Genomic DNA, 115,343 nt, shown 5'->3' on the forward strand with positions numbered 1-115,343 from the left:
CGAGCCCACCCTGATGCTCAGTGTGGTGATGCGCCAAGGCTGGAACGGCCTCGACCTGGCAAGGCGCTCAACGCCGAAGTCGCCAAGATCCGCACCGAACTGCCGCTGGGCATGACGCTGACCACCGTGACCGACCAATCGGTCAATATCAGCGAAGCCGTCGACCAGTTCATGCACACCTTCATGGAAGCCCTGGCGATCGTGATGGTCGTCAGCCTGGTCAGCCTGGGCTGGCGCGTGGGTGTGGTGGTCGCGGCAGCCGTGCCGCTCACCCTGGCGGTCGTGTTGCTGATCATGTGGGCCACAGACCGGGTGTTCGACCGCATCACGCTGGGTGCGCTGATCCTCGCCCTCGGCCTGCTGGTCGACGATGCGATCATCGCCATCGAGATGATGGTGGTAAAAATGGAGGAGGGCTACGATCGTATCCGCGCCTCCGCCTATGCCTGGAGCCACACCGCCGCGCCGATGCTGGCCGGCACCCTGGTTACCGTAATCGGCCTGATGCCGGTGGGCTTTGCCAAGTCCACGGCGGGGAATACGCCGGCAACATCTTCTGGGTCGTGGGCTTTGCGCTGATCGCGTCGTGGTTCGTCGCGGTGATCTTCACGCCGTACATGGGGGTCAAGCTGCTGCCCGCGATCAAGCCGGTCTCCGGCGGGCACGAGGCGATCTATCGCACCCCGCGCTACAACCAGGTCCGCGCCGTCATTTCCTGGGCTGTGCTGCGCAAGAAATGGGTGGCGTTGGCAACGCTGGGTGCGTTCCTCATCGCCGGGTTGGGCATGGGGCCGGTGAAGAAGCAGTTCTTCCCCACGTCCGACCGCCCGGAACTGCTGGTGGAAGTGCAGATGCCCGAAGGCACCGCGATCGAGCGCACCAGCGAAGCCGCGCGCGAGGTAGAAAGCTGGCTGCGCGCGCAGCGAGAGCCCCGCATCGTGACGACCTACGTGGGACAGGGCGCACCGCGCTTCTATATTCCGCTCTCGCCCGAACTGCCCGATCCCTCATTCGCCAAGATCATCGTACGGACCGAGAAGGAAGCGGATCGCGACGCGCTCAAGCTGCGCCTGCGCGAGGCGGTGGCCAATGGCCTGGCGCCCAGCGCCCGCGTGCGTGCGACGCAGCTCGTGTTCGGCCCGCCCTCGCCGTTCCCGGTAGCGTTCCGCGTGAACGGCCCCGATCTTGCCAAGGTGCGTGACATCGCTGCCCTCGTCGAAAAGGTGATGCAGAACGATCCGGCGATGCGCACCGTCAACACCGATTGGGGCGAACGCAGCCCGGCGCTGCACATCGTGCTAGACCAGGATCGCCTGCGCGCGCTGGGCCTCACCTCCAGCGATGTTGGCGAGCAGTTGCAGTTCCTGCTCACCGGCGTCACGATCAGCCAGGTGCGCGAGGATATCCGCACGGTTGACGTGGTGGCGCGCTCGGAAGGCGGCAAGCGGCTCGATCCCGCCCGGATCGGTGACTACGTGCTGACCGGATCCAACGGGCAGCGCGTGCCGGTCAGCCAGATCGGCAAAGTCGAAGTGCGGATGGAAGACCCCATCCTGCGCCGCCGCGACCGCGTGCCAACGATCACGGTGCGTGGCGACATTGCCGATGGCCTGCAACCGCCCGACGTTTCGACGGCGATGCTCGCCAAGCTGCAACCGATTATCCAGAACCTGCCCGAAGGCTATCGCATCGACATGGCCGGCTCGATCGAGGAAGCCAACAAGGCCAATGCGGCCCTGGCACCGATCTTCCCCTTGATGATCGTGCTGATGATGATCGTGATCATCCTCCAGGTGCGCAATCTCAAGGCAATGTGGATCGTGCTGCTCACCGCGCCGCTGGGGCTCATCGGCGTGGTGCCCACGCTGCTGCTCACCGGCACGCCATTCGGCTTCAACGCGATCCTGGGCCTTATCGCACTGGCCGGCATTCTGATGCGCAACACCTTGATCCTGATCGGCCAGATCCATGACAACGATCGCGCTGGGCTAGCGCCATTCGATGCCGTGGTCGAAGCGACCGTCCAGCGCGCCAGGCCGGTGATCCTGACCGCCCTTGCCGCCGTCCTCGCCTTCGTGCCGCTGATCAAGTCGGTGTTCTGGGGGTCCATGGCGATCACCCTGATCGGCGGCACGCTGGGCGGCACGGTGCTCACCCTGCTGGTGCTGCCCGCGCTCTACGCCCTGTGGTTCCGCATCACTGCCCCGGGGCGCGACCCGCACACCGAGCCTGCTGCCGCGTAAGCAGACAGCCTTGTCCACCAGGATCATGACACAGGAGAATGCCATAGCGCCGTTCAATCGCTTCGCCCGAACCGGCCGCAAGATCTGGAAAGCGCTTGATACGCTGGACCGCGCGATGGCCGCCGATCCCCTGGCCGACCAGACACGCCACCTTGCCACGCAGGAGTTCAGAAAATGATTGGAGTTATCATGGCGCTTTCGCTCGGCGCACAACACATGGCCCATCACGCAGCATTCCAGTTGCTCGATCGGCAGCAAATCGCAATCAAAACCCTTGTTGGAGGTTCGCACGCCCCGAGCGGTTCGAAAAATGCAAAGCGGATTGCAACTCCGCCCAGCAACAGCCAAGAGGCAATTGTCGCGCGCATTGCCGGCTTGACGCACACCTGTATTTCGATCCCGCTCGGTCAACCCAACGATCAAGATCCGGATATACAAGCCAGGATCGTCCAAGCCATCGTGCAGTAGCGATCCGCCATGCATGCCATTGCGCTTTCGGGTACCGCGGCCAAGTGGGGGCAGGCAGCCAATCCGGCCGTCACGAAGCTGGCGGGCAAAGTTCCAATCAACGACGTTTTACGTTCGTCTCCTGCACCAGATGTTGGTTACGCGCTGCGCCTGGTTTGTTCGGTATGACCTGATGTCGGTCAGTCCTATGGTCGAAACACATGCGTTCAATATCTCGAACCAAGCTTTCCAGACATCGGGCAACGTGGGCTTGGATTGGGCCGTTCGCGAAAAGACCGGTGCGCGGCCTGCCTTTGGCAGCTTCCGGCAGCAACAAACTTCGAAGAGAGCTGACTTGAACAACCAGCTCTGGTCGTAATCAGAGCGTCACCAACCCCATCCTCCGCGTCTCCGATTGCAAAAACGGTTCCACGCGGGGGCGCGAAGGGGGCGCTATTGACCCCGCCCCCTCCTCGCAAGCCCCCTACTCCCCCCGATCCCGCCTGTCCCGGTCGCGCTTGTCCCGGTCGCGCCGGATCTCCCGGTTCACCGACCACAGCTGATACGCCCCAAACCCAATCGCCACGGCGGCGGTGAAGACGATTTCGATCCAGCCGGTCATGCCACGCTCTCCTGCAGCTGCGCCGCGATGGTCCGCGCGGCAAGGTCGGGGCGTTCTTCGTGGGCGAGGTGGCCCAGGTGGGGCAGCACGGTGAGGCGCGCGTGGGGCAGCAGGGCGGCGGCGGCTTCCACGGTGTGGAGCGGCACGGCCACGTCTGCCCGCGCGTGGACCAGGTGCACCGGCATGGCCATGGCCGGCAGGCGGCGGCGCAGCGCGTCCAGATCCCAGCTCGCCATCATTTCCATCGCCCCGGCGCAATGCGCCGGGCAGCCGAGCAGCGCCCGATAGGCGGCCAGGCCCCCCTCATCGATGGTCGATCCCGTGGCGCGCCTGAGGAAGCGCTCCGGCTCTCCGGGCAGGCGCGCGATGCCCGCCAGCAGGCGCGGCACCAGCGGGTTGACGAACAGCATCCGCGCCAGCGAAGGAAACAGCTGCGCTGCCAGCCCCGGAAACGGCATCAGCGCGGGTTGAAGCCGATCACCGGCAGTGCGCCGCCCGCGTCCTGCGCCCATTGCAGGGCAATCGCCGCCCCGGCGGAATGCCCCGCCACCAGCGCCGGCGCCAGGTCCAAAGCGCGCAGCAGATCGGCCAGCGCCCGCGCCATTGCCGGCAGCGTGAGGCCACCCACCGGGCGCCCACGGGTAAAGCCATGGCCTGGCAGGTCTGGCGCGACCACGGTGAAATCACGCGCCAGCACGGGCATCACGCCGCGCCAGCTATGCGTGGCCGCGCCCGTGCCATGGATCAGCAAGACCACCGGGCCGACCCCCATCACTTGCACGTGCCAGACCAGCCCCGGCGTGGCGACGAAGCGGCTGGCCGCGCGGTACGGCCAGCAGCGCCCCTCCCCGTCCCAGCGCGGCGCGCCGCTCATGCCCGTGCCCCCGGCCCCGCCGCCGCCACCGCCACTGCGGCGTGCAACGCGCGCGCATCGGCACAGGGCAGCGGCAGATAGCGCGCGCGCATGGCATCGGCCAGCCGTGCCGCCTCGGGCCGGGGGCGCGCCGAAATGTCGATCACCACCGCATCGTGGCCCGCGGTGGCGATCGCGCGCGCGGCGAACAAGGCATCGTCCTGCGCCCGCGCGCGGCCACGCGTGCCGTCGAGGGCCAGATTGGCGCTGCCATCGGTGAGGAACACCAGCAGCGGCGTTGCCCCCCGCGCGCCCACCGCATCGCCCACCTGCCGCGCCAGGGCCAGGCCGCTGGCCAACGGCGTGCCGCCCCCGCCGGGCAGCGCCGCCAGCGCGCGCTTGGCGCGGGTGAGCGAGCGGGTCGGCGGCAGCAGCAGTTCCGCCCCCTCGCCACGAAAGGCCACCACCGCCACGTCCGACCTTTTGACATAAGCCTGCGCCAAGATCAGCTCCGCCGCGCCCTTGGCCTCAGCCAGGCGCGACATCGCGGTGGAGCCGGACGCATCGACACAGAACACCGTCACCGTCATGCTGCGTTCTTCAAACCGGCGCACGCGCAAGTCATCGCGGCGAAAGCGGATCGGGCCCGCCCCTTCGGGCGCGGGATCGTCGCACCGCAGCGGCTGCCACGGGATCGCCGCGCGCAGCGTGTCGACCAGGGCCAGCCGCACCCCGCCGCCCGGCGTACCGGGACGCGCGGCCAAAGGCCGGCCGCGCCGGGCCGAACGGATGCGCCGCCCGGCCCCACCGCCGCTGCCGCGCGCCTGCCGCCCCAGGCCGGCGGCCATGCGATCGAGCACGTCGGGCGGAATCGCCGCGCGGGCGGCTTCCACCACCAGCGCTTCGGGAATGTCGGACGTGGCGCTCTCGCCATCCGCGTCGCCGGCCGTCGGTTCCTCGGCGCGCGCATCGGGGGGCGGCGCGGGCGGCGGCTCTGGCGGCGGGGCGCCGGCTTCGGGCGGCACCTGCGTGGCGCGCGGCGAGAGCACCAACCGCGCCGCGATCTCTGCATCCGGGCGACCCACCACCGCCGCGCCCATCAAGGCGGCATGGGCACATGCCGCGGCGCAGGCCTGCAACTGCGGGCGCAAGGACGCGATGCCCAGCGCATCTGCCGTGGCCGCCAGCGCCCCCCGCGCGGCATCGTCAAGCGCCGGCAACACCGCGCCTTCGCCGCGCCCAGGCCATGGCAAAGGGAGCGGCATGGCCAGGTCGGCCGGCCGCACCGTGGCCAGGCACAGATCAAAGGCAATCCGCTCCATCAGCACAGATGGCGGGCGTTCATCCCCCGGCGCACCATCATCCAGCAGCACCAGCACGAAGGCGCCGGCCCGATCTGCGGCCCCGTCCATCGCCTGGGCAACGCGCCCGGCCACATCCGCGCGCAGCCGCTGCGCCATCGGCACCACCAGAACGCCGCCCGCCGCTTCTTCCAGCAAGCCGCGCTGCCGCACCAGCCGGCCCGCCGCCAGGCTCGCCGCGATGTCGGTCCCGCCGCATAGCCGCTGTTCGTCGATATGGCCGGGCAGGCGGCGAAACGGCGTGCCAGGCGGCAACAGCGCCGCCAGCGCGGCCAGCACCCGGTCTGCCGCCGGGCCGCCGCCATGCAGGCACAGGCCACCGAGCGGCGCGGGCGAATGGGCCAGCAGGCGCGCTGCCAACAGCGCATCCGCCAGCGCGCCACTCATGAGCGATACCGGGTCATGCCAGATGCTCAACCAGGGCGCGCTCGATCCGCGCGCTCGATCCGCTTTCGTCCAGCACATCGCGGCGCAGGCGGTGGCGCAGGGCGAGCGGCGCCACCGCCACCAGATGCTCGCGGCGCACCGCCTTGGCCCCCTTGAGCGCAGCATAGGCGCGCGAGGCGCGCATCAGCGTCAGTTCGCCGCGCAAGCCATCCACCCCCACCGCGCTGCACAGGCCCGCGGCATCGGCCATCAGGGCATCGGCACCTCGATCCTGGCCAGCTTGCGCTGCCCCCGCGCGATCTGCTGCAGCACCTTGTCGTCCACTTGCGCCCACTGCGCTGCAAACGCGGCCGAGTCGGCATCGTGCGCGGCGCACCGGCGCATGATCTCCACCCGATCCTCGATCGCCTTGGGCGTGCGCACGTCCACCGACAGGCCGAACCGGTCCAGCAATTGCGGACGCAATTCGCCTTCTTCGGGATTGCCACTGCCGATCAGCACGAACCGCGCCGCGTGGCGCACCGAAAGGCCTTCGCGCTCCACCACGTTCTCGCCCGATGCCGCCACGTCGAGCAGCAGGTCGACCAGGTGGTCTTCCAGCAGGTTGATCTCGTCGATGTACAGGAAACCGCGATGGGCGCGCGCCAGCAGGCCCGGTTCATAGACGCGCTCCCCGGTGCGCAGCGCGCGTTCCAGATCGAGTGCGCCAAGCAGGCGATCTTCGGTGGCGCCCAGCGGCAAATCCACGAACGGCACCGGCCGTTTCACCGCCTTGCCCCCGGTGCAAGCGCCGGGACACGCGCCGGCATGGCCCGGCGCACAGCCAAACCGGCAGCCTTCCACCACCTGGATCGGCGGCAACAGCGCTGCCAGGGCGCGCGCGGCGGTAGATTTGCCCGTGCCGCGATCGCCAAACACCATGACCCCACCGATCGACGGATCGACCGCCGCGATCAGCAGCGCGAGCTTCATTTCGTCCTGGCCGACGATCGCAGAGAAGGGGAAGCGCGCCATATGTCCAACACATTGGACATCAATGTGTGTAAGGACAAGAAAAATCGCATGGGCCAGCCGCCCGATTTCTCGGGTTGGCGCGAATTGCCCCTAGGCGCGCCGCCGCGAGCGGATGCGCGGCGCCAAAGCATCCAGTGCGTCGCCATTGTCGCGCGCCCAGCCATAGAGCGCTTCGACCGGCTCCACGAAGCGGCGGCCCAGCGCCGTCAGCGCATAATCCACTTCAGGGGGGTTCACCGCATCGCGCACGGTGCGCGCGATCAGGCCGCTTGCTTCCATTTCCCGCACCGTCTGGGCAAACATCTTCTTGGAAATGCCCGGCAGGCTGCGCAGCAGGGCCGCACTGCGCGCCGTGCCGCCGTGGCGGGCATGCAGCGTGTGCAGCACCATGCTGGTCCACTTCGTGGCAAACAGTTCCAGGATGCGGCGCGGGGCACAGTCCTCGCGCCATTCCTCTTCCGGGCTGCCCGGTATCACGCCTGCATTCCTTTCGCCCCGGCCCCGTGCCCGCTGGGTGCGGGTGGTCACCAAATGGTGCCTTCTTGGCGCCTTGCCATCCTGATCCCAACTATACGTTTTTGCCCGACAAGGAACCATCGATGACCAAGACTGCCCTTGTGGCCGGGGCCACCGGCATCACCGGCCAGGCCATTGCCGGCCTGCTGCACGCCCGGGGCTGGCGCGTGCTGGGCCTGGCGCGCAATCCCTTGCCGCTGCCCGGCGTCGAACCCGTTGCCGCAGACCTGACTGACAGCGCCGCCACCGCCGCCGCCCTGGCCGGCCACGCGCCCGATGCGGTGTTCATCACCACCTGGCTGCGCCGCCCGACCGAACGGGAAAACATTGCCGTCAACGCCGCCATGGTGCGCAACCTGCTCGACGGAGTGGCGCCGTCGAAGAGTGTGCGCCACGTGGCGCTGGTCACCGGGCTCAAGCATTATCTCGGCCCGTTCGAGGCCTATGGCCAGGGCAACCTGCCCGATACCCCGTTTCGCGAAGACCAGCCGCGCCTGCCGATCGACAACTTCTATTATGCCAGGAAGACGAACTTTTCGCCGCCGCCGCGCGCGATGGCTTTGCCTGGAGCGTGCACCGCCCGCACACGGTGATCGGCAAGGCCGTGGGCAATGCCATGAACATGGGCACCACGCTGGCCGTCTATGCCACGCTGTGCCGCGAACTGGGCCGCCCGTTCCGCTTCCCCGGATCGGCGGTGCAATGGAACGGCCTGACCGACATGACGGACGCGCGCCAGCTCGCCCACCAGTTGCTGTGGGCCAGCACCACGCCAGAGGCCGCCAACCAGGCGTTCAATTGCGCCAACGGCGATGTCTTCCGCTGGCGCTGGATGTGGCCGCGCCTGGCGCAATGGTTCGGGCTCGACGCGGCCGCGTTCGATGGTACCGTGCGCCCCCTGGCCGATCAGATGGCCGACGATGCCCCGGCCTGGCGCGCCATCGCCGCGCGCGAAGGACTGGTCGAACCCGATCTCGCCCGCCTCGCCTCCCCCTGGCACACCGATGCCGATCTGGGCCGCCCGATCGAGGTTGTGACCGACATGGCCCGCTCGCGCGCGCTGGGCTTTGCCGCCTACCAGCAGACCGATGCCGCCTTTTTCGACCTGTTCAGCCAGCTTCGCGCCGAACGGCTGATTCCCTAGGCGCTCAACCCAGCGTATCGCCTGCGGTGGCGCGCGCCTGTTCGGCCAGGATGCCGCGCGTGGCGGCCCAGTAATGCCACGCGGCCCACAGCCCGGTGGGCGCCAGGATCAGCAGCGCCACCCGCAGCGATGCCGCGTCCGCGCCGTGGCCACCGGCCACGTGGTCGCTCACCAGGCCCACGAACTGCGGCGCGATCACCAGGTTGGCGATGTTGGCCATCAGCAGCGTCAATGCGCAGGCGGTGGCGCGCATCTGCGCGGGCACGATGTTCTGCAACAGGCCGAACGAGGGGCCGATGTAGAAATACATCGCCGGCACGAACAGCCACAGGCAGGCCTTGGCCACGCCCAGGTCATGCGTCCAATAGATGAAGAACGATGGCACGGTGATCACCGCCACCACCACCGCCATCAGGATCAGCACGCGGCGCGGATCGGCCATCACGCGGCTGGCCATCAGCACCGCCGTGGCCACCGTCGCCAGGCTGCCGGCGATCAGGTGCATCGGCCCCAGGATCTCGCCCGCCTGCCCGGCCGAAAGGCCATAGGCGCGTTGCAGATAGGTGGGCGTCCACCACATCAGGCCCCAGCCCCACAGCGCCGTCACCGCCCCGCCCATCATCAGGTGCATGGTGGCGCGCTGGCGCAGCAGGAATGCCAGCGCGCGCCACAACGGCAGGCGCGGCGCGGCCGGCGGCGCATCGGCCGCGCGCGGCGCATCCATGGCCCCACGGCGCGGTTCGCGCACGGTGAAAAAGATCAGCGCCGCCAGCCCCACGCCCGGCACGCCCAGCGCCAGGAACGCATGGCGCCAGCCATACAAATCGGCCACGCGCCCGGCCACGTCCGCCCCGATCCATGCCCCCAGGCATGAACCCAGGGCATAGACCGTCAGCGCCGCCGGCCGCTGCGCCGGGCGGAAGTAATCCGCCAGCATCGAGGTGGAAGGCGGCGTGCCCCCGCTCTCGCCAATCCCCACCCCGATCCGCGCCAGCAGCATCTGGCCAAATGTGGAAGAAAGCCCGGTCAGCACGGTAAGGCCGGACCACAGCAGCAGCGCGCCCGAAATGATGTTGCGCCGGCTGAACCGGTCGGCCAGCGCCGAAACCGGAATGCCGATGGTGACATAGAACAGCGCCAGGGCCACGCCGGTCAGCAGCGCCACGCCCGAATCGGTCAGCTTCAGATCCAGCCGGATCGATTCCATCACCGTGGTGATGACATAGCGATCGGCAATGTTCATCGCATAGACCAGCGACAGCAGCACCAGCACATACCACTGCCGCGCCGCCTCCGCCGCGCTCTGGCCGATCACCGGGGGTGCCGGGGGCAGAATTGCTTCACCATCGCGCATGCTCGTTTCTCCCCGGCGGCCATTTGAATGCAGGCCTGCCCATACACGCATTTTCCCGTCATTCCGAAGCCCGGCCTTGTTGCCCCGGCAAAGCAGCATTCCAAGGTTTTCCGTTACCTCGGATTCGATGAATCAACCTCTCCCCCGTTCGCCCTGAGCCTGTCGAAGCCCCCACGCAGCCTGTCGCAACCGCATCACACCCCGGCCGCCACCTGCCGCCAGCGCGCCAGCAAGCCATCGGCCAGGCTGGCCGGCACCAGCGCATCGCAGCGGTCCTCGCGCACCACATGGAGCCGCACCGCCACATGCGCGATCACCGTCGCCGCCGTGCGCCCCGGCGCAAAGCCCGCGTCTTCGGCATCGAACACGCCATCGTGCATCAACAGGGCGCGCCAGCCCGCCCCGCGCAAAGTCACCCGCACCAGCCCGCCGCCAATCGCCGTCAGCGCGCCATGGCCCGCCACCGCAGCGGCCAGAGCGCGCGTATCCACGCCGCTGCCTTCCACCAGCCAGACATTGGGCTCGAACCGCATGGCCCGGCAAACATCGTCGCCCGCGCTGCATCCCGCCGCCGGCAGGGCAAAGCCCAGCACTGCCGCCACCGGCCCGGCGCCCGCTGCATCCCACAGTTCCAGCGCCAGCACATCGCCCGCATCGCAGGTGGTCAACTCAATCACGATAGCGCGCCCCTTGCGGATCATAGAACACCGGATCGCCCACCCGCACCCGCACCGTGGCCCCGCGCGTGGCAGACCAGGCCAACAATTCCTGCCCATGCCGCGAAGCGCCATCGGTCAACAGCGCCAGGCCGATCCACCCCTCGCCCGCCACACGCGGCGCCGCCGTGGTCACATGGCCCAGCGGTTCCTCTCCCTCGCGCAGCACCAGCATCGCGCCTTCGGGCAGGGCCTGGCCATCCAGCACGGTCAGCCCCACCAAGTGCCGCCGCCCCGCGGCCGTGGCCAGGACCGGGCGCTGCAGCGCCTGCCAGCCGACAAATCCGCCCTGCTTTCGCAGCATGCCGCCCAGGCCGATATCGGCGGCGGTCACGCGCCCGTCCACTTCGGCGCCGATCACCACATGGCCCTTTTCCACGCGCAGATGGTCCATGGCATCAAGGCCATAGGCACCGCCACCGGCCGCAACCACCGCCTGGTGCAGCGCCTGCCACAGCGCGGGCATGTGATGCCCCGGCGCATAGACTTCGAACGCGCGCTCCCCACTATAGCTGGCGGCCAGCACCAGCACTTCGATCCCGGCGATCACACCCCGCGCGCAATGCATATGCGCGGGCGCCGCCGCGCCGGTCAGCCCGGCCAGCACCGCCGCCGCGCGCGGCCCGGCCAGCGCCACGGCGCCGTAATGCTCCTGCACATTGACCACGCTCGCTTTCAGCTGCGGGGCCATGACATTGCGCAGCCACGACAAGTGCTGTGCCATGCGGTCCGCCCCGCCGGTGGAGCTGGTCAGCAGATAGCGCTGCTCGTCCAGGCGCCAGGCGGTGCCATCGTCCATCACCATACCGTCTTCGCGCAGCATGACCGTATAGCGCCCACGCCCCACCGCCAGCCGCCCGATGGCGGTAGCACAGGCCATTTCCAGCAGCGCGGCGGCATCCGGCCCGGCCACCTCGAACGTCGCCAGCGTGGATACGTCCACGATTCCCGCGCTTTGCCGCACCATCCGCGCCTCGCGCAGGCTGGCCTGCCCCAGGCTTTCGCCGGCCTGCGGATAGCTGCGCGGGCGGAACCAGTATCCCACCGGCTGCCACGCCGCACCTTGGCGGTCATGCTCCGCGTGCAGGCGCAGCTTGCGCACCGGTCCGGCATGGTCGCGCACCGCGGCTCCGGCAAACACGCCCAGCGTGGTGGGGGTATAGGGCGGGCGAAACGTGGTCAGCCCGGCCTGGGGAATCGCCACCCCCTGCGCCTGCGCCAACCGGCCCAGCGCGGCCATGTTGCCGGTCTTGCCCTGGTCGGTGCCCATGCCCAGCGTGGTATAGCGCTTCAGGTGCTCGACCGAGCGATAGCCCTCGCGCCAGGCCAGATCGATATCGCCGAGCGAAACATCGTTCTGGAAATCGACGAAAGCCTTGCCGCGTATGGTGTCGGGCACCATCGCTGCTTCGGCCGGCGTGCCCATGCCCAGCGGATCGTCCACCGCAAACATGCGCGCCTCGCCGCCGCCCGCCTGCCAGCCCTGCGCCAGGATCGCGGCCAGGTCATGCCCACCCGCCGCCGCGCCAATGCTCGCCTGCGCCTGCCGCGCCGCGCCGGGCACGAAGGCCTGCGTCGCCGCGTCCCAGGCCAGATCGCCGCCTGCCTGCTTGTGCAGATGCGCCACCGGGGTGAACCCGCCCGACATCGCCAGCAGATCGGCGGCAAAGCGCTGCTCGCCCCCGCCCACTTGCGCAATCACGGCGCAAAGCCGCTTCCCGCGCGCCCGCGTGTCGATGGGGCAGGCATCGGCCAGCACGGCAAACCGCGTGCGCGCCTGCTCCACCAGCGGGCCAGCGGGCGCGGTGCGGCCGTCCAGCACGGCCATGACCTGCGCCCCGGCATCGGCCAGGGCAAAGGCGGTGCGATAGCCATCGTCGTTGCTCGTCGCCACCACGGCGCGGCGGCCCGGCACCACGCCATGGCGCCGCACATAGTGGCGCACCGCCTGCGCCAGCATCACGCCGGGCCGGTCGTTGCCGCCAAAGGCCAGCGGTCGCTCGATCGCGCCGGTCGCCAGGATCACCCGGCCCGCGCGCACTTTCCACAGCCGCTGGACCGGCGCATCGGCGCGCGACGGCGCCTGCCCCGGCTCGGCCAGCCGCTCCACCACGCTGACCAGATTGCCGTCCCAATAGCCGGTCGCCGTGGCGCGCAGCAACACGCGCCCGCCGCCCGCCACGATCCGCGCCACCGCGTCCTGCGCCCACTCCGCCCCGGCCGCACCGTCGATCCGCACGTCCTCGCGCAGCAGCGCGCCACCGGCCAGGCGGTCCTGCTCCACCAGCATCACGCGTTGCCCGGCCTGCGCCGCCGCCAGCGCGGCGGCCAGCCCCGCCGGCCCGGCGCCCACCACCAACAGGTCGCAAAACGCGGCGCGATGGTCGAAAGCATCGGGATCGGCCTCTCGCGGCGCCGGGCCAAGCCCCGCCGCCTTGCGGATGAAGCGTTCGTAAACCATCCACCGCTTGGGCGGCCCGAAGAACGTCTTGTAATAAAAGCCCGCCGGGATCAGCCGCGCCACCAGGCCGTTAACCGCGCCCACATCGAACGCCAGGCTGGGCCAGGCATTCTGGCTGCGTGCCACAAGGCCCTGATAGACGAACACGTCGGTCGCGCGGGTGTTCGGCTCGGCCCGCCCGCCTTCGCCCACAGTCACCAGCGCCGATGGTTCCTCCACCCCGGCGGCCATGATCCCGCGCGGGCGGTGATACTTGAAACTGCGCGCCACCACGGCCACGCCGTTGTCCAGCAGTGCGGCGGCCAGCGTCTGCCCGGCGCGCGCGGTATAGCGCTTGCCGTCGAAGGTGAAGTGCAGCGTTTCCCCATTCATGGCAGCACCTGCACGCCCAGAGCATGCACCGCCACGATGGCATGGCTCATCCGGTCGCGCCGCAGTTCCAGCCAGCCCCGGCAACCCAGCGTGTGGCGCCAGATCTCGTTTTCCTCCCCGCGCGGATTGGTGCGGGTATAAAGCGCGGCCATGGCCACATCGGGCGCCTGGTCCAGTTGCACCACGCTGTCGCGCGTGCGTTCATAGGTGAATTCTTCCTGCGCGCGCGGCCCGCAATGGGGGCAGTGGATCAGCATCATGGCCTTGCGCTCCCCCTAGCGGTGCTGAGGCATCGGGCCAACGCCCGCTTCGTCGATGGTGCGCCCCTGGGCAAAGCGCGTCAGGTCGAACGGCGCGGCAATCGGGTGCGGCTGCCCGGTGGCGAGGTGATGGGCATAGAGATGCCCCGAACCCGGCGTCGCCTTGAACCCGCCATAGCACCAGCCGCCGTTGAGATGCAGGTTGCGCAAGGGCAAATCCCCGATGATCGGCGAACCATCGAAACTCATGTCGGTCACGCCAGACCAGCAGCGCACCATGCGCAAGCGGCTGAGCGCGGGCACCAGCGCAATCGCCTGGGCAATCGCGTCTTCCAGCCGCACCGGCTGGCCGCGCTGGGCATAGCTGGGACAGCCATCGGGATCGCCGCCGGCCACGATGCCGCCCTTGTCGGATTGCGAGATATAGCAATGCAACGATTGCGACATGATCACCGTGTCGATCATCGGCTTGACCGGCTCGGTCACATAGGCCTGAAGCGTATGGCTCTCGATCGGCAGGCGCACCCCCGCCAGCCCCGCCACATGGCCGCTGTTGCCCGCCACGCAGATCGCCACTTTGCCTGCCGCAATGGCCCCGCGCGTGGTTTCGATCCCGGTCACCGCGTCGCCCTCGCGGGTAAAGCCCACCACTTCGCAATTCTCGATAATGTCTACGCCCAGATTGTCTGCGGCGCGGGCATAGCCCCAGGCCACCGCATCGTGCCGCGCCGTGCCGCCGCGATGCTGGATCAGCCCGCCCGCAATCGGCCAGCGCGCCGCGCGCGAAAAATCGAGCAGCGGCACCAGGCGGCGCACCGCGTCCACGCCCATGAGTTCAGCGTCGATGCCCATGGCGCGCAAACTGTCGCCGCGCTCGGCCAGCCGCGTCATGTCGGCATCCGAATGCCCCAGGAACAGCGCCCCGCGCGGCGAGAACATCACGTTGTAATTCAATTCGTCAGACAGGCCCTCCCACAGCCGCAGCGAATGCTCCAGCAGCCGCTGCAAGGGCGCCTGGCGATAGTTCGATCGCACGATGGTGGTGTTGCGCCCGGTGTTGCCGCCGCCGATCCAGCCCTTTTCCACCACCGCCACGCGGCGGATGCCGTGCTGGCTGGCAAGATAATAGGCCGTGGCCAGCCCATGCGCCCCGCCGCCGATGATCACCACGTCATAGCTGGGCTTGGGCTCTGCCGCGCGCCAGGCGCGGCCCCAGTGGCGATGCCCGCCCAGCGCGCCGCGCAACAGCGCCAGCGCGGAATAGCGGCTCTTGGCCCGGAAGTGGGATGTGGTTCCTGTCACACCGCCATGCGTAAGGGGCACGGTGCCACGGCGTCGCGTCTAAAAATGTCATCCGCGCGGCCGAAAATGTGATTTGCCAAAATCGCGCGCGGACCGGCCTTTGCACGGGCTGAACGCGCGGCACCATCGGCCGCGCCGGGGGAAACACACGCATGACCGGAATTGTCGATCCCGCCAGCGGCGCCACGCCGGGGCACGTGCTGCTGCTGCGCTGCGCCGACCAGCGCGGCATCGTGGCCGCCGTGGCCAGCTTTCTGGCCGAACAGGGCGCCACGATCACCGAATCCAACCACTTCAACGATGGCGCCTCCGGCCTCTTCGCCATGCGCACCGCCTTTGCCGGCGATGGCGCGCCGCTGCCCGATGTGGACCTGCTGCGCCAGCGTTTCGCGCCGATTGCCGAACGCTTTGCCATGGACTGGTCGCTGCACGACATGGCGCGCCGCCCGCGCCTGTTGCTTGCGGTGTCGAAATTCGGGCACTGCCTGTTCGATCTGCTTCACCGCTGGCGCGCCGGGCTGCTGCCGGTGGACATCGTCGGCGTCGTCTCCAACCACGATGACATGCACAGCTTCGTGGAATGGAGCGGCCTTCCCTATCACCACCTGCCGATGAAGCCCGATGGCAAAGCCATGCAGGAAGCGCGCTTTGCTGCCTTGATCGACGAGACGGCCCCCGATCTCGTCGTGCTGGCGCGCTACATGCAGATCCTTTCGCCCATGCTCTGCGCAAAAGTGGCGGGGCGCTGCATCAACATTCACCACTCGTTCCTGCCCAGCTTCAAGGGGGCCAAGCCCTATCACCAGGCGCACGAACGCGGCGTGAAGATCATCGGCGCCACCGCGCACTATGTGACGACGGACCTGGACGAAGGCCCGATCATCGAACAGGACGTACGCCGCGTCACCCACGTCCACGCGCCGGAAGCCCTGGTCGCCCTGGGCCGCGACGTGGAATGCCAGGTGCTCGCCCGCGCGGTATCCTGGCACATCGAACGCCGCGTGATGGTCAACGGCAACAAGACTATCGTGTTCGGCTGAACAGTTTTATTGTGCAGTGCAGCATTTTCCATGGAAAACCCGGAGAAACCGCAAGGTTTCCCCGGGGAAATCCGATATCCTATTGCCGTGCATACCTTTTTTCAGGCGTTGCGGGGCCGCCGTGCCAGCCAGTTGGCAATGCCGCCACCCACGCCCAGCGCCAGGCCCAGCCCGCTCACCCCGGTCCAGCCGGAGCCATGCCAGGCCAGTGCCGCCAGGGCAGACCCCGCCGCGCCCAGCAGGAACATGCCGCCCATGAAAAGGGTGTTGAGCCGTGCCCGCGCGCCCTGGTCCAGAGCATAGACGATATGCTGGTGCGAGATCAGCGCGCTCTGCACCGCCAGGTCCAGCACGATGCAGGCCAACGCCAGGCCCACCAATCCCGGAAAGGCCATGGCAATGGCCCATGCCACCACCATCAGCGCCACGCCCGCCACGATCGTGGCATGGGGCCCGCGCCGGTCGGCCACATGGCCGGCCAGTGGCGCAGCCAGGATGCCCACCGCGCCGATCACGCCAAACAGCCCAGCCACGCTCGGCCCTTCGCCCACTTGCGCCAGGCGCAGCGCGAGGATGCTCCAGAACGCGCTGAATGCGGCAAACAGCAGGCCCTGCGTGATCGTGGCCAGGCGCAGCGCGCGGTGCGCACGCCACAAGTGCCACAGCGAAGCAAGCAGCTGCGGATAGCGCGGCCCCTGCCCGGCTGCCGATTTGGGCAGCATCGCGCGCAAGATCGCGGCGGCCAGCAGGGCCAGCGGCACGCCCAGCCAGAACATCGCGCGCCAGCCGGCATGCTGGGCCACGAACCCGGCCAGCGTGCGGCTGAGCAGGATGCCACACAGCAGCCCCGCCATGACCTTGCCAATCACCGCCCCGCTGCGTTCGGGCGGGGCAAGGTGCGCGGCAAACGGCACGATCTGCTGCGCCACGGTGGCCAGCGCGCCCAGGAGGAGCGAGGCGCCCAGCAAGAGCGCGGGCGACGGAGCGATCGCGGCCAGGACCAGCGCCACCGACAGGAGCAGGAATTGCGTGACGATCAGCGCCCGCCGCTCCACCCGGTCGCCCAGCGGCACCAGCAGGAACAGCCCCAGTGCATAGCCGAGCTGCGTCACCGTGGGCACCAGCGCGGTCAGCGCGCTTGGCATGCTCACCTCGATCAGGCCGAGCATCGGCTGGTTGTAATAGATATTGGCCACGCCAAGGCCGGTCGTGGCCGCCATCGCCAGAGTCAGGCCCGCGCCCAGCGTGGGACGCGAGGCGGGCGGGAGCGACGGGTGTGCCGGGCGCGGGGGCGCGCCGGCCAGGATCGTTTCCGACATGATCAGGGCTCTTTCCTGTTGGGCAGACCGAGGGGGAAACGGTTGCTGCCACGCTTGGTTGCCAGCGCTATGCCCCAAGCCCGACGCAATGATAATCCACCCATTTTGGCAGTCACCATTGCATATAGCGCAACGCTTACCCCGTCAGCCCGCGCTCCCAGTACGGCGGCGTGCCAAACCGCGCCGCCAGGAAATCCACGAACAGGCGGACTTTGGCCATCCCGCGCCGATCGGGCAGCGTCACGGCATGAATGCCCACGTCGCCCAGCGGCAGCGCGCCGGGCCGCGCGATATCGGCTTGCCAGCCGCCCAGCACCGCGACCAGGCGCCCGGCTGCGATCTCTTCCCCCACCAGCCAGGTGGGCAGCAGCGCCAGCCCCACCCCGGCCAGCGCGCCTTCGCGAATGGTGTCGGCATGGTTGGTGCGCAACGGGCCCGTCACCCGCACCCACTGGTGCTGGCCATCGCGGCTCAACCGCCAGCGCCGCTCGCCATCGGCAAAGGCAAAGGTAAGGCAGGCATGGCTTTCCAGGTCGGCAGGGCTGCCGGGCGTGCCATGGGCGGCAAGATAGGCGGGGCTGGCGCAGACCACGCGGCGCTGCGGCGCCAGCCGCCGCGCGATCAGGCTGGAGGAATCGAGCACGCCCAGTCGCAGCGCCACATCGATGCGCTGCGCCGCCAGGTCGAGCACGCTGTCCGTCACGCTCACGTCCAGCGCGATGTCGGGATGGGCGGCCAGGAAGGCTGGCAGCCAGGGCGTCACGTGAAGCCGCGCAAACGTGACCGGCAGGCTTACCCTGAGCAGCCCGCGCGCCGCGCCTGCCCCCTCGCGCGTGGCGCGGTTCGCCTCGGCCAACTGGTCCAGGATGGCGCGCGCCTGGGGGTAATAGGCTTCCCCCGCGCTGGTCAGCGTCACCTGCCGCGTGGTGCGCTGCAAGAGCCGCGTGCCCAGCGCGGCCTCCAGCGCATCGACATGGCGGGTGAACGAGGATGTCGCCTGCCCCGCCCGGCGCGCGGCCGGGGCAAAGCCGCCCTCGTCCACCACCGCCACAAAGGCACCCAGCGCGGCGAACATATCCACGGCGCCGCGCCCTTTTGGAGCCTCAGCCCTGAGGTTCGCTGGCCGCGGCCACTTCGGCCGGATCGCCCAGGATCACGCCCACCCGCTCGTGCAGGCTGGTGGGCATCAGGTCGAGAATGCGCGCCGTGCCGTTGCTGGCCGCGCCGCCCGCCTGCTCGATCAGGAACGCCATGGGGTTGGCTTCATAGAGCAGGCGCAGGCGCGCCTTGCCCGGATTGCGTGAATCCGCCGGATAGAGGAACACCCCGCCACGCTTGATGATGCGGTGCACGTCGGCCACCATCGAGGCGGGCCAGCGCATGTTGTAATCCACGCCCAGCGGTCCTTCGGTGCCACAGATGCGTTCTTCGATATACTGCGCCACGTGCGGCGACCACTGGCGGCGGCGCGCCATGTTAACGGCAAATTCGCGGTTGCCGCGCGGCATCTGCATCGGCCCGTCGGTGAGCCGCCACGAACCGATCTCGCGATCAAGCGTGAATTCATAGACCCCCGTGCCCACGGTCAGCACCAGCAGCGTCTGCGGGCCATAGATGGCATAGCCGGCCGCCACCTGCTCCGCACCAGGCTGGAGGAAATCCGCCTCGGTCACGTCGCGCCCGGCGCAGGCATCGGGCGCGCGCAGCACCGAAAAGATCGTGCCGACCGAAAGGTTTACGTCGATATTGCTCGATCCGTCGATCGGATCGAAGGTCAGCAGGTATTCGCCCTTGGGAAAGCGGCCGGGAATCGGATGCAGCGTCTCCATTTCCTCAGAGGCCATGGCGGCCAGCTGCCCGCCCCATTCGTTGGCATCGAGCAGCAGGTCGTTAGCGATCACGTCCAGCTTCTTCTGCACTTCGCCTTGCACGTTCTCGTTGCCGAGCGAACCCAGCACATCGCCCAGGGCGCCCTTGGAAATGGCAAAGTTGATCGCCTTGCACGCGCGCGCCACGGTTTCCAGCAAAAGGCGCAGGCCCGCCGGGCACGGCGAATCCGGCCGCCGCTGCTGCTCGATCAGAAAGCGGGTGAGCGTGACCGGCTGCCCCGATTGCGGATTGGGCGCCGGGGCCGGAGCCGGTGCGGCGGGGGCGCTGTCAAGCACCGGGGTCTGGATGGTCATCGCGCGAATCTCTCCTGCCATGGCCCGCCCGGGCCGTTCGTTCGCCCTTCTCTAAGCCAACAATTGTGCAATTGCGAAGGCCAAAGGGCACTTTTTTGCAGCGAAAGCCGCACGAGCGGGCGCACATCCGGACAAGCCGGTCCTTGCCCGACGCGGTAAGGTTAGCTATATTCTTAGCCAAGGAGTCTCCCATGGCCCAGTTTTCCGTGCACGATGCCAAGACCAACCTGTCGCGCCTGATCGCCGAGGCGCTGGCTGGTGGGGATGTGGTGATCGCGCGCGGCAATGTGCCGGCCGTGCGCCTGGTGCCGGTCAACCCGCGGGGGCAACGCCGCTTTGGCGCGCTGCATGGCAAGATTGCCCTGGACGCCGGCTTTCACGATCCTCTGCCGGATGACGAAATGGCAGGATGGGATCTTGGCTGAGATCAGGGCATGCGCCTGTTGCTGGATACCCATGCGCTGATCTGGTGGCTGGCCGGCGATGACGCCTTGAGCCATCACGCCCGCGACGCGATCGCAAACGAAGCCAATGCCGTGTTCATCAGCGCAGCCTCGGCAATGGAAGTGACCACCAAGTTTCGCATCGGCAAGCTGCCCAGCGCGGCACTGCTGGCACAGGACTTCACCGCGATCGTGGCCGATCAGGGTTTTGCCGAACTACCCATCACCATCGCCCACGCCCGCTTAGCCGGCGCGCTCAACATTCCCCACAAAGACCCTTTCGACCGCTTCCTAATCGCCCAGGCCCAGGTTGAAGACATGGCCCTGGTTTCCAACGAAGCGATGTTCGACGGGTTTGCCGTGCAAAGGGTGTGGTAGACCCGGTTCAGCAACCTTAATTCGGGATAGCTTGCTCGACGGTGGGTACTTCGCAGAGTAGCTGTCAATGCAGAGTTCGGGATTCGAACCCGAAAATCACGGGCCGTGGCTGCCTCTTGAAATCATGTCGAGGATGACGAAGCAGACAGGCGTCCCCTAGCCCCGCGCCACCAGCTTGCCGGCCAGCACCACCTTGCGCGTGGGCGCTTGGGGATTGTCCAGGCGATCGAGCAGCATGGTCGTGGCGGTGCGGCCGATTTCTTCCACCGGCTGCTCGATCACGCTGATGCCCCCGCCGTTGCCCACGAAATCCATCCAGTCGTTGTTGTCGAATCCGGCCAGCGCGATGTCTGCCGGGACGGACAGGCCCTGGGCGCGCAAGGCGCGCAGGATGTGGAGGAGCATGACGCCGTTGCTGGCCACCAGGGCATCAGGGCGCTGCGGGCCCGAAAGCAGGGCGGCGAGCGCGCGTTCGGCTTCTCCCGTGTTGTGCGGCACGGCCAGGGCCTGGGCTTCCAGGCCGAGCGCGGCAGCGGCGCGTTCGAAGCCCGCGCGGCGTTCGTGGCCGGTCATGCTCATCGCGCCGAACAGGCCGGCCACGCGGCGATGGCCCTGTGCGTGCAGATGTTCCACCAGCACGGCGGCCATGCGTTCGTTGTCAAGCAGCACGCAATCAAGATCCGCGCCGGGAATCGCGCGGTCGATCAGCACCACCGGACGCTCGCCTTCCGGGCGGTCGGTTCTGGCCACGCGCTGGCGCGAGGGCGCCAGGATCACCCCGGCCGCGCGCTCCTGGTGCATGAGGTCGAGGTACATCGCCTCCTTCGCCGGATCTTCATCGGTGTTGCACAAGATCACTTGCATACCGCGTGCCGCCGCCACCGTTTCCACGCTGCGCGACACGGCGGTGAAGAAGGGGTTGCGGATATCGGCCACAATCAGGCCGATCACGTTGGAATGCTGCGAACGCAGACGCCGCGCCGCCAGGTTGGGACGATAGCCCGTCACTTTGACGGCATCGTGCACGCGCTGCTGCATGGCCGCGTCCACGGCCTTGCCCGCCAGCACACGCGAAACCGTGGCCGCCGAAACCCCGGCCACCCGCGCCACATCCTTGATCCCCACGGCCATCAGAAAACGTTCTCTCCAACTCCCCGGCCGATTGGCCTGTTCTTCGCACAAACATGGCCGCAATCCCCCCATTTGCGCAAGCCTCTTGACAAAATTCATGAGAAAACGTTTTCTGAAGGCACAGCGGCGGCCCAAGCCCGCCGGCAAGCACCCCTGGAGAGAGGCCCGAAATGCTGCCCAACCCCGCGATTTTGCCCGAAGAGGCGGCTCTCGTGCGCATCGGTGCGCAGGCCGGCAGCAAGGAAGACGCGATTCGCCAGGTGGGCCAGATGCTGGTGGCCGCGGGCTGCGTTGCGCCGGGGTATGAAGATTCGATGGTGCGGCGCGAGGGCGTGGCCAACACGTTTCTGGGCGCGGGCGTGGCGATCCCCCATGGCCTGGGCGAAGACAAGGGGCTGGTGCGCCGCGACGGCATCGCCGTGCTGCAACTGCGCGACGGGGTGGAATGGAACCCCGGCCAGACGGCGCATCTGGTCGTGGGCATTGCCGCCAATTCCGACAGCCACATCGCCATCCTGCGCCGGCTGACGCGCCTGATCCAAGACGAGCCACGCCTTTCCGCGCTGGTGGCGAGCGACGACCCCCACGCCATTGCCGCCGCGCTGGGCGAAGATAGCGCCGCGCCTGCCGCGCAGGCTCCGGTGGCCGATCTGGCCCATGCGGCGCAGTGGACCGTGGACTATCCCGCCGGACTTCACGCGCGCCCCGCATCGGCATGGATGGAGGCAGCGCGCGCCGCGCCGGCGGCCTTGCGCGTGCGCCACGGGGCCGATAGCGCCGATCCCAAGAGCCTGGTGTCGCTGCTGCAACTGGGCCTCAAGTGCGGCGACACCGTCACCATTTCCGCCGATGGGCCGCAGGGCCGCGCGGCGGTGGACCAGTTCCTTGCCGCCGTGCGCCGTCTGACCGCGCGCGAGAAGGAAGATGCCGCGCGTGCCGCCGCCAAGGTGGCCGCCGCCGCGCAGACCACCGGGCGCGGCTGGCAGCCGGAAACGGCGCTCACCATGCTGGCCGGCGTGGCCGCCAGCCCGGGCCTCGCCATCGGCACGGTCCATGTCGTGGCCGCGGCCGAGCTTTCCGTGCCCGACGAGCCGGTGGACCTGGGCCGGGGTGGCGCCATGCTCGACGACGCGCTGCGCCGCACCCGCGCGCAGATGACCGCGCTGATCGACGATACCACCCGCCGCCTGGGCGCCAGCGATGCCGCGATCTTCAAAGCACAGGCGGACCTGCTTGACGACACCGACCTCATCACCCTCACGTGCCAGCTGATGGTCGAAGGGCATGGCGTGGCCTGGTCATGGCACCAGGCCGTCAGCCGCATTGCCGGGCAGCTTTCCGCGCTGGGCAATCCGGTGCTGGCCGCCCGCGCGGCAGACTTGCACGATGTGGGCCGCCGCGTGCTGGCCGCGCTCGATCCCGCCCTCGCGACCGGTTCGATCGATACGCTGCCCGAGGGTTCGTGCATCCTGGTGGCGGCAGACCTTTCCCCGTCCGATACGGCAACGCTCGATCCCGAAAAGGTTGCCGGCATTGCCACGGCGCTGGGCGGGCCGACGTCGCACAGCGCGATCCTGGCGCGCACGCTGGGGCTGCCCTCGGTGGTGGCGGTGGGCCAGGACCTGCTGGCGCTGGGCGCACAAACCAAAGTCATCGTCGATGGTGATGCGGGGCGCGTGTGGCTCGATCCCACGCCGGCCGACCTGACCAGCGCGCAAGCCTGGATCGATCGCATCGCCGCCCGCCGCCAGGCGCAGGAGGCCGAACGCAGCCGCCCGGCGGTGACCACCGATGGGCACCAGGTGGCCATTGCCGCCAACGTCAACCGCCCGGATTCGGTGCCCTTTGCCCTCGCCGAAGGTGCCGAAGGCGTGGGCCTGATGCGCACCGAATTCCTGTTCCTGGAACGGGGCGACACGCCCAGCGAGGACGAGCAGGAAGCGATCTACCGCGCGATGATCGCAGCGTTGGGTGACCGCCCGCTGATCGTGCGCGCGCTCGATATCGGGGGCGACAAGCAAGTGCCGCACTTGGACCTGCCAACGGAAGAAAACCCGTTCCTGGGCGTGCGCGGCGCGCGGCTGCTGCTGCGCCGGCCCGACTTGCTCGATCCGCAATTGCGCGCGCTCTACCGCGCAGCAAAGCACGGCGGGGACTTGTCGATCATGTTCCCGATGATCACTTCTGCCTGGGAATTGGAGCGCCTGCGCGCGCGGTGCGAGGAAATCCGTGCCGAGCTGGATGCACCGGCGGTGCCGATCGGCATCATGATCGAAGTGCCCGCCGCTGCGGTGCAGGCCCATGCCCTGGCGCAGCATGCCGATTTCTTTTCGATCGGCACCAACGACCTCACGCAATATACCCTGGCGATCGACCGCCAGAACCCCGAACTGGCGGCCGAGGCCGACAGCCTGCACCCCGCCGTGCTGCGCCTGATCGCGCTGACCGTGGAAGGCGCGGCGGCGCATGGCCGCTGGGTGGGGGTGTGCGGCGGATTGGCCGGCGATCCGTTCGGCGCGGCGCTGCTCACCGGGCTTGGCGTAACCGAGCTTTCGATGACCCCCCGCGACATTCCCGCCGTGAAGGCGCGGCTGCGCGCCGCCAACCTGCCCGATCTGCAAGACCTCGCCCGCCGCGCGCTGGCCCAGCCCGGCGCCGCGCAAGTGCGCGCGCTGGATGCCCCTGCCCTGGATGAAAGAGCCGCCTGATGCGCGTCCATACACTTACGCTCAACCCCGCGATCGACGAGACGATCACGCTTGATACGCTCGTGCCCGGCCAGGTCCACCGCGCCCGCGCCGTGCGCCAGAATGCCGGGGGCAAGGGCATCAACGTGGCCAGTTGCCTGGCCGATTGGGGCGTAGCGGTTTCGGCGCATGGCTTGCTGGGCCGCGACAATGCCGCCCCGTTCGAAGCGCTGTTTGCCGCCAAGCCGATCACCGATGCCATGGTGCGGGTGGACGGCGCCACGCGCGTCAACCTCAAGCTGGTGGATAGCGCCGGCACGACCGACATCAACCTCGATGGCCTGGCCGTGACCGACGAAACCCTTGCCGCCGTGCTCGATGGGCTGGCCGATATGGCCGCCGCCGGGGACATGGCGGTGCTGGCGGGCAGTCTCCCCCCCGGCTGCCCGCCAGCCTGCTATGCCGGCCAAGTGGCGCGGCTGCGCGATGCGGGCGTGCATGTGTTGCTCGATGCCAGCGGCGAACCGCTGGCGCGCGCGCTGGCCGCGCCGGTGCTGCCCCACGTGATCAAGCCCAACCGCGATGAACTCGCGGCCTGGGCGGGCGAACCCCTGCCCGATATCGCCGCCGTGCTGGCCGCAGCCCGCGCGCTTCATGCGCGGGGGGTTGACCAGGTGGTCGTGTCGATGGGCAGCGAAGGCGCCCTGTTCGTCAATGGCGATGGTGCGATGCACGCGCGCCTGGCTCTGCCTCCGATCGGGCCACTGGGCATTCCCAGCACGGTGGGCGCAGGCGATGCCATGGTGGCGGGGCTGGCCGCCGCGCATGTCGCCGGGCTGGGCCTGGCGGAAACCGCGCGGCTGGCCACGGCATTTGCCGTGGCCAAGCTGGGCATGGCCGGGCCCAACCTGCCGGAAAAGGCCAGCGTGCTGGCCCTGGCGCAAGACGTGATCACCGGCCCGCGCCCATGACGCGCGCCAAAAAGAACCTGGGATAGAGCCTGATGAAACACCAAGTGCTGATCGCCGCGCCCGGGCGCGATGTGGAGGCGGTGCTGGCCGCGCAAGCCCTGGCCAAGGCCGCGCGCGAGGCCGGGCTGGAACTCGACGTCCAACTGGAAAGCGCGGGCGATGCACCCGCCGCGCCGGCCCTGCTGGTGGGCGCGGTCGATCATCCCCAAGCCGCGCAAGCGGCGCATGTGGTGGCGCTCGATGCCGTGCTGGCCGATCCCGCCGCCGCCCTGGCCCTGCTTTCCGCCCAGCCGAATGCTGCGCAGCAAGTGCGCGTGGTGGCGATCACCTCGTGCCCCACGGGCATTGCCCACACGTTCATGGCGGCCGAAGGGCTGCAACAGGGCGCGGCCGAACTGGGCCATGCCATCCGCGTGGAAACGCAAGGCTCGGTGGGCGCCGGCACGCCGCTGACGGCCCAGGAAATTGCCGAGGCCGACGTGGTTATCATCGCCGCCGACCGCGAAGTGGACCGCGCCCGCTTTGCCGGCAAGCGCGTGTTTGCCAGCAATACCAAGCCCGCGATCACCGGCGGCGCCGCGCTGATCACCCGCGCCCTGGCCGAAGCCAGCGTGCAGGCCGGCGGCGAAACCGCTGGCGCCGCGCCGGCCAAGGCCGAACGCACCGGCCCCTACAAGCACCTGATGACCGGCGTTTCGTTCATGCTGCCCTTCGTGGTGGCGGGCGGTCTGCTGATTGCGCTGGCCTTTGCGCTGGGCGGCATTCACGCCAATGACGATGCCGCCGCCGGCACGCTGGCGCACACCCTGTTCGAAATCGGCGCCAAGGGCGGCTTTGCCCTGATCGTGCCGGCGCTGGCCGGCTATATCGCCTATTCCATTGCCGATCGGCCGGGCATCGCGCCGGGCATGATCGGCGGGATGATCGCCGCCAGCCAGGGCGCCGGCTTCCTGGGCGGCATCGTCGCGGGCTTCATCGCCGGCTATGGCGTGGAAGCGCTGAACCGCGCGATCCGCCTGCCGCGCAATCTCGCAGGGCTCAAGCCCATGCTGATCCTGCCGCTGCTCGGCACGCTGATCACCGGGCTGCTGATGGTCTATGCAGTCGGCACGCCGGTGGCGGCGGTGCTCTCGTTCCTTACCGAATGGCTGCGCGGGATGCAGGGATCGAGCGCGATTGCCCTGGGCCTGATCCTGGGCGCGATGATGGCGTTCGACATGGGCGGGCCGGTCAACAAGGCCAGCTATGCCTTTTCCGTCGGCCTGATCGCCAGCCAAGTCTACACCCCGATGGCCGCGACGATGGCCGCGGGGATGACCCCGCCGCTCGGCATCGCGCTCGCCACCGTGCTGTTCCGCAAACGCTTTTCCGCTGAAGAGCGCGATGGCGCCGGTGCCACGGCGGTGCTTGGCCTGGCCTTCATCACCGAAGGCGCCATTCCCTTTGCCGCGCGCGATCCGCTGCGCATGATCCCCGCCTTCGTCGCCGGATCGGCGCTGGCCGGCGCCATTTCCATGGCGATGGGCGTGGAACTGCGCGTGCCGCACGGCGGGGTGTTCGTGCTGCCGATCCCCGGCGCCGTGACGCATCTGGGCGCCTATGCCCTGGCGATTGCCGCAGGCACGCTGACCACCGCGCTTTTGGCCGGGCTGCTGCGCCGCCCGCTTCCGACCACCGCCTGACCTCTTTTTCGCGCGGCCGCCCCTGGCCGCAAGGAGTGCCTCGTCCCATGCCCGCCCTGCCTTCTGGTGCCTGCCGCGCAGGCGCCCTCGCTATCGTGCTGCCCGCTCTCCTCGCCTCGGCCGCCCCGGCGCTGGCCGATGAGGCACCGCCGCCGCCCACACTGCCCGCCACCGCGAAAAGCCAACCCGCGCCCAACCTGGCGCAGCCGCTGGCCGACCAGGGCATTACCCTGGCCTATAGCTATACCGGCGAAGCGGCTGGCAACGTTTCGGGCGGCCTGGCGCGCAAGAGCGCCTATACCGGCCAGGTCTATCTCGGCGCCGATTTCGACATGGATCGCATCGTCGGCATTCCCGGCGCGACGATCCACTTTGCCGTGACCAACCGCCACGGCAAGAGCCTGTCGAACATCGCGTTGGGCAACAACACCTCGGTCCAGGAAGTGTGGGGCACGCAAAACACCCACCTGGCGATCCTCACATGGGAGCAGAAGCTGCTCAATGACCGCCTGGTGATCGAGGCCGGTCGCAGCCAGGCCAACATCCACTTCCTCAATTCGCCGCTCTATTGCCTGTTCCAAAGCAATTCGACCTGCGGCAACCCCACTTTCGTGTTCAAGAACAGCAACTTCACCTATTTCCCCGCGTCAAGCTGGATGGCCCAGGCCAAGCTCGCGCTCGCGCCGCGCTGGTTCGCCCATGCCGGGGTCTATGAAGTGAACCCCGATCGCAAGCGCTGGAACGACGATGGCTTCAACTTCTCTTCGGCCAACCGCACCGGGGTGATCGTGCCGTGGGAACTGGGCTATGGCGATGACAAGCGCGAAACCCGCCTGCCCGGCCACTATATCCTGGGCGGCTGGTTCGACCGTGCCGATTACAGCGACCCGCTGCGCGACGATCAGGGCGGCATCGCCATTCTCACCGGCCGCCCGGCGCGCACCCTGCACGGCCGCAGCGGCATCTATGTGCGGTTCGACCAGCAATTGACCCGGCCGGATCCCACGAGCAAGCGCGGCCTCTCGATCTTCGGCGTGGCGATGACCAATCTTTCGGGCCAGGTGGAAGAAAGCCGCTATTTCGATTTCGGCGTGGTGCAGACCGGCACGTTCAAGGGCCGCGACAGCGATACGCTGGGCTTCATGATCAACGACCAGCGCTTTTCCGACCTGGCCATGGCGCGCATGCGCGCCGCGCGCCTGGCCGTCGGCGGCGAAGACAACGTGCATCGCCACCAGGTGATGATGGAACTCGCCTATGGCGCCGATGTGGTGCCGGGCCTGCGCGTTTCGCCCAACGTGCAATATATCCTGCACCCGGACAACACCGGCGCGCCGTTCAATCGCACCAACACCGACAATGCGCTGGTCTTCGGCTTCAAGTTCACACTGGACGGCCCCACCTTTTTCGGGCGGTGACCGTCCAGCCGGCGTGGCGGAAAATCAGTTCCCCGCCACGCCCAGCACCGCCAGCACCAGCGTTTCCACCCCGGCGCGGATCGCCGGTTCGGGCTGGGGGGCAAAGAACGGCGAATGGTTGACCGGCACGGGCTTTCCTTCGGCCTTGAGCCGGGCCAGCATCGCCGGGTCGCTGCCGCCCACGCCGAAGAACACCGACTGGCTGACCCCGGCGTTGACGAATTCGGAATAGTCCTCGCTCGCCGTGCCGCCCGGCATTGCCACCGGCACCAGCGCCACGCGGCTGTCGCCCAGCGCGGTTTTCAGCACGCCGGCAAGCTTGGCCGAAAGCGCCGGATCGTTGATCACCGATGCCGTCCCCTCGGTATGCTCCACATCGGGCGCGCTGGCGCGGGCCATGGTCGCCACGGCGCGCGCGGTGGTGCCCACGCCATCGAGCAGCAATTGCCGCACATCGGCATCATAGGATCGCAGCGTCAGCTTGAGCACGGCAGTGTCGGGGATGATGTTGGGCGCATAGCCGGCGTTGAAGGCGCCCACCGTGATCACCCCGAATTTCTGCGGGTCTTTCTGCCGGCTGATCTCGGTCTGCACGTCATCCACGAAATGCGCGCCCATCACGATCGGATCGATCCCCTTGTCGGGCATCGACCCATGCGCGCCCAGGCCGTGGAACGTGACGACCACGGCATCGGCGGCCGAACTCACCGCGCCCTGCTTGATCACCACATGCCCCGCCACATCGGGCGTGACATGGGCGGCAAAGGCATAGTCGGGCTTGGGAAAGCGGGTGAACAGGCCATCGGCCAGCATCGCCTTGGCCCCGCCCACCTTTTCCTCGGCCGGCTGGCCGATGAACACCAGCGTGCCGTGCCACTTGTCCTTCATGGCCAGCAGGGTCTGCGCGGTGCCAACCCACCAGGCCATGTGGCTGTCGTGCCCGCAGGCGTGATCGGTCGGCGTCAGCTTACCATCGATGGTCTGCTGGTAATGGCTGGCATAAGGCAGCCCGGTCTTTTCCTCCAGCGGCAGGCCGTCCAGCTCGGTCCGCACCAGAACCACCGGGCCATCGCCGTTGCGATAGACCGCCACCACGCCGGTCTGGCCGACGTGCTCGGTCACGGTAAAGCCGATCTGGCGCATCCGTGCGGCCAGCAACGCGGCGGTGCGGGTTTCCTGGAACCCCACCTCGGGATGCTGGTGGATATCCTTGTAGAGCGCATCGAGCGCGGGATAGATCTTGTCGAGCTGGGCATCGATCGCGCCGCGCGCGGCGGCGGGATCGAGCGGCGCGGCATGGGCGGCATGGGGCAGCGCTGCTGCCGCCAGGGCCAGGCCCATGGCCGGCTTGGCAAACCAAGGCATGGTCTTTCCTTTCCTTACAGGCTGAAGCGGGCGTTGAGGCCCCAGGTGCGCGGCTGGATCGAATAAGTCAGGTTGGAATAGCCATAGCCACTGCTCACCGCGATCGCGCCGGTGGTGTCGGTCAGATTGTTGCAGAACACGTAGATGCCCATCTGCGGGTTCTCCACCCCCACGCGCAAGTTGGCCGTGGCATAGTTGCCGTAGGAGGTGTGATAGGGATCGGTCGGGCGGAACGTGCCTTCCTGATGCCCGGTATAGGCACCATCGGCGCGCACCAGCCCGTCGAACCGCGAATTGAGCGCCCAGCTATAGCTGGCCGAAGCCGACGCGGTGAGATCGGGGGTATTGGGGATCGGATCGCCCGCCTTGCCGGTAGACGCGGTGATCAGCACGGCCGAGGAAGACTGGTCCTGCGTCAGGTGCGCATCGACATAGCCCAGCGCACCGTTCAGCGTGAGGCCCCGCAACGGGCGCGTGGTCAGGTCAACTTCCAGCCCGCGAATGCGCGCGTGGCCGGCGTTGGTGAGGAAGGCATAGAGCCCGTCGGCGGTGCGAGCCGAGCTTTGCATGTTGCTCCATTCGACATCGAACACCGCGCCGTTGAGCACCAGCTTGTCGCCCAGCCAGCTCGATTTCAGGCCCACTTCATAGTTCCACAGGCTGTCGGGCTTGTAGGAAACCAGGTTGGCGGCAAGGCCGGGGATGTTGTTGGCCCCGCCGGGACGGAATCCCTTCGAAGCGCTGGCATAGACCATCACGCGCGGGGTGATGCGATAGTTCACGTTGAACTTTTCCAGCCAGCCGTTGGCCTTGGTCGTGGCGGCGCTATAGGGCGCGGCAGACGTACCGGTGTAATAGTTGGTGATATAGGACTGGCCGCTGGTGGTCTTGCTGTAATCGTAATAGCGCAGGCCACCGGTGATGGTCAGCCCAGGCAGCGGCTTGATCGAAACTTCGCCGAATCCGGCCACCTGGCGCGAGCGCGTCTCGACATAGCGATAGACCAGCGGGGTGATCGGCAGGGTGATCGATCCGTCGGCCGCGCTTTCGCTGATCACGTTGCTGTCGATGTGGTCGTTGCGCTTTTCGTAATAGACCCCGACCGTCCATTCCAGCCAGGCTGGCATCTGCGCCGCATTGGACGCCAGCCGCGCTTCATAGTTCTGCGAATGGACCCAGGCCGGCTGATAGCCCACCGCCGGCAAGAGCGCGAGGCCCGTGGCGCGATAGGCGGCGAACTGGTCGGTGGTGCAGGCCGTGCCGCCCTGCGCGCGGGCGCACTGCGCGGTGGAATTGGCATAGGCGGCCACCGAGGGGGTGAAATCGACCGTGCGGATATAGTTGTAGTTGTAGTAGCTGGCCGTGCCGGTCAGCGTGGCAAAGCCAAGGTCGCGATCGGCCTTGAGATTGTAGAGCTGCATTTCGGTGTGGAATGGCAGCTGCGCGGTGGAATTGGTCTTGTAGCGGCCCACGCTGGGATACCAGCCCTGCTGATCGCGCGCGTCGCTTTTCTGATAGCTTGCCGTGGCCGTGATCGTGGTCAGTTCATCGGGCTTGAAACCGATGATGCCGCGCGCGCCCCAGTTGCTGGAGCGGTTGATGTTCTGCGTGCCATAGGTGACATTGTCGATCCAGCCCGGCTTGCGCTCGCCATAGCCAACCACGCGCACGGCCAGCTTGTCGGTCACCACCGGCAGGTTGACCATGCCGCGCAGGAAATAGCCGGCCGATCCGCCTTCGGTGGTGGTCACCTGGGTTTCGCCGCCCGCTTCCACCTTGTCGTAATCGGGCTTGTGGAAAATCACGCGCAGCGTGCCGGCCATCGAACTGGCGCCATAGAGCGTGCCCTGCGGCCCGCGCAGCACTTCCACGCGCTCCACGTCGAACAAGTTGAGATCGGCGGCAACAGCGCCCGAATCCTGCGTCGTGCCCGATGGGCCAGTGACCGGGGTTTCATCGTAATAGAGGCCCACCGTCGCTTCGCCCGCCGCATTGACGCCACGGATCGAGATGCGGTTCGATCCGGCCACGCCGCTCGTCACGTTGAGGTTGGGGATCTGGCGGAAATAGTCGTTAAGCTGGGTGGCGCCGGTCTTGGCCAGGCCATCGCCGGAAATTGCCACGATGCTGAGCGGCGTGGTCTGCACGGTGGACGTGCGATGCAGCGCGGTGACCACGATGTCATTGCCCGTGGAGGGGGCTTCCTCTGCCGGAACGGCTGGCGCGGGTTGCGCGCTATCTGCGGCAAAGGCGGTGCCTGCCAGCAAGACGTGCGCAGTGATCAGGCCGGAAACGGCCAGAATGGCTTTGCTCATGGTAACTCCCTGTCCTTGGTTCAGGGTTTGCCGCGATGCCGCTTCCCGTGGCGCATCGTTGTCCGGCCCCCTGCTTGGCTAGACGCGGGGACGGCGCGGCCCCTCATCGGACGGGCACATTTTTTTCCTGCCAGTGAAATACGGTCAGTGAAATTCGCTGCGCAGCGTGAGGCCGATGGTGCGCGGGCGCTGATAAGTGACCAGGTCGGTGCCGCCGATCGTGCCGGCCCAGACACGGCCCCGCCCGTCGGCCAGGTTCTGCACGAACAGGCCCGCCCGCCATGGCCCGCGCAGCAAGGCAAAGTCAGCGTCCAGCGTGGCAAAGCCGCCCAGCGCCAGGCGGTTGAACGCCGTGCTGGCGCGAAACGCACTGTAGGCCTGGCCGGCATAGTGCACGAACAGGCCAGCATCGCCCGCCCAGCCGCCGCCCAGCCAGGCATTGCCCAGGGCCCATTGCCGGCGCAGCTCCACGCTGGCGGCCCAGGGCGCCACATAGGGCAGCCGCTCGCCCGCGCGGCCATCGGTGGTCACCGTGCCCGAAACCTGGTCATAGACCAGCCGTGCATCGGTGAACGTGCCCTGCACCTTGGCGCGCCAGCCACCTGCCAGCGCACCGCCGGCGGCCAGTTCCACCCCGTTGATCCGCGCCGCGCCGATATTGGTGATGAAGGCATAGCTGCCGTCGCTTGAGGCGGCGGCATATTGCATGTTGGACCAGCGCTGGCGAAAGCCGGTCAGGTCAAAATGCCAGGCGCGGTGGGCCGGGGCCAGACGCGTGCCGATCTCCAGGCTCTCCAGGCGATCGTCGTGGTAGGTCGCCAGGTTTTCCGGCAGCCCTGGCACCACGTTGATGCCGCCGGGGCGAAAACCGTTGGACACCTGGCCATAGATCAGCAGGCCCGCCATGGGCCGCGCCTCGATCCGCGCGCGGCCCACCAGCCCGTGCGCGCGATAGGCCATGCTCAGCGCCGACGGGCCGAACGGACCGATGAAGGGATTGGCCAGGCTGACCACGCCTTGCGTATCGCGCACATAGTGGAAATAGCGCAGCCCGCTCGACACGGTCAGCCAGGGCAGCACGCGCCAACTGCCATCGCCGAACAGGGCATATTCGGAAAGCGCGCTGGCAAAGCTGCGGTGCGATACCGCCACCGTGCCAGGCAGGACCAGCCCGGTGGCCGCGCTCACCGGCAGGCTGCTGCTTTGCCCATCGTCGGTGCGCCGGCTGGCAAACACCCCAGCCGTCCAGGTCAGCCGCCCTTCCCCCGAAAGGCGCAGTTCGGCACTGGCGATATCCACGGCCAGGGGCTGGGCCACCAGGGACGGGCTGCTGGCCAGCAAATAGCGGTTGAAGCCCGCCATCTGCGTGGTGGTGCAGGCCCCCGCATTCACCCACGCGGCACAGGCAACGCCATCGTTGAGGTGGTTGAGCTGGCTTTGCGTGAAATCCCAGAAGCGGTGGGGCCGCCACCACGATCGCGCCACGGTGGCATCCACGCCCACCCCGCCGATGGCCCCATGCAGATCGAGCGAGCCCATGGCAAAGGTATCGTAGAACGGCACGATCACCTGGCCCTGCGACTGGTTGGGCACGGCGCCGGCGGTGGTGCTGTGGGTATTGCCGATGCGGCTGCGCTGCCACACGCCGGCCAGGTCTGCCCGCCAATCGGGCGCGATCTGCCAGCGCAGCGCCAGGCGCCCGCCCTCGCGCAACTGGTCGTCGGTATTGACCAGGCCCAGGCGCGGGAAATCGACCACCCCGCCCTGGTATTCGCGCCAGCCCACCGCGCGCAGGGCCAGCCGCCCCGGCACCAGTGGCAGGTTCACCGTGGCCGTGACGCTGGCGCCGGGCGCGCCGCCGTGGGTAAGCGTCGCGCCACTTTCCAGCGCCAGGGTGCGCTGATCAAGCTGCGCGCCGCGAAACAGCACGCGCACCGTGCCCGCCAGCGAGCTGGTGCCATAGAGCGTGCCCTGCGGCCCGCGCAGCACTTCCACCCGTTCCACGTCGGCCAGCACCAGATCGGGCGTCATCATCCCCGGATCGCTGGTCGAACCGCCCGGCCCCGCCACCGGCACGTTGCCGTAATAGAGCGCCACGGTCGCTTCGCCCGCGGCATAGGCGCCGCGCAGGCTCAGCCGGTTGAAGCCGGTACCCGATGACGTGACCACCAGGCTGGGCGCCAGCCGCGCCAATCCCGCCAGCGACGTGGCCTGGTCATGCCCCAGGTCTTCGCCGCGCAGGGCCACCATGCTGATCGGGGTATCGGCCAGCAACGTGGGCCGGCGCAGCGCGGTGACCATGATGTCCCCCATGGCCAGGGCCGGCAGCGGCGCGGGCGCCCCATCGCCTGGGCTTGATGCCGCGGGCGCGGGCAGCACCAGCAGGCTGCGTGGGCCATTGCGCCGCAGCATGAGCCCGCTGCCCGCCAGCAAACGCCGCACGATCGTGGCCGCGTCACCCGACAGAGTCACCGCGCCGGCGCGGCGCCCGGCCACGGTCTGCGGGGCAAAGACGATGGTGGTGCCGGTGGCCAGGCCCACGGCGCGCAAGGCATCGGCCAGCGGCGCGGGTGGCAGGCGCTGCGGCGGGGGCAGCGCCGGCCGGCCTTGGGCAAGCGCAGGCGTGCCGGCCAGGGCCATCACGGCCACGGCCAGCAACAGGCCGGCCCGCCCCTGTGTGCCACAGGCCGGCCGGCACCGATCAGCGCCCGAATTTTCCCTCATTGCCCGGTAGCTTGCCAAAGAGGGCGCGTGTTGGCTAGCGTTCACACCCATGTCATCCAAACGGATCAGCCCCCCGGCCGGCGACGGACCCGTTTCCGGGTTCGAACGCCATCGCCGTGCCTTGCGCGCCTGGCTGGGGCGGCGGCTGCGCAATCCGGCCGATGTGGACGATGCCGTGCAGGACGTCTGGCTGCGCGCGCACGAACGGCTCGACAGCGGAGAGGTGGCCAATCCGCGGGCCTACTTGTTCACCGCCGCCAGCAGCGTGGTGCACGATCGCGCGCGCCGCGCCGGCGTGCGCCACGAGGATGCGCACCATCGCCTGGAAGAAAATGATCATCCCGTTGAGTGGATCACGCCGGAACGCGTCTTGGAAGGTAAGGAGGCGCTTACCGTCATCATGCACCGGCTTTCGACCATGCCCGAACGCACGCGCGATGTTTTCGTGCTGCACCGTTTCGAAGGCCTGGCCTATGCCGACATCGCTCGCCGCATGGGCATTTCGGTGAGTTCGGTGGAAAAGCATATCATGAAGGCCCTGCGCCTGTTGCTGGAGATCGAGGAATGAGCGCGGACCAGAGCGGCGCGGAGGAAGGCGCAGAGCGCAGCGCACGCGAAGCGGCGATCGCCCATTTCGCCGCGCGGCAAAGTGGCCGGCCGGTGCCCGTGCCAGCCGATGCAAAAACCCAGGCCGCGCTGGCCGAAGTGGAAGCGCTGTGGGCCCGGCTTGAACACGCCGCCGACAGCGAGGAGATCGCCGCGATGCGCGCGGCCGCCCTCGCCCGCAGCGCGCCGGGCACGCACCAGGGGCAAGGGCAGCGTCGGCCCTGGCTGGCCGCCGCAGCCGCGCTGGGCGCCCTGGCCGTGGGCGTGGGCACGGTGCTGGCGGTGCGATCGGGCAGTGCCCCCACCGCCACGCCCGGCGCGCCGCAACTGGCCATGCGCACCCTGGAAAACGGCGCCGCCGGCCCGCGCACCGTGGCCCTGGCCGATGGTAGCCAGATCACGCTCGATGCGCACACCCGCGTGCTGCTGGGCGAGAATGCCACGCGGCGCAGCGCCGTGCTGGCGCAGGGGCGCGCGTTCTTTCGCGTGGCCCATGATGGCGCGCGGCCGTTCCGCGTTACGGCCGGCACCATGGCCGTGACCGATATCGGCACGGTGTTCGACGTGGGCCGCGATGGCGATACGGCCACTGTCACTCTGCTGGAAGGCGCGGTGGACGTGTCTGCACCGGGCCTTGCCCCGCGCCGCCTGGCCCCGGGCCAGCGGCTGACCCTGCGCGGCAACGTGGCCCGGCTGGGCCGGGCCGATCCCGCCGGCACGCCCGCCTGGCAGGACGGCATGATCGCCGCCGATGCCGAGCCGCTGGCCAGCCTGGTGGCGCGGTTCAACCGCTATCTCGCCCGGCCGCTCGTGCTCAAGGATGCGCGCGCCGGCGCGGTGCCGGTCAGCGGCGCCTTCCGTGTCGACGATCCGCAGGCGCTGGTCGATGCCGTGGCCGCCATGGGCCATCCCGGCGCGCTTACCCGCGGAAACGCGCAACCGTAATTTGAAGTCTGTCTTTCAGGGAGCTTAGCCAATGAAGAAGACCTTGCTGGCCGGCGTTGCGCTGGCCGTGACGATGGCCTGTACCCCGATCATGGGCGCCACCGCCCTGGCGCGCGACTATGTGATCCATGCCGGGCACCTCATCGACGGGGTCAACGCCGGGGAACGCAGCAATGTGTCGATCCTGGTGCACGATGACCAGATCACCGCGGTGCAGGATGGCTTCGTCACCCCCGCCGGGGCCGAAGTGGTCGATCTTTCGCAAGGGACGGTGATGCCCGGCCTGATCGATGCGCACGTGCACCTCACGCTTGATCTCACCAAGGGCAATGCCCTGCTGCAAAGCGTGACGCACAGCGCCTTTGACGAAACGCTCGACGGGGTGGGCAATGCCCGCCTCACCCTGCTCGCCGGGTTCACCTCGGTGCGCGACGTGGGCGGCGATACCGCCGTGGTAGTGGCGCTCAAGCGGGCGCAGAAGGCCGGCACGATTCCCGGCCCGCGCATGTGGGTTTCGGGCAGTATCCTGAGCCCCACCGGCGGCCATGGCGATCCGGCCAACGGCTTTGATCCGGCGCTGGCCAAGCCGGAATGGCAGGACGGCATCGTAGATGGGCCGGACGAGGCGGTGAAGAAAGTGCGCGAGCATTTCCGCGAAGGCGTCGACCTGATCAAGATCGTGCCCTCGGGCGGAGTGGCCAGCGTGGGTGACGATCCCCAGGCGCAGTTGATGACCGACGCGGAAATCCGCGCCGTGGTGGAAACCGCGCACACCCTGCACCTGCCCGTGGCCGCCCACGCCCATGGCGCCCAGGCGATCGACCACGCCAGCGCGATCGGCGTCGATTCGATCGAGCACGGCAGCTTTGCCACCCCGGCCAGCTATGCGATCATGAAGCAGCACGGCACGTATCTGGTGCCCACGCTGATTGCCGGGGCGACCGTGGTGGAATTCGCGCAGAAGCACCCCGAACTGCTCGGCCCCTCCATGGCGGAAAAGGCGCTGGCAGTGGGCCCGATCATGGCCAAGAACCTGTACGGCGCATGGAAGGCCGGCGTCAGAATCGCGTTCGGCACCGATGCCGGCGTCTATCACCACGGGCAGAACGCGCGCGAATTCGAACTGATGGTCAAGGCCGGGATGCCGGCGGCCGATGCGCTGCGCAGTTCGTTTACCGGCGCTGCCACGCTGATCGGCGAAAGCCGCATCGGCGCGATCCGCCCGGGCGCCTTTGCCGATATCGTCGCCACCGACAAGGACCCGCTGGCCGACATCACCGAACTGCAGCGCGTGCGCTTCGTCATGCAGGGCGGGCGCATCGTCAAGGACCACGGCGAGCCCAGAATCTGAATAGGCCAGGAAGGGGGCGCCGGGCCAGTCGCCCGCACGCCCCCTTTTTTCAGGTCTGCTCGCTCAGAAGTTGAGCGTGGCGGTGGCAAAGACCTGGCGCGGATTGCCCCAATAGGTGGTCAGCACGCCTTCCTTGCCCAGCGTGGGGATGAGATTGCCCGACGGCGTATAGGTCAGCGCACCGGTCGTCGCGTTGCCCGCCACATACGTATAGCCCGAAGTCTTGTAGCGCTTGTCGGCCAGGTTCTTGCCATAGACGCCAAAGGTCCAGCGGCCGCCCGGCGCGCGATAGAACACGCTGGCATCGAACAGTGCATAGCCGGGTTGGTCGAGATAGGGATTGGGCACTTCGAACTGGTAGGTCTTGCTTTTCCACGAAACCCCGCCGGTCACGTCCACCGCGCCGCCGCCCACGGGAATGGAATAGCCGGCCGAGGCATTGCCCGTCCACGCCGGGGTGTTCTGCACTTTGCGATAGGCGGCCACATCGGTGGGCTGCCCGGCGATCAGGGTGATGTATTTCAGGTACTTGGCATCGATATAGCCCAGTGAGCCATTGAGCGTGAACCCGCCCAGCTTGAGGCGCCCTTCGGCTTCCACCCCCTGCATCCGCGCCTTGCCCGCGTTGGACACCACCCCGCAGAAGCTGGGCAGGCCCTGCACCGTGCACGCCACCGATCCGGGGATCTGCACGTCGGTGTAATCCATGCGGAACGCCGCGAGGTTGAGCGACAGGCGGCGGTCGAACAGCCGGGTCTTGACCCCGAGTTCATAGCTGTTGACCTTTTCGGGCCGGAAACTGAGGTATTCGGCCTGGGTCGTGCCGGCCGGCGCGTTTACCCCCACCCCGCGCGGATCGAACCCGCCGCCCTTGAAGCCCTGGCTGAAGCTGGCGTAGACGGTGTTGTCCGAATTCGGCTTCCAGTTGAGCGACACGCGCGGCGTGAACTTGTTGTAGTCCGCGCTGCCCAGGAAATTGGTGCCCGGCGCGCCAAAGGCCACCCCTGCCCCGCCGAACACCGGAGAGCCGCCGCCCAGGTAGTTCTGCCGCAGGATCTGGGCATAGCGCTTGTCCCAGGTATAGCGCCCGCCCACTTCCAGGCTGATCTGGTCGGTAAAGTCATAGCTCAGGTTGGCGAACGCCGCCGAGGTATCGGTGCGGATATTGGCGCCGGTAAAGGCGGTCAGCCCCGGCACGGTGGTGAACAGGCGCACATCGAACTGGGTCAGCGCCGTGGCATAGAGATAGTAGTAGCCCAGCAGCGCGTTGAACCGGCCCTTGTTGTAGAGCAGCTGGATTTCCTGGCTCCACTGCTTGTTGCGGTAATAGGCCGGCACGTCGACGTCTTGCGAGGCGGTGGCATCGAAATCGATCGGCGAGGCGCTGTCATCCTTGCGGAACGCGGTGATCGAACGCAGCGTCAGGCTGTCGGTCGGCTTGGCCTCCATGAACAGCGACCAGCCCCAGGCTTTCACGTCCTGCTTGGGGCTGTTGAGCCCGGCCTGCGTGTCGAACACGTTGGCCAGCACCGGCGCCCCGGTCAGTTGCCCGGGAATTTCGCGGTGCCCGCCGCGCGGGTTGGACATGTCGTGGGTATAGTCGCCGGTCAGCCGCGCAAAGAAGCTGGACCCGTGTACTTCCACCGTACCGCGCCCGGCCCAGATATCCTTGTTGTAGTTCGACAGGCCGGTCGTCAGGTTGCGGCCAAAGCCGCCCCGCGTCAGCCGCGCCACGGTGCCGCTGGCGCGCAGCACGCCGTCCGACGTGAGCGGCGAACTGATCGTGGCCACGCCATCGGCCTGGTCATAGCTGCCATAGGTGCCGCGCAGCCGCACGTGGAAAGCATCGTCGATCTTGCGCGTCACATACTTGATCGCGCCGCCGATGGTGTTGCGGCCATAGAGCGTGCCCTGCGGCCCGCGCAGCACTTCCACCCGCTCCACGTCATAAATGTCGAGCACGGCGGCCTGCGGACGGTTGAGATAGACGTCATCCAGGTAGATGCCCACGCCCTGCTCGAACCCGGAAACCGGGTCCTGCTGGCCCACGCCGCGAATGAAGGCGGACAGCGTGGAATTGGTCCCGCGCGAAGGTTCCAGCGTCACGTTGGGCACTTCATCGGCGAGCGAGGTGATGTCGCCCGCGCCCCGGGCAAGCAAGGCATCGCCCGAAAACGCGGTGATCGCGATCGGCACCGAGGTCAGCGATTCGCTGCGGCGGCGGGCCGTGACGATGATGTCGCCCTCGGCCGGCGCTTCGGCGGCGCTTCCGGCGGGCGGGGTTTGCGCCGCAGGGGCGCCACTCGCCTCTTGGGCAAACGATGGCGCGGGCAGCGCGCCCAAGGCCACGCCGGCCAGGAGGATGGCGGGAATCGAGCGAATGCGGGTGCTGGCGGTCACAGCCATGGTCCTCTCCTTGGCGCGACGGTCTTGCGTGCCGTCGCTTGGGAAGACCACGATACTGAAAGGTGAACCGACTTTCAACTTTGAATCGGTAGTTTGCGCAAGCCTTCGTGATTTTCCGTTACGCAGCAATGCAAAGAGCGCGCCGGGCAGGGCCCGTGCGCGCTCTTCGTGCAAGCATTTCCGGCGCGCTCAGGCCGTCAGATGGGGGCCATCACGTCTGCCGCGTCAAAGGGCCGGGTCATCGTCGACCGGCGAATTGAACTCGTGCCACAGCCCGTTGATGATGCCAAAGCCCACCGCCAGGCCCAGCCCGAGCACCCAGGTGAAATACCACATGGCCTGTTCCTTTCAGTAGAAATCGGGGTTGGTGCGCACATCGCGCAGGGTGATCCGGCCGCGCAGCAGGCGCATCACCCAGGCGGTGTAGGCCAGCACGATCGGCAGCAACACGATCGTGCACACCAGCATGATGAACAGCGTGAGATGGCTGGACGAGGCGTTCCACACCGTCAGGCTGGATCGCGGATCGATCGAGGATGGCAGGATGAACGGAAACATCGAGCAGCCCACCGTGGCAATGATGCCGGTGGTGGCAAGGGCAGTGCCCGCCAGGTTCACCCCGCCCCGCCGCGTCGCAATGGCCCATAGCGCCAGCAGCGGCCCGGCCAGGCCCAGCAGCGGCGCCGCCAGCATCCAGGGATGCGCGCCATAGTTGGCCAGCCACGCGCCCGGCGCGGCCACGCTGCCCGACAGCAGCGGGTTCGACGGGCCTTGCGTATCGACCGCGCCGGCAATCGCCATGCCCATGTGACCCTTGGCCACGATCAGCCCGCCAATCGCGAACAACGCGATGCTGGCCACCGCCGCCACGCGGGCAATGGCGCGGGCGCGGGCCAGCACCGGCCCTTCCTCGATCTTGATCGCCAGCCAGCCCGCGCCATGCAACGCCAGCATGGCCACCGACAGCACGCCGGTCAGCAGCGTGAACGGCGTGAACAGGCCCAGCAGGCTGCCTTCATAGGTCATGCGCAGATCGCCATCGAGGCGGAACGGCGCGCCGGCCAGCACGTTGCCCACGGCCACGCCAAACACCAGCGCGGGCACGAAACCCCCGGTGAACAGCGCCCAGTCCCACCGGCTGCGCCAGGCGGCATCGGGTTTCTTGGAACGATACTTGAACGCCACCGGCCGCAGGATCAGCGCCGCCAGCACCAGGAACATGGCCAGGTAAAAGCCGGAGAAGCTGACCGCATAGACAAACGGCCAGGCGGCAAAGATCGCCCCGCCGCCCAGGATCAGCCACACCTGGTGGCCTTCCCAATGCGGCGCCACGGCGTTGATCACCAGGCGGCGCTCGGCATCGGTGCGGCCCACGAAAGGCAGCAGCGCGGCCACGCCCAGGTCATAGCCGTCGGTCAGGGCAAAGCCGATCAGCAGCACGCCGAGCAGCGCCCACCAGATGACCCGCAGGGTTTCGTAATCAAGCGGAATGTGCATGGCCCTTGCCCCTTATTCGGCCGGCAGCGGGGCAAAGCCCGCGGCCCGGGGTTGCGTTTCGTCGTCGTGCCCTTGATCGTCTTCGTGGTGCTCGATCGGCCCCTTGCGGATCTGCGCCAGCATCAGCCGCACTTCGATCACCGCCAGTGCGCCATAGAGCGCGGTAAAGCCCACGATCGTGGTCCACACCTGCCCCACGGTGAGCGAGGAGGCGCCCAGGAACGTGGGCAGCACGCCGTCCACGGCCCAGGGCTGGCGGCCGATTTCGGCCAGCACCCAGCCTGCCTCGATCGCCACCCATGGCAGCGGGATCATCACCACCGCCAGTTTCAGGAACCAGCGGCGGCGGAACCGGCAGGTGGACGCGCACCAGAACGCCGCACCGAAGAACGCGATGAAGCCAAAGCCCAGGCCGGCCATGCCGCGAAACAGAAAGAACATCGCCGGCACGTTGGGCACCGTGTCCCACGCCGCTTTCAGGATCAGCTTGTCATCGGCGCGGCGCGGATCGGCGACATAGCGCTTGAGCAGCATGGCAAAGCCGATGTCCTGCTTGTGCGCCTCGAACGCCGCGCGCGCGGCCATGTCGGCGCGATTGGCCTTGAGCCGTTCCACCGCATCATAGGCGATCAGGCCGCTATGGATGCGCGCATCGGCACGCAGCACCAGCTCCTCGATCCCGTCGATCTTGCCGGTCAGGCTGCGCGTGCCGATCAAGCCCATGACATAGGGCACCTTGATCGCGCCATGGGTGGTGCGGGCGGCCACGTCGGGCAGGCCGATCAGCGTGATCGCCGCCGGCGCCGGCTCGGTTTCCCACATCGCCTCGATCGCGGCGAGCTTCATCTTCTGGTTGTCGGTCAGGGTATAGCCGCTTTCATCCCCCAGCACGACGACCGACAGCGCCGAGGCCAGGCCGAACGCGGCCGCCACCATCATCGACCGGCGCGCCACGTTGGTCCACTTGCCCTTGAGCATGTAGAACGCCGAAACGCCCATCACGAACGTCGCCGCGCAGACATAGCCGGCGCTCACCGTGTGCACGAACTTGGCCTGGGCCACCGGGTTGAACAGCACCGCGGAAAAGTCGGTCACTTCCATCCGCATGGTTGCGGGATTGAACGTGGCGCCCACCGGGTTCTGCATCCAGCCGTTGGCAATCAGGATCCACAGCGCCGAAAGGTTGGTGCCCAGCGCAACCATGAACGTGACGGCCAGATGCTGCCGCCGGCTGAGCCTGTCCCAGCCAAAGAACATGACCCCCACCATCGTGGCTTCGAGGAAAAAGGCCATCAGCCCTTCGATCGCCAGCGGCGCGCCGAAGATGTCGCCCACGTAATGGGCGTAATAGGCCCAGTTGGTGCCGAACTCGAATTCCATGGTCAGGCCCGTGGCCACGCCCAGCACGAAATTGATGCCGAACAGCTTGCCCCAGAACCGCGTGATGACCCGCCAGATCGGCCGCTTGGTGATCACATAGATGCTCTCCATGATGACCAGCATGAACGAAAGGCCAAGCGTCAATGGCACGAAGAGAAAGTGATACATGGCCGTCAGCGCGAACTGAAGGCGGGATAACTCGATGACTGCCATGTCCATGGCCGCGGTTCCTCTGCTGTGGCCCCTGCCCGCTTGTTCCATCCGGCATGCAAGATCGCGGATTGGCTGCAAATTGCGCGACAGGTGCGCGGCGCCTCGTTAAACCCTGCTGCGCTGCCGCAATTTGACGGCAATCAATCCTGCATGTGATTTCTTGCGGCAAACGCCGATCGCGAAAAGAAAAATCCAGCGCGAGGCCAGGTCTCCCGACTCGCTCGCCGCTTATGTCATCGTTTCCTGTTATAATAAGATGGACAGATTGTCTCACACGCTTCCCGCATCCCTGGCCGCATCCCCATCCGAACCCCTGGCATCTGCCGCGCGGCCCCCAGTCGATCCGCCCCGCGTGCTGGCCGCCACGGCATGGTGGCTGGTCGAAGGCGTAGGCGCGGTTCCCGTGGCGCTGGGCCTGGCCTGGGCCGTGGCCGCGCGCGCCGATGGCGTGCTGCCGGCCTGGCCGGCCGCCGCGCTGCTGGCGCTGGGCGCGGCATGGCGTGCGCTGGCGCTGGGCCGTGCGCGCGTGGCGGGGCAAGCCGGCGCGGCACGGTTCCAGCAGGCCCTGCGCGCCTGGCTGTGGCCCGCGCTGCTGCCCAGCCGCACCTTGCGCGGGGCGCTGGTGGGCGAGGACGTGCATCTGGCGGTGGACACCGTCGATCGCACCGAAGGCCTGGTGGCGCGGTTCGTGCCCTTGCGCGGCGCGGGCGCGCTGGCGCCGCTGTTGATCGCGGCGGCCGTGGCCCCCGCCAGCTGGGTGTGCGCCGCGATCATGCTGGCCACGCTGGTGCCTTTCGTGCTCGGCCTGATCCTGGCAGGCGGCATGGCGGCACGGCAGGCGCAGGCTCAACACCAGGCCCTGACCCGTGCCGCCGGCCTGTTCGTCGATCGCATCGCGCACCTGCCGCTGATCCTGGCCACCGGCGCGGAAGATCGTATCGGCCGCCAGCTTGCCAGCGCGACGCAAGACGTCGCGCGCCGCACCATGGCCGTGCTCGCCGTGGCCTTTGCCTCCAACGCCATTCTCGAATTCTTTGCGGCGCTCTGCGTGGCGCTGGTCGCGGTCTATTGCGGCTTTGCGCTGCTCGGCCTCCTGCCGTTTCCCGCGCCCGAGCGGCTGACTCTCGCGCAGGCGTTCTATACGCTGGCCCTCGCCCCGGAATTCTACCTTGGCATGCGGCGCCTGGCCGCCGCCTATCACGACAAGCAGACCGGCGAAGCGGCGCTGGACGCTATCGGCGCCGTGGCACAAGCCCTGCCTGCACCCGTGGCGCCAGTCAGCGCGCCGGCGCGCCTGCACGGCGCCGGCGTGATCATCGCCTATCCCGGCGGCGCCTCGATCGGCCCGCTCGCATGGGATTGGGCGGGGCCGGGGCTCCACGCCGTGACCGGCGCCACTGGCAGCGGCAAATCCTCGCTGCTGCTGGCCGTGATCGGCCAGGTGCCGCTGGCCTCCGGGACGCTGCGGGCAGATGATGCCGCGTTTTCGCCCGGCGCCATCAACACCGCGATCGGCTGGGCCGGGCAGGCCGTGGCCCTGCTGCCCGGCACCTTGCGCCACAACCTGGCCCTGGGCGGCGCCACCGATCACGCCGCGATGCTGGCCCTGCTGGACGAGCTTGGCCTTGGCCCGATGATGGCGCAGCGCGGCGGGCTTGGCATGCTGCTCGACCATCGCGGCTCGGGCCTGTCGGGCGGGGAGCGGCGGCGCCTTGGCCTCGCCCGCGCGATCCTGTCGGGCAGGCCGGTCCTGCTGCTGGACGAGCCCACCGCCGATCTCGATCCCATGAGCGCCGCCGCCGTGCGCGCGGTGCTGCGGCAATGCGCGCAGCATCGCCTGGTGGTGGCTGCAACCCATGATGCCGATCTTGCCGCCATGGCGCAAAGCCGTTGTCACATCGCTGGGGAGACTGCGGCATGAGCGCCCTGATCGCGACGCCGCTGCTGCGCCAGCGCGGCCCCTTGCGCGCGGCCATGGCCTGCGCGGTGATGGCCGCCTTGTGTGCGGTGGGGCTGCTGGGCGTGGCCGGCTGGTTCCTGGCCGGCGCGGCGCTGGCCGGCCTCGCCGGGCCGCTGGCAGTCACCGGGTTCAATTACCTGCTGCCCAGCGCCGCGCTGCGCGCTGCGGCGATTGTGCGCACCGCCAGCCGCTATGGCGAGCGGATGCTGGGCCACCGCGCCGCGCTGTTTGCCTTGGCAGAAGTGCGCGCCACGCTGTTTGCCCGCGTGGCACAGGCGGCCCTGGCCGGGCGCGACGCCGGGCGCAGCGGGGCAATGGCCGCGCGCTTTGGCCGCGATGTCGATCTGCTCGAAGACGCCGCGATCCGCCGCGTGGCGCGGGTGGGCGCGTGGAGCGCTGCGGCCGTGGCGCTGGGCTTGGCCCTGCCGCTGGGCTGGGCCGCGGTGCTGGCGCTGGCGCTGGGCATGGCAGCCATGCGCCTGGCCGCACGCACCATGGCGCGGCGCCTGCTGCCGGGCGCGCAGCAAGACCTGGCCGCCGCCCACGCCGCGCTGGCTGCCGATTATGCGGAAATGGCCGGCCCGGCGGCAGACATCGCCGTCTATGGCCTGGCACCAGCACTGGCCCAGGCCCTTGCCGAGCGCGCCGAGGCGCAATCGCGCGCGCAGGCCGCACTGGCCCGTGCCGAAGCCTGGCTCACCGCCACGCAAACCTTGCTCGCGGGGCTGACGCTCGCCGGCCTTGTCACCCTGGCACAAGCGCCGGCGCCGCTGCTCGCCCTGGGCCTGCTTGCCGCCCTGGCCGCGTTGGAACCCTGGTCCGGCCTTGCCGCCCATGACGCCCGCGGTCCGGAAATGCGGCTGGCCCTGGCCCGGCTGGACCAGGCGGGGGAAGTGCCGCCGCTTGCCCCCTCGCCTGCGCTTGCCAGCCTATCAGGCCGGCCGGTGCTGACCATCGCCGGCCAGGCCTTTGCACACGGCGCACGCGTGCTGATCACCGGGCCATCGGGCGCTGGCAAGACACGGCTTTTGGAAACCCTCGCCGGCTTGCGCCAGGATGCGCCGCAGATGCTGGCCATCGACGGGCACGATCCGCGCGCGCTGGGCCTTGCCGCCTTGCGCCCGCACCTGGCGCTGATGCCGCAGTCCGCCCCGCTGATCGCGGGCACCGTGGCCGACAATCTCGCGCTTGCCCGCCCCGGCCTGACCCGTGCCGCGATGGAACGGGCGCTGTATGTCGCCTGCGCCGAAGATGTCGTGGCCGCCCTGCCCCAGGGCCTCGACCAATGGCTGGGCGGCGACGGCGCGCGCCTGTCGGGCGGCCAGCGCCGTCGCCTCGTCCTGGCGCGCGCTCTTCTGGCCGGGCGCCCCTGGCTCTTGCTCGACGAGCCGAGCGAGGGGCTGGACCTGGCCACCGAGGCGCGCCTGCGCGAACGCCTGGATGCGTGGCTGGATCAGACCGGCACCGGCCTGCTGCTTGTCAGCCATCGCCCGGCGCTGGCCGCCCTGGCGCAACAGGTTGTGCCGATCGCCTGAACACCGGCCCCAGGCATCACCAGCCCCAGCCGCGCCCATATTGCGGCCGCCGCCAGCCGCCCTGGCGGGCCTCGGCATTGATCCAGCCTTCGATGCGGTCGAACCGGGTGGTCAGCGCGCTGACCGCGCGCCAGTCGCCACCGCCGCATTCATAGCGCTGGCGGCCTTCGAGCTGATCGATGGCATCGTGGATGCGATCGGCGCGGCGAGGATCGATATCGCCCTGGTTCACTTCCTGCGCCAGGCGCGCTTCGAGTGCGTGCGCCCGCTGGCCCGAGCAAACATAATCGGCCTTGCGCTTGGCGCGCCAGTAATCCCCACCGCGATCATAGCCAGATCCATAGCCCTGCCCGTATCCGCCATAGCCCTGGCCATATCCGTTCCAGGCCTGTGCCTGGGCCAGGCCGGCCGCGCCACCAATCCCAACCCCAACCATTGCCACCGCCGCCAGCGCGGCCATGCGAACCATCTTCATCGTGTGTCTCCCGTGCTTGGGTGTCCATCCCAAGACACAGGCTATGCCAGGCAGCCTGCCCGAAACTTGAACCGGCCGTCGCCGATTGTTCAGCAAGCACACGCCAACGCATCCGGGCCGTGCAACGGGCTTCATAAGGATTTCACATCCCTATCTCGGTCCGCCCCGAGGCCAGTCGAAAGGCCTTGCCGCGATGGCCAAGATGGTCCCTAGCGCCCCATCAGCATGGCCCGCACGCGCTGTTCCAGATCGCCCACGGCGAAAGGCTTGGTCAGGATCTGCATGCCCGGTTCCAGGTGGCCGTTGCCGATGATCGCGTTTTCGGCATAGCCGGTGATGAACAGCACCGGCGTATCGGGCCGGTGGCCGCGCGCGGCGTCGGCCATCTGGCGCCCGTTCATTCCGCCCGGCAGGCCAACGTCGGTCACCACCAGGTCGATCGCGGCTTCCGATTGGAGGATCTTCAACCCCTGCGCGCCGTCTTCGGCTTCCAGCACGGTGTGCCCCATGTCTTCCAATGCGGTGACGACCAGCATGCGCACCAGCGGCTCGTCGTCCACCACCAGCACGATCCCTTGCCCAGGCGCTGCAGAGGCGCTCGCCGCCCCGGCAAAGGCGCTGATCGTATCGTGGGCCGTTTCATCGCTGCCGTAATGGCGCGGCAGGTAGATGCGCACCGTGGTGCCGCTTCCCACTTCGGAATAGATGCGCGCATGGCCGCCCGATTGGCGTGCAAAACCATAGATCATCGACAGCCCAAGCCCTGTGCCCTGGCCCAGCGGCTTGGTGGTGAAGAACGGATCGAAAGCCTTGGCGATCACATCGGCCGACATGCCCACGCCCGTATCGGTCACCGACAGCGAAAGGTATTGTCCCGGCGGAATCTCGTGGCTGGCGGCGGCCCGCTCGTCGAACCAGCGGTTGGCCGTCTCGATCGTGATGCGCCCGCCATCGGGCATGGCGTCGCGCGCGTTGAGACACAAGTTGAGCAGCGCGTTTTCCAACTGGCTGGCATCGACCAGCGCAGTCCACAGCCCGGCCGCGCCCACTGCTTCCACGGCGATCGCCGGGCCAACGGTGCGCCGCACCAGGTCCGCCATGCCATCGACCAGGTCGTTGACGTTGGTAGGGCGTGGATCGAGCGTCTGGCGCCGCGAAAAGGCCAGCAGGCGATGGGTCAGCGCGGCCGCGCGGCGCCCGGCCGATTGCGCCATCGCCAGGTACTTTTCCACTTCGGCAAAGCGGCCCTGCGCCAGGCGTGAGCCGATCATTTCCAGCGCGCCGGAAATGCCGGCAAGCAGATTGTTGAAATCGTGGGCAAGGCCCCCCGTCAACTGCCCGACCGCTTCCATCTTCTGGGCCTGGCGCAACTGCGCTTCGGCATGCATCAGTTCGGCGGTGCGGTCCGCCACGCGCTGTTCCAGGGTTTCGGTAAGGCGGCGCAGTTCCTCGGTCACGCGGTCGCGCTCGGCTTCCACCGCGCGCCGCGTCTCAAGATCCAGCAACACGCCGGGAAAGCGCACCGCCGCCCCGCGCGCGTCGGCTTCGACCCGCCCGACCGCTTCCACCCAGGCATGGCGCCCATGCCGTCCGCGCACGCGGTATTGGTGGCGATAGGGGCCGGGCTGGGCCAGGCAGGCGGCAATCGCACCATCCACCCCGGCGCGGTCATCGGCATGGATGGCGCCAAGCAAGCGCTCGACGCGAAGGGCCGCCAGATCGGCGCCCGGCTCCACGCCAAAGGCATTGGCAAAGCCTTCGTCCACGCTCACCAGCCCGCTCGGCACGTCCCAGATCCAGGTGCCCAGGATAGCGCCGGCCGAAAGCGCGAGTTGCACCCGCTGCACATTGTCGCGGGCCAGCGCCTCGCTTTGCCGCAGTGCCGATTCCGATGCCTTGCGCGCGGAAATGTCGCGGAACAGCACGGATACCTGGCGGTTGCCTTGCGGCCCCACACGACGCGCCGAAACCTCGATGAAGCGAGCAGCGGTGATGAATTCGCGTTCAAAGCGCACCGGCTCGCCCGTGCGCAGCACGCGGCCATAAAGTTCCAGCCAGCCATCGGCTTCGTTCGGGGCAATGTCGCGCAGCGTCTTGCCAACGATGCCGGCAATCCCGGTGTGGCGCTCATAACCCGAATTGGCTTCGACATGGCGATAGTCGCTCAAGGGCCCATGCGGCCCATCGAAGAACTCGATGATGCAAAAGCCATCGTCGATCGCTTCGAACAAGGCCTGGCGCCGCGCGTCGGCCGTGTCGACGGCGTTATCGGCCGCTGACCCGGCATGGCGCAGCCGCTGCACTTCGCTTTCCAGTTCCGCGCGCGACAGCGTCTCAACCGGGGCCTGTGTCACGATGCGGTCCTGTCCTTTTCTTCTTGCCCAGCCAGTCGCGGCGACAAAGCGCGCCCAGCGCCTCGGCGTCCCCAACGCACGGGCGGGCAAAAAGTGCCGCAAATTACGATCGCGCCACGCTTTTTCAGAACATCGCCGCAAAGTGGCGCGGCATTGCCACGCCGCCTAGCGCCGCGTGGCAAACCACAGGCAGTGGACATCGTTGCGCGCGCCTTCATAGGCCGGCACGGGCACGGCCTCCACGGCAAAGCCGGCGCGTGCCAGCGCGCGGGTAAAGCGCGCGTCGGGATCGGCCGACCACACCGCCAGGATGCCGCCCGGCCGCAGCGCGGCATAGGCGGCACGCAAGCCGTCCGGGCCATAAAGCCGGTCGTTTTCCTTCTGCACGAACCCGTCGGGGCCATTGTCCACATCCAGCAGGATGGCATCGAATTGCCCCCTGCCCCCGACGCTGCCCTGCGCGATCACATCGTGCACATCGCCCAGCGTCACGGTCACGCGCGGATCGTCCAGCTTGCCGGCAAAGACATCGACCAGCGGCCCTTTGGCCCAGGCCAGGATTTCGGGCACCAGTTCGGCCACGCGGATGCGCGCGCCCTTGCCCCAGGCCTGGAGCGCCGCACCCAGGGTAAAGCCCATGCCCAGGCCACCGATCAGGATCGATCCATTGTGCCGGCGCAGGCGCTGGGCGGTCATCGTCGCCAGGGCCTGTTCCGACACATAGTCGGTGTTGCCCATCAATTCCTCTTCGTCCAACTCGATCGAAAAGGAATCGCCGCTTTGCAGCAGGAGCAGCTCGCCGCCCCCGGGCAGGCGCGCCTTGTCGATCAGGCGGATCTTCTCGTCCCGATGCGGGGCAAGCGTGGTCTGGGCCAAAGGGTATCCAATCGCGGCAACGGCACGGCCCGGGCGCAACGGCATGAAACGGCCATGGCGAGAAAGGACCAAGCAAGAGGGGGGAAATGCCCACCCCGCAAGTCACAGGCACGGCACCGACGCAGCAACAGCCCATAGTGACTTGGCCCGGCAATGCAATCGCGCTTGGCCATCCCCCTGGATTTTCCGCCACGCCGCACCCACTTGGTGGGCCTCCACTCCCCGCGCCACCGCGAAAGGGCCGCATGCCGCGCAATCCCTATTATCAAGGCCCTGTCAGCGACCATTTCGACGGGCTGCGCTTCCGCAATCCCGCCGCAGAGCCCGAAACCGATCGCTCGCTAAAGGATGTGCTGCGCTGGCGCCGCACCGCGCCCGACAACCCTTGGCCGCCCTCGGTGCCGGTCACGCCGGCCCGGCCCGATGCGGCGGTGCCTGGCCTGCGCATCACCATGATCGGCCATGCCACGGTGCTGATCCAGTTGGGCGGCCTCAACATCCTGACCGATCCGGTCTGGGCGCAGCGCGCCAGCCCGGTGCGCTTTGCCGGTCCGCGCCGTGTTACTGCGCCAGGCGTGGCGCTGGCAGACCTGCCGCCGATCCACGCCGTGCTGCTTTCGCACAACCATTACGATCATCTCGACGTGGCCACGCTCAAAGCCCTGACCAAAGCCCATGCACCGCTGATCATCACCCCCCTGGGCAACGACAGTATCGTGCGCCGCCATGTGCCCGGCGCCCGCCTTGCCGCGCTCGATTGGCACCAGGCCCACCCCCTCGATCCGGCCGGCACCGCGCAGGCCCATCTCGTGCCTGCGCTGCATTGGTCCTCGCGCGGTCCGCGCGATCGCCGCATGGCGCTGTGGGGTGGCTTCATGCTGTGCGCGCAAGGCCGGACGGTCTATTTCGCCGGCGATACCGGCTATGGCACCGGCGCGATCTTTCGTGCCCTGCGCGCGCGCTTCGGCCCGGTCGATTGCGCGCTGCTGCCGATCGGCGCCTATGACCCGCGCTGGTTCATGGCCGCGCAGCATACCAACCCGGCCGAAGCGGTGGCGATCATGCGCGATCTTGATGCCGACCGGGCGCTCGGCATCCACTGGGGCACGTTCAAGCTGACCGACGAGCCGCGCGAAGACCCGCTGCACCAGCTTGACGCCGCGCTTGCCGCGCAGGGAATCGCGCCCGAACGCTTTCGCGCGCTGCATCCCGGCCAGGTTGCCGATATTCCGGCGCGCGGGGCCGGCGCGTGATTCTATGATGCGGGCGGCTTGAGGCCGATCGCCGCGTTGCGGAATTCCTATCGACATCAAGGGTCTGGGCCAGCGAAGCGGCGCGGCGATGGGATGGCGGTCCCGCTGCATGGCAGAATTTATGATTTAAATTCAATGATTTGATTTATTCCAGCAAAAGCATGTATTGCCTCGGCCAAAGGGCCAATGGAATGCATGCTGCGCCGTTTTTGCGCGCTCTTGCGATGGTAAACCACCAAGTTGCCCGATTGAATGAAATTTGCTATGCATACCCATCAACAGCTTCAAACGGGCGGATGATGGCTGATACCAATGCAATCGTGGGGCAAATCGGCGATCTGGCCCAAGCCGGGGAGCGGATGATCGAGCGCTTGCGGCGCAAGGCCTTTCTGCCGGAAAGCCGCAAGGGACTCAACGTGCGTTTCGGCATTGCCGAAGCTGCGCACCTGCTGGGTTGTTCGACCAACCGCATCCGCATGGCCGAGGATGATGGCCGCCTGCCCCCGCCCCCGTCGGGCGACAACGGCCGGCGCATCGGCTATGGCGTCACCGAAATGCTCAACATGCGCGAAGTGCTGGGCGCCATGCCCACGCGGGGGCCGCAAGACGTGCCGGCGATGATCGCGGTGCAGAATTTCAAGGGCGGGGTGGGTAAGTCCACCGTCACCACCCACCTGGCGCACTATTTCGCAGTGCAGGGCTATCGCGTTCTGGTGGTCGATTGCGACAGCCAGGCCACCACGACCACGCTGTTCGGCTTCAACCCGCATTTCAACATCACGCGGGAGGAAACCCTTTACCCCTACTTGTCGATCGACCCGACCCAGGCCGACTTGCTCTACGCGGTCAAGCGCACGCCCTGGCCCAATGTCGATCTGATCCCTTCCAACCTCGAACTGTTCGACGTGGAATACGAACTTGCCGCGGCCGGCGCCGATGGACAGTCGGTGCTGGCGGCGCGCTTCCGCAAGCTCAAGCAAGGGCTGCTCGACCTCGCTCGCGATTACGATGTGGTGATCCTCGATCCGCCGCCGGCGCTGGGCACGATCTCGCTGGCGGTGATGCAGGCGGCCAATGCCCTGCTCGTGCCGCTGGCGGCCACCACCCCCGATTTCTGCTCCACCGTGCAGTTCCTCTCCATGATGGACCAGGTCATCGCGCAGCTGGTTGAGGCCGGGATTGCCGTGGATTATCAATTTGTTCGCCTGATCTGTTCGAAATTTGACGGCAACGATCCCAGCCACGCCATGGTCCGCACCATCATGGAGCAGACCTTTGGCCCTGCCCTGCTGCCCGTGCCCATCCTGGAAAGCGCGGAAATCAGCCACGCCGCCTTGCGCATGATGACGATCTACGAACTGGAAAAGCCGATCGGGACGGCCAAGACGCACAAGCGTTGCCGCGCCAACCTCGACGAGGCACTGGGCCAGATCGAACAGCTGGTGCGCACCGGCTGGGGCCGCATTGCCCCGGCGCGTGAAGAGGATGTGCTCCATGCCTGAAGCCCCCCTTCCCCTTCCCTCTGCCCCGTTCTTCGCAAGGTTCTAACGCCATGGCGCGCAAGCAATCCGATTACCTCGCCGCGCTGCTGGCGGAAGACGAAGAAACCGCCAGCCCCTCGCCCAGCGCGGCCCCGGCAGCGCCCATCGCGCCTGCGGTGATCGACAACACGCCCTCCGCGCGTCCTTCGGGCGTGGCGGAGGACGCCGCACCGGCCCCGCGCGCAGACCCCGCACCCGCCCCGGCGCCGGCGCAGTCCCCACGCGCGGCGTCGCCGGGCCTAGGCCCCTTGCGCGGCACCACGCTGCTCAACCGCGAAAGCGCGCTGGCACGGGTTGCCAGCGGGGAAGTGCGCCAGGTCACGCAACTGCTGCTCGATCCGGCGCGGGTGCGCGTCTGGGCCGGCAATGCCCGTTCCTATGCCCACCTATCCGAGGAATCCTGTCGCGAACTGATCGATTCGATCATCGCCGAAGGCGGCCAGAAAGTGCCGGCGGTTGTGCGCCGCCTGGAAGGCGATCCGGCCTATGACTATGAAGTGATCGCGGGAACGCGGCGCCATTGGTCGATTGCCTGGCTGCGCGCCAATTCCTATCCGCAGTTCCAGTTCCTCGCCCAGGTTGCCCAGCTCGACGATGAAGCCGCGTTCCGCCTGGCCGATCTGGAGAACCGCGCCCGCAAGGACGTTTCGGATCTCGAACGCGCCCGCAATTACGCGCTGGCCTTGAAAGACCACTATGGCAACCACCTTACCCGCATGGCGGAAAGGCTAAAGTTGTCAAAGGGTTGGCTTTCCAAAATGCTGCGCGTGGCAACGATCCCCGATGCCGTGATCGCCGCATTTGCTTCGCCTGCCGATGTGCAGCTCAAGCCCGGTTACGCCCTCGCCCAAGCCCTTGATGACAAGAACGCGCAGGCCCTGATCCTCAAGGAAGCACGCCAGATCGCGCGCGAGCAGGATGCCGCCCGCAGCGGTGGACGGCCCATGCTGGCCTCGGCCGAAGTGCTCCAGCGCCTGCTCGCGGCGCCCAGCGCTGGCCAGGCGCCGCGCGGGCCGCTGTTCGTGTGGGATGCGCCGGCCACCGGGCGCTGTGCCGTCTCGGTGCTCTCGGCCGGTCGCCAGGGGGTGACGCTCAAGCTGCACAACGGCACCGGCGCGACGACCGAAGACCTCGTCGAAGGCGTGCGCGCCGCGCTTGAAGCTCTCGAATCCCAAGGCAAGGGCATGCAGCGGTGAGGCCAGCGTTTCCCCGTTTCCCCGGGGAAACATCTGGGCCTTGGGCCTTGCCCAGTTCAAGAACACGACCTGAGGGGTGCCCTGCCCCCCTCACCCCATTGACCTGGGCCCGCGCTGCACCGGCGCCCCCGTCACGGGCAACCTCCCATGTCTTGAAGCAAGCCAGAACGGGCCCGTGGCGCCGCATGGGCGGAACTTTTGGGGCAAAGCGGGCCATGCCGCCTCCTTGCTCGTTCTTCCCCCCTCCCCACAGCTTTCCCATCCCCCCAACCTTGCCCCGGTCCGGCCCTTGCCGGTACCGGGTATTGGCGCATCTGCTTCCCCTTCCCCATCCAGCAATACCGGCATCTCCATGACCCGCAGCAAACCTTCCGCCAGCAGCGAACGCTTCGACGTCTTCCTGCCTTACGTGGCCGACATGCCCTTGCGCGACCAGCGCGAGATGATGGAACGCCCGTTCTTTTCGCTGGCCAAGACCAAGCGCACCAAGCCGATCGACTATACCAGCCCCGACGGCAAGCTGTGGGTGCACGTCTCGGGCAACCCGGACTATGGCATGGCCACGATCTGGGACGCGGACATCCTGATCTATTGCGCCAGCGTGCTGGCCGACATGGTGCGGCGTGGTGCCAACGATGTGCCGCGCAAGCTCAACATCATGCCTTATGACCTGCTGCGCGCGATCGGCCGCCCCACCACCGGGCGCGCCTATGAACTGCTGGGCCAGGCGCTCGATCGACTGGTTGCCACCACGATCAAGACCAACATCCGCGCCGAAAACCGCCGCGAAGCCACCTTCTCGTGGCTCGATGGCTGGACCCAGCTCGTCGACGAACGCACCGAGCGTTCCAAGGGCATGACGCTGGAGCTATCCAACTGGTTCTGGGAAGGCGTGATGATGCAAGGCGGCGTCCTGGCGATCGACCGCGCCTATTTCAACATCACCGGTGGCCGCGAGCGCTGGCTGTACAAAGTGGCGCGCAAGCACGCTGGCGGTGCCGGCGAAGACGGCTTTGCCATTGCCATGCCGACTTTGTTCGAAAAATCGGGCGCGGAAGGCGAATATCGCCGCTTCAAGTTCGAAATCCTCAAGCTGGCGGAAAAGGATGCCCTGCCCGGCTATGCCCTGAACGTTGAACAAGGCAAGGCCGGCGAACCGCTCTTGCGCATGCGCCGGGTGGACGGCAAGGACGGCGCCGAAGTCGTTTCCCCGGGGAAACGACACTCCCCGCTACCGGCCCCACTGCCCGCCCCACAGGCCCTGCCCGCACCCGAAGCCCGACCGGAGCCGACCCCCGCGCGCACGGCTTCGCCCGCGATTGCGGCCACGCCTGCCCCTGCTGCAAAGCCTGCCACGGTCGATGCACGCAGCCTGATCCGCTCGACCATTGCCGGATTGAGCCACGCCGCCACGCGCGGCTTCATGACCGATGAAACCCTGGCGCACTTGCGCGAGACGTGCCCAGGCTGGGACTTCCACGCCTTGCATGCCGAGTTCGAACGCTGGGTGTCAGCCGATGCCGCACGCACCCCGGCCGACTGGCAGCGTGCCTTCATCGGCTGGACCAAGCGCCATCACGAAAAGCACCGCCACACCCTGCGCTGAGCCAACCGCGCGCGCAGGCAATCACGCCCGCGCGCTTCCCCTGCTGGCCAATGACGATCAGCAGGGGAACGCGCCAAGGGCCCACGCGGCTCTCTGGCCGGATACATCCTTCGCCATACCACCCCCCAAACACCGAGCGCGCCATATGCGATGCCGGCGCGGGGAGGGGAGGGGAGGGTGGCAAGACACACTTGCCCGCTCCCACGCGCCTTGCCGGCAGGACACGACGACGGCGGCGACGGGATCAGGAACCGGCGAGAGTGGACGAACGCGAGCAATGCCCGAACGCGACGATCATCCCTATTTGGCAGACAACCAAGCAAACCGCGATGCGCTGCATCCTACGATTGCTCGATCCGTTCGCGATGTGTCGTGCCTGTTGGTGGCCGCGAGCGGGGCTGCGAAATCCTCTGTCGCAATTGAACCTTCCACGTGGCCTGTTCCAAAAAAGAAATTCAAACCGTCGCGTCAATTGGGCTGTTCGTGGCAAAGTTCGACCTATCGGGAACGCCATAACGCGGGTTTCGACCCTTCGGGAACGGCCCGTCGATCCATCGGGAACGCGGAGACGACCTTTCGGGAACGGCGCATCGATCCATCAGGAACATAATCTCGATCTATCGGGAACAGGGGCATTTGCACGAATCGCGAGGTCACGGCGATTCGCCCGCATCGGTCGCAGCCTTAACTTGTCTAACCCCTTTAAAGAGGATCTAACCGGCAGGAAGACTCTTTGGTCTGATTGATACGGGGGAAGGGGCAGGGCTGCGGCGGCCGTGCATGGGCGCCCAGCGGAGTAAGGGCAAATCCTGTGTGGGCGGCCTCAAAATAGCCTTTTGGCGTTATTTTGGATTAAAAACCAAATAGATAGCGCGAAACTTCAGCGGTTGGCAGCTACAAGGAATTTCGGCCGGTTTTGCCGCAAATCGGGGCAAAACCGGCCGAAAACGAAAATATGTGCAAATTCAGTCTCTTGACCGACCTTTCTGCACGGCTTTCTATTTGACGGTGAAACTGTAGCTGCCGTCGGCACTTTCGCCGCCCTTGTCCGCCGCATGCCAGGTGAGGCGATAGGTGCCGGCCGGAAGTGCGCGTGGCAGGGTGGCGACGAGGGTCCGCCCGTCATCGCCAAGCCGGATGGCGAAGCCGGTGACGGTCATCGGATTGTGGTGTGCCATGCCGGGCATCGCCGTCATGACCAGGGCGAGGGGAGCGGTGGGCAGGGACACCGGCTCGGCAAAGATGAGCGTGATCTGCCGTGGGGCGGAAACGGCAGCCTCTGCCGCCGGACTGGCCCTGGCCAGCGATGGCTTGGCCAGGGCGGGGAAGGGGGCGGCCAGCATGGCGCCGACCAAGGCAAGCGCGGAAAGCGAGCGAGAGTGCATGTACAAGCCTTTCGAGGATATCCTGAAAGCCGATACGCATGCCGTGCGGCGATCCCTTGCCGCCGCGCCAAAAAATGTTCGATGGCGGTGAGGGGGCGGGGCGCGGCCTGCGTATGATGCGGTAAAGGCGCCAAGGGTGCGAACAGGAGATGCCGATGCCGATGACCAGCGTAGACGAAAGACTGGCCCAGTTGCGTGCACGGGCCGATGTCGCGCCGGATGGAGCAGCACTCGATTGGGCGTGCACCGAACAGGCGGTGATGGCGGGATTTGCCCTGCGCCGCCAACAGGCCCAGGCGCGGCGCCAGCTCGCCTGGACCGGAGCCCTGGCTTTGGCCGTAGGCCTGGCGGGCGGGCTGGCCCAGCAGCAATCGCCGCTGCGCGCGCCGCAGCCCGGTGACGACGCACGAAGCCTGGCTGCAGGGCCGCTGGCTCTGCCGCCACAGGCGCCTTCGGTGGTCTTGCTGGGGGCAGGGTGATGGGCGCGCGCCAAACGGCCCTGGCGGTCTTGCTGGCCTTCGTGGCGGCCTTGGCGGGGGTGGGGGTGGGGCGCGTGCTGTTTCGGCCCGCACAGCCCCTGGAAACCACGTTTCACACCTTGATTCATCGCGATCTGGCGCTCGATGCCGGCCAGGAGCAGGCGATTGCGCGGCTGGAGCGCGATTATGCCGCGGCGCAGGCGCGCTATGGCGCCCAGATGGCGCAGGACAACCGCGACCTGGCACAGGCGATCGTGGCGGAAAAGGGCTATGGCCCGCGCGTGGCGGCGGCGGTGGACCGTTCGCATCAGGCCATGGGCATGCTGCAAAAGGAAACGCTGCAACACCTGTTTGCCATGCGCGGCGTGCTGCGGCCCGAGCAACAGGTGCGCTTTGACCAAGCCATGGTCACGGCCCTGACCCGGACAACGCCCGAAGCGGCGGCGCAGCCCGTGCAACGCCGCTGACGGGCCGGCGGCAGCGTGCGCCACGGGCTGGATCAGGCAGACGATGCCGCGCTGGTGCGCGCGGCCCTGGCGGGGGACGAGCAAGCCTATCGCCACCTCATGGTGCGCCATCGCCAGGCGGTCTATCGCGTGGCCTGGGCGCAGACCGGGCAGGCCGATGCCGCGCTGGATGTCACGCAGGAAACCTTCATCGCCGCGTTTGCCGCCTTGGCGCGCTATGACCCGAAGCGGCCCATGCGCTGGTGGCTGGGACGGATTGCACTGAACAAGGGGCGTGATTGGCGGCGACGGCAAGCGGTGCGGCGGTTCTGGTCGGGCTGGCGTGCAACGGGCGACGACCGCGGCGGCGAGGAGGTGGCAGCGCAAGCGCCCGATCCAGCCCCTGGGCCGGAGCAGGAAGCAGGCGCACGGGCCGAGCTGGTGCGTACGGCCAATGCCATTGCAGGCCTGCCGGCGCCCTTGCGCGAGGCAATCGTGCTGCACGGTGTTGAGGGCATGGCGCAGCGCGATATCGCCGCTCTCTTGGGCGTGAGCGAAAAAGCCGTAGAGACAAGAGTTTACCGCGCAAGAAAGCGCCTTGCCGAGGTGCTTGGCGAAGAGGACTGAAACCGTGGATCGACGCACGATGATAGCCGCATTGGGCGGCGCAGGAATGGGCACGATCTTGCCCGACTGGGCGCGCGCCATGGGCGATGGCGCGGGCATGCGGCATAGCGCGATGGGCGCGGCGCCGGCCACGCTTTCGGGCGAGTTGATCGAATTGACGGTAGGCCATGCGCCGGTCGTGCTGGGCGGGCGGCGTGGCCATGCCGTGACGGTCAATGGCACGACGCCCGGGCCCATGATCCGCCTGCGCGAAGGGCAGCAGGTTTGTCTGCGCGTGCACAACCACCTGGACGAAGATACCTCGATCCATTGGCACGGTCTGCTTGTGCCGTTCCAGTTCGATGGCGTGCCCGGCATCAGCTATCCCGGCATTGCGCCAGGGCAGAGCTTTGACCATGTGTTTACCGTGCGCCAGGCCGGAACATACTGGTATCACGGCCATAGTGGGATGCAGGAAGCGATGGGCCTGTTCGGCCCGATCGTGATCGACCCTGCCGCGGGCGAGGCGGAAGCGGCCGCGCGCGAGCACGTGGTGATGCTGCACGACTGGACCGACGTGCACCCGCATATGCTGTTCAAGCGCTTGAAACAGCAGGGCGGGTTCTACAACCGCCAGCAGCAGACCCTGGCCGGCTTGCTGGCCGGGCGCGACCAGTCCCTGGCCGACCGGCTAGACTGGGGCAGGATGCGCATGGACCCGACCGACATTTCCGATGTGACGGGGTCTACCTACAGTTATTGCATCAATGGCCACGACAGCGCGGGCAACTGGACCGGGCTGTTTACCCCCGGCGAGCGAGTGCGGCTGCGCGTGATCAATGCCGCGGCGATGACCAATTTCAACGTGCGTCTGCCCGGCTTGCCAATCCAGGTGGTGGCGGCCGACGGTGGCGACGTGACGCCGGTGGAAACCGATGAACTGCAGATCGGCATTGCCGAAACCTATGACCTGATCGTGCAGCCCAATTCGATGCAACCCGTTGCGATCATTGCCGAAGCCATCGACAGATCGGGCCAGTGCCGCGCAACCCTTGCGCCGGTAGCGGGGATGGCGGCACCGATCCCGCCGCGGCGCAAGCGGCCGCTGCTGACCATGCGCGACATGGGCATGGGCGGCATGGACATGACCGGGATGGACATGGCGGCCGGCACGCTGGACCTCTCGGCGCCAGAGCCCGCGCCGGCCCATCATCATGGCCATGGCGGCATGAAAATGCGCGACAAGAGCCTGGCGCCGCCCACGATGCGCATGGGGCCGGGCGTGGCGACGCTGGCCGCCGCGCCGGTGGACCGCCTGGCCGACCGGCCGACCGGGCTGGAGGACGTGGACCATCGCGTGTTGACGTATGCCGATCTCAAGGCGCGGGTGCCGCGCGCCCAGGCGCCGCCGACGCGCAGCCTCGACATACACCTGACCGCCAACATGGAACGCTACATGTGGTCGTTCGACGGGGTGAAGCTGAGCGAGAACCCTGCGCCACTGGCATTTCGTGCCGGCGAGCGGGTAAGGGTGACGCTGATCAACGATACGATGATGCCCCATCCCATTCATTTGCATGGTCATTTCTTTGACCTGGTGAACGGGGCGGAGGAAGCCGCGCCGCGCAAGCACACCATCAACGTGCTGCCCGGCGGCAAGGCGAGCTTCGACCTGACGGCCGACGCGGTGGGGGATTGGGCGTTTCACTGCCACATGCTGCTGCACATGCATGCCGGCATGTTTCGTGTGGTCACCGTGCGGGAGCAGGTGGCATGAAGCGCGGCCTGGGATGGGCCGCCGCCTTGGCGCTGGGCAGCGGCGTGGCGCACGGGCAGGAGGCTCCCCCGGCGCCACCGGTCGATCACGCTGCCGATGCGCTGTTCGATCCGCAGGCCATGGCGCGGGCACGAACCGCGCTGGTTCGCGAAAGCGGTGGCATGGCGGTAAGCCAGGTGATGGTGGACCAGCTGGAACTGCGCGGCGGGGACGACTATGCCTGGGAAGCCAAGGGCTGGTGGGGCGGCGACAGCGACCGGCTGGCCGTCGAAACACGCGGCGAGGGGGCCTTTGGCGGGCGGCTGGACCGCGCCGAAGCACAGGCCGGCTGGCTCCATGCCCTGGATCCCTGGTTCAACTTGCGCGCGGGCCTGCGCCAGGACCTGGGGGCAGGGCAGGGGCGTACCCATGCCGCGCTGACCATCGAGGGCCTGGCACCCTATTGGTTCGATGTGGAAACCTCGGTCTTCCTGTCCACCCGCGGCGAAGTGAGCGGGCGGGCCGAAGCAAGCTATGACCAACGCGTGACCCAGCGCCTGGTGGCGCAGCCGCGCGTGGAACTGGATTGGGCGGCGCAGGCCATGCCGGACCTACACGGCGACCGAAGCCGGGACCGCGGCGCCGGAATCGACCGGGTCGAGGCGGGCCTGCGCCTGCGGTATGAACTGCGCCGCACGTTTGCGCCCTATCTTGGCCTTTCGTGGGAACGGCAACTGGGCGGCACTGCACGGGCGGTGCGCGCCGGCGGCGAAAAAGCCGCGGCGCTGCGCGCGCTGGCCGGGGTGCGGGTTTGGTGGTGATGGCCATCATGAACGGGGGACTACGCATCTCTACGTGATGGGTGGTGGAGGCCTGTTGGGGCCTGATCGTCCATATCGTGCAAGTGGATATGGATCAGGCACGATTGGCGTTGACGATGATGGCGGTTTCTTTGCCGGCCCGAGACGAAGTGGCCAGCGCCGCGGGGCAGGGCAAGCGTTTTGGCCAAGGCGCCGGGCCGGGGGCGGGGCCCAGGGTGGGCGTGGTGGCAGAGCCCCGGCGGGATGGCTTGCGGACCCACGCCGCGCGCATTGCCGCGCTTGGTTCACCTTTCGTGGCGCGGTTGGTGGAAGCGGCCTGGCGGCAACTTGACCAAGCCCCCGAACTGGCGCTGATGTTCGACAACTGGCCGGGCGAATTCGGCGCCGATGCCGTGGCGTTCAGGCTTGCTTCGGCGCTGCATGCCCTTGCGCTGGCGGGCGATCCGCCCCGCCTTGCTGCACTGTTTGCGAGCCAGAATGGTGATTTCGAAGCAGCCGTGGGCGAAGCGCTGGCGCTGCACCAGGGGTTTGTCATCGGCTGGATGGCCCACCCCACCCAGACCAACGAAGTGGCGCGATCGGCCGCCTTTGCCGCTGCGCTGCTGACGCTGGACAGGCAAGGGCCGCTGCCGGTGGAATTGCTGGAAGTGGGCGCCAGTGCAGGTCTCAATCTCAATCTGGGGCACTATCGCCATGTCCTTGGGCGCAGGACCTGCGGGCCGGCGGATTCGCCCTTGTCCATCGTGCCAGATTGGCGCGGGGCATCTCCACCGCCGGCTGCGTTGCGCATTGCCAGCGCGCGCGGGGTGGACCTGGCGCCGATCGATCCACGCGAGCCGGCAAGCGCCACGCGCATGCAGGCCTATGTCTGGCCCGACAAGCCCGATCGCCTGGCGCGGCTGCAGGCCGCGCTCGCGATCGCGCGCCGCCATCCGCCGCTGGTGGACCGCGAAAGCGCCGCGCCCTGGCTGGAGCGCCGCCTGGCCGCGCCGCAGGCCCAGGGCACCCGCAGGGTGATCGTGCATTCGATGGTCATGCAGTATCTGTCGGCCGGGGAGCGCGGCGAGATCACCGCGACGATCATCCGCGCCGGCGCTGCGGCCACGCCCGAACGGCCGCTGGCCTGGATCGGGCTGGAATGGGCGGCGGATCGCAGCGCGGTGATGTTGCAGGCCACGCATTGGGGTGCGGGGGCGCGAAGCGGCGGACAGACCCAGACCCTGGCGCGCGTCCATCCCTATGGCGAATGGATCGAGTGGCTTGCCTGAAAGGGCAGGTGGGAGCTGGAACCTATGCGCCATGGTCAAACGGCGCGATCTTCGCCAAATACGTAAGTATGTTTGCGTAGAAATTTGATTTCTATTGCGCTGGTTGCATTAACCCTCCGCAAATCTGCCTATATAATCGCAACAGATAATTTCGCGATCCTTCCCTAATCCGGCCCAGGAGATGCCGTTGCATCGGGAGAAGATCGGAAATGACCTTGCGTTTTACCCTGCTGGCTTCCGCCACGATGATGGTTTCCACCGGTGCCTTTGCCGCCGATGGTGCAGACGTGTCTGACCATGCGGGAGAAGGGCATCACCCCGGCGCGGTGGCCGCCGCCCCGGCGCGGGCCGCCAAGACATTCAGCACCGGCGTTGCCAAGGGGCGCGACCTGCTGGATTCGGCGATTTCGGCAACGTCGCTGGACGAAGCCGACCTGCAGCGCCTGGGCGTGACGGCGACGGCCGCGATCATCGGCAACATGCCGGGCATTCGCGCCGAATCCACCGGCACCGACGGCTATTCGTCGATGACCGTGCGCGGACTGCCGCTGTCGGGCGATGGTTCGAAGTACCTGCTCATCCAGGAAGACGGCTTGCCGGTGATGGAATTCGGCGACATCCACTTCGGGTTGCTCGATTCCTTCGTGCGTGCCGATCTCAGCCTGTCGCAAGTCCAGGCCATTCGCGGCGGTTCGGCTTCGACGTTTGCGTCCAATTCGCCGGGCGGGGTGATCAACCTGATTTCCAAGACCGGCGAGGAAGCCGGGGGTGCCGTGCGCTATTCCGGCGGGCTGGGCTACGATCTCAACCGCATGGACTTTTCCTATGGCTCGCCCCTTGGTCAAGGCTGGCGCTTTCACGTGGGTGGATTTTATCGCACCGGCGAGGGGCCGCGCCATATCGGTTACAACGCCTTTTCGGGCGGGCAGGTCAAGCTGAACGTCACGCGCGAATTCGCCGGCGGCTATATCCGCTTCTACGGCAAGTTCCTGGACGACCGCGAGCCCGACTACTCGGAATATCCCGTGCTGCTTTCGGGCAGCAATGCCAAGCCGGTGATCAGCAACGTGCCGGGCACCAGCGCGCGGCGCGACACTTTCCTGACGCGCTATACCGCATCGGGCCTGGGCCTGGATGAAAGCAACAATCCCATGGCGATCAACGGTCGCCAGGGCATTCGCGGCAAGTCGCGCAGCGTCGGTTTCGAGACGCAGTTCGAACTGGGCGGGTGGACGGTTTCGGATCGGTTCCACTATTCGGCCAACAGCGGCGCGTACAACCAGGAACTGCCGGTGGCGACTGCCCCTGCCTCGGTGATCGGGCTGATGGTGGCAGGTCCGGGCGCCACGTTCGCCTATGCCACCGGGCCATCGGCAGGGCAGGCCATTGCCGATCCTGCCACGATCGGCGGCAATGGCCTGCTGGCCTTGCAGTTCGAGATCAATGCCAAGCTCAACAAGCTTGACCACGTGGCGAACGACCTGCGCGCCACGCGGGTGTGGCCCGTGGGCGATGGCAAGCTGACGACCACGGCCGGGCTCTATGCGGCCAAGCAATCGGTCGACACGCTGTTCAATTTCAACAACGCGGTCACTTCGGTATCCGGCCACGCCGGATCGGCGCTGGTCGATGTGTTTGCCGCCGATGGCACCGCCAGGACGCAAGGTGGCTTTTCCTCGTTCGGGATGGGCTCGCTGGGCAACCCTTCGGCCTGGCATCGCCGCTATGACCTGGAATATCGCGTGCTGGCGCCCTACGCCTCGGTCAACTACCAGTTCGGCCGCGTTTCCGTGGGCGGCAGCCTTCGCCTGGACACCGGCAAGGTGAGCGGCACGCTGTTTGGCGGCGACCTGGGCGATGGGCGCAACGGCACCGGCAGCATCGACATGAACCACGATGGCACGATCAGCGGCGTCGAAAGCGCCGTGGGGATCCTGCCGCTCGCGCGCCCCGGCATTGCCGACTACACCTATCGCTATGTCTCGTATTCGGCGGGCGTGAATTATCGCCTGGCGAGCGACGCATCGGTCTTTGCCCGGTACAGCAAGGGCGGCCGGGCCACCGGCGAGCGCGCCATGTTCACCCCGGTGGTCAACGGCCAAACGGGCAAGCTGCTCGATTCCTCGCTGAGCCATGCCCCGGTCAAGCAGGCCGAGGCGGGCTTCAAGCTGCGCAAGTCGGCCTTTGCGGTCTATGTTACCGGGTTCTGGGCCTCTTCGCACGAAAACGACTACCAGATCAGCGCCGACGACAGCGGCACGACGGTGGTGCTCAACGTGCAGCGCGACTACAGCGCCAAGGGCGTGGAACTGGAAGCCGAAGCGCACCATGGCCCTTATCGGCTGACGCTGGGCGCCACGTATGTGAAGGCGCGCATCGACAGCGATCTCAACGATCCCACGGTGGTGGGCCATACCCCGCGCCACCAGCCTTCGCTGCTGTTTCAGGCGCGGCCCGAATACGCCACCGACCTGTTCAACGTGGGGGCGCAGGTCAATGGCCTGAGCAGCAGCTATGCCCAGGACAGCAACGTGCTCAAGCAGCCGGGCTATGTGCTGGTCAGCCCCTATGTCTTCGTGCGCCCGTTGCGGCGGCTGGAACTGGGCCTGAGCGCCTTCAACGTGTTCGACAAGCTGGCCATCGTGCAACTGGGTGCGGCCAGCATTCCGGCGGGCGGCCTTGCCAATGCCCAGGTCCTCAACGGCCGCACCGTGACCGGTTCGCTGCGGTTCGATTTCTGATCGTTCGTTTCCCCCAAATGGCCAAGGCCGAAAGATCGCATATGGAACGCAACCTGCCCATTCCCCGCAAGCTGGTCTTTGCCCTGATGGCTGTGGCGCTGACGGCCGCGCTGATGAGCGTGATCTTTGGTCTTAATATCGCGCAGATCAGCGCATCGGCCGAACGCAGTGACTACAGCCGCGGCGTTCACGCCGCATCCTTGACCCTGGAAACCGCGCTGCTGCGCCAGAACAGCCAGCTGCGCGGCTACCTGGTCACGGCTGATCCTTCGTATCTCAAGTCCTATTACGAAGGGCGCGACGATTACGACAAGGTGAGCCGCGAACTGGAAACCACGCTGACCGATCCGATCGAGCGTGATCTGGTGCTGCAATCGCGCGCGGCCACGCTGGCCTGGCGGAAGAACTGGGGCGACAAGTACGTCGAGGTGGTCAAGTCTGGCGACCAGATGGGCGCCCAGGCGGCGGTGCGCGCGGCGGGCAAGGCGGTGCTGGTGACCGATGCGGTCCTGCCGCTGCGCAAGCTGCGCGACATCCAGAGCGAGGCGATTGATGCCAACACCGCCAGCCAGGGCCGCGCCATCACACTGGCCTGGGCGACGCTGGCGCTGGGCGGCATCCTGCTGATCGGGCTGCCGTTCTTCCTTTCGCGCATGCTGAGCCGGGCGATTGCCGCACCGATCACCCTGCTGACCCAGACGATGAAGCAACTGGCGCAGGGCAACAACGAGATCGACATTCCCGATGCCGACCGCAGCGACGAGCTGGGCGAAATGGCCCGCGCGGTGGAAGTGTTCCGCGATGCCGCGCGCATGCGCGTGGCCGCGGTGCAGGATCGCGAGCGCGCCATGGCGTGCCTGGCCGAAGGGCTGCATGCGCTGGCCGACGCTGATCTGACCGTGCGGCTGGAAGGGTTGCCCGCCGATTTCCAGGAACTGGCCGACCACTTCAACCAGGCGCTGGGCCGGCTGGGCGCGGCAATGCGCACGGTCAAGGGCTCCATCGCCAGCATCAACAGCACGACCGGCGAGATCAAGCAGGCAACGATCGACCTTTCGAACCGCAGCGAGCGCCAGGCCGCCAATGTCCAGGCTTCGGCCACGGCCATGGCCGATATCACCCGCAAGGTGATGGAATATGCCGACCTGACGAGCAATGCCAACCAGGCCATGGCCGAGGCGCGCAGCGAAGCGGCGCGCGGGGGCGACGTGGTGGGCCGCGCCATTGCCGCGATGAGCGACGTGGACCAGGCAAGCCGCGAGATTGCCGAGATCATTACCCTGATCGACGGGATCGCGTTCCAGACCAACCTGCTGGCGCTGAACGCCGGGGTAGAAGCCGCGCGCGCCGGCGAGGCGGGCAAGGGCTTTGCCGTGGTGGCCAGCGAAGTGCGCGCCCTGGCGCAGCGCAGCGCCGAAGCCGCGCAGGAAATCAAGGCCCGCGTGGGCGCGGTGACCGAGCATGTGCGATCGGGCTCTGAACTGGTGCACGATACGGGCGAATCGCTGCAGCGGATCATTGCCAAGGTCAGCGGCGTGGGCGGGGTGATTTCCGCCATTTCGGAAACCGCGACGCAGCAGTCTTCGGGCCTGAGCCAGATCAACACGGCAATCGGTTCGATGGACGGGATGACCCAGCAGAATGCGGCCATGGTGGAGGAAACCACTGCCGCCACCGAAAGCCTGGCGCGCGAAGTCAACATGCTGGCGCAATCGTTCGCCAGCTTCCGCATCGACGATGGCGCTGCGGGCGCACGCAGCGGGGGAAGCCACCTGCGCGCGGCGTGAGCGCGCGGCAACGCCGTGTTGCGCAATTGGCTACATGAGCCGGGGTTGGCGGGGCATAGCCTGATGCCACGATGCATGCGATCCCCGCCCGCCATCAGCGCCTGACCGGGCACCAGCGCCTGACCGGCCTGTCGCGCGTGGCATTTGGTGGCAACGGGATCAGCGATATCTACCAGAAGGCGCCTTGCCGCCTGCTGTTTCCCGATGCCGCGGCCGGCGAATTTCCCCTGGCCGTGAGCCTGACCACCAGCGGCGGCCTGACCGGCGGAGACCGCGTGGCAGTGCAGGTGGTGGTGGAGCCGGGGGCCTGCGGCACGGTGACCACGCAAGCGGCCGAAAAGCTTTATCGCGTGCTGCCCGAAGATCCCGACATTGCCGTGGAAACCCACCTGAGCGTGGGCGCGGGCGGGCGCTGCGAATGGCTGGGCCAGGAAGCCATCCTGTTTCAGGGCACGCGCCTGCGCCGCCGGCTGGAAGCCGATGTGGCGGGCGATGGCGCCTTGCTGGCGGTCGAAACGCTCGTGCTGGGGCGCGGCGCCATGGGCGAGGCGTTTACCCAGGGGCTGGTCCACGATGCCTGGCATATCCGCCGCGACGGGCGCCTGATCTGGGCCGATGCCCTGCACTTGCACGGCGATGGCGCCGAGCAGGGCACGCTTTCCCGCGAACTGCCCCATGGGCTGGGCCAGGCCCGCGCGCTGGCCACGATGCTTTATGTGGGGCGCGATGCGGCCAGGCATCTCGATCTGGCGCGGGGCCTGGCGCCTGCGCCCCATGGCGGGGCCACCAGTTTCGATGGCATGCTGCTGCTGCGTTGGGCCGCGCCCGAGCCCCAGGCGCTGCGCGCGCAAGTGATGGCGGCGGCCTGCGCCATGCGCGCGGCGGTGTTCGGGCTGGCGCCGCGCCTGCCGGCGCTTTGGACCTGCTGAAAGGAACGCGATGCAACTGACCCCGCGCGAGAAGGACAAGCTGCTGGTGGCGATGGCCGCGATGGTGGCGCGCGGGCGGTTGCAGCGCGGGGTGAAGCTCAACCATCCCGAAGCCATCGCGCTGATCACCGAACACGTGGTGGAAGGCGCGCGCGATGGGCGCAGCGTGGCCGACCTGATGGCCAGCGGCGGCCACGTGCTGACGCGCGACCAGGTCATGCCCGGCATTGCCGAGATGATCCACGACATCCAGGTGGAAGCGACCTTTCCCGACGGCACCAAGCTGGTGACCGTGCATAAGCCCATCCGGTGAAGGAACCCGTCATGATCCCCGGTGAAATCCTGTGCGCCGATGGCGAGATCGAGATCAACGCCGGGCGCCCGGTGCTGGTGCTGACTGTGGCGAACACCGGCGACCGGCCGATCCAGGTGGGCAGCCATTACCACTTTGCCGAAACCAACCCGGCGCTGGACTTCGATCGCGCGGCGGCGCGCGGGCACCGGCTGGATATCGCCAGCGGCACTGCGGTGCGGTTCGAACCGGGCCAGTCGCGCGACGTGGCGTTGATCCCCTATCAAGGCGCGCGCGTGGTCATCGGGTTTCGCGGCGCCGTGATGGGAGCGCTTTGACCATGGCCCTGCGCATGACCCGCGCCGCCTATGCCGGCATGTTTGGCCCGACCAAGGGCGACCGCATCCGCCTGGGCGATTCCGCGCTGCTGATCCGGGTGGAGCAGGATTTCACCGTCTATGGCGAGGAAGTGAAATTCGGCGGCGGCAAGGTGATCCGCGATGGCATGGGGCAAAGCCAGATCACGCGGGCGCAGGGCGCGCCCGATACGGTGATCACCAATGCGGTGATCCTGGACCATTGGGGCGTGGTCAAGGCCGACGTGGCGCTGCGCGACGGGCGCATCCACGCCATCGGCAAGGCGGGCAATCCCGATACGCAGCCGGGCGTGACCATTCCGATCGGCCCCGGCACCGAGATCATCGCCGGGGAAGGGCGCATCCTCACCGCCGGCGGGGTTGACGCGCATATCCATTTCATCTGCCCGCAGCAGGTGGAAGAAGCGCTCAACGCCGGGATCACCACGATGCTGGGCGGCGGCACCGGCCCGGCGCATGGCACCCTGGCCACCACCTGCACCCCCGGCCCATGGCACATCGGGCGGATGCTGCAGGCGCTGGAATCGCTGCCGATGAACTTCGGTCTGTTCGGCAAGGGCAATGCCAGCCAGCCCCTGGCGCTGGTGGAAATGGTCGAGGCAGGGGCTTGCGGCCTCAAACTGCACGAGGATTGGGGCACCACGCCCGCTGCCATCGACTGCTGCCTGACCGTGGCGGACGAGCTGGATATCCAGGTTACGCTGCACACCGATACGCTCAACGAAAGCGGCTTTGTCGAAAGCACGATCGCCGCCTTTGCCGGGCGCACGATCCACGCGTTCCACACAGAAGGGGCAGGGGGCGGCCACGCGCCCGACATCATCCGCGTGGCGGGCCTGCCGAACGTTTTGCCCAGTTCGACCAATCCCACCCGGCCCTATACCGTCAACACGCTGGACGAGCATCTCGACATGCTGATGGTGTGCCACCACCTGGACCCGCGCATTGCCGAGGACGTGGCCTTTGCCGAAAGCCGTATTCGCCGCGAAACCATTGCCGCCGAAGACATCCTGCACGACCTGGGCGCGTTTTCGATGATGTCTTCTGATAGCCAGGCGATGGGCCGGGTGGGCGAAACCGTGATCCGCTGCTGGCAGACCGCGCACAAGATGAAAGTGCAGCGGGGCGCGCTGCCCGGCGATGGCGACGACGACAACCTGCGCGCGCGCCGCTATATCGCCAAGTATACGATCAACCCGGCGATTGCCCATGGCATTGCCCATGTCGTCGGCTCGGTCGAAGTGGGCAAGCTGGCCGATCTGGTGCTGTGGTCGCCCGCGTTCTTTGCCGCCAAGCCCGACATGGTGATCAAGGGCGGTTCCATCGCCACTGCGCCGATGGGCGATCCCAATGCATCGATCCCCACGCCGCAGCCGGTGCATTACCGCCCGATGTTCGGCGCGCTGGGCCGGGCGGGGGTGCAATCCTCGCTGCATTTCGTTTCGGCCGCCGGCATTGCCGGGGGCATGGCGCAGCGGCTGGGCCTGGAGCGGCCGCTGGAAGCGGTGCGCAACACGCGCGGCGGCATTTCCAAGGCCAGCATGATCCACAACGACGCCATGCCGCATATCGAGGTGGACCCGGAAACCTATGAAGTGCGCGCCGACGGCGAATTGCTGACGTGCGAGCCGGCCGCCGAACTGCCCTTTGCCCAACGCTATTTCCTGTTCTGAAAGTGACCATGACCGAGCCCCTCATCGCCCGTGACGTGCTTCCCGCCGGAAGCTGGGATGCCGCCAGCGCAGCCGATGTCATCGTGCTGGATTACGACGCGCGGCATCGCCGCCGCTTCCGCTATGTCGCGGCGGGCGGCACCGATTTCGTACTCGACCTGGCGCGAGCCATGGTGCTGGCCCATGGCGACGGGCTCCTGCTGTCGGACGGGCGCGTGGTGCGCGTGGAAGCCGTGCCCGAGGCGTTGATGGAAGTGCGCGCGGCGAGCCCGATCGCGCTGTTGCGGCTGGCCTGGCACATTGGCAACCGCCATCTGCCCGCGCAAATCCATGCCGGGTGCATCCTGCTGCGCCGCGATGGGGTGATCCTGGACATGCTGCGTGGGCTTGGCGCGCAAGTGGACCTGATCGAGGCGCCGTTCACGCCCGAAGGCGGTGCCTATACGGGGGCGCATGGCCACGATCATGACCATGCGCCCCACGATCATGATCACGGGCATGGCCATGACCATGATCACGGGCATCATCACAGTCATGGCCATGGGCACCACCACGATCATGCTCACTGAACCGGCACTGCACCTGCTGCTGGCGTGGACATCGCCCTCGCTGCCGATCGGCGGCTATACCTATAGCCACGGGCTGGAAACGGCAGTGGACGATGGCCGAGTGCGGTCCTGGGGCGATCTGGTCGGCTATGTCGATGCGGTGATCGCGCGCGGGGGCGGCTGGGTGGATGCGGTGCTGCTGGCGCAGGCGATGCGCGTGGCGCATGACGATGCCGCGTTCGATGCCCTGGCCGACCTGGCCGCCGCGTTTCGTGCCAGCAGCGAAACCGCGCTGGAAAGCCGCCAGCAGGGCGCGGCGTTCCTGGCCGTGGTGCGCAAGGCCTGGCCTCATCCCGCGCTGGAAGCCTATGCCGCGCGGCGCGGGGATTCGCCGCATGCCCATGCCACCGTCTTTGCCCTGGCCGCCGCCGCGCATGGGCTGGACGAAGGCGCCGCTGTGCACGGTTTCCTGCATGCCACCGCCGCCAACCTGGTTTCGGCCGGGGTGCGGCTGGTGCCGCTGGGCCAGACCGACGGGCAACTGGCCATGGCCGAGCTTGCCCGCCGCATCGGCCCGATCGCGGCGGCGGCGCGCGCCTGTCCGCTCGACGATCTCGGCACCGCGACCCCGGCCCTCGAACTCTGCTCGTTCCATCACGAAACGCTCTACACAAGGCTGTTCCGCTCATGATTTCCCACAACGGACCTTTACGCGTCGGCATCGGTGGCCCGGTCGGCTCGGGCAAGACGGCGCTGACCGATCGGCTGTGCAAGGCGATGCGCGACCACTGGAACATCGCGGCGATCACCAACGACATCTACACCCGCGAGGATGCCGAATTCCTCACCCGTTCGGGCGCGCTGGTGCCCGAGCGGATCATGGGCGTGGAAACCGGGGGATGCCCGCACACCGCCATTCGCGAGGATGCCAGCATCAACCTGGCCGCGGTCGATGAAATGGCGCGTCGCTTTCCCGGCCTGGAACTGATCTTCATCGAAAGCGGGGGCGACAACCTGGCCGCGACGTTCAGCCCGGAACTGGCCGATATCACGATCTACGTGATCGACGTTTCGGCCGGCGACAAGATTCCGCGCAAGGGCGGGCCCGGCATCACGCGATCCGATCTGCTGGTCATCAACAAGATCGACCTGGCGCCGCTGGTGGGGGCTGACCTGGGCGTGATGGACCGCGATGCCAAGCGGATGCGCCGCGAGCGGCCGTTCCTGTTCACCAATCTCAAGGAATGCCTGGGCCTGCCCGAGATCATCCAGTTCATCGTCAAGACCGGCGGCCTGCCCGAAAGGATCCCCGCATGAAACGCTTTCCTCCAAAAGCCGCCCTTGTTGCCCTTTCTGCGCTGCTCACCCTGACGGCATTGCCCGGCACGGCGCTGGCCCATCCCGGCCATGGTGCCGGCGGCGGGTTGGTGGCGGGGCTGCTCCACCCGTTGACCGGGGCCGATCACCTGGCGGCGATGCTGCTGGCCGGGGCCTGGGCCGGGATCATCGGCGGGCGCGCGGCGCGGGTGCTGCCGGTTACGCTGCTGGCCGCGATGCTGGGCGGCTTTGTCACCGCCGCGCTCGTGCCGGCGGGGCTGGCCGAAGTGATGATCGGGTCAAGCGTTGTCGGGCTGGCGCTGGCCGCGCTGTTGCGCCTGCGCCCCCCGTTGTGGCTGGCAGCGGCCGGGGTGGCGCTGGCCGGGCTGGGCCATGGCTTTGCCCATGGGCTGGAAGCACCGGGCGGCGTGGCGCGGATCGGCTTCGTGTTTGGCTTCCTCGCCGCGGCGGCAGCGTTGCAGATGGCGGGGCTGGGCGTGGTGGCGCTGGCGCGCCGGGCCTTGCCCCTGCGCCGCGCGGTGTGGCACAAGGCGCGTTGATGATGCACCGTTTTTCTTGCGCTTCCGCTCTGGCTTTCGCGCTTTGCGCCACGGCTTGCCCGCCTGCCCTGGCCAAGGCCGATCCAGGCGCCGCGCGCGCCGCGATCGATGCCCAGTTCGCCAAGGACTGGCCCGATCTCCAGGCGCTTTATCAGGACTTGCACAGCCACCCCGAAACCGCCTTTCGCGAAACGCGGACGGCCGATGTCTTGGCCAAGCAGCTCAAGGCCATGGGCGTGGAGGTGACGACGGGCGTGGGCAAGACCGGCATCGTCGGCGTGATCCGCAACGGCGCGGGGCCGGTGGTGTTGCTGCGCACCGAGCTGGACGCGCTGCCGATGGAGGAAAAGACCGGCCTGCCCTTTGCCAGCCGCGCGCAGCAGACCGATGCGGATGGCAAGACCACGTTTGTCGACCATGCCTGTGGCCACGATATCCATATGGCCTGGTGGATCGGCACGGCGCGTGCGCTCCTGGCCATGAAGGCGCGCTGGCATGGCACCGTGATCCTGGTCGGGCAGCCGGCCGAGGAAGTGGTGTCCGGGGCCAAGGCGATGCTGGCCGAAGGGCTCTATACCCGCTTTCCCCAGCCCGATTTCGCGTTTGGCGCGCATGTCGGCCCTTCGCCGGCGGGGGAAGTGACGATCAAGCAAGGCTTCACCACCTCGGCCAGCGATGCCGTGCACGTCACGTTCCATGGGGTGGGCGCGCATGGCTCGATGCCCGACAAGAGCATCGATCCGGTGGTAATGGGCGCGCGTTTCGTCGAAGACGTGCAGACCGTGATCAGCCGCCAGAAAGACCCGATGAAATTCGGCGTGGTGACGGTGGGATCGTTCCATGCCGGCACGGCGGCCAATATCATTCCCGATACGGCTGACCTTGGCCTGACGCTGCGGTCCTATGATCCGGCCGTGCGCGATGGGCTGCTCAAGGGCGTCAAGACCACGGCCGAGGCAGTGGCGATGATGTCGGGCGCGCCCGCGCCCGATGTGGTGCACTTGCACGGCACGGGATCGGTAATCAACGAGCCGGCGCTGGGTGCACAGGCCGCCGCCACGCTGACCGCCGCGCTGGGCAAGGATCGCGTGGTGTTGATCCCGGCGAGCGAGCCAGGCTGGACCGCGAGCGAGGACTTTTCCGAATTCGCCCAAGGTGGCAAGGTGCGCTCGGTCTATTTCAGCATCGGTGGCACCAGCGCTGCGATGGCGGCGCAATACAAGGCGCAAGGCAAGCCGGTGCCGGTGAACCATTCCCCGTTCTTTGCGCCCGATCCGGCGATCAGCATCAAGACCGGAGTGGAAACCCTGACGCTCGCCACGCTGATGGTGGCGGGGAAGTAAGGCGCGTTATGGCTGCCCGCAGTGGCAGCCGGCGGCGTAGAACGCATGCGTGGCCGCCTGCGTCTGCGCGATCCGTGCCGTGTCGGGCGGGGTGGCAGCGCGCGCGGCGCGGGCCTGGGTGACAAGGCGGGCGGCCAGGGCGGCTTCGTCCAGTCCCGTCACCCGGCCATCGCGCACCACGGCGCGGCCGCCGACCAGCAGGTGGGCGACATCGGCGCGCGTTGCCCGCGCCAGGAGCCAGGCGGGATCGGCGGGCCAGCCATCCCCGATCCAGTCTTGCGCCATGCGCCGCCGGTCGATCAGCAGCATATCGGCCGGGGCGCCGGGGGCGAGGCGCCCGCCGCCATCGTCTGGCCCCAGGATCGCGGCGCGCCCGCCCGACCAGGCCGCGTGCAGCACAGCCTGCGTGCCGGGCAGGGCCGCCGGGCCGCTGGCGTCCCGATCGGGCTGGCCCAGCAGCAAATGCGCGAGGCGGATTTCGCGCAGCATGTCGGCATCGTCGTCAAGCCCCATGCCATCGAGGCCCAGGGCCAGGCCCACGCCGGCCTGGGCGATCTGGGCCAGCGGCGGCAAGCCTGAACGCAAGCGCAAGTTGGACGAGACGTTGACCGAAACGGTTACCCCGCGTGCAGCAAGCAGGGCCAGTTCGTCTGCCCGCAGCCACACCCCGTGCGCCACGGTCAGGCGCGGGGAAAGCAGGCCGATGGCGTCCAGCCAGGGCACGAAGCCTTGCGGGAAATGGGCATCGGCCCATTCGCGTTGCAGCCGCGTTTCGAGCAGATGGGTGTGCACGCGGCGCCCGCTGGCGGCCGATGCGGCGGCAATCGCCACTAGCGTGGCCGGCTGCGCCCATTGCGGCGCCACGGGATGATAGTGCAGGGCAAAGGTATCGTGTTCCAGTGCCTGCGCGCGGCCGAACAGGGCCATGTTGGTGGCGCAGGAGCGCAAGCCCTGGTCCATCGTGGCAATCGCCGCGCGGCGTTCGGGCGGGAAAAACCGCGCCAGTTCGGCATGATCGCCATAGACCAGCGGATTGGCATCGAAGAACGGCCAGCCGAATGCCACGCGCACGCCGGTGTCCCGCGCAGCGCGGGAAACCGCCTCGGCCTCGTCCAGCAGGGCGGCGCCGTTTTGCGTGTTGTGGCAATGATAGACGGCGGCAACGCCCGATCCGGCCAGGCGGGCAAGCGCCAGCGCCGCCGTGTCATAGGCATCGACCCGCGGCTGGCGCGCCAGGTCGATCATCCAGTGTTCGAGCGGCGCATCGGCCACCCCGCAGGCGAGCGTGGCGAGGCCACGGCCATGATCGTGGGCATTGGCAAGCGCGGGCATGGCCACCAGCGCTGCTTCGGCAGTGGTCAGGCCTGACGGGTCGCACGGCGCCAGCGCGGCGATGCGGCCATCGCCGCCGATGGTAATGGCATGGGCGCCCAGCGGCGGCGCATCGGCAGCGGGCAGCACCGCGCCCACATGCCAGGTCGATCCGTGCATCGCGTTTCCTTCCTGTTGCCGCCCGCCTGCTCTACGCGGTGCGACCCACACTTGCCAGCGATGCGAAGTGCTGGTTGGGCCATGGGGTGTTTCGCGCTTGCGAACACCAGCGCCGATGGCACGCTGTTGCACAAGAATAGCAACACTCCGGTTCGATTCTTGCAATGGCGGCCGGGCGGTTTGTGAATCACCTTGTTGGTGAGCCAAGGCCTGCTTGGGGAGAACACCAAGGCACGATCGGGGAGCCGCAGGGCGCAATGGCGCCACGGCTGCCCTGCCGCCAAATGGCGGCCGGCCGCAATCCTTGCCCAGGCAAGGCGCGGAACGGACGAGGGCTGTGGGAGGCAAGAAGCATAACAAGAGGGATAAGCATTATGTCGCACAGTCTTTCGTTGCCCGCCGGCCGTGGCCGGTTGCGCCGCAGCGCCCTGATCCTGATCGCGAGCGTGGCGCCGTTCGCGCTGGATGCAGGCATCGCCCACGCCGCCGATGCGGTGCCGGCCCCCGCAGATGCTGCCAGCGATGCGACCGGGGAAATCGTGGTTTCGGCACAGCGCCGCGACGAAACGCTGAGCAAGGTCCCGCTGTCGATCGCCGCCTATTCGCAAAAGGACATGGACGTCCAAGGCGTGCGCAGCATCGATGACATTGCGCGCATCACCCCGGCCCTGCAGTTTTCCACCACCTCGGGCGTGGCCGGCAACAACGGCACCAACATCGCCATTCGCGGCCTGAAGTCAGACGTGGGGTCTTCGACCACCGCGATCTATATCGACGATACGCCGATCCAGATCCGCAACATCGGCTATTACGGCGGCAACCCCTATCCGCGCATTTTCGATCTGGAGCGCGTGGAAGTGCTGCGTGGGCCGCAGGGCACGCTGTTTGGCGCGAGTTCCGAAGGCGGCGCGGTGCGTTTCATCACCCCTTCGCCCAGCTTCGACAAGACCAGCATCTATGGCCGCAGCCAGGTTTCGTTCACCGACCACGGCTCGCCCAGCTATGAAGGCGGGTTGGCCGTGGGCGCGCCGCTGACCGATACGCTCGCGTTCCGCGCCAGCGGCTGGTACCAGCGCCAGGGCGGCTATATCGACCAGGTGACCCAGGGCACGGACAACGTCAAAGCCAAGGATATCAACTGGCAGAGCAACATGGTGGGCCGCGTGGCCCTGGCGTGGAAGCCCACCGACACGCTGACCATCACGCCCAAGGTGTTCTACCAATACTTGCGCCAGAACGCGCGCGACGATTTCTGGGAAGGCTATGGCAACGCCAAGGACGGCGATTACCACAGCGGTGTCTACCAGACCGAGCCGACCCGCGACCGCCTGCTGATGCCCTCGCTGACGGCGGAACTGAAGCTGGGCACGGTCACGATCGCGTCCAACACCTCGTACCTCAAGCGCGAGCAGTACCAGACGCTCGACTATTCGACGTATTTCTCCACCCTGCGTTCGGGTTCGCCCTTCGGGACATATGCGAACAAGGACATCACCAACATGGAGGATTACCTCACGCTCAAGCAGCGGAATTTTTCGCAGGAACTGCGGGCCTATTCGGCCAACAATCCGCTGATCGACTGGAGCGCCGGGGTATTCTACACCCACAGCCAGCAGGACTTTTCCAATTTCACCTCGTCGGGCCGCATTCCCGGCGTCCTGGTCAGCGGTTTCCAGCAGTATGACAACCGCTATAGCCTGGTGGATATCATCACCTCCAAGGATGACCAGTACGCCGCCTTTGCCAGCGTGGACGTGAAGCCCACCGACAAGCTGACGCTGACTGCCGCGCTGCGCTATACCAAGGTCGATTTCACGTTCGACGAGACCAAGGACGGCCCGACCAATGGCGGTTCGCGCACCCAGGTGATCACCAAGACGAGCGAAGGCGCCTGGACGCCCAAGTTTGCTGCCAAGTACCAGGTCGATGACAACGCGATGCTCTATGCCTCGGCCAGTAAGGGCTTCCGCCCGGCCGGCGCGCAGCCCAGCACGCTGCCCGAACGCTGTGCCAGCGACCTGACCGCGCTGGGCCTGACCACCAGCACCGTGCCGACCAGCTTTGAATCGGACTCGCTGTGGTCCTATGAAGCGGGCACCAAGGGGCGCCTGCTCGGCGGCAAGGTGGCGTTCGATGTCAGCGGCTACATCGTCAACTGGAAGAACATCCAGCAGGCGGTGCGCCTCAACTGCGGCTTCTCGTATGTGTCGAACCTGGGCGATGCCAATGGCAAGGGCCTGGAACTCTCGCTCGATGTGCGCCCGGTCACCGGGCTCTCGGTGGGTGGCAACATCGGCTATACCAACGTGCACTATGCCGATGACGTGACGATCAAGAACGGCACGGTGCTGCTGCGCGCCGCGGGCGAACGCATCAGCGGGCCGCTGTGGTCGGGCCATGCCTATGGCAACTATGAAGCGCCGATCACGGGGGAAATCTCGGGCTATGCGCGGGTGGACTATACCTTCACCAGCGACGACACGATCCCTTCGGCGGTGGGCACGTTCGGCTATGACTCCTCGCTCTATGCCCTGCCGGGCCGCGACTATGTCCAGCTGCGCATGGGCCTGCGCAAGGGCGGGGTCGATCTCTCGCTGTTCGTCGACAACCTGACCAACTCGCGCGACCTGCTCTCGCGCGGGCACGACAGTTCCACCGGCACGCTGTTCTACGAGCAGTCCTATCGTCCGCGCACGATCGGGCTGACCTTGCAATACCGCCAGTGATCGCAAATGCTGCGGAAAATGGGGGCCGGCGCGTGCCGGCCTCCTCTTTCCGCCCCCATTGAAAAAAGAGAAACGCCTTGTCGCACACCATCGCCCGGCAGCCGCCCGAACATCCCATCGATGGGCTGCTGCCGGGGTGGCAGGGCACCAGTCGCCAGGTGTTCACCCTGGTGCTGGTCTATGCCATCGGCCTGGGGTCGATGGCGATGGTCGGCATGCTTTCGCCGCTGACCGCCCTGGTCGCGCGCGATTTTTCGAGTGGTCCGGCCGCGATCGGCTGGACCATTTCGCTGTTTTCGCTGCCCGCCGCCATCACCTCCACCCTGGGGGGCGGGCTGGTCGATCGGCTGGGGCCGCGCCGCGTGCTGATCCTGGCACCGCTGCTGCTGGCCGTGGCGGACCTGGGCCTGGTGCAGGCGCGGGCATTGTGGCTGTTCGACCTGTCGATGGTCCTGGCCGGCATTGCCTATGTCGGCGTGCTCAATGGTGGGGCGGCCATGCTGATGACCACGCTGGGCGGCAGCCTGCGCGCGCGCGGCATGGCGCTGTGGGCGACATATGCCCCGGCGGGTTTTTCCGCCGGATTGCTGCTGGCGGCGCTGGTGGCGCAATGGGCGAGCTGGCGCCTGGCCTTTGCCGCCCACGGCGCGGTGATGCTGGCCTGCGTGGCCGGCGCCATGCTCCTGCCGCGCGTCGCCTCCGCCCCGCGTGATCTGGCCCGCTCACCACTGGCGCAATTGCGCGCCGGGGTGACCAATCCCGTGCTGTTGCTGCTGGCCCTGGCGGCCGCGCTGCCCAACATGGTTTCCTATGGCACCAGCCTGGTGGCGGCCGGCTGGCTGGCCAAGACGCATGGCGTTTCGCTGGCGGCGTCGGCGGGCATCGTGGCCGGGGCCAAGATCCTGGCGGTGCTGGCGGGCAGCACGGTGACCGGCGCCTTGCTGGCGCGGGCGATGCGCCCCTTGCGCCTGTTTGCCGCGATGGCCGCCGTGGGCGTGCTGGCGCAGGCGCTGCTGTTCGTGCCGGCCAGCCCGCTGGCAGCGGCGGTGGCCGGGCTGATGGGCTGGGTCTTTGCCTTTGGTGCGCTTTCGGGCGTGTGCATGGCGCTGTTGCCGCGCGTGGCGGAGCGGGCCGGCGGGGCGGGCCTGGGGGCGGGCATCGTCAACCAGTTCGTCTCGCTCGCCTCTTTCCTCACGCCCGCGATCTATTTCGGGCTGGGGAGCTGGCATGCGTGGATCGCGGTGGCTGCTGGCGCCCTGCTGCTGAGCCTGGCCGCGTTGCGCCACGCCGGGCGCCTGTCGGAAGGCGAACTCTCCGCCTGATTTTTCAGACGGCGGTATCGCCACCGTCGAGCGGGATCGTCGCGCCGGTGACATAGCTGGCAGCGTCTGACAGCAGCCAGGCCATGGCGGCGGCGACTTCTTCGGCGCTGCCATGGCGGCGCAGCGGAATGCGCGTGTCGATCGCCGCGCGCGCGCCCTGGGGATCGGGCTGTGCGCGCCAGAAGGCCTGGGTTTGCGGGGTTTCCACCCAGCCGGGCAGCACCAGGTTGACGCGCACGCCCTGTGGCCCCAGCTCTGCCGCCAGGCTGCGCAGCAGGCCGGCGAGGCCCGCCTTGGTCGCCTGATAGGCATGGCTTTGCGCCTGCCCGCGCAAAGTGGCAGTGGACGATACCAGGATGAGACTGCCGCGGCTTTGCGTCAGCAGCCCTTGCGCCGCCTGCGCCGCCAGGAACGGCAGGCGCAAGTTGATCGCGGCAGCGCGGTCCCAATCGCTTGCCTGCCAATCGGCGAGCGGCGCCCCGCCCATGGCCGAAGCGGCCACGACCAGGCCATCGAGCCGGCCCTGGCGCCGCGTGATCGTCTTGACCAGCGCGCGCGGCGCGGCCGGATCGGCCAGGTCCATCGGGTGGAACGCCACGTTGGCCAAGGCTGGCGCGGCCGCTGCGGCGCCCGGTTCATCAGCCAGCCACACGGCGCTGTTGCTATCCGGGCCGCCAGCGGCCAGCAACCGCGCCAGCGCGCCGCCCAGGCCCGCCGCACCGCCGATGATCGCATAAGTCTTCGTGGGCCTCGTCATGGGATGGCTGCTCCGCGCGCCAGAGGGGGAAGTGTTTCCTTTTCCGTCATCGCGCCCCGGCAAAACAGCGCAGGACCGGCAACGCCCCTGACCGAAAAAAGCAACCCCTGCATCGCGCTGCGCTTGGTAAGGAAACGCCATGAACGACGCCGCCTCTCTTGCCCCGCTGGACCACAGCGACCCCCGTGCCATGCGCCGGGCCATTCGCGATGGGCGGTTCACCGGCTTTACCAACCTGGTGGCGCGGGGGCATGTGCAGGGCAACCTGATCGCCGTGCCTGCTGCTTATGCCGATGATTTCGAAGCCTATGCCCGCGCCAATCCCCAGGCGCTGCCGCTGCTGGGCCGGGGCGAGCCGGGACGCCGCGACATGCCCGGCATTGCCGACGACCTGGATATCGCGCGCGATACCGGCGGCTACATGGTGTTTCGCGATGGCGAACTGGTCGACACGCCGCGCGATGCCAGCACGCATTGGCGCGACGATCTCGTGCCGTTCGTGATCGGCTGTTCGTTTTCGTTCGAGGCGCTATTGCAGCGTGCCGGCGTGCGCCTGCGCCATCTGGAAGAGGGCGACGTTTCGGCGATGTACGAAACCACGCGCGAGACGGTGCCGGTCGGCCCGTTCGGCGGCAAGCTGATCGTGTCGATGCGCGCGCTGACCCCGGCCGACGCGATCCGCGCCACGCTGGTTTCCGCGCGCCATCCCGGCTTTCACGGGGCGCCGGTATCGCTCGGCCTGCCCGAAGACCTGGGCATTGCCAGCCTGGCAGACAGCTATGGCGGGCACGGCATGAAACGTGTTCTGCCCGGCGAACTGCCGGTGTTCTGGGCCTGCGGCGCCACGGGCCAGAATGCGCTGCGCGCCGCGCGCCTGCCGCTCGCCATTACCCATTACAAGGCCCACATGGTCATCACCGACCTGCCTTTGCCAGAGGACATGCCATCATGAACCTTGAAGACGCCGTCGCGCATTATGACGAGCACGGCTATGTCGTGCTGCCGGGCCTGCTGGAAGGGCCGGTGCTGGACCAGTTGCGCGCGCTGACCGATACGGTGGAAGCGGCGGCGGCCGAGGTGGCCGACGACAACGCCTGGTACGATTTCTCCACCGATCTTGACGGCAACCGCACAGTGCAGCGCATCAAGAAGCCCAACCGCATCGATCCCTTCTATGCCGCGCTGGCCGGAAACGAGGCGATCATGGCGCTGGCCGAGCGGCTGATCGGCCCGATGATCCGGTTGAACCACACCAAGATCAACATGAAGTCCGCCAAGGGTGGCGACGCGCTGGAATGGCACCAGGACTGGGCCTTTGCCCCGCACACCCACATGGGCACCACGGTCGCCTCGATCCTGATCGATGGCGCCAGCGCCGCCAATGGCGCGATGCAGGTCATCCCCGGCAGCCACAAGGGGCCGCTGATCGACCATCACGACGATGAAGGCTATTTCGTGGGCGCGGTGCTGGCCGATGCGATCGATCCGGCCAAGGCGGTGCTGCTCGAAGGCCCTCCGGGCACGGTCAGCTTTCACCATCCCATGACGCTGCATGGGTCGAGCGTGAACCTGTCGGGCGATCCGCGCCGCATCCTGTTCTATGAATATGCCGCCAGCGATGCGTTTCCGCTGTTCTACAAGGTGGATTGGGACGAATACGATTCGCGCATCGTGCGTGGCCCATCGACCAGCGACGTGCGGTTCGAGCAGAACTATGTGAAGCTGCCGTTCCCCAGCCGCGCTGGCAGCTCGATCTACAAGATCCAGGCCGGTTCCAACCGCCGTTACTTCGCCGAAGCGCAATGAGTATCGCAACCGGGAGCGTCGCTTTCGTTACTGGCGCCAGTGCCGGCACGGGGCGCGAAATCGCGCTGGCGCTGGCCGGCGAGGGGCACGACGTGGCCGTGCTGGGCCGGCGCACCGCCGCGCTCGATGACCTGGTGGGCGAGATCGAGGGACTGGGCCGCCGTGCCCTGGCACTGACCGCCGATGTGCGCGATGCCGGCCAGTTGGAGGCTGCGCTCGATGGGCTGCTGGCGTGGAGCGGCGGGCGGGTGGACGTGGTGGTCAATGCCGCTGGCACCACCGGACCGCTCTCGCCGCCGATCGGCCAGTATAGCCTCGAAGACTTCGACAGCACCGTGGCCACCAACTTGCGCGCGCCGTTCATCGTGCTCAGCCGGCTCTTGCCGGTGATGCGCGCGGCGGGCCAGGGCCGGATCATCATGATCGGTGGCAACCATGGCATGCGCGGCCGCGCCGGGCGCTCGAGCTACAGCGCCTCGAAATGGGGCCTGCGCGGATTGACCCGCAGCGCCGCGCTGGAAGCCGGGCCCGACGGGGTGACGGTGAACTATATCGCGCCCGGCCCGATCGCCATTCCACGCATGAAAGCGGCGTGGAAAGCCCAGGCGGAAGCGGGCGGGGTAAGCGAGGAGGAAGCCCTGCGCGCCTATGTGGCGAACATGGGCATTCCGCTGGGCAAACCCAGTGAAGCGCAGGATATTGTCGCCATGGTGCTCTATCTGGCCGGGCCGGGCGGGCGCAATATCACCGGGCAGGAACTGGTGATCGACGGCGGCGCCACGGTGCTTTGAGCGACAGGCCAGGAGCGGATTATTGTTTAGAATGATTGTTAAAATGCGGTAAGCTCATACGTCTCATGCGGGAGGGCGCATATGGCGTGGGTAGTGCCTGAATTTAGCCCGGCTTATTCATGAGCCCGCTGCACTGGGGCGTGCCGGGTTTGATGTGTCGGTGGCCGCGTGATCCGGGCGCGCGGTTTCGGCGGCGTTTTTCGCCGCAGCAAAACCGATGGCTTTTCGAGGTTGATGGGCGATGGCTCGGGCTTTGTGCGGCACAGCCGCGCTGGCTATGTCGGCGCTGGCCGGAGACTGGTGGCGATGGCTTTGAACACGCCGGCGTCGGGGCATGCTGACGCGAAGGCGACACGGATGCGCGAGGCGGTCTCGATGACGCGGGCGGCGACCTTGAGCAGCCGCAGGCGCAGCGTTGCGAACTCGGCAGTGGCCAGAGAGGTGGCCTTGGGGATGGCCTGCTGGACGCGCCACATCAGCCAGTAGGCGGCGGTATGCAGGATGAGGCGCATCTGGTTGGCATTGGCCGAGCGGCACGAGGTGCGATCGCTGGCCAACTGGGTCTTGTGGCGCTTGATCAGGTTTTCGGCTTGGCCGCGCGCGCAATAGAGCGTGTCGTAAATGTGCTCGGGCGAGCCTTCTGTCAGCGAGGTGACGACATAGCGGATGTCCATGCCCAGCGTGCTGGCCTCAATCCGGGCGACGACGCGGCGTTGGCTCTTCCAGCTTTTGGCGCCGTAGCGGGTCTCGACATAGTTGCGCAGGACCGGATGTTGGGCCTGGGCCCGCTTGACCGCGCAGGCATCGGCGACGGCAACGATGGCCGGATCGGCCCGCAGCGCGGCGTTGGTCGGCAAGCCGAACACGTAATCGACCCCGGCCGCCTCGCAGAACGCCATGATCTCGGGACGGGCGTAGTGCCCATCGCCGCGGATGGTGATGTGGGTATCGGGCCAGTGCTGGCGGATATGACGCACCAGGCGCCGGATGTGGCCGGCACCTTCGGCACCCGACGGCGTCTTGCCAGTGCGCAGCAGCATCGCCACCGGCCGCCCGCTCGCGGTATCGTACACATGGATCGGCAGGAAGCAGCGCTCACCGTGATGTCCGTTCCAGAACGAGAGCTGCTGATAGCCGTGCACGACATCACACGTGTCATCGATATCCAGCGTCACCGCCGCCGGTGGGGCCGGATAGCTGGCACAGTAAACGCCGATCATCGCGACCATCATCCGGGCCAGTTCACGCGTGGTCGGTGCATTCTCCCAGCGGCTCATCGTCGGTTGGCTGGCCAGCCCCGCGCCCGATCCCGGCAACTTGCCCAGCGCCAGGCGGAAGCCCGGATCGTCGCGCAGGGCATCGAGATCATCGGCGTCCTCATAGCCACACGTGATCGCGAACACACGGGCACGCAGAATGTCATCGAGGCGATGGATCACCCGCGTCGGGTCACGCGGATCGGCGATGCACGCAGCAAGCTGCCGGCAGATCCCCATCGCGCGCTCGGCCTGCGCCAGCAGCAGAACGCCGCCGTCAGAGGTCAGCCGGCCACCGTCGAACGCGGTTGTGACCTTCTTGCCGCCAACCGCTGGAAACGAAAATCCCGGTGCGCTATCATCGCTCCCGGCGGGTGTGGTCCGTGGCATAAATTGCCTCGCTGAAGGACTGGTCTAGACACCCATTTTCCTACTGCAAAGCAATCGCTTACGCCACTCCCGCCAACCCTCTCACCCGCCGCGGTGAATAAGACAGGTTAGACCGGAAGAGGTTAATGCGGCAGGCAAAGCGCTTCAGAGAATGGAATTTCCTGTCATTACCACGGAAGGCTTCAATGCGCTTGCAATCCTCAACAACTGGAGATCTGCGCACTCCTATCCGCTAAACACGTTCCAGATCACTCTTCGCAACAAAGCTCGGAAAATCGAGCGTTCGGTGATTGTCGCGCAGCGGTCGAAGCGATTAGAATCAATTCATAAAAAGTTGGTCGATAAGCCGACTATGCGTATGACGCAGATGCAAGATATTGCTGGCTGTCGGGCTATATTTCTTCGATTGAGCAGCGTTTATCGACTTGTTCAGAAATATAAAGCTAGCAGATTTGACCATAAATTTCGGAGCGAGAAGGACTACATCAACCAGACGAAGGCAGACGGCTACCGTTGCTATCATTTAGTGTATGAGTACTGTGGGACACACGACACGTCTGCCTATACGGGGCTCCGGGTCGAGGTGCAGATCAGGACCCAAGCGCAGCATGCGTGGGCTACCGCCGTCGAGGCGGTAGGCATCTTCACAAAGCAAGCTTTGAAGTCGAACCAAGGGGACGAGGACTGGCTCCGGTTCTTCGCGCTAATGGGTTCCGCCATTGCGGCAATTGAGAAGACGACGCCAGTTCCCGGCACGCCTACGGCGAAGAAGGCGTTGATTGCGGAGATTGGCGAGCTTGTACACAAGCTACACGTAAAGGAAATGCTGCAAGTTTATAATGCCACCATCACGACGCTTGGTTCTGCGAAAGATGAAAAATACTTTATTGTCGAGGTTGATCCCGAGGCACTAAAAATCACCGTTAGGCGGTATAAGGCAAAACAATCGGAGGAAGCCAACAAGCTTTATACAGAGCTGGAAAGCCAGCTGCCCGATAAATCGCCGAACCAGATTGTTCTTGTGTCGGTAGACAACATCAATGCGCTAAAGCGTGCATATCCCAACTACTTTTTGGACACAAATTTATTTAGTCGCCTAGTGGATCGGGTTATGAAGGGAGAGATTCCGGATCCGATAGCTCAAACTAGTCTCGCCTTTGGCGACCCACCCCTTTCATAATCGATTACGCGCATTGACGGCAAAACTATCGACTCCGCTGATACAATGTTCGGTTGAGAAAAAGTCCCCCGGATGGAGATCATCCGGGGGACTTTCGTGCGACCCGTCAGGCGCGGGTTTTCAGAACAGATCGAAGTATTCGCGGTGTTCCCAATCGGTGACCGTGGCGTTGTAGCGGGCCACTTCGGCGTGCTTGATGCGGGCAAAGTGATCGACAAAGCCGCTGCCAAGCCCTTCACGTAGCGTGGTGCTCTGTTCCAGCGCGGGCAGGGCGCTTTCCAGGCTGGTGGGCAGCAGCGGGGCGGGCGCCTGGTAGGGGCTGTCCACCGCCGGGGGCGGCAGGGCGCCGGCTTCTATGCCGGCCAGGCCCGAAACCATCTGCGAGGCGAGGTAGAGATAGGGATTGGCCGCCGGCTCCCCCACGCGGTTTTCGATGCGGGTGGCGCCGGGGCTGCCCTTGGCCAGCACGCGCAGCATGGCGCCGCGATTGTCCTGCCCCCAGGCGATGCGATCGGGCGCCAGCGAGTTGGCGCGATAGCGCTTGTAGCCGTTGATCGTGGGCGTGGTGAGCGGCATGGCGGCGGCGGCGTGATCGAGCAGCCCGGCCAGATAGTGCTGCCCCAGCGCCGAAAGGCCGGGCTGGCCATCGCCCTGGGCAAAGGCGTTTCGCCCGCTGGCGCTATCGATCAGCGACTGGTGCAAGTGCCATCCGCTCGACATCGCCTGGGGCAGGGCGGGGCGGCACATGAAGCTGGCGTGATGGCCATGGCGGCGCGCCACCTGCTTGGCCGCGGTGCGGAACAGGATCATCGCATCGGCCGAGGCGATGCCTTCCTGCACGCCGAACACGAATTCCACCTGGGACGGTCCGAATTCCAGCTCCATCGAGGTGAGCGGCAGATCCAGCGCGGCGCAAGTCTCGCGCAGCACATCGAGGATCGGCTCGATCGTGTCGTAGCGCTGCTCGGTGAGATAGGCATAGCCCTGGTGCGTGAGCGCAACATCGGGCGGCGTGCCGGGCTGGCCGGCGTCATCGGGCGCAAGGCGCCGATCGACCAGGCGGGTGAGGTGGAATTCCACTTCCAGCCCGCTCATGAACGCCAGGCCGCGCTGGCCAAGGCGCGCCACCGCATCGCGGGCGATGCGGCGCGGGCACCAGGGGTAGGGCGTGCCATCGGCAAAGAACAGGTCGCCCAGCAGCCAGGCCGTGCCCGGCGCCCAGGGCAGGAGCTTGAGGCTGAGCGGATCGGGTACCATGACCAGATCGCCCGCGCCCTGGAGATCGGCACGGCCAATGCCCGCGCCCGCTGCAAAGACCGGCACCACGGTGCGGTGCGACGTGTCTTTCAGCAGCAGGCTGGAGGTGATCGACAGGCCCTGTTCCAGCGCGCCGGGCAGGGCGGCGGCCATCACCGTCTTGCCGCGCACGATCCCGTGCAGGTCGGGAAAGCCCAGGCGCACCGAATGGACCCCGGCATCGGCCAGCCGGCGCGGCAGGTCGGCTGCGGCAGCCACCTGATCTTCGCTCCACAGCCCGTGGGCCAAGACGAACCCGCTCATAGCGCGAGCGCGGGCACGGTCCAGGTCGCCTCGGCGCGCAGCCGTTCGACCGCGTCGCGCCAATAGGCCTCGGGCGTCGTGCCGCCGGGCGCCACGCCGTCGATCGTGGCCGGGCCGGCGCCGGCGTTGCTTTCGCCCAGTGGCGGCAGGGCCAGCGGCGTTTCGCCCTTCTGCACTTTCTTGATCTGGTTGATCAGCATGACGCGATAGGCGACAATCGCCTTGTCCGACGTGCCCAGGTGCTCGCGCGTGCGGTCCTGGATGCGGCCCTGGCTTTCCACCGCCCACTGATCGTGCACGTTGATGTCTTCGCCCATGCCGGTGAAGGTGCGCGTCTTCTGCTCGGCCACGTCGAAGCCCCAGTTGTTGTGGCGGCCCACGCGCGGCATGTAATCGGGCAGGGTATAGAGTTGCAGGCGCTGTTCGCGCATCAGCGGCTTGTCCACCGGCTCGGCAAAACTGGTGAACATGGCATACCAATAGCAGCTCTCGTCATCGATCGGCACGTGCCACTGCGTGATCGTCATGGTGGACGAAAGCGGGATGACGAAAGCCTGCGGGAACAGCACATTGGTGACGCGCACATGGGTGTCGCCGCCATCGAGGTGACGCAGCGTGGTGATGCGCAGGCCGCAATCGCTGGGGGTGACGGCGATATCGGGGCAATCGTACTCGCGCAGCACCTTGGTCATCGGCAGGTCGCTGTCGGTCGAATGGGCGCGGAACTGCTTGCCATAGTTGGCGTCGGCCTCGGCATCCTCGAAATAGCGGTGGAGGAAGCTGGCGTGGGCCGGGTCCATGCCGACCTCCAGCGCCTGGAGCCAGTTGCAGTCGAGATAGCCCTTGAACGAGAAGACATGGCTATCGGGGGCGGCAAGGCAATCGAGCGCGGGCAGGGCCGGGGCCTGCCCATCGGCGTCGAGCGGGCCGAACCAGCCGAAGATGGTGCCGCCCACTTCGCGCACCGGATAGGCGCGCTGCTTGATGCGCTTGCAGAAGCTGCTGCCCTTGGGCTCTGCCGGGGTTTCGAGGCACGCGCCGTTCACATCGAACAGCCAGCCGTGGAACGGGCAGCGCACGCCGCCGTCTTCCAGCCGGCCGAACGCCAGGTCCGCGCCGCGATGCGGGCAATCGCGGTCGATCAGGCCAAGGCGCCCGTCTTCGTCGCGAAACAGCACCAGGTCCTGGCCCAGCACCTTGATCGCCTTGAGCGGGCGTTCGCCTTGCAGCTCTTCGCTGATCGCCACGGGCTGCCAGTATTGGCGCAGCAGATCGCCCAGCGGCGTGGCGGGGCCGGAAAGCGTGATGAACTTGTTCTGTTCGGGCGTCATGGGGAGGCCTCTTGTTGGAATGCCCCACATTTGCCCCGGATGGCGTGGCGCGGGTGTTGCCCCTTTGGCAGCGCCGCGTTGCGCGATGTGCCACGTTTGGGCAACGCTTCCCCGATTGCGCAGCGCGGCCCGCATCGGCTAGCACCGGCGCCAACGTTTCAGCCCCAGCCCGAAGGCCTTGCCCCATGCCCCGCACCTTGTCTGCCATCGCCATTTTCTGCGGATCGAACGTGGGGGAGGGGGACGCCTATAAAGAGGCCGCCGCCGCATTGGGCAGCGCGCTGGCGCGCCGGGGCATCGCCGTGGTCTATGGGGGCACGCACAAGGGCCTGATGGGCATTCTGGCCGATGCGGCGCTGGCCGGCGGCGGGCGGGTGCATGGCGTGATCACCCAGCGCCTGCACGACAAGGGGCACCTGCACCCGGCCTTGAGCGAAAGCGAGATTGTGGACGGCATGCGTGCGCGCAAGGAGCGGATGCTCGATCTGGCCGATGCCTGCATTGCCCTGCCCGGCGGCATCGGCACCGCCGAGGAATTCATGGAAGCCTGGACGCTCAACCAGTTGGGCGACGTGGACAAGCCGGTCGGCCTGCTCAACGTCGATGGCTATTACGACAGCTTCATGGGCTTTATCGACACGATGATCGCGCGCAAGTTCCTGCCCGCCGCGCACCGCGAAGGCATCGCGCTCGATCCCGCGCCCGAGGCGCTGATCGACAAGCTGGCGGTGTTCGAAAAGCCCACTGTGCAGAAGTGGATGTGAAAAAACGCGGGGCGAATGGCTGAAAAGCCATCCGCCCCGCACCTTCAGACTCGTCTCCCCCGCGTCAATCGGTGGCGATCCAGAGGGACTTGGTTTCCAGGTGTTCCTCCAGGTGGTTCTTGCCATATTCGCGGCCCATGCCGCTGGCCTTCATCCCGCCCGATGGCACCGCCGGGTCGATCGCGTTGTAGCAGTTGACCCAGACCGACCCGGCGCGCAGGCGGCGGCCCAGACGATGGGCGCGGCCCACGTTGCCGGTCCACAAGCCCGCGCCCAAGCCGAAGGGCGTGGCATTGGCGCGGGTCACCACTTCCTCTTCGCTGTCGAACGGCAGCACCGCCAGGATCGGGCCGAAGATTTCCTCGCGCACCGCGCGCATCGTGTCCGTCGCGCCCGAAAGCACCGTGGGCGGGAAGAAGAACCCTTGGGCAAAGGCCCCTTCGCTCAGCCGCACGCCGCCGCAGACCGCGCCCGCGCCTTCGGCCAGGGCATCGTCCATATGGCCGGTCACGCGCGCCAACTGGCGGGCGGAGACCAGTGGGCCCAGGTCCGTTGCCGGATCGATCCCGTTGCCCAGGCGCAGGGCGCCGGCATGATGGGCGACGGCAGCGGCGAAATCATCCGCCACGCCGCGTTCCACGAAGAGGCGCGTGCCGGCGCTGCACACCTGGCCCGAATTGGCAAAGGCGGCGACCACCGCCATGCGCGCGGCCTTGTCGAGATCGGCATCGGCAAAGACGATGTTGGGCGATTTGCCGCCCAGTTCCAGGCTGATCCGCTTGAGGCTGCCGGCGGCCGAGGCCATGATCGCCCGGCCGGTGGCGTCCGATCCGGTAAAGGCGATCTTGTCCACGCCGGGATGCGCGGCCAGCGCCGCGCCCGCTTCGCTGCCAAGGCCCGTCACCACGTTGAACACGCCCGGCGGCACGCCCGCTTCCAGCGCCAGCTTGCCCAGCAACAGCGGAGAAAGTGAAGCGTCCTCCGCTGGCTTGAGTACCAGGGTGCAGCCGGTGGCGAGCACGGGGCCGAGCTTGAGAATGCTGGCCCACAGCGGCCCGTTCCACGGAATGATCGCGGCGCAGACGCCGACCGGTTCCTTTACCGTGCAAGCGAACATATTGGGGTCGGAAGGGGTTGCGGTCACGCCCTCGATCCCGCGCGCCATGCCGGCGTAATAGCGCAACAGGTCGGTCAGCATCGCCACGCTGCCGCGCGTGTGGCGGATCGGCGAACCCATGTCGAGCGTGTCGAGCAGGGCGAAATCTTCGGCATGGGCCGCGACCAGATCGGCCAGCCGCAGCAGCAGCGCCTGGCGCTCGGCCGGGGAGAAGCGCGGCCAGGGGCCGGCTTCGAATGCCGCGCGCGCCGCCGCCACGGCGCGGTCCACGTCGGCGGCCTGGCCGCGTGCGAAATCGGCGAGGTGCTCGCCCGTGGCCGGGTTGTGCGAAGGCAGGGTCTGGCCATCGCCGGACGGCACGAAGGCCCCGTCGATCAACAGGCCCAGCGGTGTGTCGGTGAGGAAGGGATGCGGGGCCATAATCACGTCAGTCCTTGATCGCGAAGGCGATCGACTGCGCGCCTTCCCACAGCGTCTGCTTGCCGAGCTTGGCCAAGTTCTCGTTGCCTTCGATGATCGTCATGAAGTGGATGCCGGCGAGCGGCCCCAGCTTGCTGGCAAAGGCCACGCCGCCATAGGCGAGCAGGATTTCGGTTTCGCTATAACCGCCGGGATAGAAGATGAACTCGCCGGGCGCGGGATAGCGCGTGGGGTTTTCCCAGGGCAGGTCATAAGCCGTGTCACCCATCGGGATCCACACGCCTTCGCCGCTCCAGCGCACGTGGATGACCTTTTCATCATAGGGCATCATCGCCTTGAAGCGGGCGCAGGTGACGGGCGCCAGTTCCTCTTCCAGGCGGGCGGTGAAGGCATAGGGGCCAGCCTTGATGGCAACCAGGGTCATGAAAAACTCCGCAAAAACAGGGGAATATCAGGCAGCCGCGTGCATGCGGGCAAAGCCGCGTTCGAGATCGGCGATAAGGTCGTCCACGTCTTCCAGCCCGACATGCAGGCGCAGGCTGGGGCCGGGCGCTTCCCACGTCACTTCCGAACGCAGGTCGGACGGATAAGTGGGCACCACCAGGCTTTCATAGCCGCCCCAGCTATAGCCCAGCTTGAACAGGTCCATGTGATCGAGCATCGCGGCAAACTGCGTATCGGTGCAGGCGTTGAGCACCACGCCGAACAGGCCCGAGGCGCCATCGTAATCGCGCTTCCAGATCGCATGGCCGGGATCATCGGGCAGGGCGGGATACATCACTTGCGCCACTTCGGGCCGGGCCTGCAGCCACTGCGCCACGGCCAGCGCCGAGGCATGGTGCTGCTTCATCCGCAGCGGCAGGGTGCGCAGGCCGCGCAGGGCCATATAGATATCGTCGGGCCCGCCGCAATAGCCACTGCCCGAGGCGGTCTTCTTGACCGGGATGAACGCTTCCTCGGTGCAGACCGCCACGCCCAGCATCAGGTCCGAATGGCCCGAGATATATTTGGTGGCGGCGTTGATCGACACGTCGACGCCGTGTTCGAGCGGGCGGAAATTGACCGGGCTGCTCCAGGTGTTGTCGAACACGGTCTTGATCCCGCGCGCGCGGGCCACGGCGGTGATGGCCGGAACGTCGGTCATCTCGAACGTCAACGAGCCGGGGCTTTCCATGTAGATCACGCGGGTGTTGGGCTTGATCAGGGCTTCTATCCCCGCGCCGATCGAGGGGCGGTAATAGGTCACGTCCACGCCGAATTTCTTGAGGAATTCCTCGCAGAACGCGCGCGCCGGGCCATAGAGGCTGTCCACGATCAGGAGGTGATCGCCGGCCGAAAGAAATGCGGTGAGCGCGGCGCAGATCGCACCCAACCCGCAACTGGTGGTGACGGCGCGATAGCCGCCTTCGAGCAGGGTGATGGCATCCTCGAACGCGCGGGTCGTGGCGGTGCCTTCGCGCCCATAGGTAAAGCCGACATAGGCGCCCGAGGCGCGGTCGCGGCGCGTTTCCAGCAACTGTTCCACGCTGTCGAACAGCACGGTGGAGCAGTGATAGACCGGCGGATTGACCACGCCGAAGTTGGCCGCCGGATCGCGCCCGGCGTGCAGGGTCTGCGTGCCGCGGCCAAAGCGCGAAAGATCGATGGTCATCTTGGTTCAGGCTCCTTCAGAGTATCGTTCCGGCGTCGACGACGATGTCCTGCCCGGTCATCATGCGCCCGCCGGGGCCAAGCAGGTGCAGCACGGCGCGGGCAACGTCGTCCTCGCCCACCAGGCGGCCCAGCGCGGTGGACTGGACAAAGCGGTTGTAGGGTGCGTCGGGCGCTTCGCCGTTGCGCTCCGCCGATTGGCTGAACAGGCGGCGCAGGCGTTCGCCGTCGATGCCGCCCGGCGATACCATGTTGACCCGCACGCCGTGCGGCGCGCCATCGAGCGCGGCCGAGCGTACCAGCCCGCGCACGGCCCATTTCGAGGCGGCATAAATGCCCTGGCCGGCCACGCCCTTGTGTCCATAGGTGCCGCCGATCACCACGACCTGGCCGCCGGCGCGCGCCACCATGGCTGGCATGGCCGCGCCCAGTGCGTTGATCACGCCCAGCACGTTGATATCGAAGCAGTGACGATAGGCGGCCTCGCCATTTTCCCAGATCGGGGCCTTGCCGCTGCTGACGCCCGCGGCGCAGACCAGCGCATCGACCGGCCCCAAGTCTTGCGCGATGGCGGCAAAGGTGGCGGCGAGCGCGGCGGCGTCGGTGACGTCTGCGGCATAGGCGCGGGCGGCGGTGCCCACGCTGGCCTGCGCGGCGGCACCGGTGGCGGCATCACGCCCGATCAGCGCCACGCGCGCACCTTGGGCGACCAGGGCATGGGCCAGCGCCAGGCCGAGCCCGCGCGTGCCGCCGGTGAGGGCGATGATCTGCCCTGCCAGGGTTCCGGCCAAAGGCCCGGCTTGCCCGTTGTTGCCTGTCATGCTGCGCCCGTGCTTGTGGTGATGGTGTGCAGTTTATGGACTAGCCGGTGGGGGGTGGTGCGCCAAGGTGATGTTTCGGCAGCGGGGGAGTACCAAAAAAACAACGCTCAGGGGCCAAGTGTTGCCTTAGTCATACCATATGCCCGGCCGGCATGGTGGCGCCGCCTGCGCGCCCTGCCCTTGGCCTTCGCGATGGAGCCTGTTCGATGAGCCGTTCCGCCGATGACGTATCCGCCGCCCAAGCGATCACGCTGGACGAGGTGCCTCTCATTGATTTTGCGCCGTTCCTGAGCGGCGATGCCGCCGCGCGCCAGGAGGTGGCCGAGGCCATCGCCCGCGCCTGCGAAGAGATCGGCTTTTTCTATCTGGCCGGGCACGGCGTGCCCCAGGCCGCGCGCGAGGATGTCTTTGCCGCAGCGGCGGCGTTCTTTGCCAGGCCGCGCGCAGAGCGTGCGCAGAGCGCGGCAACGCCCGAATGGTATCGCGGCTGGATCGGCGCGCCCGAGGCCGATGGCTTTTCGCGCAACACCCGCCTGTTCGAGCAATATCGGTTGCAGCATGAATGGCCGGCTGATCCGGCGGACATGGACCACGCCGCCATCTTCGACCAGCCGAACCGCTTCCCGGCCGACATGCCGGAATTCCGCGCCGCGAGCGAGGCGTACCTCGACGCGATGCTCAACCTGTCGCGCGAATTGCTGCGCGCCTTTGCGCTGGGCCTGGGCTTGCCCGAACACCGCTTTGACGGGTGGTTCCGCCATCCCGCCTCGCAACTGTCGATGAACTTCTATCCGCGCCTGCCCGCCATGGCCGATGATGAAGTCTCGAACATGGTGCCGCACACCGACGAAGGGCCCTTTACGATCCTCGCCCAGGGTGACGTCGGCGGGCTGGAAGTGAAGCGCCGCGACGGGGTGTGGATCAAGGCGCCGCCGATTGCCGGGGCCTATACCATCAACGTGGGCGACATGATGATGTGGTGGTCCAACGGCCGCTTCCTGTCGAACTTCCACCGCGTGCGCAACCGCGCCGGGGAAGAACGCTTTTCCGTCCCCTATTTCGCCAATCCCGATCGCGCGGTGGTCGTCGCGCCGCTGCCCGAACTGGTGGGGGCGGATACCCCGCGCTACCCGGCGGTGAAGGTGGCCGATCACCTTGCCCGCTTCTATGCCACTCTCGCGAAAAATCCCCAGGACATCTATGGCTGAACAACTCTCGCGGCCCCGCGCGCGCATCGGTGCCGATATCGGCGGCACGTTTACCGACGTGGTGCTGGAAACCGCCACCGCGCGCCATTCGACCAAGATCCTCACCACCTATGACGCGCCCGAGCGGGCCCTGCTCGAAGGGGTGGCACTGCTGCTCGACGAAGCGGGGCTCACCCCGGCCGACGTGGACCTGGTGGTCCATGGCACGACTTTGGCGACCAACGCCCTGATCGAGCGGCGCGGGGTGCCGACGGCCCTGCTGACCACCGAAGGCTTTCGCGATGTGCTGGCGCTGGGCAGCGAAAGCCGCTTCGACCAGTATGACATCGCCATGGAAAAGCCCGCGCCGCTCGTGCCGCGCAAACTGCGCCTGGGCGTGGGCGAGCGCATGGCTGCGACCGGCGAAGTGCTCCTGCCGCTGGACGAAGCGGGCGTGCGCGAAGCGGCGGCCACATTCCGCGCCGAGGGCATTCGCGCGGTGGCGGTGGCGTTCCTGCACGCCTATGCCAACCCGGCGCACGAGCAGCAGGCCGCGCGCATCCTGGCCGAGGAAATGCCGGGCGTGAGCCTGTCGCTGTCGAGCGAAGTCTCGCCCGAAATGCGCGAGTATGAACGCTTTTCGACCACGGTGGCCAATGCCTATGTCCAGCCGATCGTCGACGCCTATCTGCGCCGGCTGGAAACCCGGCTGGCGGAGATGGGCTTTGCCTGCCCGCTCTATCTGATGCTGTCTTCGGGCGGGCTGACCACGGTGGACATCGCCGCACGGTTTCCGGTGCGGCTGGTGGAAAGCGGCCCGGCGGGCGGGGCGATCTTTGCGGCCTCGGTGGCGGCGGAATGCGGCGCCGGGGAAGTGCTGGCGCTCGACGTGGGCGGTACCACCGCCAAGATCTGCCTGATCAATCAATTCCGGCCGCAGACCAGCCAGGTGTTCGAGGTTGGCCGCGCGCATCGTTTCCGCAAGGGATCGGGCCTGCCCTTGCGCATTCCCGTGGTGGAAATGGTGGAAATCGGCGCGGGCGGTGGCTCGATCGCCTCGGTCGATCGCGCCGGGCGCCTGGCCGTGGGGCCGCATTCAGCCGGATCGGAACCGGGGCCGGCGGCCTATGGCCGGGGCGGCACGCGCCCGACCGTGACCGATGCCGATATCGTGCTGGGCCGGATCGATCCGGCGCGCTTTGCCGGGGGCAAGGTCTCGCTCGATCCCGCCGCTTCGGCGACCGCCTTGGCGGACTTGCGCATCTGGGACGGCGCGGCACCCACGCTGGCCGTGGGGGTGAGCGAGATCGTGGACGAAACCATGGCCAGCGCCGCGCGCGTTCACGCGGTGGAGCAGGGCATGACGCTGGAAGACCGCAGCCTGATCGCCTTTGGCGGCGCGGCGCCGCTCCATGCCGTGCGCTTTGCCGAAAAGCTGGGCATTGGCCGGGTGATCGTGCCGGCCGGCGCGGGCGTGGGATCGGCCGTTGGCTTTCTGCGCGCGCCGGTATCCTATGAAGTGGCGCGCAGCCACCATGTGCTGCTGACCGAGGGCGCCGATCTGGCGACGCTCGATGCGCTGCTGGGCGCCATGGCCGCACAGGCGCAAGATCTGGTGGCCAAGGGCGCGCCGGGCGCTGCGCAAAGCGAACGCCGCGTGGCGCTGGGCCGCTATGCCGGGCAGGGCTTTGAAATCCCGTTCGATCTGCCCGAAGGGCCGCTGCCTGGCGTGGCGGAACTGCGCGGCCTGTTCGAGGCCGCCTATCGCACGCAATATGGCAACCAGGCGCTCGACCTGCCGGTGGAACTGCTGACCTTCCGCGTCGCCGTGGCAGCGCAAGTGTGGCAAGGGCAGGGCGCCGCCGCGCCGCTCCCCGATCGCTGGCTCACGCCCACCGCCTGGCGCGAGGTGATCGATCCGCAGGATGGTGCGCCCCTGCGCTTTGCCGTGGTGGCGCGCGAAGACATGGCGCCGGGCGATGCCGTGCTTGGCCCGGTCCTGGTGACCGAGCGCGAAACCACCACGGTCGTCTCGCCGCGCTTCGACGCGCGCATGGATGCCAACCGCACGCTTGTCTGTACCCGCCGGCCCGAGGAGCCCCGCGCATGAGCAATGCCCTGTCGCAACTGCGCCACCAGGTGATCTGGACCCGCCTCATCGCCATTGTCGAAGAACAGGCGCAGACCCTGATGCGCACGGCCTTTTCCACCACGGTGCGCGATGCGGGCGATCTGTCCGCCGCGCTGTTCGACCTGGAAGGCCGCTTGATTGCCGAGGCGGTGACCGGCACGCCCGGCCACGTCAATTCGATGGCGGCGGGCGTGCGCCATTTCATCGACCGCTTCCCGCTCGCTACGATGGAGCCGGGCGATCACTTCATCACCAACGATCCCTGGCTGACCGCCGGGCACCTGCACGACGTGACCGTGGTTTCGCCCGCGTTCCACCAGGGGCGGATCGTCGGCCTGTTCGGGGTGTGCTGCCACCAGGTGGATATCGGCGGACTGGGCCAGGGACCCGATGGCCGCTCCATCTATGAAGAAGGCATCCAGATCCCGCTGATGAAGCTGGCCAGCCGGGGCGAATTGAACGAGCAACTGCTGGAAATCGTCTGCCAGAACGTGCGCACGCCCTTGCAGGTGCGCGGCGATATCCTGAGCTATGTGACCAGCAACAACGCCGCGATCCGGCGCCTGGCGGCGATGCTGGGCGAATTCGGCATGGACGATCTCCAGGACGTGGCCGACACTATCGTCACCCAGTCGCTCGACGCCACGCGCGCGGAAATCGCACGCCTGCCGCAAGGTTCGTGGAGCAGCAGCCTGGTGATCGACGGCTATGACGCCCCGGTCACCCTGCGCGCCACGCTGACCATCGACGGGGAGCGCGTGAAGGTGGACTACGCCGGATCGGACGCCTGCCTGCCGCGCGGGATCAACGTGGTGCTCAACTATGCCCGCGCCTATACCGTGTTTGCGCTGCGCTGCGTGATCAGCCCGGAAGTGCCCAACAACCATGGCGCGCTGCTGCCTTACGAAGTGGATGCGCCGGAAGGCTCGATCCTCAACGTGCAGCGGCCCTGGCCGGTGGCGGCGCGGCACATCGTGGGGCAGATGCTGCCCGATCTGGTGTTCGGATGCCTGTCGCAGGCAATCCCCGATCGCGTGCCGGTGGAAGGGTCTTCGTGCCTGTGGAGCGTGCAGTTGCGCGGGCGCCATCCCGAAATCGAGCAAGGCACGCCGGGCGACCTGTTCGACACGATCTTCTTCAATTCGGGCGGCTCGGGCGCGCGGCCGGGGCAGGATGGCCTGGATGGCACGGCCTTTCCCAGCGGCGTGCGCGCCATGCCGGTTGAAGTGACCGAGCACGGCGCCCCGATCGTGATCTGGCGCAAGGAATTGCTGGCCGACAGCGGCGGCGCCGGGGCGCTGCGCGGCGGGCTGGGCCAGCGCGTGGAAGTGGCAATGCGTGATGGCAGCGGCTTTGAAGTGCTCGCCATGTTCGAGCGCGTGGGCCATGCCGCACGCGGGCGCGAGGGCGGTGCCGATGGTTCGCTGGGCCAGGTGCGGCTGACGGACGGCACCGTGCTGCGCGGCAAGGGCCGGCAGGAAATTCCCGCCGGGCAGCGCCTGGTGCTCGATGTGCCGGGCGGCGCCGGCCTGGGCGATCCCCATGCGCGCCGGCCCGAGGCCCTGGCGGCAGACCTGGCCGAAGGCTTTGTGTCACCGCAGGCGGCGCGGACGATCTACCAGGCGTCCTGACCGGCAAACCCTCACCCCGGATATGCTCCGGGGTGAGGGGGCCGGCTCACAGCTGGTCTGGGCTTTCTTCCTGCATGTCGAGTGCGAGGTGTTCATCCTCGTCGTCTTCGAACGCTGGCATTTCGGCCATGGGCAGGGTGCGGCAGGCGTGCATGTCGCGCGCGAGTTGTTCGGCAAACTTGGCGGCGGCCAGCGGCAGCGGGCGGCCTTTCAGTTGGCCCAGCACCAACGGGCCATAAGTGCGGTCCACATCGTTGATGCGGCGCACGGCAAAGCGCGGATCGCGGCGCCACAGTTCGGCGCCGATGTCGATCTGGAACGTGATCAGATCGCTGGACGCGACGATTTCGCCGAGCATGTCGAAATTGTTGGATTCCACCACGATGCGCGGCTTGACCGAGCTGTTGGCCAGCCGCGTTTCGATGATCTCGCGGCCGCCGAACGCGGTGTCGGGCATGGCGAGGTCGTAATGCGCGCATTCGCGCAGGCGCAGCACGGCCTTGTCGGCCAAGGGATGGTCCGCCGCCATGATCGCGACCAGGCCCTGGCCGATCGACAGGATCGGGTGCAGTTCGGGATGGCGCAGCGGGCGAAAGATCAGCGCCAGGTCGATCTCGTATTCGGTCAACTGGCGCACCGCGCTGATATGGTCGGTCACCACGATGCGGAACTTCACGTTGGGATGGCGCGCGCGGAAATCCACCACTTGCTGCAGCAGGAAGCTGCGTGCCACCGCCTGGCTGCAGGCGATGCGGATATCGCCGCGCTGCAGCCCGCCCAGTTCCTCGATCTGCGAATAGACGCGTTGCAATTCGGCCGATTGCGTGCGGATCCAGCGGATGAACAGTTCGCCCGCCGCAGTCAGCCGCACGCCCAGCGAATGGCGTTCGAACAGTGGGGCGCCCAGATCGTGTTCCACGTCCTGGATGCGCCGCAGCAGGGCCGAAGGCGTCATGTTCAGGCGCTCTGCCGCCTGGCGTACCGAGCCGGCACGCGCGACTTCATCGATGTAGGCCCAGATTCGTTGGTTACGCAGCGCCACGATGGTTCCGTTCGTATTTTTGCACCGGCATGCCATCCTTTTAGCACACCAAGGGCAACAGGGGATAGCCTATGCAGTGACAGGCACTTCACATGCTGCAGCAAAAATCAACAAGTATTTTTCAAATATGTGAAGACGCCGGAAAAAATTCATGGGGTTACGTATGGAAATTGGCCTTGTAGATAAAGTTGTGATCATCACTGGTGCCGGAAAGGGCATGGGCCCGGCGATCACAAATGCGTTTTGCAAGGAAGGTTCTTTCGTAGCTGTTCTTGGAAGAGACTTGTCCGCTCTTGAAAAGCTTCGTGAAGACAACCCCGAATACGCTGAAAGAATTTCAACTTTTTCTTGTGACGTTACCGATGCGGCGCAGTGCGACGCCGCCGTTGCCGCTGTGGTTGCCGCCCACGGCCAGGTCGATGTGCTGGTCAACGTGGCGGGCGGAACCGGCCCGGTTGGCCTGCCGGCATGGGAAACCACGCCCGAAGCGTTCGACGAGATCGTGCGGCTCAACATGGCGGGCTGCTTCCACATGATGCGCGCGGTGCTGCCGGCGATGATCGCGCGCCGCTATGGCAAGATCGTCAATGTCGGTGGCACGTTCGGCATGCATGGCCGCGCCGGGCGCATGGCCTATTCGGCATCGAAGTGGGGCCTGCGCGGGATTACCAAGTCCACCGCGATCGAGGCCGGGCCGCACAACATCAACGTCAACATCGTGGCGCCCGGCATGGTCGATGGCCCGCGCTTCCGCACCAAGGTGATGCCCGGCATGGCCGCTGCGCGCGGCCTGAGCGAAGACGAAGTGATTGCCGAGCACGCCGCCGAATATGCCCTGCGCCGCATCAGCCAGGCCGAGGACGTGGCCAATGCCTGCCTGTTCCTGGCGTCCGACGCATCGCGCCAGATCACCGGTGTCGACCTGCCGGTCGATGGTGGCTGGGCCGCCCTGTAATCTCGGCCGTGTAATCCCTTTCGTGTAATCCTGTCCGTTCCCCCACAGAAAGACTGTCCGATGCTTGCCGATCTTGTCATCCACGGCGCCACCCTGGTGACCGACAGCACCACCTTTGCCGCATCGGTGGCCATCAAGGATGGTGCCATCCTGGCCATCGGCGCGGCCGATGCCATGCCCGAGGCGGCCGACGTGCTCGACGCTGCCGGCAAGTACCTGCTGCCCGGCGCGATCGACGCGCACGTGCACTTCCGCGATCCGGGCTATACCCACAAGGAAACCTGGGAAACCGGCACGGCCAGCGCGGCAATGGGCGGGGTGACCACGGTGTTCGAAATGCCCAACACCAACCCGCCGACCGGCACGGTGGAGGCGCTCAATCTCAAGCTCAAGCAGGCCGAAACCGCCTATGTCGATTTCGGCATCTATGGCCTGCTCGGCGAATCCAACATCGATGAACTCGAAGCCCTGATCGAAGGCGGCGTGGCCGCGTTCAAGTGCTTCATGGGCAACACCTTCGGCAATCTGCCCTCGCCGCCTTCAGGCGCGATCCTCGAAGGGTTCGAGATCGTGGCCAAGCACGGCTACCGCGTGGCGCTGCACGCCGAAAACGCCTCGATCATGGCGCGCCGCCAGAAAAAGCTGATGGCCGCCGGGCGCTGCGACCCGCTGGCCCACCTCGACGCGCGGCCCCCGGTCGTGGCGGTGGAAGCGGTGGCCCGCGCCGCGATCCTGGCCGAATGGACCGGCGCGCGCATCCACATCCTGCACGTTTCCTCGGGCGACGAACTGCGCCCCTTGCGCGAAGCCAAGCTGCGCGGGGTGGACATCACCGCGGAAACCTGCCCGCATTACCTGCTGCTGGACGAGCATGCCTATACCGACAAGAAGTCGCTGATCCGCGTCAACCCGCCGGTGCGCGAGAAGGTGCACCAGGACCAGTTGTGGCAGGGCGTGGCCGACGGCACGATCGACATGATCGCGACCGACCATGCGCCACACAGCCACGATGAAAAGCACCGCGACGATATCTGGACCGCCGACTGCGGCTTTACCGGGGTGCAGACCCAGATGCCGCTGATGCTCAGCCAGGTGGTTTCGGGCCGCATGACCATCACGCAATATGTGAAGATGACCTCGCTTGCCCCGGCCAAGGCCTTTGGTCTCTATCCGCGCAAGGGCGCGCTGCTGCCCGGATCGGACGCGGATATCGTGATCGTGGACCTTGACCGTGAAACCGTGGTGGATTCGGCCGATCTGCAGTCCAAGGGCAATTCCACCCCGTTCCAGGGCTGGGTGGCGCAGGGCGCGCCGATCCACACCCTGGTGCGCGGCCGTTTCGTGATGCGCGACGGGCAGCTTTGCACCGATGCCAAGGGCCATGGTCGCAACATTCGCCGCGTGCAGCAGATGCCCGCGCCCACGCCGCAAAACACCCACACCACCACGGCCGCGATCCTGGCCAAGGCGCCGCAGCGCTAAGCCGGCAGGACGCCACAGGACTCCATTGCCATGACCATGACAACCAGGGCCGGGCTGGCCGTGGCGGCGCCGCTTGCCGCCTTCGTCGAAGACCAGGCGCTGCCCGGCAGCGGGATTGCGCCCGAGGCGTTCTGGGCCGGTTTTGCCGCGCTGCTGGAACGCTTTGCGCCGCAAAACCGCGTCCTGCTGGCCGAGCGGGAGCGCTTGCAGCAGGCGCTCGACGCCTGGCACGAGGCGCGGGTTGGCCAGGCGTTCGACGCCGCCGCGCACGAAGCCTTCCTGCGCGAGATCGGCTATCTCGTGCCCGAGGTGCTGCCGTTCCAGGTGGACCCATGGGGTGTGGACGCGGAACTGGCGGAACTGGCCGGGCCGCAGCTGGTGGTGCCGATCCTCAACGCGCGCTTCCTGCTCAATGCCGCCAACGCGCGTTGGGGCAGCCTTTACGATGCGCTCTATGGCACCGATGCCATTCCGGGCACGGCGGCGGGCGCGGGCTATGACCCGGCGCGCGGCGCGCAAGTTATTGCCTGGGGCCGCGCGTTCCTGGACCAGGCCGTGCCGCTGGCGCAGGGTTCGTGGGCCGATTGGGCGGGCGGCGATCCGGTGCTGGCCGACCCGGCGCAATGGGCGGGGCGCGCCGGCGCCAACATCCTGCTGCGCAACAAGGGTTTGCATATCGAGCTGGTGATCGATCCGGCCCACCCCATCGGCGCGACCGACCGTGCGCACCTTGCCGATATCGTGGTGGAAGCGGCGCTGACCACGATCTGCGACCTGGAAGATTCGATCGCCGCCGTCGATGCGGAAGACAAAGTGGCGGCCTATGCCAACTGGCTGGGCCTGCTGCGCGGCGATCTGCAGGCCAGCTTTGCCAAGGGCGGTGCCACGCAGACGCGGCGCCTGGCGCCCGATCGCGTCTATGTTGCCCCCGATGGCCGGCCGTTTACCCTGCCGGGGCGTTCGGTGCTGCTGGTGCGCAATGTCGGCCACCTGATGACCACGCCCGCCGTGCGCCTGGCCGATGGGCAGGACGCGCCCGAGGGGCTGGTCGACGCGGTGATTACCAGCCTGATCGGCCTGGTCGATGTGCAGGGGCGCGGGCTCTACCGCAACAGCCGCAGCGGCTCGATCTATATCGTCAAGCCCAAGATGCACGGGCCGGCGGAATGCGCGTTCGCCAACGACGTGCTCGATGCGGTGGAAGACCTGCTGGGCCTGGCGCGGCACACCATCAAGATTGGCGTGATGGACGAAGAGCGCCGCACCAGCGTAAACCTGGCCGCCTGCATCCACGCGGTGCGCCACCGGGTGATGTTCATCAACACCGGCTTTCTCGATCGCACGGGTGACGAGATCCACACCGCGATGCGCGCCGGGCCGATGCTGCGCAAGGCCCAGATGAAAGCCACGCCGTGGATCGCCGCCTATGAAGACCGCAACGTGCAGATCGGGCTGGCCTGTGGCCTGGCCGGCAAGGCGCAGATCGGCAAGGGCATGTGGGCCATGCCCGATCGCATGGCGGACATGCTGGCGCAAAAGACCGTGCACCCGCAGGCCGGCGCCAACACCGCCTGGGTGCCTTCGCCCACCGCCGCCGTGCTGCACGCCACGCATTACCACCGCATCGACGTGGCGGCCCGCCAGGCAGAGCGCCTGGCCGAGCCGCTGGCCCCGCTGGCTGACCTGCTGACCGTGCCTATCGCACCTGATCGGCCGTGGAGCGCGGCAGAGATCCAGGCCGAGGTGGACAACAACGCGCAAGGCCTGCTCGGCTATGTGGTGCGCTGGATCGACCAGGGCGTGGGCTGTTCCAAGGTGCCGGACCTGGACGACGTGGGCCTGATGGAAGACCGCGCCACCTTGCGCATTTCCAGCCAGCACCTGGCCAACTGGTTGCGCCACGGCGTGATCACGGCGGATCAGGTGGATGCGGCGCTGCTGGCCATGGCGGCGCGCGTGGATGCGCAGAACGCGGGCGATCCGGCCTATCGCCCGATGGCCGCCGATCCGCAGGGCAGCCTGGCCTTCCAGGCGGCGCGCGCGCTGGTCTTTGCCGGTGAAGCGCAGCCCAGCGGCTATACCGAGCCGCTGCTCCACGCCTTTCGCGCGCGGGCCAAGGCGGCATAATTTCGCGGCGTGGGCCGGCGTCAGGCGACGCCGGCCCAGCTATCGCGCCGCCAATCGGCCACGGCCAGGGGCGTGCCATCGCTCAGGCCCGCGCAGGCGACGGCGCCAAAGCGCATCTGGCCCGGTGGCAGCGGGGCCAGGGCATGGCCCCGGCGGGCCAGGGCCGCGGCCTGGGGATGGCCTTCCTCGATCAGCAGGTGCGCGCCTTCGCTGCGCCAGCGCGGGGCGGCGATGGCGCCGGCCAGGTCCTGCCCCCGGCGCAAGGTGCGGTCGATCACCTGCAGCAGGGTCTGCACCTGGCCATCGGCGCCCGGCGTGGCCAGCGCCAGGCAGCCTTGCGGGCCGCGCACCAGCGCCGGGGCCAGGGTGTGCACCGGGCGCTTGCCGGCCGCCGCGGCATTGGCGCCACGGGTGAAGCCGCCGGCGCGGTTGTTGAGCGTGATGCCCAGTTCGGGCACGAAGACGCAGCTGCCGAAATCGTCGAACACCGAAACCAGCGATGACACCACCAGTCCATCGGCATCGGCCGTCGCCACCCCGGCGGTGTGGAGATAGGCGCGCGGACCGCCGCGCCGCGCGGCGCGCTGCGGGTCGATCGGCAGCGGCTGGTCGAGCAGCGCAGCGCCCAGATGTGCGGCGTCGTCGCGCCAGGCAAAGGCGGCTTCGGTCAATTCCACGGCGGTGTGATCGGACCCGGCATCGTCGGCCGGGGCGCAGGCGGCCATGCCCTTGAGCGCCATGCCCAGAAGCACGCCCTGGGTGGGCGGGGGCTGCACCGCCACGGTGCACCCGGCATAAGCCACGGTGAGCGCCGGGCCGACATGGGTGACATGGCGCGCGAGGTCGCGCCGGTCCATCGCGCCGCCCTGCCGCGCCAGGGCGTTGGCAATCGCGGCAGCAGGCGCGCCGGTGTAGAACGCGTCGAAGCCATCGTGGGCGAGGCTGCGCAGCAAAGCGGCGAGTTCGGGCTGCACCAGGCGATCGCCCGCGGCCAGGCTGAGCAGCGACCACGCCGCCGCGCCATGGGCGAGCAGCCGTGCGCGCTGCGCCATGACCGCCGCCGCCAGCGTGGGCGAAACGCGATGGCCATCCTGCGCCAGGCGAATGGCCGGTGCCAGCACGGTGGCGGCGGGCAGGCGGCCCCAGCGGCGATGCAGCTTGGCCCAGCCGCCGGCCAGGCCCGGCACGGTCACGCTGTGCGGCCCGTCGTCGGCAAAGGTTGTGGCGGCCTGCGGCGTGGCGCCGGCGCCGTTGATCGCCAGGGTCTGCGCCCGATCGGCGACCAGGGCAAACATGTCACCGCCCAGTCCGCAGGCATCGGGGCACAGCACGCAGAGCACGGCCTGCGCCGCAATGGCCGCGTCAGCCGCCGAACCACCGGCGAACAGCGCGGCCTGCCCGGCGGCGACGGCCAGGGGATGCGCGGCCGAAACCGCGCCCAGGCTGCCGAGCAGCGCCGGGCGCACGGCGGAGGAAAAGCTGTCTGCCAGGCGCCAGCCATGGGAGTGGGCCATGGCCTCAGACCGCCGTATAGCCGCCGTCGATCACGATCGACGTGCCGGCGATATAGCGCCCTTGCGGGGAGCACAGGAACAGCACCATGCTGGCCACGTCCAGCGGTTCTCCCTGGCGGCGCAGGGGAATCTGCGCCTCGATCGCGCGGCGTTTTTCGGCCGGATCGGGCTGGTACTGCCAGAACGGATCGTTGAACGGCGTTTCGATCCAGCCGGGCAGGATGCAGTTGATGCGGATGCCATCGGGGCCGAGTTCGGCAGTCAGGCTGCGGGCGAGGCCAGGCAGGGCGGCCTTGGTGGCCTGATAGGCCGACATGCCGGCATGGCCGCGCAGCGCGCCGGTGGAGGAAATCAGCACGATCGACGGATTTTCCGAACGCCGCAGGTGCGGCGCGGCGGCCTGGGCCAGGAAGAACGGCATGGCCAGGTTGAGGTTGACCGATTGCGCCCACATCTGCGGCGTCCATTCCGCCAGCGCGGCCGATTGCATGACGGCGGCCGTCACCAGCACGCTGTCGAGCCCGCCGAAGGTTTCCACCGCCAATGCCACGGCGCGGGCCGGCACTTCGGGATCGGCCAGGTCTGCGGCCATGAACAGGCAGCGGCCGGGCAGATCCTCGGCCGCGACTTGCGCCGCTTCCTCGCGATGGTCGATCAGCAGGACATCATCGCCCCGCGCGCGAAAGCCCAGGGCGCTGGCGCGGCCGATTCCGGTGGCGCCGCCAGCAACGATCACGGTGGCCATGGTGTTGTCTTCTCCTTCAGGCCGAAAGGGCCAGGGGCAGGCTGGACAGCCCGCGCAGCCCCGGCACCAGCCGCAACTGCGATGGGCCAGTGCAGGTAAGGGTGCCGACCTTTTCGGCCAGCGCGCGAAAGAACACTTCGCCTTCCAGGCGCGCCATCATCTGCGCCACGCAACCGTGGATGCCGGTGCCATAGCCGACCTGGTGAGTCAGGCGGCGGCGGATGTCGAAACGATCTGGTTCGTCCCACACCGCCGGATCGCGCCCGGCCGAACCGATCAGGACCAGCACCTTTTCGTGGCGGTCCAGCGTCTGCCCGGCAAATTCGAAGGATTGCGTGGTGGTGCGAAACAGGCTTTGCGACGAGCTGTCATAGCGCGTCGCCTCTTCGAAGGCATTGCGCGCGAGTGCGGGATCGGCGCGCAGCAGCGCCCATTGTTCGGGATGCTCGGCCAGCGCGCGCAAAGCCAGGCCGATCGAATCGATCGTGGTATCGACCCCGGCGGACAGGAACGAGCGCACCAGCAGGCGCGCTTCGTCCTGGGTGATCTCGCCCGCGTCGGCGGCGGCATAGATCCCGGCGCCCAGGCCATCATCGGTCAGCGCGGCGCGCGCGCAATGTGCGTCGATCCAGGCCGAGACTTCCTCGGCCCGTTCCATCAACTGATCGTACCACGCCGTGCGCGGGCCGAACGCGCCGAACACCATGCCGCCATAGACCAGCATGATTTCGCGATCGAGCGGGGGCATGCCCACCGCATCGGGAAAGACCGTGAGGGGGAAGGGCTGGACGAGTTGCGAAACCGCCTCGATCTCACCCTGGGCCAGGGCCGCGTCGACCAGTCGGCGCGCCACGGTTTCGAATCCGCCGCGCAGGGACTTGATCGCATTGGCATTGATCACCCGCATCATGACCTTGCGGGTGCGCTCGTGTTCGGGCGGGTCCACTTCCAGGATGATGCTGGGCTGGCGCCAGTTGGGTTCCTTGAAATAGTTGGTCAACCCGCCGCCACCGGCATTGCTGAAACGGCGCCAGTCGGTGAGCACGTCCTTGACCTGGGCGTGGTGCTGCACCACCCAGATGCCGTATTGCTCCAGCCACACGATCGGCCCGGTGGCGCGAAGCTGGGCATAGGCGGCAAAGGGATCGGCGCGGAATTCGGCCGAGAACGGATCGAGCGCGGAAACCGCGCGCGGGTTGGTGTGGACCGCGCTCATGCCCGCGTCTCCCGGCCGGTCTGGCGCGGGGTGGCGGTACGGGGCGCCATGCGGCTGCGCAGCGCGGTGGTGGCTTCTTCATCCAGCGTGCCATCGGCGGTGATCACCACGCCATAGGCATCGCGTGCGTGGCTGCGGCTGACGCGGCCATCGAGCACGTCCTCGCGCACGCGGTCGGGCGCGCGCTCCAGCGCAGAGCCGAAGCCGCCACCGCCGGCCATGACGTGGCGATAGACTTCGCCGGTCTGGAGCAGGAACGGCGTGGTCGGCATGGCGGGCAGGATGCGCAAGCCCCCGCTGCGTTCCAGCAGATTGCTGGCCGGTGTGCCGGCGCGACCGCCCTGGAGGCCGTGGGGCGGGTGGATCACCTTGTCCGACCGCACCCCGAAAAAGATATCGTCGGCCAGCATGCGGTATTCGCGCAGGACGGCCAGGCCGCCCCGGTTGCGCCCCGGCCCGCCGCTATCGGCCACCAGGCCATAGCGTTCGATGCGGATGGGGTAATCGGCCTCGATCGTTTCGATCGGCACGTTGGCCTGGTTCGATGCCATGTGCGGCACGCCTTCCTGGCCATCGTGTTCGCTGGTCGCGCCCCACACCCCCATCACGCATTCCGAGAACACGAACGTGCGCCCGTCGATCCGGCCGCTGAAGCTGGGCAGGGTGGAGCCGCCCGCGCCATCGGCGGCGACTTTGTCGGGCACGGCCTGGGCAAGCGCGCCGAACACGCAATCGACGATGCGATAGCCGGTGATGCCGCGCGCGCCGCAGGGGGCGGGATAGGTGCAGTTGAGCACGCTGGCTTCGGGCGCGACCACGTGGATCGGCCGGGTATAGCCATGGCAATTGGGCACGTCGGCCCCCATGACAGAGCGCAGCGCGGCATAGACGTTGGACTTGCAGAACGAGATCGGCGCGTTGATGCCGCCGCGCACTTGCGGCGCCGTGCCGGTCCAGTCGGCGGTGACTTCCTCGCCCGCCACGGTCAGCGCCAGGCGAAACAGCACGGGCTGCGGATTGTCGCCCAGCCCGTCGATATGGTCTTCGAAGCGATAGGTGCCATCGGGAATGGCGCGAATCGCGGCGCGCGCCAGGCGTTCGGCATAATCGTGCAGCGCGGCGCCATAGGCGGCGATGGTCTGCGCGCCATGGCGGTCGATCATTGCGACAAGGCCGCGTGCGCCGGCATGGGCAGCGGCCACTTGCGCCTCGATATCGCCGAGCACCTGATCGGGCGTGCGCACGTTGGCGGCGATCAGGCGGGTGACGACCGGATCGGGCCGGCCCGCGCGATAGAGCTTCACGAAGGGCAGGCGCAGGCCTTCCTGGTGGATTTCGACCGCGCTCAACGAATTGCTGCCGGGCACCAGCCCACCCACATCGACATGGTGGGCGATCGTGGCCGCCCAGCCGTGAATCGTTCCGGCGTGGAAGATCGGCTGGATCACATAGATATCGGGCAAGTGCTGGCCCGAGGCCAGATAGGGATCGTTGCCGATGAACACGTCGCCATCGGCAATATCGGCGCCATATTCGCCGATCAGGTGGCGCATGGCATCGTGAAAGCTGCCCAGGTGCATCGGCGTGGTCAGCCCCTGGGCCAGGTTCTGCCCGGCCGCGTCGCACAAGGCGGTGGAGAAATCCATCGCATCGCGCACGATCGGGGAATGGGCCGTGCGCATGAGGATCAGGGCCATCTCGTCGGCCACGGCCTCGAACCCGTTCTTGAACATTTCGAGCAGGATGGGATCGACATCACGCGACATGGGTGGCTCCTGCGCCAAGGGTGATCACGATATTGCCCGCCGTGTCGCGCCGCGCCGTGGCATCGGGCGGCACCACGGTGGTGCCTTCGTATTCCTCCACGATCAACGGCCCGGCGCGCGGGGTATCGCGCAGCGCGGCGCGATCGATCACCGGGGTTGCGATGCGTCCATGCTCTGGCCCGAACCAGCAGGCGCGGGTGGTTTCCGGTGCAGCGGCTGGCGTTAGGACAGCCGCCGGGGCGATGGCCGTGGGGCCTTGCGGCGGGATCGTGCCGATCGCGCGCAGGGTGACCAGGTCGATGCGGTGGGGGCCAAGGTCGTGGCCATAGGAGCGGCGATGCTCGGCCTCGAACGCGGTACGCAGCGCCTCGATCCAGGCGGGGGTGATCGCGCCGGGCGGCACGTCCACGCCCAGTTCGAAGCCTTGGCCGTGATAGCGCAGGTCTGCCCGGCAGCGCAGCGCCAGCGCCGGATGCGCGCCCAGTTCGGCCCGCACATCGGCGTCCAGCCGGGCCAGCGCCCGGGTGATCGCGGCCAGGGTTTCGGCATCGTCGGCCAGGGGGCGGCCGAGTGCTGCCGAGCGGCTCACTTCGTGATCGGTGAACAACAGGCCCACCGCGCTGAACACCCCGGCGCCGGGCGGCACGATCACCTGGGCCATGCCCAGTTCGCGGGCCAGCGCGGCGGCGTGGATGCCGCCATTGCCGCCGAACGCAAACAGGGCGAAATCGCGCGGATCGCGGCCGCGATAAGTGGAAACCGCCTTGACCGCGCGCATCATCGCGGCGTTGGCCAGGCGGTGGATGCCCCATGCGGCCTCTTCCAGCGTGCAGCCCAGGTGCTGGCACACGGCGGCATCGATCGCCGCGCGCGACAGGCTGGCGTCGATCGGCACGGTGCCGCCGGCCAGCGCCACGGGATTGAGATAGCCCAGCACGACGTTGGCATCGGTGACGGTGGCCTGGGTGCCACCGGCGGCATAGCAGGCCGGGCCAGGCACGGCGCCCGCGCTTTCCGGCCCCACTTTCAGCGCGCCGCCGGCATCCACCCGCACCACGCTGCCCCCGCCCGCGCCCACTTCGGACACGTCGATCACCGGCAGTTTCAGGGCATAGCCGCCGCCCTTGGCCAGCGCGCTCGACATCGAAATGCCGCCGCCCACTTCGTATTCGTCGGTGGTGGCCAGGCGGCCATGCTCGATCAGCGAGGCTTTGGCCGTGGTGCCGCCCATGTCGAAGGTGATGACATGATCGTGCCCGGCGCCGCCGCCCAGGCGCGCGGCGCCGACCACGCCCGCGGCCGGGCCGCTTTCCACCACCGTGGCGGGCCGCGCGATCACTTGTGCCACATCGAGCAGCCCACCGCTCGATTGCATCATCAGCAGCCGGCCATCGAGCCCGGCGGCAATCAGCCGTTCCTGCAAGGCGCCGAGATAGGCGCTGACCACCGGGCCGATATAGGCGTTGACCACGGTGGTGCTGGTCCGCTCGTATTCGCGGATTTCGGGCAACACTTCGTGGCTGGCGCAGAGGAAAGTTTCGGGCGGCAGAACTTCCTTGAGGATTTGCAAGGCCTTGGCCTCGTGCGCCGGGTTGGCGTAGCTGTGCAGGAAGCACACCGCCACGGCGTCCACCCCGGCCTGGCCCAGGGCTTGCGCCACCTGGACCAGCGCGCCGGTATCGAGCGGCCGGATCACTTCGCCGCGCGGCCCCATGCGCTCGGGCACTTCCAGCCGCAGGCGGCGCGGGCTGAGCGGGGCGGGCTTCTGATAAAGCGGCTCGTAGAGGCGCGGCACGCGGATGCGCCGCATTTCCAGTACGTCGCGAAAGCCTTCGGTGGTGACCAGCGCGGTGCGCGCGCCCTTGCCTTCAAGGATCGCGTTGGTGGCGATGGTGGAGGCGTGGAGGATCTCGGCAAAATCGGCCGGTTGCAGGCCCAGCCGCGCGGCCACGTCGGCAATGCCGGCCAGGATGGCGCGGGCATAGTCGCCCGGCGTGGTCGGCACTTTCGCGGTGGTTAGCGTGCCATCGGGCGAAAGGCAGGCGATGTCGGTGAAGGTGCCGCCGATATCGGCCGCGATGCGATAGCCGGCCATGATCAGTGGCACCGATAGTGGGCGAGCTTGTCCTCGTCCACGACAATGCCCAGGCCCGGCGCATCGAGCGGCAGGATCGCGCCATCGGCCACGGCCATGGGCGCTGTCAGCACATCGTCTTCGTAATAGCGGCCGGCGATGCGGCAGGGGTGGGTGCCCGCCGGCGCGCTGATCGCGATCACCGCGCCCAGCGTGACGGCGCCATGGGCCAGGGCGAAATGGACGTTGGCCGCCGTGCCGATGGCGGATTCGATCGACCCGTTGACATCGCAGGCCATCTTGCGCGCGGCGGCCACCCGCGCCACCCCGCCCGCGCCGACGAAACCGCCGGCCTTGGCCAGGTAGATCGACAGGCAATCGGCCGCGCCGCGTTCGGCCACGTCGAGCGCGTCGTGAATGTCCCAGCAGCTTTCATCGGCAATGATCGGCAGCGGCGATGCCGCCGTGACGGCGGCCATGAACGGCAGGCCGGTGGTGGGCTGCTCCACCAGGCTGGCGCCCGCCTCGGCCAGGCGCAGCACGGCTTGCGTGGCGGCCTTGCCGTGGCCGTAACCCTGATTGGCATCGAGCCGCAGCGTGATGTCGTGGCCCAGTTCGCGGCGCAGTGCCGCCACCAGCCGCACGTCGCGCGCCAGATCGACCCCGCCCTTGATCTGCAACGCGTGCACGCCATCGGCCACCGCGCCCAGCCCTTCGTCTAGCGCTTCGGCTTCGTGCATCAGGCCGATCATGTGCGCCACGGGCACGCTGTCGCGCACGGCGCCGCCCAGCAGCTTGTAGACCGGCTGGCCCACGATCTTGCCCCAGGCATCGTGCAGGGCAATGTCGATCGCGCACTTGGCATAGCTGTTGCCGATCAGCACGCGGTCCATCGCGGCGCGCGCGGCAGTGACCGCCGTGGCATCCAGGCCGATCAGTGCGGGGGCCAGCACCTGCTCGATCATCTGCACCACGCTGGCTTGCGTCTCGCCACAGCGGCGCCCCCAGTCACCGCCCCAATCGGGCAGCGGGGTTGCCTCGCCAAAGCCGGTCACGCCGCCTTCGGTTTCCACCCGCACCGCCACGAAGCCGCCCAGATCGGCAATGAGGCCCGCCCATTTGAAATCGCGCCGAACCGGCAAGCGAAAGGGGAACGCGGTGACGGCAGTGATCTTCAAGGCATGGCCTCCCAAGGCGGGTGCGGATGCAAATGTGCTAACAGAAATTTTCCTACAGGAAAACTAATTTTCCAACTTTTGAAAATCAGGAAAACGTGCCAGCCTTGTTCCCATGTGCTCCCTTGCCGCTTCTTCCGCTGTAGCCGATCCTGCCACATCGCGTGGCTGGTCCGTGCTCGCCTTGGCTTATGCGTTGACGCTGGCAAGCATGGCGCAAGTGGGTGTGGTCGCGGCGCTGACGCTCGACCTGGCCGGGGCGCTGGGGCTGACAGCCGCGCAGATCGGGCAAGGCCTGGCGCTGTTTTCGCTGCCATCGGCGCTGCTGGCCGTGCCCTGCGGCGCGCTGGTCGATCGCGTTGGTGCGCGCCGGGTGCTGGTCTGGTCCGGGCTGGCCGGAGGCCTCGCCGATGCGCTGGCCGTGGCGGGCGGGAGCCCGGCCGCGCTCTATGCCGCGCTGCTGCTCTCGGGCCTGGCTTTTACCGGGATCAGCGTGGCGGCGCCGGCGCTGCTGGCCGCGGCCTATGCTGGCGCGCGCCAGGTGCGGGCCATGGCGCTGTGGTCCACTTATGCGCCCGCCGGGTTTGCCCTGGGCCTGGTGCTGGGCGCGCCGTTTGCCCAAACCGGGCATTGGGTGCTGCCGCTGGCGCTGCATGGTGCCTTGCTCGGCATCCTGGGGCTGTGGGCGCTGGCGCTTCCCCATCTGGTCCCGGCGCGTCCGGTACAGGCGGGGGGCTTGCCTGATCGGCGTGCCGCCTGGCGCGAACTGGGCCTGGTGCTGCGCCAGCCGGGGGTGCTGCGGCTGGCGTTGGCGGTGGCCGTGCCGTCGGCGATTTCCTATGGCACCAGCCTGGTCGCGCCGGCCTGGCTGGCGCGGGTGCATGGCGCGTCGATGGCCGAATCCGCCACGGTCGTGGCCGCGGCCAAGGGCGTGGCGATGATGCTGGGCGGGCTGGCGGCAGGCGCCGTGCTGGCGCGGGCCGGGCAGCGGCGCGTGCTGTTCGCCGGCCTGGCCGTGGCCGGCGCCGTGGCGCAGGCGCTGCTGTTCTGGCCGGGTGGCAGCCTGGCGCTTGCCACCGGCGCGCTGTTTGCCTGGCTGCTGGCATTCAGCGGCTTGGGCGCGGTGGCGATGTCGCAGTTGCCCGCGCTGGCGCAAGCGGGCGCGGGTGCAGGGTCCAATCGCCGCGGCACGGTTTCGGGGGTGGTCGGGCAGGCTATCTCGCTGCTCTCGTTCCTGGCCCCGGCGATCTATTTCGGCATGGCGGGGTGGATCGGCTATGTGCTGCTGGCCAGCGGCGGCCTTGCCCTGGCAGCACTGGCGCTGCCCAACGTAGCGCCCAGGGAGCAAGAGCAATCGTGATGACGCCCACCACTGCCGTGCGCCGGCTGTTCGTGCTGCTTTGCGGCTTTGAAATCCTGCCCAAGACGATTTCGACGCGCAACCTGGGCGGGCGCTTCATCCTGAGCGAACCGGTCTGCGCCTATCTGCTCGATACCGATCACGGCTGGGTCCTGCTCGATGGCGGGATGAACCCCGACAACATCACCGATCCGGTGCGGCGCCACGCGTGCTTTGGCCAATATGGCATGACCCCGCCGGTGGTGCGGCCGATGCACGATATGGCGCAGCAACTGGCGCAGATCGGCATTGGCCTGGGCGATATCGGCCACGTCATCCTCTCGCACCTGCATTACGACCATTGCGGCTATCTGGGACAACTGACCCATGCGCGCATTTCGGTGCAGCGGCGCGAATACGAACAGGCCTTTGCCGCCGATCCGGGCCTTGCCTATATCCGTTCCGACTATGACCTGCCCGACCTTGACTGGGATCTGCGCGACGGGGATTGGCAGGCCATGCCCGGCCTGACGCTGATCGATACGCGCGGCCACACCCAGGGCCATCAATCGGCCGTGATCACCCTGCCGCAGACCGGCGCGGTGATCCTGCCGTTCGACGCGGGCGACCTGGCCGAGAATTTCGTCGATGAAGTGCTGCCGGGCGAATGCTGCGACGACATGGCCGCGCTTGCCGCGATCCGCCGGCTCAAGGCCCTGCAGCGCGAACACGATGCCACGATGCTGCTGTTCCACGATCCGGTGGCGATCCAGCAGATGCGCCTGGCGCCCGAATTCTACGCCTAGATCACGCCGGCACTTGCCGGGTGGAGGGATGCATATAAGTGGAAACCGGCCGCCTCTCGGCCGAGGCGGGATCGTGCGAGATCGACAGCACACGTGCATCGGCGTCGCCGACTGCGAGATAGAGGTGCTTCATGCTGCTGTCGAAATAGGCGCTTTCCCCGGCCGCCAGGCGGAACGGGGCATAGTGTTCGGTGTGAATCTCGATCGCGCCGTCCAGCACATAGACGAATTCCTCGCCCTCGTGCTGGCTCCAGTGGTCGAAATCCTCCACCTTACGGGCGCGGATGACCATTTCGAAGGGGATCATCGCCTTCTTGGAAATCTCGCTGGCGTGGATGCGATAGTCGTATTGATCGGAGCGGAACTGTTCGCCTTCGCCCCGCCGCGTCACCGTCTTGCGCCCGGAAAGCTGGCTCTTGGCCGTGGCCGAGACGATATCTTCGATCCCCACGCCCAGTGCGTCGCAGGCCCGCTTGAGAATATCATAGCTGGCGGAAATCTGCGCGTTTTCGATCTTGGACAGGGCCGAGATCGAAACGCC

At 67.7% G+C, this 115,343-nt stretch carries 92 protein-coding genes and 3 pseudogenes (2 of these 95 running past the window's edge); 52 read left to right on the forward strand and 43 right to left on the reverse strand.

Annotated features, from left to right (window positions below; all coding sequences use genetic code 11):
- The 3 genes and pseudogenes from R9J51_RS20365 to R9J51_RS20375 form a co-directional block, all read left to right on the forward strand.
- A pseudogene (locus tag R9J51_RS20365) lies at positions 1 to 2,243 on the forward strand (efflux RND transporter permease subunit); it begins 865 nt to the left of the window's first position.
- Between the two features lie 10 nt (positions 2,244 to 2,253).
- Positions 2,254 to 2,421 (forward strand): hypothetical protein, encoded by a 168-nt coding sequence (locus R9J51_RS20370; RefSeq protein WP_169475173.1) that lies wholly within the window; start codon positions 2,254 to 2,256, stop codon positions 2,419 to 2,421.
- A gap of 11 nt (positions 2,422 to 2,432) precedes the next feature.
- A complete protein-coding gene (locus R9J51_RS20375) occupies positions 2,433 to 2,711 on the forward strand; it encodes a hypothetical protein (RefSeq protein WP_179562772.1) in 279 nt (92 codons plus the stop codon).
- A 463-nt stretch (positions 2,712 to 3,174) separates the two neighbouring features.
- Here the strand turns inward: R9J51_RS20375 and R9J51_RS20380 are convergent, their stop codons facing one another.
- From R9J51_RS20380 to R9J51_RS20405, 6 genes and pseudogenes are all read right to left on the reverse strand, one after another.
- The gene (locus tag R9J51_RS20380; protein ID WP_179562770.1) at positions 3,175 to 3,312 is read right to left on the reverse strand and encodes a hypothetical protein; all 138 of its coding nucleotides are present in this window, start codon (positions 3,310 to 3,312) and stop codon (positions 3,175 to 3,177) included.
- Positions 3,309 to 3,770: an alpha/beta fold hydrolase gene (locus tag R9J51_RS20385; RefSeq protein ID WP_432788059.1), complete on the reverse strand. Its 462-nt coding sequence runs from the start codon at positions 3,768 to 3,770 to the stop codon at positions 3,309 to 3,311. Before R9J51_RS20385 ends, R9J51_RS20380 begins: the two co-directional genes overlap by 4 nt.
- The gene (locus R9J51_RS20390; RefSeq protein ID WP_432788060.1) at positions 3,770 to 4,186 is read right to left on the reverse strand and encodes an alpha/beta fold hydrolase; all 417 of its coding nucleotides are present in this window, start codon (positions 4,184 to 4,186) and stop codon (positions 3,770 to 3,772) included. Before R9J51_RS20390 ends, R9J51_RS20385 begins: the two co-directional genes overlap by 1 nt.
- Positions 4,183 to 5,943, reverse strand: a complete 1,761-nt coding sequence (locus tag R9J51_RS20395) for a magnesium chelatase subunit D (RefSeq protein ID WP_432788061.1) — start codon at positions 5,941 to 5,943, stop codon at positions 4,183 to 4,185. Before R9J51_RS20395 ends, R9J51_RS20390 begins: the two co-directional genes overlap by 4 nt.
- Positions 5,927 to 6,927, reverse strand: a pseudogene (gene bchI / locus R9J51_RS20400) (magnesium chelatase ATPase subunit I). The gene R9J51_RS20395 and the pseudogene bchI overlap by 17 nt, the downstream one beginning before the upstream one ends.
- A gap of 90 nt (positions 6,928 to 7,017) precedes the next feature.
- Positions 7,018 to 7,404, reverse strand: coding sequence for a winged helix-turn-helix transcriptional regulator (locus tag R9J51_RS20405; protein ID WP_168557523.1), 387 nt, complete (start codon positions 7,402 to 7,404; stop codon positions 7,018 to 7,020).
- 122 nt (positions 7,405 to 7,526) lie between these two features.
- Here R9J51_RS20405 and R9J51_RS20410 point away from each other — a divergent pair.
- A pseudogene (locus tag R9J51_RS20410) lies at positions 7,527 to 8,587 on the forward strand (SDR family oxidoreductase).
- A 4-nt stretch (positions 8,588 to 8,591) separates the two neighbouring features.
- Here R9J51_RS20410 and R9J51_RS20415 read toward each other — a convergent pair.
- The 5 genes from R9J51_RS20415 to R9J51_RS20435 form a co-directional block, all read right to left on the reverse strand.
- Complete coding sequence (locus tag R9J51_RS20415; protein ID WP_168557521.1) at positions 8,592 to 9,941, reverse strand: spinster family MFS transporter; 1,350 nt, start codon at positions 9,939 to 9,941, stop codon at positions 8,592 to 8,594.
- Between the two features lie 194 nt (positions 9,942 to 10,135).
- Entirely contained in the window at positions 10,136 to 10,618 is a 483-nt protein-coding gene (locus R9J51_RS20420; protein WP_179562762.1) for a sarcosine oxidase subunit gamma family protein, read from the reverse strand.
- On the reverse strand, positions 10,611 to 13,490 hold the full coding sequence (locus tag R9J51_RS20425; protein WP_179562760.1) for a 2Fe-2S iron-sulfur cluster-binding protein: 2,880 nt from the start codon (positions 13,488 to 13,490) through the stop codon (positions 10,611 to 10,613). The genes R9J51_RS20420 and R9J51_RS20425 overlap by 8 nt, the downstream gene beginning before the upstream one ends.
- Positions 13,487 to 13,750, reverse strand: coding sequence for a sarcosine oxidase subunit delta (locus tag R9J51_RS20430; RefSeq protein ID WP_179562758.1), 264 nt, complete (start codon positions 13,748 to 13,750; stop codon positions 13,487 to 13,489). Before R9J51_RS20430 ends, R9J51_RS20425 begins: the two co-directional genes overlap by 4 nt.
- A 15-nt stretch (positions 13,751 to 13,765) precedes the next feature.
- On the reverse strand, positions 13,766 to 15,052 hold the full coding sequence (locus R9J51_RS20435; RefSeq protein WP_179562756.1) for a sarcosine oxidase subunit beta family protein: 1,287 nt from the start codon (positions 15,050 to 15,052) through the stop codon (positions 13,766 to 13,768).
- 152 nt (positions 15,053 to 15,204) lie between these two features.
- On the opposite strand from R9J51_RS20435, the gene purU reads away from it, so the two are divergent.
- The gene (purU, locus tag R9J51_RS20440) at positions 15,205 to 16,092 is read left to right on the forward strand and encodes a formyltetrahydrofolate deformylase (protein ID WP_179562754.1); all 888 of its coding nucleotides are present in this window, start codon (positions 15,205 to 15,207) and stop codon (positions 16,090 to 16,092) included.
- A 101-nt stretch (positions 16,093 to 16,193) separates the two neighbouring features.
- On the opposite strand, the gene R9J51_RS20445 is transcribed toward purU, so the two are convergent.
- The 3 genes from R9J51_RS20445 to R9J51_RS20455 all read right to left on the reverse strand — a co-directional run bounded on the left by R9J51_RS20445 (position 16,194) and on the right by R9J51_RS20455 (position 19,594).
- A complete protein-coding gene (locus R9J51_RS20445) occupies positions 16,194 to 17,312 on the reverse strand; it encodes an MFS transporter (protein ID WP_179563087.1) in 1,119 nt (372 codons plus the stop codon).
- 235 nt (positions 17,313 to 17,547) lie between these two features.
- On the reverse strand, positions 17,548 to 18,486 hold the full coding sequence (locus R9J51_RS20450; protein WP_179563085.1) for a LysR family transcriptional regulator: 939 nt from the start codon (positions 18,484 to 18,486) through the stop codon (positions 17,548 to 17,550).
- A 28-nt stretch (positions 18,487 to 18,514) separates the two neighbouring features.
- The gene (locus tag R9J51_RS20455; RefSeq protein ID WP_168557514.1) at positions 18,515 to 19,594 is read right to left on the reverse strand and encodes a class 1 fructose-bisphosphatase; all 1,080 of its coding nucleotides are present in this window, start codon (positions 19,592 to 19,594) and stop codon (positions 18,515 to 18,517) included.
- A gap of 191 nt (positions 19,595 to 19,785) precedes the next feature.
- Here R9J51_RS20455 and R9J51_RS20460 point away from each other — a divergent pair, with 191 nt between their 5' ends.
- Positions 19,786 to 20,019, forward strand: coding sequence for a type II toxin-antitoxin system prevent-host-death family antitoxin (locus R9J51_RS20460; protein WP_179562752.1), 234 nt, complete (start codon positions 19,786 to 19,788; stop codon positions 20,017 to 20,019).
- 9 nt (positions 20,020 to 20,028) lie between these two features.
- Positions 20,029 to 20,415, forward strand: a complete 387-nt coding sequence (locus tag R9J51_RS20465) for a type II toxin-antitoxin system VapC family toxin (protein ID WP_179562750.1) — start codon at positions 20,029 to 20,031, stop codon at positions 20,413 to 20,415.
- 156 nt (positions 20,416 to 20,571) lie between these two features.
- Here the strand turns inward: R9J51_RS20465 and R9J51_RS20470 are convergent, their stop codons facing one another.
- Positions 20,572 to 21,546 (reverse strand): LacI family DNA-binding transcriptional regulator, encoded by a 975-nt coding sequence (locus R9J51_RS20470; RefSeq protein WP_168557512.1) that lies wholly within the window; start codon positions 21,544 to 21,546, stop codon positions 20,572 to 20,574.
- Between the two features lie 170 nt (positions 21,547 to 21,716).
- On the opposite strand from R9J51_RS20470, the gene ptsP reads away from it, so the two are divergent.
- Genes ptsP through R9J51_RS20490 form a run of 4 tightly spaced genes read left to right on the forward strand, consistent with a single transcriptional unit; the run spans position 21,717 to position 28,304 of the window.
- On the forward strand, positions 21,717 to 24,254 hold the full coding sequence (gene ptsP, locus R9J51_RS20475) for a phosphoenolpyruvate--protein phosphotransferase (RefSeq protein ID WP_179562748.1): 2,538 nt from the start codon (positions 21,717 to 21,719) through the stop codon (positions 24,252 to 24,254).
- Positions 24,254 to 25,204 carry a 1-phosphofructokinase gene (gene pfkB / locus R9J51_RS20480; protein ID WP_179562746.1) on the forward strand — a complete coding sequence of 317 codons (951 nt, stop codon included), beginning with the start codon at positions 24,254 to 24,256 and terminating at the stop codon, positions 25,202 to 25,204. Before ptsP ends, pfkB begins: the two co-directional genes overlap by 1 nt.
- A gap of 29 nt (positions 25,205 to 25,233) precedes the next feature.
- Positions 25,234 to 26,886 (forward strand): PTS fructose transporter subunit IIC, encoded by a 1,653-nt coding sequence (locus R9J51_RS20485; protein WP_432788078.1) that lies wholly within the window; start codon positions 25,234 to 25,236, stop codon positions 26,884 to 26,886.
- A 47-nt stretch (positions 26,887 to 26,933) separates the two neighbouring features.
- Positions 26,934 to 28,304 (forward strand): carbohydrate porin, encoded by a 1,371-nt coding sequence (locus tag R9J51_RS20490; RefSeq protein ID WP_179562742.1) that lies wholly within the window; start codon positions 26,934 to 26,936, stop codon positions 28,302 to 28,304.
- A 24-nt stretch (positions 28,305 to 28,328) separates the two neighbouring features.
- Here R9J51_RS20490 and R9J51_RS20495 read toward each other — a convergent pair whose 3' ends face one another.
- The 3 genes from R9J51_RS20495 to R9J51_RS20505 all read right to left on the reverse strand — a co-directional run bounded on the left by R9J51_RS20495 (position 28,329) and on the right by R9J51_RS20505 (position 34,633).
- Complete coding sequence (locus R9J51_RS20495; protein ID WP_432788062.1) at positions 28,329 to 29,669, reverse strand: amidohydrolase; 1,341 nt, start codon at positions 29,667 to 29,669, stop codon at positions 28,329 to 28,331.
- A 14-nt stretch (positions 29,670 to 29,683) separates the two neighbouring features.
- Positions 29,684 to 31,984 carry a TonB-dependent receptor domain-containing protein gene (locus R9J51_RS20500; protein ID WP_179562740.1) on the reverse strand — a complete coding sequence of 767 codons (2,301 nt, stop codon included), beginning with the start codon at positions 31,982 to 31,984 and terminating at the stop codon, positions 29,684 to 29,686.
- Positions 31,985 to 32,128: 144 nt separating this feature from the next.
- Positions 32,129 to 34,633: a TonB-dependent receptor gene (locus tag R9J51_RS20505; RefSeq protein ID WP_179562738.1), complete on the reverse strand. Its 2,505-nt coding sequence runs from the start codon at positions 34,631 to 34,633 to the stop codon at positions 32,129 to 32,131.
- A 124-nt stretch (positions 34,634 to 34,757) separates the two neighbouring features.
- Here R9J51_RS20505 and R9J51_RS20510 point away from each other — a divergent pair, with 124 nt between their 5' ends.
- Genes R9J51_RS20510 through R9J51_RS20520 form a run of 3 tightly spaced genes read left to right on the forward strand, consistent with a single transcriptional unit; the run spans position 34,758 to position 37,610 of the window.
- Positions 34,758 to 35,276: an RNA polymerase sigma factor gene (locus tag R9J51_RS20510; RefSeq protein ID WP_168557505.1), complete on the forward strand. Its 519-nt coding sequence runs from the start codon at positions 34,758 to 34,760 to the stop codon at positions 35,274 to 35,276.
- A complete protein-coding gene (locus R9J51_RS20515) occupies positions 35,273 to 36,259 on the forward strand; it encodes a FecR domain-containing protein (protein WP_179562736.1) in 987 nt (328 codons plus the stop codon). Before R9J51_RS20510 ends, R9J51_RS20515 begins: the two co-directional genes overlap by 4 nt.
- A 31-nt stretch (positions 36,260 to 36,290) precedes the next feature.
- On the forward strand, positions 36,291 to 37,610 hold the full coding sequence (locus R9J51_RS20520) for an amidohydrolase family protein (RefSeq protein WP_179562734.1): 1,320 nt from the start codon (positions 36,291 to 36,293) through the stop codon (positions 37,608 to 37,610).
- Positions 37,611 to 37,673: 63 nt separating this feature from the next.
- On the opposite strand, the gene R9J51_RS20525 is transcribed toward R9J51_RS20520, so the two are convergent.
- From R9J51_RS20525 to R9J51_RS20540, 4 genes are all read right to left on the reverse strand, one after another.
- Positions 37,674 to 40,016, reverse strand: a complete 2,343-nt coding sequence (locus R9J51_RS20525; RefSeq protein ID WP_168557503.1) for a TonB-dependent receptor — start codon at positions 40,014 to 40,016, stop codon at positions 37,674 to 37,676.
- Between the two features lie 225 nt (positions 40,017 to 40,241).
- Positions 40,242 to 40,352, reverse strand: a complete 111-nt coding sequence (gene cydX / locus R9J51_RS20530; RefSeq protein WP_168557502.1) for a cytochrome bd-I oxidase subunit CydX — start codon at positions 40,350 to 40,352, stop codon at positions 40,242 to 40,244.
- A gap of 12 nt (positions 40,353 to 40,364) precedes the next feature.
- Positions 40,365 to 41,513 (reverse strand): cytochrome d ubiquinol oxidase subunit II, encoded by a 1,149-nt coding sequence (gene cydB / locus R9J51_RS20535; protein ID WP_179562733.1) that lies wholly within the window; start codon positions 41,511 to 41,513, stop codon positions 40,365 to 40,367.
- A gap of 12 nt (positions 41,514 to 41,525) precedes the next feature.
- Positions 41,526 to 43,112 carry a cytochrome ubiquinol oxidase subunit I gene (locus R9J51_RS20540; protein WP_168557500.1) on the reverse strand — a complete coding sequence of 529 codons (1,587 nt, stop codon included), beginning with the start codon at positions 43,110 to 43,112 and terminating at the stop codon, positions 41,526 to 41,528.
- 259 nt (positions 43,113 to 43,371) lie between these two features.
- Here R9J51_RS20540 and R9J51_RS20545 point away from each other — a divergent pair, with 259 nt between their 5' ends.
- Positions 43,372 to 45,027 (forward strand): ATP-binding cassette domain-containing protein, encoded by a 1,656-nt coding sequence (locus R9J51_RS20545; RefSeq protein WP_432788063.1) that lies wholly within the window; start codon positions 43,372 to 43,374, stop codon positions 45,025 to 45,027.
- Positions 45,024 to 46,601, forward strand: a complete 1,578-nt coding sequence (locus tag R9J51_RS20550) for an ATP-binding cassette domain-containing protein (protein ID WP_179562730.1) — start codon at positions 45,024 to 45,026, stop codon at positions 46,599 to 46,601. Before R9J51_RS20545 ends, R9J51_RS20550 begins: the two co-directional genes overlap by 4 nt.
- Before the next feature lie 16 nt (positions 46,602 to 46,617).
- Here R9J51_RS20550 and R9J51_RS20555 read toward each other — a convergent pair whose 3' ends face one another.
- The 3 genes from R9J51_RS20555 to R9J51_RS20565 form a co-directional block, all read right to left on the reverse strand.
- Entirely contained in the window at positions 46,618 to 47,076 is a 459-nt protein-coding gene (locus tag R9J51_RS20555; RefSeq protein ID WP_168557325.1) for a histidine kinase, read from the reverse strand.
- Between the two features lie 209 nt (positions 47,077 to 47,285).
- The gene (locus tag R9J51_RS20560; RefSeq protein WP_432788079.1) at positions 47,286 to 49,379 is read right to left on the reverse strand and encodes a response regulator; all 2,094 of its coding nucleotides are present in this window, start codon (positions 49,377 to 49,379) and stop codon (positions 47,286 to 47,288) included.
- A 216-nt stretch (positions 49,380 to 49,595) separates the two neighbouring features.
- Positions 49,596 to 50,306: an MnmC family methyltransferase gene (locus R9J51_RS20565; RefSeq protein ID WP_248290413.1), complete on the reverse strand. Its 711-nt coding sequence runs from the start codon at positions 50,304 to 50,306 to the stop codon at positions 49,596 to 49,598.
- Between the two features lie 245 nt (positions 50,307 to 50,551).
- Here R9J51_RS20565 and R9J51_RS20570 point away from each other — a divergent pair, with 245 nt between their 5' ends.
- The 4 genes from R9J51_RS20570 (at position 50,552) to R9J51_RS20585 (ending at position 55,902) form a co-directional block, all read left to right on the forward strand.
- On the forward strand, positions 50,552 to 51,559 hold the full coding sequence (locus tag R9J51_RS20570) for an MBL fold metallo-hydrolase (protein WP_179562726.1): 1,008 nt from the start codon (positions 50,552 to 50,554) through the stop codon (positions 51,557 to 51,559).
- A 299-nt stretch (positions 51,560 to 51,858) separates the two neighbouring features.
- Positions 51,859 to 53,061 (forward strand): AAA family ATPase, encoded by a 1,203-nt coding sequence (locus tag R9J51_RS20575; RefSeq protein ID WP_168557494.1) that lies wholly within the window; start codon positions 51,859 to 51,861, stop codon positions 53,059 to 53,061.
- A 50-nt stretch (positions 53,062 to 53,111) separates the two neighbouring features.
- A complete protein-coding gene (locus R9J51_RS20580) occupies positions 53,112 to 54,296 on the forward strand; it encodes a ParB/RepB/Spo0J family partition protein (protein ID WP_179562724.1) in 1,185 nt (394 codons plus the stop codon).
- Between the two features lie 352 nt (positions 54,297 to 54,648).
- Positions 54,649 to 55,902 carry a replication initiator protein A gene (locus R9J51_RS20585; protein ID WP_179562722.1) on the forward strand — a complete coding sequence of 418 codons (1,254 nt, stop codon included), beginning with the start codon at positions 54,649 to 54,651 and terminating at the stop codon, positions 55,900 to 55,902.
- A 998-nt stretch (positions 55,903 to 56,900) separates the two neighbouring features.
- On the opposite strand, the gene R9J51_RS20590 is transcribed toward R9J51_RS20585, so the two are convergent.
- Positions 56,901 to 57,287, reverse strand: a complete 387-nt coding sequence (locus R9J51_RS20590; protein WP_179562720.1) for a copper resistance protein CopC — start codon at positions 57,285 to 57,287, stop codon at positions 56,901 to 56,903.
- 161 nt (positions 57,288 to 57,448) lie between these two features.
- Between R9J51_RS20590 and R9J51_RS20595 the strand changes: the two genes are divergently transcribed.
- From R9J51_RS20595 to R9J51_RS20675, 17 genes are all read left to right on the forward strand, one after another.
- The gene (locus R9J51_RS20595) at positions 57,449 to 57,766 is read left to right on the forward strand and encodes a hypothetical protein (RefSeq protein WP_179562718.1); all 318 of its coding nucleotides are present in this window, start codon (positions 57,449 to 57,451) and stop codon (positions 57,764 to 57,766) included.
- Positions 57,766 to 58,233: a periplasmic heavy metal sensor gene (locus R9J51_RS20600; protein ID WP_179562716.1), complete on the forward strand. Its 468-nt coding sequence runs from the start codon at positions 57,766 to 57,768 to the stop codon at positions 58,231 to 58,233. Before R9J51_RS20595 ends, R9J51_RS20600 begins: the two co-directional genes overlap by 1 nt.
- A gap of 15 nt (positions 58,234 to 58,248) precedes the next feature.
- Positions 58,249 to 58,839, forward strand: coding sequence for an RNA polymerase sigma factor (locus R9J51_RS20605; protein ID WP_432788064.1), 591 nt, complete (start codon positions 58,249 to 58,251; stop codon positions 58,837 to 58,839).
- A 19-nt stretch (positions 58,840 to 58,858) separates the two neighbouring features.
- The gene (locus R9J51_RS20610; protein ID WP_179562714.1) at positions 58,859 to 60,595 is read left to right on the forward strand and encodes a copper resistance system multicopper oxidase; all 1,737 of its coding nucleotides are present in this window, start codon (positions 58,859 to 58,861) and stop codon (positions 60,593 to 60,595) included.
- Entirely contained in the window at positions 60,592 to 61,395 is an 804-nt protein-coding gene (locus R9J51_RS20615; RefSeq protein ID WP_179562712.1) for a copper resistance protein B, read from the forward strand. Before R9J51_RS20610 ends, R9J51_RS20615 begins: the two co-directional genes overlap by 4 nt.
- 116 nt (positions 61,396 to 61,511) lie before the next feature.
- Positions 61,512 to 62,663: a DUF2332 family protein gene (locus R9J51_RS20620; RefSeq protein ID WP_179562710.1), complete on the forward strand. Its 1,152-nt coding sequence runs from the start codon at positions 61,512 to 61,514 to the stop codon at positions 62,661 to 62,663.
- A gap of 209 nt (positions 62,664 to 62,872) precedes the next feature.
- Complete coding sequence (locus tag R9J51_RS20625; protein ID WP_179562708.1) at positions 62,873 to 65,404, forward strand: TonB-dependent receptor; 2,532 nt, start codon at positions 62,873 to 62,875, stop codon at positions 65,402 to 65,404.
- Between the two features lie 41 nt (positions 65,405 to 65,445).
- Complete coding sequence (locus R9J51_RS20630; RefSeq protein ID WP_168557485.1) at positions 65,446 to 67,191, forward strand: methyl-accepting chemotaxis protein; 1,746 nt, start codon at positions 65,446 to 65,448, stop codon at positions 67,189 to 67,191.
- Between the two features lie 71 nt (positions 67,192 to 67,262).
- Positions 67,263 to 68,120: an urease accessory protein UreD gene (locus R9J51_RS20635; protein ID WP_179562706.1), complete on the forward strand. Its 858-nt coding sequence runs from the start codon at positions 67,263 to 67,265 to the stop codon at positions 68,118 to 68,120.
- Positions 68,121 to 68,130: 10 nt separating this feature from the next.
- Positions 68,131 to 68,433, forward strand: a complete 303-nt coding sequence (locus tag R9J51_RS20640) for an urease subunit gamma (protein WP_179562704.1) — start codon at positions 68,131 to 68,133, stop codon at positions 68,431 to 68,433.
- A gap of 11 nt (positions 68,434 to 68,444) precedes the next feature.
- On the forward strand, positions 68,445 to 68,750 hold the full coding sequence (locus R9J51_RS20645) for an urease subunit beta (protein ID WP_169475212.1): 306 nt from the start codon (positions 68,445 to 68,447) through the stop codon (positions 68,748 to 68,750).
- Between the two features lie 2 nt (positions 68,751 to 68,752).
- A complete protein-coding gene (gene ureC, locus R9J51_RS20650) occupies positions 68,753 to 70,462 on the forward strand; it encodes an urease subunit alpha (RefSeq protein ID WP_179562702.1) in 1,710 nt (569 codons plus the stop codon).
- 8 nt (positions 70,463 to 70,470) lie between these two features.
- Complete coding sequence (locus tag R9J51_RS20655; RefSeq protein WP_179562700.1) at positions 70,471 to 71,031, forward strand: urease accessory protein UreE; 561 nt, start codon at positions 70,471 to 70,473, stop codon at positions 71,029 to 71,031.
- Positions 71,021 to 71,701 carry an urease accessory UreF family protein gene (locus R9J51_RS20660; RefSeq protein ID WP_179563079.1) on the forward strand — a complete coding sequence of 227 codons (681 nt, stop codon included), beginning with the start codon at positions 71,021 to 71,023 and terminating at the stop codon, positions 71,699 to 71,701. Before R9J51_RS20655 ends, R9J51_RS20660 begins: the two co-directional genes overlap by 11 nt.
- Positions 71,698 to 72,327, forward strand: coding sequence for an urease accessory protein UreG (gene ureG / locus R9J51_RS20665; RefSeq protein WP_179562698.1), 630 nt, complete (start codon positions 71,698 to 71,700; stop codon positions 72,325 to 72,327). The genes R9J51_RS20660 and ureG overlap by 4 nt, the downstream gene beginning before the upstream one ends.
- Positions 72,324 to 72,887, forward strand: a complete 564-nt coding sequence (locus tag R9J51_RS20670; protein WP_179562696.1) for a HupE/UreJ family protein — start codon at positions 72,324 to 72,326, stop codon at positions 72,885 to 72,887. The genes ureG and R9J51_RS20670 overlap by 4 nt, the downstream gene beginning before the upstream one ends.
- Entirely contained in the window at positions 72,887 to 74,230 is a 1,344-nt protein-coding gene (locus R9J51_RS20675; RefSeq protein WP_179562694.1) for an amidohydrolase, read from the forward strand. The genes R9J51_RS20670 and R9J51_RS20675 overlap by 1 nt, the downstream gene beginning before the upstream one ends.
- Positions 74,231 to 74,236: 6 nt before the next feature.
- Here R9J51_RS20675 and R9J51_RS20680 read toward each other — a convergent pair whose 3' ends face one another.
- Entirely contained in the window at positions 74,237 to 75,721 is a 1,485-nt protein-coding gene (locus tag R9J51_RS20680) for an amidohydrolase family protein (RefSeq protein WP_179562692.1), read from the reverse strand.
- A 374-nt stretch (positions 75,722 to 76,095) separates the two neighbouring features.
- Between R9J51_RS20680 and R9J51_RS20685 the strand changes: the two genes are divergently transcribed.
- The gene (locus R9J51_RS20685) at positions 76,096 to 78,447 is read left to right on the forward strand and encodes a TonB-dependent receptor (RefSeq protein ID WP_432788065.1); all 2,352 of its coding nucleotides are present in this window, start codon (positions 76,096 to 76,098) and stop codon (positions 78,445 to 78,447) included.
- A 77-nt stretch (positions 78,448 to 78,524) separates the two neighbouring features.
- On the forward strand, positions 78,525 to 79,769 hold the full coding sequence (locus R9J51_RS20690; RefSeq protein ID WP_169475219.1) for an MFS transporter: 1,245 nt from the start codon (positions 78,525 to 78,527) through the stop codon (positions 79,767 to 79,769).
- A gap of 4 nt (positions 79,770 to 79,773) precedes the next feature.
- Here the strand turns inward: R9J51_RS20690 and R9J51_RS20695 are convergent, their stop codons facing one another.
- Positions 79,774 to 80,526 carry an SDR family oxidoreductase gene (locus R9J51_RS20695; protein WP_179562688.1) on the reverse strand — a complete coding sequence of 251 codons (753 nt, stop codon included), beginning with the start codon at positions 80,524 to 80,526 and terminating at the stop codon, positions 79,774 to 79,776.
- A gap of 139 nt (positions 80,527 to 80,665) precedes the next feature.
- Between R9J51_RS20695 and R9J51_RS20700 the strand changes: the two genes are divergently transcribed.
- The 3 genes from R9J51_RS20700 to R9J51_RS20710 are packed head-to-tail and all read left to right on the forward strand — an operon-like array spanning position 80,666 to position 83,123.
- On the forward strand, positions 80,666 to 81,478 hold the full coding sequence (locus R9J51_RS20700) for a D-glutamate cyclase family protein (RefSeq protein WP_179562687.1): 813 nt from the start codon (positions 80,666 to 80,668) through the stop codon (positions 81,476 to 81,478).
- On the forward strand, positions 81,475 to 82,332 hold the full coding sequence (locus R9J51_RS20705) for a phytanoyl-CoA dioxygenase family protein (RefSeq protein ID WP_168557471.1): 858 nt from the start codon (positions 81,475 to 81,477) through the stop codon (positions 82,330 to 82,332). Before R9J51_RS20700 ends, R9J51_RS20705 begins: the two co-directional genes overlap by 4 nt.
- Positions 82,329 to 83,123: an SDR family oxidoreductase gene (locus R9J51_RS20710; protein WP_179562685.1), complete on the forward strand. Its 795-nt coding sequence runs from the start codon at positions 82,329 to 82,331 to the stop codon at positions 83,121 to 83,123. The genes R9J51_RS20705 and R9J51_RS20710 overlap by 4 nt, the downstream gene beginning before the upstream one ends.
- Before the next feature lie 275 nt (positions 83,124 to 83,398).
- Here the strand turns inward: R9J51_RS20710 and R9J51_RS20715 are convergent, their stop codons facing one another.
- Positions 83,399 to 84,769 carry an IS1380 family transposase gene (locus tag R9J51_RS20715; protein ID WP_066763960.1) on the reverse strand — a complete coding sequence of 457 codons (1,371 nt, stop codon included), beginning with the start codon at positions 84,767 to 84,769 and terminating at the stop codon, positions 83,399 to 83,401.
- Between the two features lie 151 nt (positions 84,770 to 84,920).
- Here R9J51_RS20715 and R9J51_RS20720 point away from each other — a divergent pair, with 151 nt between their 5' ends.
- Positions 84,921 to 85,949, forward strand: coding sequence for a RelA/SpoT domain-containing protein (locus R9J51_RS20720; RefSeq protein ID WP_179562683.1), 1,029 nt, complete (start codon positions 84,921 to 84,923; stop codon positions 85,947 to 85,949).
- 120 nt (positions 85,950 to 86,069) lie between these two features.
- On the opposite strand, the gene R9J51_RS20725 is transcribed toward R9J51_RS20720, so the two are convergent.
- Positions 86,070 to 87,509 carry a glutamine synthetase family protein gene (locus R9J51_RS20725; protein ID WP_179562681.1) on the reverse strand — a complete coding sequence of 480 codons (1,440 nt, stop codon included), beginning with the start codon at positions 87,507 to 87,509 and terminating at the stop codon, positions 86,070 to 86,072.
- Positions 87,506 to 88,840: an aromatic ring-hydroxylating dioxygenase subunit alpha gene (locus R9J51_RS20730; protein WP_179562679.1), complete on the reverse strand. Its 1,335-nt coding sequence runs from the start codon at positions 88,838 to 88,840 to the stop codon at positions 87,506 to 87,508. The genes R9J51_RS20725 and R9J51_RS20730 overlap by 4 nt, the downstream gene beginning before the upstream one ends.
- Positions 88,841 to 89,025: 185 nt before the next feature.
- Here R9J51_RS20730 and R9J51_RS20735 point away from each other — a divergent pair, with 185 nt between their 5' ends.
- On the forward strand, positions 89,026 to 89,604 hold the full coding sequence (locus tag R9J51_RS20735) for a TIGR00730 family Rossman fold protein (RefSeq protein ID WP_179562677.1): 579 nt from the start codon (positions 89,026 to 89,028) through the stop codon (positions 89,602 to 89,604).
- Positions 89,605 to 89,668: 64 nt separating this feature from the next.
- On the opposite strand, the gene R9J51_RS20740 is transcribed toward R9J51_RS20735, so the two are convergent.
- From R9J51_RS20740 to R9J51_RS20755, 4 genes are read right to left on the reverse strand one after another with little or no spacing between them, the layout of a single operon-like run.
- The gene (locus R9J51_RS20740; RefSeq protein ID WP_179562675.1) at positions 89,669 to 91,141 is read right to left on the reverse strand and encodes an aldehyde dehydrogenase family protein; all 1,473 of its coding nucleotides are present in this window, start codon (positions 91,139 to 91,141) and stop codon (positions 89,669 to 89,671) included.
- A gap of 7 nt (positions 91,142 to 91,148) precedes the next feature.
- Positions 91,149 to 91,565 (reverse strand): DUF3830 family protein, encoded by a 417-nt coding sequence (locus R9J51_RS20745; protein ID WP_179562673.1) that lies wholly within the window; start codon positions 91,563 to 91,565, stop codon positions 91,149 to 91,151.
- Positions 91,566 to 91,592: 27 nt separating this feature from the next.
- Positions 91,593 to 92,792 (reverse strand): cystathionine beta-lyase, encoded by a 1,200-nt coding sequence (gene metC / locus R9J51_RS20750; protein WP_179562671.1) that lies wholly within the window; start codon positions 92,790 to 92,792, stop codon positions 91,593 to 91,595.
- A gap of 16 nt (positions 92,793 to 92,808) precedes the next feature.
- The gene (locus R9J51_RS20755; RefSeq protein ID WP_179562669.1) at positions 92,809 to 93,612 is read right to left on the reverse strand and encodes an SDR family oxidoreductase; all 804 of its coding nucleotides are present in this window, start codon (positions 93,610 to 93,612) and stop codon (positions 92,809 to 92,811) included.
- Positions 93,613 to 93,818: 206 nt separating this feature from the next.
- Here R9J51_RS20755 and R9J51_RS20760 point away from each other — a divergent pair, with 206 nt between their 5' ends.
- Genes R9J51_RS20760 through R9J51_RS20770 form a run of 3 tightly spaced genes read left to right on the forward strand, consistent with a single transcriptional unit; the run spans position 93,819 to position 98,561 of the window.
- Complete coding sequence (locus R9J51_RS20760; RefSeq protein WP_179562667.1) at positions 93,819 to 94,820, forward strand: isopenicillin N synthase family oxygenase; 1,002 nt, start codon at positions 93,819 to 93,821, stop codon at positions 94,818 to 94,820.
- The gene (locus R9J51_RS20765) at positions 94,813 to 96,909 is read left to right on the forward strand and encodes a hydantoinase/oxoprolinase family protein (RefSeq protein ID WP_179562665.1); all 2,097 of its coding nucleotides are present in this window, start codon (positions 94,813 to 94,815) and stop codon (positions 96,907 to 96,909) included. The genes R9J51_RS20760 and R9J51_RS20765 overlap by 8 nt, the downstream gene beginning before the upstream one ends.
- Positions 96,906 to 98,561 (forward strand): hydantoinase B/oxoprolinase family protein, encoded by a 1,656-nt coding sequence (locus tag R9J51_RS20770; protein ID WP_168557459.1) that lies wholly within the window; start codon positions 96,906 to 96,908, stop codon positions 98,559 to 98,561. Before R9J51_RS20765 ends, R9J51_RS20770 begins: the two co-directional genes overlap by 4 nt.
- 46 nt (positions 98,562 to 98,607) lie before the next feature.
- On the opposite strand, the gene R9J51_RS20775 is transcribed toward R9J51_RS20770, so the two are convergent.
- The gene (locus tag R9J51_RS20775; protein WP_168557458.1) at positions 98,608 to 99,603 is read right to left on the reverse strand and encodes a LysR substrate-binding domain-containing protein; all 996 of its coding nucleotides are present in this window, start codon (positions 99,601 to 99,603) and stop codon (positions 98,608 to 98,610) included.
- 163 nt (positions 99,604 to 99,766) lie between these two features.
- Between R9J51_RS20775 and R9J51_RS20780 the strand changes: the two genes are divergently transcribed.
- The 3 genes from R9J51_RS20780 to R9J51_RS20790 are packed head-to-tail and all read left to right on the forward strand — an operon-like array spanning position 99,767 to position 104,167.
- Positions 99,767 to 100,558, forward strand: a complete 792-nt coding sequence (locus R9J51_RS20780) for an SDR family oxidoreductase (RefSeq protein WP_179562663.1) — start codon at positions 99,767 to 99,769, stop codon at positions 100,556 to 100,558.
- Between the two features lie 60 nt (positions 100,559 to 100,618).
- Positions 100,619 to 102,040: an allantoinase AllB gene (gene allB / locus R9J51_RS20785; RefSeq protein ID WP_169475232.1), complete on the forward strand. Its 1,422-nt coding sequence runs from the start codon at positions 100,619 to 100,621 to the stop codon at positions 102,038 to 102,040.
- A 36-nt stretch (positions 102,041 to 102,076) separates the two neighbouring features.
- Positions 102,077 to 104,167 carry a malate synthase G gene (locus R9J51_RS20790; protein WP_179562661.1) on the forward strand — a complete coding sequence of 697 codons (2,091 nt, stop codon included), beginning with the start codon at positions 102,077 to 102,079 and terminating at the stop codon, positions 104,165 to 104,167.
- A 20-nt stretch (positions 104,168 to 104,187) separates the two neighbouring features.
- On the opposite strand, the gene R9J51_RS20795 is transcribed toward R9J51_RS20790, so the two are convergent.
- The 6 genes from R9J51_RS20795 to R9J51_RS20820 are packed head-to-tail and all read right to left on the reverse strand — an operon-like array spanning position 104,188 to position 112,660.
- Complete coding sequence (locus R9J51_RS20795) at positions 104,188 to 105,681, reverse strand: gamma-glutamyltransferase (protein ID WP_179562659.1); 1,494 nt, start codon at positions 105,679 to 105,681, stop codon at positions 104,188 to 104,190.
- 4 nt (positions 105,682 to 105,685) lie between these two features.
- Positions 105,686 to 106,426, reverse strand: coding sequence for an SDR family NAD(P)-dependent oxidoreductase (locus R9J51_RS20800; RefSeq protein WP_169475235.1), 741 nt, complete (start codon positions 106,424 to 106,426; stop codon positions 105,686 to 105,688).
- A 16-nt stretch (positions 106,427 to 106,442) separates the two neighbouring features.
- Positions 106,443 to 107,642 carry a cytochrome P450 gene (locus R9J51_RS20805; protein ID WP_179562657.1) on the reverse strand — a complete coding sequence of 400 codons (1,200 nt, stop codon included), beginning with the start codon at positions 107,640 to 107,642 and terminating at the stop codon, positions 106,443 to 106,445.
- Positions 107,639 to 109,408, reverse strand: a complete 1,770-nt coding sequence (locus tag R9J51_RS20810) for a hydantoinase B/oxoprolinase family protein (protein ID WP_179562655.1) — start codon at positions 109,406 to 109,408, stop codon at positions 107,639 to 107,641. The genes R9J51_RS20805 and R9J51_RS20810 overlap by 4 nt, the downstream gene beginning before the upstream one ends.
- Complete coding sequence (locus tag R9J51_RS20815) at positions 109,398 to 111,503, reverse strand: hydantoinase/oxoprolinase family protein (protein WP_179563077.1); 2,106 nt, start codon at positions 111,501 to 111,503, stop codon at positions 109,398 to 109,400. The genes R9J51_RS20810 and R9J51_RS20815 overlap by 11 nt, the downstream gene beginning before the upstream one ends.
- Before the next feature lie 2 nt (positions 111,504 to 111,505).
- Positions 111,506 to 112,660, reverse strand: a complete 1,155-nt coding sequence (locus R9J51_RS20820; protein ID WP_179562653.1) for an enolase C-terminal domain-like protein — start codon at positions 112,658 to 112,660, stop codon at positions 111,506 to 111,508.
- A gap of 172 nt (positions 112,661 to 112,832) precedes the next feature.
- Here R9J51_RS20820 and R9J51_RS20825 point away from each other — a divergent pair, with 172 nt between their 5' ends.
- A complete protein-coding gene (locus R9J51_RS20825) occupies positions 112,833 to 114,017 on the forward strand; it encodes an MFS transporter (protein WP_218847455.1) in 1,185 nt (394 codons plus the stop codon).
- On the forward strand, positions 114,017 to 114,802 hold the full coding sequence (locus R9J51_RS20830; RefSeq protein ID WP_179563075.1) for an N-acyl homoserine lactonase family protein: 786 nt from the start codon (positions 114,017 to 114,019) through the stop codon (positions 114,800 to 114,802). The genes R9J51_RS20825 and R9J51_RS20830 overlap by 1 nt, the downstream gene beginning before the upstream one ends.
- 1 nt (position 114,803) lies before the next feature.
- On the opposite strand, the gene R9J51_RS20835 is transcribed toward R9J51_RS20830, so the two are convergent.
- A protein-coding gene (locus R9J51_RS20835) for a helix-turn-helix domain-containing protein (RefSeq protein WP_168557448.1) crosses the window boundary here: on the reverse strand, positions 114,804 to 115,343 show its 3' portion. It continues 105 nt past the right edge of the window; 540 of the gene's 645 nt are visible here — the last part of the coding sequence; its start codon lies beyond the right edge, outside the window; it ends in the stop codon at positions 114,804 to 114,806.

It is taken from the genome of Novosphingobium rhizosphaerae (genome assembly GCF_050920675.1).
In the GTDB taxonomy this organism is placed as follows: Bacteria; Pseudomonadota; Alphaproteobacteria; order Sphingomonadales; family Sphingomonadaceae; genus Novosphingobium; species Novosphingobium rhizosphaerae.

Excerpts from the sequence above, each read along its gene's own strand:
- R9J51_RS20375 (WP_179562772.1), top strand. The coding sequence starts at position 2,433 with ATGGCGCTTTCGCTCGGCGCACAACACATGGCCCATCACGCAGCATTC.
- R9J51_RS20380 (WP_179562770.1), bottom strand. The coding sequence starts at position 3,312 with ATGACCGGCTGGATCGAAATCGTCTTCACCGCCGCCGTGGCGATTGGG.
- R9J51_RS20385 (WP_432788059.1), bottom strand. The coding sequence starts at position 3,770 with ATGCCGTTTCCGGGGCTGGCAGCGCAGCTGTTTCCTTCGCTGGCGCGG.
- R9J51_RS20390 (WP_432788060.1), bottom strand. The coding sequence starts at position 4,186 with ATGAGCGGCGCGCCGCGCTGGGACGGGGAGGGGCGCTGCTGGCCGTAC.
- R9J51_RS20415 (WP_168557521.1), bottom strand. The coding sequence starts at position 9,941 with ATGCGCGATGGTGAAGCAATTCTGCCCCCGGCACCCCCGGTGATCGGC.
- R9J51_RS20425 (WP_179562760.1), bottom strand. The coding sequence starts at position 13,490 with ATGAATGGGGAAACGCTGCACTTCACCTTCGACGGCAAGCGCTATACC.
- R9J51_RS20430 (WP_179562758.1), bottom strand. The coding sequence starts at position 13,750 with ATGATGCTGATCCACTGCCCCCATTGCGGGCCGCGCGCGCAGGAAGAA.
- purU (WP_179562754.1), top strand. The coding sequence starts at position 15,205 with ATGACCGGAATTGTCGATCCCGCCAGCGGCGCCACGCCGGGGCACGTG.
- R9J51_RS20445 (WP_179563087.1), bottom strand. The coding sequence starts at position 17,312 with ATGGCGGCCACGACCGGCCTTGGCGTGGCCAATATCTATTACAACCAG.
- R9J51_RS20450 (WP_179563085.1), bottom strand. The coding sequence starts at position 18,486 with ATGTTCGCCGCGCTGGGTGCCTTTGTGGCGGTGGTGGACGAGGGCGGC.
- R9J51_RS20455 (WP_168557514.1), bottom strand. The coding sequence starts at position 19,594 with ATGACCATCCAGACCCCGGTGCTTGACAGCGCCCCCGCCGCACCGGCT.
- R9J51_RS20460 (WP_179562752.1), top strand. The coding sequence starts at position 19,786 with ATGGCCCAGTTTTCCGTGCACGATGCCAAGACCAACCTGTCGCGCCTG.
- R9J51_RS20465 (WP_179562750.1), top strand. The coding sequence starts at position 20,029 with ATGCGCCTGTTGCTGGATACCCATGCGCTGATCTGGTGGCTGGCCGGC.
- R9J51_RS20470 (WP_168557512.1), bottom strand. The coding sequence starts at position 21,546 with ATGGCCGTGGGGATCAAGGATGTGGCGCGGGTGGCCGGGGTTTCGGCG.
- ptsP (WP_179562748.1), top strand. The coding sequence starts at position 21,717 with ATGCTGCCCAACCCCGCGATTTTGCCCGAAGAGGCGGCTCTCGTGCGC.
- pfkB (WP_179562746.1), top strand. The coding sequence starts at position 24,254 with ATGCGCGTCCATACACTTACGCTCAACCCCGCGATCGACGAGACGATC.
- R9J51_RS20490 (WP_179562742.1), top strand. The coding sequence starts at position 26,934 with ATGCCCGCCCTGCCTTCTGGTGCCTGCCGCGCAGGCGCCCTCGCTATC.
- R9J51_RS20495 (WP_432788062.1), bottom strand. The coding sequence starts at position 29,669 with ATGCCTTGGTTTGCCAAGCCGGCCATGGGCCTGGCCCTGGCGGCAGCA.
- R9J51_RS20500 (WP_179562740.1), bottom strand. The coding sequence starts at position 31,984 with ATGAGCAAAGCCATTCTGGCCGTTTCCGGCCTGATCACTGCGCACGTC.
- R9J51_RS20510 (WP_168557505.1), top strand. The coding sequence starts at position 34,758 with ATGTCATCCAAACGGATCAGCCCCCCGGCCGGCGACGGACCCGTTTCC.
- R9J51_RS20515 (WP_179562736.1), top strand. The coding sequence starts at position 35,273 with ATGAGCGCGGACCAGAGCGGCGCGGAGGAAGGCGCAGAGCGCAGCGCA.
- R9J51_RS20520 (WP_179562734.1), top strand. The coding sequence starts at position 36,291 with ATGAAGAAGACCTTGCTGGCCGGCGTTGCGCTGGCCGTGACGATGGCC.
- R9J51_RS20525 (WP_168557503.1), bottom strand. The coding sequence starts at position 40,016 with ATGGCTGTGACCGCCAGCACCCGCATTCGCTCGATTCCCGCCATCCTC.
- cydX (WP_168557502.1), bottom strand. The coding sequence starts at position 40,352 with ATGTGGTATTTCACCTGGGTGCTCGGGCTGGGCCTGGCGGTGGGCTTT.
- cydB (WP_179562733.1), bottom strand. The coding sequence starts at position 41,513 with ATGCACATTCCGCTTGATTACGAAACCCTGCGGGTCATCTGGTGGGCG.
- R9J51_RS20540 (WP_168557500.1), bottom strand. The coding sequence starts at position 43,112 with ATGGACATGGCAGTCATCGAGTTATCCCGCCTTCAGTTCGCGCTGACG.
- R9J51_RS20550 (WP_179562730.1), top strand. The coding sequence starts at position 45,024 with ATGAGCGCCCTGATCGCGACGCCGCTGCTGCGCCAGCGCGGCCCCTTG.
- R9J51_RS20555 (WP_168557325.1), bottom strand. The coding sequence starts at position 47,076 with ATGAAGATGGTTCGCATGGCCGCGCTGGCGGCGGTGGCAATGGTTGGG.
- R9J51_RS20570 (WP_179562726.1), top strand. The coding sequence starts at position 50,552 with ATGCCGCGCAATCCCTATTATCAAGGCCCTGTCAGCGACCATTTCGAC.
- R9J51_RS20575 (WP_168557494.1), top strand. The coding sequence starts at position 51,859 with ATGGCTGATACCAATGCAATCGTGGGGCAAATCGGCGATCTGGCCCAA.
- R9J51_RS20580 (WP_179562724.1), top strand. The coding sequence starts at position 53,112 with ATGGCGCGCAAGCAATCCGATTACCTCGCCGCGCTGCTGGCGGAAGAC.
- R9J51_RS20585 (WP_179562722.1), top strand. The coding sequence starts at position 54,649 with ATGACCCGCAGCAAACCTTCCGCCAGCAGCGAACGCTTCGACGTCTTC.
- R9J51_RS20590 (WP_179562720.1), bottom strand. The coding sequence starts at position 57,287 with ATGCACTCTCGCTCGCTTTCCGCGCTTGCCTTGGTCGGCGCCATGCTG.
- R9J51_RS20595 (WP_179562718.1), top strand. The coding sequence starts at position 57,449 with ATGACCAGCGTAGACGAAAGACTGGCCCAGTTGCGTGCACGGGCCGAT.
- R9J51_RS20600 (WP_179562716.1), top strand. The coding sequence starts at position 57,766 with ATGGGCGCGCGCCAAACGGCCCTGGCGGTCTTGCTGGCCTTCGTGGCG.
- R9J51_RS20610 (WP_179562714.1), top strand. The coding sequence starts at position 58,859 with ATGATAGCCGCATTGGGCGGCGCAGGAATGGGCACGATCTTGCCCGAC.
- R9J51_RS20615 (WP_179562712.1), top strand. The coding sequence starts at position 60,592 with ATGAAGCGCGGCCTGGGATGGGCCGCCGCCTTGGCGCTGGGCAGCGGC.
- R9J51_RS20620 (WP_179562710.1), top strand. The coding sequence starts at position 61,512 with ATGATGGCGGTTTCTTTGCCGGCCCGAGACGAAGTGGCCAGCGCCGCG.
- R9J51_RS20625 (WP_179562708.1), top strand. The coding sequence starts at position 62,873 with ATGACCTTGCGTTTTACCCTGCTGGCTTCCGCCACGATGATGGTTTCC.
- R9J51_RS20630 (WP_168557485.1), top strand. The coding sequence starts at position 65,446 with ATGGAACGCAACCTGCCCATTCCCCGCAAGCTGGTCTTTGCCCTGATG.
- R9J51_RS20635 (WP_179562706.1), top strand. The coding sequence starts at position 67,263 with ATGCATGCGATCCCCGCCCGCCATCAGCGCCTGACCGGGCACCAGCGC.
- R9J51_RS20640 (WP_179562704.1), top strand. The coding sequence starts at position 68,131 with ATGCAACTGACCCCGCGCGAGAAGGACAAGCTGCTGGTGGCGATGGCC.
- R9J51_RS20645 (WP_169475212.1), top strand. The coding sequence starts at position 68,445 with ATGATCCCCGGTGAAATCCTGTGCGCCGATGGCGAGATCGAGATCAAC.
- ureC (WP_179562702.1), top strand. The coding sequence starts at position 68,753 with ATGGCCCTGCGCATGACCCGCGCCGCCTATGCCGGCATGTTTGGCCCG.
- R9J51_RS20655 (WP_179562700.1), top strand. The coding sequence starts at position 70,471 with ATGACCGAGCCCCTCATCGCCCGTGACGTGCTTCCCGCCGGAAGCTGG.
- R9J51_RS20660 (WP_179563079.1), top strand. The coding sequence starts at position 71,021 with ATGCTCACTGAACCGGCACTGCACCTGCTGCTGGCGTGGACATCGCCC.
- ureG (WP_179562698.1), top strand. The coding sequence starts at position 71,698 with ATGATTTCCCACAACGGACCTTTACGCGTCGGCATCGGTGGCCCGGTC.
- R9J51_RS20670 (WP_179562696.1), top strand. The coding sequence starts at position 72,324 with ATGAAACGCTTTCCTCCAAAAGCCGCCCTTGTTGCCCTTTCTGCGCTG.
- R9J51_RS20675 (WP_179562694.1), top strand. The coding sequence starts at position 72,887 with ATGATGCACCGTTTTTCTTGCGCTTCCGCTCTGGCTTTCGCGCTTTGC.
- R9J51_RS20680 (WP_179562692.1), bottom strand. The coding sequence starts at position 75,721 with ATGCACGGATCGACCTGGCATGTGGGCGCGGTGCTGCCCGCTGCCGAT.
- R9J51_RS20685 (WP_432788065.1), top strand. The coding sequence starts at position 76,096 with ATGTCGCACAGTCTTTCGTTGCCCGCCGGCCGTGGCCGGTTGCGCCGC.
- R9J51_RS20695 (WP_179562688.1), bottom strand. The coding sequence starts at position 80,526 with ATGACGAGGCCCACGAAGACTTATGCGATCATCGGCGGTGCGGCGGGC.
- R9J51_RS20700 (WP_179562687.1), top strand. The coding sequence starts at position 80,666 with ATGAACGACGCCGCCTCTCTTGCCCCGCTGGACCACAGCGACCCCCGT.
- R9J51_RS20705 (WP_168557471.1), top strand. The coding sequence starts at position 81,475 with ATGAACCTTGAAGACGCCGTCGCGCATTATGACGAGCACGGCTATGTC.
- R9J51_RS20710 (WP_179562685.1), top strand. The coding sequence starts at position 82,329 with ATGAGTATCGCAACCGGGAGCGTCGCTTTCGTTACTGGCGCCAGTGCC.
- R9J51_RS20715 (WP_066763960.1), bottom strand. The coding sequence starts at position 84,769 with ATGCCACGGACCACACCCGCCGGGAGCGATGATAGCGCACCGGGATTT.
- R9J51_RS20720 (WP_179562683.1), top strand. The coding sequence starts at position 84,921 with ATGGAATTTCCTGTCATTACCACGGAAGGCTTCAATGCGCTTGCAATC.
- R9J51_RS20725 (WP_179562681.1), bottom strand. The coding sequence starts at position 87,509 with ATGAGCGGGTTCGTCTTGGCCCACGGGCTGTGGAGCGAAGATCAGGTG.
- R9J51_RS20730 (WP_179562679.1), bottom strand. The coding sequence starts at position 88,840 with ATGACGCCCGAACAGAACAAGTTCATCACGCTTTCCGGCCCCGCCACG.
- R9J51_RS20735 (WP_179562677.1), top strand. The coding sequence starts at position 89,026 with ATGCCCCGCACCTTGTCTGCCATCGCCATTTTCTGCGGATCGAACGTG.
- R9J51_RS20740 (WP_179562675.1), bottom strand. The coding sequence starts at position 91,141 with ATGGCCCCGCATCCCTTCCTCACCGACACACCGCTGGGCCTGTTGATC.
- R9J51_RS20745 (WP_179562673.1), bottom strand. The coding sequence starts at position 91,565 with ATGACCCTGGTTGCCATCAAGGCTGGCCCCTATGCCTTCACCGCCCGC.
- metC (WP_179562671.1), bottom strand. The coding sequence starts at position 92,792 with ATGACCATCGATCTTTCGCGCTTTGGCCGCGGCACGCAGACCCTGCAC.
- R9J51_RS20755 (WP_179562669.1), bottom strand. The coding sequence starts at position 93,612 with ATGACAGGCAACAACGGGCAAGCCGGGCCTTTGGCCGGAACCCTGGCA.
- R9J51_RS20760 (WP_179562667.1), top strand. The coding sequence starts at position 93,819 with ATGAGCCGTTCCGCCGATGACGTATCCGCCGCCCAAGCGATCACGCTG.
- R9J51_RS20765 (WP_179562665.1), top strand. The coding sequence starts at position 94,813 with ATGGCTGAACAACTCTCGCGGCCCCGCGCGCGCATCGGTGCCGATATC.
- R9J51_RS20770 (WP_168557459.1), top strand. The coding sequence starts at position 96,906 with ATGAGCAATGCCCTGTCGCAACTGCGCCACCAGGTGATCTGGACCCGC.
- R9J51_RS20780 (WP_179562663.1), top strand. The coding sequence starts at position 99,767 with ATGGAAATTGGCCTTGTAGATAAAGTTGTGATCATCACTGGTGCCGGA.
- allB (WP_169475232.1), top strand. The coding sequence starts at position 100,619 with ATGCTTGCCGATCTTGTCATCCACGGCGCCACCCTGGTGACCGACAGC.
- R9J51_RS20790 (WP_179562661.1), top strand. The coding sequence starts at position 102,077 with ATGACAACCAGGGCCGGGCTGGCCGTGGCGGCGCCGCTTGCCGCCTTC.
- R9J51_RS20795 (WP_179562659.1), bottom strand. The coding sequence starts at position 105,681 with ATGGCCCACTCCCATGGCTGGCGCCTGGCAGACAGCTTTTCCTCCGCC.
- R9J51_RS20800 (WP_169475235.1), bottom strand. The coding sequence starts at position 106,426 with ATGGCCACCGTGATCGTTGCTGGCGGCGCCACCGGAATCGGCCGCGCC.
- R9J51_RS20805 (WP_179562657.1), bottom strand. The coding sequence starts at position 107,642 with ATGAGCGCGGTCCACACCAACCCGCGCGCGGTTTCCGCGCTCGATCCG.
- R9J51_RS20810 (WP_179562655.1), bottom strand. The coding sequence starts at position 109,408 with ATGTCGCGTGATGTCGATCCCATCCTGCTCGAAATGTTCAAGAACGGG.
- R9J51_RS20815 (WP_179563077.1), bottom strand. The coding sequence starts at position 111,503 with ATGGCCGGCTATCGCATCGCGGCCGATATCGGCGGCACCTTCACCGAC.
- R9J51_RS20830 (WP_179563075.1), top strand. The coding sequence starts at position 114,017 with ATGACGCCCACCACTGCCGTGCGCCGGCTGTTCGTGCTGCTTTGCGGC.